Here is a 93,396-nt window from a genome sequence, read left to right on the forward strand (position 1 = left end):
GGCGCGACGCCCGACCATGGTTGTGCTCAGTGGTGATGAGCCGGCGTTGTTGGGGTCACTGGATGGCGCTTTGCTTGCGCTGGAGCGCCAGCTGGTGCGCAGGTATCCACACCACCTGCAACCGTCGCAACCTTCTGGCGTATGGGAATTACGGGCGGCATTGGCGGCCCGTTATACCTCGTCGCCTAGCCATTGCTGGCAGGCCGACGAGGTGTATATCGGCGCCGATCTTCAGGGCGTACTGCAAATCCTGATCGACACGCTTGGCCTCGAGGGTACGGTGGTGCTGGCTGAATCGCCCTGCGATTACCTGGTCTTGCGCCTGTTACAGGGCGCTGGCGTGCGGGTTATCGAACTGCCCTGGCACGCCGATGGCAGCTTCGACTTGGCCACGTTCGAGCACCTGCTCAAGCACGAACCGGTACACCTTGTGCTGCTGTCCTCCGTGGTCAGCATGCCCTCGGGTAATGCGCTGACGCTACCCGAACGGCTGCAAGTAGCGCATTTGCTGGAGCGGCACGCCTGTTGGTTGCTGGAGAACGACACATTTGGTGAGCTGAGCTTCGTGTCGTCGCAAACGGCTTTGCGCAACCTGGTCAACCCGCAGCGGCTGATTGTGTTTTCTTCGTTCGAAAAGGTGTTGGGGCCAGAAGCGCCGTTTGGGTACCTACTGACGCAGCAAATGGGCAGTGAGTTGCAGCGCCAGTTTTTGCTGCGCTCATTTCGACTTTCATCCATTCGGCAACGCGCCATTGCTCGGCTATATGAGAGCGGGCGGTTGGATCAGCACCTGCAGACGTTATGCCAGCGCCTCCAGGAACAGGCGCAAGCCATGAGCCATCGGTTGGATGTGCATATGCAAGGGCGTGTGAGTTATCGAATGCCTATCGCCGGGGCAAGTTTCTGGTTGCAGTCGGTGGCGCCGGTGGATATGCGTCTGGTGTTCCAGCGCATGCTCGCCCAGCAGGTCGTGATTGCGCCGGGGGAGTTGTTCAGCCTCTTAGGCTTGCATCACCAGCATATGCGCTTGAGTCATACGTTCAGCGGCCACCCCAATCTGGATATTGTCCTGAATGCGCTGGCTCAGGCGCTGCTCCAGGCACAGACCGATTAATGTGTGAAACTTCTCTCCGAATTGTGGGATCGATAACATCGCTCAGTAGTCCAACTCTGAGTAAACTGTCATTTTTTCCGAATCCTTATTTTCCGAGGTTTATGCATGACTATCAGTCCTTTTGCGGGCAAACCGGCACCGGCTCAGTTGCTGGTGGATATCCCGCGACTGGTCACGGCCTATTACACCGGCCAGCCTGATGCAGCAATCTCTACCCAGCGTGTAGCCTTTGGTACCTCCGGGCACCGAGGCAGTTCGTTCGAGCTGAGCTTCAATGAATGGCATGTGCTGGCGATCAGCCAGGCGATCTGCCTGTACCGTGAAGCCCAAGGCATCACAGGGCCGTTGTTCGTTGGCCTGGATACCCATGCATTGTCCACGCCGGCCGGTGCCAGTGCCCTGGAGGTGCTCGCTGCCAATGGCGTGCACGTCATGCTGGCTGAGGGCGATGAGTACACACCGACCCCGGCGATTTCCCACGCCATCATTTGCTACAACCGCGGCCGCACCAGCGGCCTGGCGGACGGCATTGTGATCACCCCGTCGCACAATCCGCCGCAGAGTGGCGGCTACAAGTACAACCCGCCCAATGGCGGCCCGGCCGATACCCACGTCACCAAGTGGATTGAAGCCAAAGCCAATGAACTGCTAGCCAACAAGCTTGCTGGGGTCAAGCGCATCACCCATGCCCAGGCGCTCAAGGCGGACACCACTCATCGCCATGACTACCTCAACAGCTATGTAGCCGACCTGATCAATGTGATCGATATGGACGCGATCCGTAGCACTGATCTGCGCCTGGGCGTTGATCCATTGGGCGGGGCGGGGGTGCGCTACTGGTCGGCGATTGCCGAGCACTACCGCCTGAACCTGGAGGTGGTGAACACCGAAGTGGATTCCACCTTCCGCTTCATGAGCGTGGACTGGGATGGACAGATCCGCATGGACCCATCCTCCAGCTACGCCATGCAGAGCCTCATTGGTCTCAAGGAACGTTTTGACGTGGCGTTTGCCTGTGACCCGGATCATGACCGTCACGGTATCGTCACGCCCTCCGGCGGCCTGTTGGCGCCGAACAACTACCTGGCGGTGTCCATCGATTACCTGTTCCAGAACCGTCCTGATTGGCGAGCCGATGCTGCGGTGGGCAAGACCGTGGTCAGCAGTGGCCTGATCGATCGCGTGGCTGCACGTATGGGCCGGCGCCTGTATGAAGTGCCGGTGGGCTTCAAATGGTTTGCCGATGGCTTGTTCGAAGGCTCGTTGGGTTTTGGCGGCGAAGAAAGCGCTGGTGCTTCGTTCCTGCGCAAGGACGGCACGGTCTGGAGCACTGACAAGGACGGCCTGATCCCGGCCTTGCTCGCAGCGGAAATGACCTCGCGCAAGGGCCAGGATCCCAGCCAGATCTACCGCGGCCTGACCGATGCACTCGGCGAACCGTTTGCCATTCGCGTGGATGCCAAGGCGACCCCGGCGCAGAAAGCCCTGCTGGGCAAGCTGTCGCCGGAGCAGGTGACGTCCACCCAATTGGCCGGCGAGAGCATCCAGCAGATCCTCAGCCATGCCCCGGGCAATAACCAGGCGATTGGCGGCTTGAAGGTCATGACTGAAAACGGCTGGTTTGCTGCGCGGCCATCGGGTACCGAGGACATCTACAAGATCTACGCCGAGAGCTTTATCGGCGAAGAACACCTCAAGCAGCTGGTGGAAGAGGCGCAGGTGCTGGTGGACGGCGCAATTTCCCAGTAACGGTGTAGGAGGGGGCTTGCCCCCGATAGCGGTGGGTCAGTCACAGATGTGTTGACTGGCATAACCTCATCGGGAGCAAACTCCCTCCCACATTAGATAGCAGCATGATGCAAGATCAGGCCAGGTCGACCAGCACGATCTCGCTGTCCTCGATCGCCGTCACCCGCAACACTTGCTCATCCTCAACGGCCACGCCGTCTCGCGCCTGTGCGCGCAAACCATTGACTTCAATTACGCCGGTTGCCGGCACCAGGTACGCCCGGCGTCCGTTGTCCTGCCGGTATTCGGCGCTTTCCCCAGCTTTCAGGTTCGCCGCCACCAAGCGTGCATCGGCACGAATGCGCAGGCTTTCACTGTCGCCAGCCTTGCCGCTGGCCAGCGTCACAAAGCCTTCACGATTACCTTGCGGAAACGGCTTGGCACCCCAGGACGGTGGCAAGCCGGCCTCATTCGGGATGATCCAGATCTGGAAGATCTTGGTCGGGGTGGCTTCCAGGTTGTACTCGCTGTGCGCGATCCCGGTACCAGCGCTCATCACCTGTACATCGCCCGCCTCGGTGCGGCCTTTGTTGCCCAGGTTATCGGCATGGCTGATTGCGCCTTCGCGTACGTAGGTGATGATTTCCATGTCGCGGTGCGGGTGCTGGGGGAAACCGCTGCCAGGCGCGATGATGTCGTCGTTCCATACCCGCAAATTGCCCCAGTGCATACGCTCGGGGTCGTGGTATTCGGCGAATGAAAAGTGGTGATGGGCGTCGAGCCAGCCATGATGGGCGCCGCCGAGGGTGTTGAAAGGTCGAAGTTCAAGCATGATCGTCTCCTGTGAATGAGCCCATCATCCAGCAGCGCATGATCGATAAAAAGCGTAAAAAATGCCTGATTCCTATCCATCAATTCGATCATTTAAACCTGCTTCAACTTTCACTTCATCGCCTAACTACATGACCGTAAAGCAATTGGCTGGAACTGAGCGTCGATTCCGGCGACCATGGCGGCCTTGTCAAAGCCAAGCTCATCGCAGGAGTCCGCGTGCCGCAACAAAAGCCTGATCTGCCCCCTGAACTGCGCCCCTTGGCTGAAATGCCGTTATTGAAGCGGCTGGCCGCTCGCCTGTTCGGCCATGGCCTCACCCGTTTGCGCGCGCAGCACCGGTTTTCCTGGCTGCATGGCCAGGCCGACGGTTTTCGCAATGGGCATGAAGCCGGTGTGGAATATGGGTATCGCGAGGGTAAGGCCGATGGTCTTGAAGAGGGCCGGCAAGTCCTGTTGATTCGCGACTTTCGCCCTGATGAGCACCGAGCGCCCGGTGTGGATGACAGCCTGTTCGACGATTGGCGATTGCCGCTCACCGCCGATGTGAAGAAGCGCATGAAGGCGGATGTGGCGCGCCTGCTGCCAGCCCACGCGCAGCCGAGCACAGCGCAGTGGAAGATGATCTTCAGCGACACGCCCTCGACCTCGGTGATTGCGGGCGCCGGCGCAGGTAAATCGACCTCCCTGGTGTTGCGTATCCTGTTGCTCACCCATTACCTGGGTTTTGAGTTGAGTTCGATGACTGTGGTGACGTTCACCCGCGAGTCGCGCAAGGACTTCATCAACAAGCTCATGGAGATTCTGAGCCTGTGGGGCCAACCCCTTGACCTGAAACAAGCCCAGGCGGTGGTGCGTACGTTTCACTCGCGCATCCTGCCGATGGTGCGCAGCCTGCCGGGTTTTGAACGGCTGCAAGCCTTTGAAAACCTCAGTGGCGGCTTCGAAGACGCCGATAGCAATGCCTTCGATCTACGTATCAGTGATGCCCAGCGCCAACATATGAACGCCTGTTATCACCGTTTGCAGGGGCATTATGCGCGTTTTCGCGAGTTGATTGCGCCGCTGGCTCGCCAGGGCCTGCAGCTCAAGGAGCTTGAGCGCGATCATCCGGACGTGCAAAAGCGCATGGCCGTGACCGAGTTGGCGGCCAAACGTGATGAAGAACTCTGCGACGTGATCGAGGACCTGTGGTTCCGCGCGGGCGCCTGGCCGATCAAAGGCATCGAACCCAGCCGTCAGACTTTTGAAATCAACGGTGCCAAGTTTCATTGTCACGGCTATATCCCGCAGTTGGATGCCTGGGTCGTATTGGGTTTCGATGCGCGGGAAAACGCGGGGATCAGCCGCCCAAACTCAAAACTATCGGTGCGCGCAGAGTGGGCGGTAAAGCGCACCCTGTTTCAAGCTTTCTGCCATAAGCCGTTGATATGGCTTGATAACTACGATTCATCCAAGCGCCTTTTAAGCAGTCTGGCCGGCGAAGCCACGGCCGGGCCGGGCTTTGATTACAAGGTCAAGGGTGAACTCGCCTCGGCGCCGCTGCTGGACAGTTTTGTCATGGCGGCCGGGTTTATCGAGAACCTCGGGCTGGACGTACCGACGGCCGTGGGCCAGATGAGCTTCGCCAAGGATGACCCGGATCGGTTGTTCTTCGAGGCCTTGAGCATTTTCTGGAAGGCCCTGGAAGACCACCTGCTCGATCAATCACCGCCGATCATGACCTACAACCGAATGTTTTCCCTGTTTGGCGAAAATACCCCGGAGAACCTCAAGCTGCTCAGTGATCCCTTGCTGCGGCCGATGTCACACCTGATGATCGACGAATTCCAGGATGTATCGCCGCAGATTGTCTCGTGGATCCGTGCCACGCTGCGGGAAATCCGCAGTCGCGGCCCGGCCATGCACGTCGGGCGTGGGGCGCAACGCTCATCCTTGCTGTGTGTCGGCGATGACTGGCAGTCGATTTATGGCTGGCGCGGCAGTTCGCCCAAGTACTTCATGGCATTCAACCAGGAATTTGTCGCACCGAGCACCACTCGCGTGATGCTGGGCGAGAACTACCGCAGCCACCAACACATCATCGACGCGGCCGAGCATATCGTGCGCACCGCACCGGCCATCCCCGGCAAGAAGGCCAAGGCCAGTGGCGAGCCCAAGGCATTGGTGCCGGTCACCGTGCTGGAGCGCGACGACGCGGCGCTCGGCCGGCGGTTGCTGGAGCATTATCAACGCGGGGATACGGTCTTGATGCTTTATCGAAAAAGCAGCGATAAGTTGCTGATTCAAGAGCATATTCAGTCTGTTGTTAATGTGGATTCTAGCTTGCCGATCCACGAGCGCCGTCTGAAACAGCTCACTTACCACAGCGCCAAGGGCCTGCAGGCCGATGCAGTATTTCTGCTTGGGGACTGCCAGCATCTCACCAGCTCGCCCTACAAAAACCAGGTCTACCGCATGGCGGGCTTGGGCAAGGAAGGTGACAGCGAGCCGTACGACAATGCGCAAAAGGACGAAATACTACGGCTGGCCTACGTCGGTATTACCCGAGCGGTCAGCCACTGCTACTGGTATGTGGAAAAGCCGGAGGGCCAGGGTGTAAACGTGCCCAGGGCTTCCGAGCGGGTGGATGGCAAGAAAGCGTTTTTCGACGATCAGCGCTGAACCTTCAGCTGACACACAGCAAAATGTGGGAGGGGCTTGTCCCCTCCCGCATCAGGTAATCGGCGGCTGACAAATACTATTCAGGCCCGCAACGACAACGGCGGCACAAAACACTCCAGCTCATCCTCCACGGCCTCGATAATGCGCTCCACATCAGCGGCGTTCATCACTGTGGCGCAAGGTATGCCGGCGATGGCGATCAATGTTTCACCGCTGGCGCGGTCGAACAGGCGGGCGATCATGCTGCCGGGGGCATCCATACTCCCCTCGAAGCCCATCGGATGAAAATGCCAGCGCATCAACTGGCACGCATTGGGAAAAGTCACTTTGTTCATGTTGCCCACCTTGTTCATTGAGCGCTTCCTTTAGCTCGCGGCAGGGGTCAGGACCTTCGTTGGTCAAGACGGCGAATAACTTAAAAATAGCATTCGTTCGCAAGTACAAGGTGAGTTTTTCGGCCCCGTTCGGCGGTTCTTTTACCTGATTTTGATGTGGATCATGTCCTACAGCAGATTAGGCAAAAGGCCATTACTTCGAATGGTCGTCTGGCCATTGTGGGGGGCGGGCAGATTTAGGCAATCTCAAGCATTTTGTTCGCTGTGCTGGCGCAGGATTCGACTTGCTCCCGATGGCGGCCTCAGGGCCGACCAGGGTGCTGGATCAGCCGAGTACATATCCGTTGTTTGGGTAACGGCCACTATTGGTTCCGCTTTTACAGCGGGTCACTTTCGAAAAGCGCGAAAGTAACCAAAGCGCTCTTGCCCCACCACTCGGCACCTCGCTTAGGCTCGGTGTGCCCGTAATCCGCCATGGATTTGGGGGGCCGCCGCCACGCGCCATCCATGGCGCGGGGCGGCTAAACCGGCATCCCTGCCGGTTTACCCCCCAAATCCCTGTCGAATTCCGGCCAGCGTGGTTTGACGGGGCGCTTAAGATCAAGATCAAAAGCAGATCAAGGTCAAGATCAAGAGCGGCTCGCTTCGCATCGTGGTTACGTTGGCTGCTATCAAGTTGTGCAACGTCGGTTTATATCGCACCGGACGTAATTGACACTTTTCAGATAATTAACCGGCCACTGGTTAAATAAATAATGGCGTCATGATTAAGACATTTTCTGTCAACTATTCCGAATGGAAAGAAGGGGTGTCACTGTGAGAGATTTCGGCCGCAACACGTAACACTCTCACATAACTGATTATCAACAGGTGACTTATATGTCTTCCATAGAAAGCCTTCCAATCGGCGGTACATGGACCCAGTCCGAGTTACGTGGCACAGACCAGCGCGAACGCCTGGAGGCCAGGCGCGGCGAGCCTTCAGTGCTGGTCGGCGGGGCAGGCGGCGACCAACTGGTGGGGCGTCAGGGTGCCAATACATTCAAATATGAAAAAAGCACCGACTCCCTCAGCGATGATCCGGACACGATCCTGAATTTCAATCCGAAAGAAGATGAGATCGATGTGTCCCTGATGTTAAAGGACCACGCTATATCGGCAATCAATATTCAACCAGGCCCGCCTGTGGAGGTGGGCGATGTGCAACTGAGCCACGCGTTCGGCGTGAGTACATTGACTATCAAAGTCAATGCCGAAGGGCCGAACTTTTCCGTACGCGTTGATGGTGTAAATCTGTTGCCGCAGCATATTAATTTCTTCCATTCGGATTAAGCCTACGGGTTCTCCAGGTCATGCCCCAGCGACTGGATAAACAGTGAAAACAACTCGGGCTGTGACGAGATATCGAGCTTGGCGTAAAGGTGCCTGCGGTGCACTTTGACCGTGTCCGGCGAGATCTTGAGGCGTTCGGCCATGGCCTTGGAGGAAAAACCCCGCAACACCAGGCGAGCGATTTCCAGCTCGCGGTCCGACAGTACACCACTGCCGAAATGACTCAGCGCGTCCCGAATCTGGCTGTCTATTGCCGGTGCTCGCTGAGTGCTTTGCTGCCAGTGCTGCTGCATCAATGGCAGCACCCAAGCAGCCAGTGTGGTCAACAGCCCGGTTTCCTCAAAGCTGAAGCGTCGCTGCATACCCAGGGACAGTGAAAGCGTGCCCGTGCCGGGCAATTGCAGGATCAACTGCACTTCGTCTTCCAGCACGTTGTCGTGGAAGTAGTTGAGGAAGTACTCACTCTGGCGAAAATGGTCCGGCGCCACTTCCTCCAGGCGGTACACGCCGCTGGCATAGTTCTCGCGGCACGCCTGGTAGAACGGATCGAGCAGGTACAGACCGTTGAGGTACACCAGCATCGACGCCGGTTTGCTGCTGGGCTGGGCGTCGTACTCCTCAAGGGCCTGGGGCGGGCCGTCCAGCGGGTAGAAAATCGCCAGGGCGTTATCGAAGGGCAGGCATTGGTGCAATAACAGCACCAATTGTTTCCAGAACCGTTCGGTGCCGATTTGTGACAGGGTGCGCCCCAATCCCGCGTGCATGCCGATTTCCCGGAACAGGCTCATATCACTGGCTCCCCTCAAAAGATCGGCCAAGGGTTCGGCTTTTAGCCGGTACCGTCAAGGGGAGTACGCCAATAGGGGAATTGGCCTACCGGCCCGCCAGCCGATAACGTCGTCACTATTCAACGGGAAGCATATCCCGCACACACACATCATTTTTCGTTTCTGCCTCACACCAAAAACAACGACAGAGGATAACGATATGAGCGCTACCCCCACGCCCGATGGCGTGCTCAAGCCCACCTTGAGCGTCTTTGATGTAGTGGCTATCACCGTTTCTGCGGTGACGCCGGCCAGTTCCGTATTTGTGATCGCCCCGTTCGCCATTCAGCAAGCGGGCAGCGGCGTGTTCCTGGCGTTTGTGATGGCCGGGTTGCTGGCGTTGATGTTCGCCTTCTGTTACGCCGAACTCGGACGCGCCCATAACAGTGCCGGTGGCGAGTATGTGTATGCCAAGCGCGTGTTTGGTGGCATGGCAGGCTACGCCACGTTCCTGACGGTGCTGGTGATGTTGCTGTTTATCCCGCCGGTATTGGCGACTGGTGCGGCGACTTATCTGAATAATGCCTTGGGTACGAACTTCGACTCCCAAACTGTCGCCCTGGTGATCGTGGTGTGCAGCTACGCCCTGGGCATTCTCAATATCAAGCTCAATGCCTGGATTACCGGCACCTGCCTGCTGTTGGAAGTGGCAGCGTTGCTGGTGATTGTGGTGATCGGCTTCGGCAACCCGGTGCAGCCGGCCAGCGTATTGTTCCAGCCGCAGATCGTCGAAAACGGCGTGTTGCACCTCGCGCCCTGGGCCCTGGTGATCGGTGCCGTCGGTATTGGCCTGTTCTCATTCAATGGCTACGGCCCGGCGGTGTTGCTGGCTGAAGACATGAAATGCGGCGGCAAGGGGGTACACAAGGCGGTGCTGTGGTCCCTGGGGTTGGTGGTGGTGATCGAACTTGTGCCAATCACCGCACTCTTGATCGGCGCGCCGTCCCTGAGTGAGATGATCAGCAGCCCCGACCCCATTGGCTATCTGTTGACCAGTCACGGTAATGAAACCCTGTCGCGGTTGGTCAGTGCCGGGATTTTCCTGTCGGTGTTCAACGCAATTGTGGCCATTGTCATCCAGATCGGCCGGGTGGTGTTCAGCAGCGGACGCGATGCACTGTGGACGCCGAGTATCAACAAGCTGTTCACGCGGATTCATCCGCGCTGGGATTCGCCGTGGCTGGCTACGTTGTTCCTGGCGATTCCTTCGGCGCTGTTGAGTTTCAGCTCGAACCTGGCGGATCTGACGTCGTTCAGCGTGTTGCTGATCATGCTGGTGTACCTGGTGGTGGCGCTGAGCGCGCTGATGAGCCGGGTGCTGCTGCGTGATCGCGAACATCCCTATCGCATGCCATTGTGGCCGTTGCCGGCCGTGCTGGCGGTGCTCGGCGCGGGGTATCTGTTAGTGATCTTGATCCTTGAGGCGTCGATGCGCGACATCATGGTCATTATCGGCTTGCTGGCGCTGTCGGTGATTTTGTATTGCATCAGTGGCCGGTCGAGTCCGGTCTTTCAGAAATTGTAAGGAGTGGGTATGCGCGCACGTCAATTGGGTATCACGCTGGGGCTGGGCACGCCTGGCGAATTGAATGCCATCACCGATGTTCCCGGGGTTCGCGTCGGCCACACCACGCTCAAGACGCGTGTCGACGGCAAGCAGGTGCGTACCGGCGTGACGGTGGTCCAGCCACGCGCCGGTGAGGCCCGGCATCAACCCTGTTTTGCCGGGTACCACGTGCTGAACGGCAATGGTGATGCCACCGGCCTTGAGTGGATCAACGAGGCCGGATTGTTGACCACGCCGATGGCCATCACCAACACCCACAGCGTCGGGATCGTGCGTGACACCTTGATCGCCCTGGAGCGCGAACGCCTGCAAGACCCCGCGGTGTACTGGTGCATGCCGGTGGTCATGGAAACCTATGACGGCCTGCTCAACGATATCTGGGGCCAGCATGTGCAACCTGAGCATGTGCGCCAGGCACTCGACCATGCCGAAACCGGCCCGGTGCAGGAAGGCGCCGTGGGCGGCGGCACCGGGATGATCTGCCATGAGTTCAAGGGCGGCATCGGCAGCGCATCCCGGCGCTTGTCGGCGGAGCAGGGCGGCTGGACCGTCGGCGTATTGGTGCAGGCCAACCATGGCAAGCGCCAGGAGCTGCGGGTCGATGGCTACCCGGTGGGCCGACATTTGATGGACATCACTTCGCCCTTTGCCGAGCAGGGCACGCCCGGCATGGGGTCCATCGTGGTGGTTATCGCCACCGACGCGCCGTTGCTGCCCCATCAGTGCCAACGCCTGGCGCAGCGGGCGTCCATCGGTATCGCACGCACCGGTGGCGGCACCGAGGATTCCAGCGGTGACTTGTTTCTGGCCTTTGCCACCGGTAATCAGGATTTGCCGCAGGCGGACTACGGGCGCAAGGACCTGCCGCTGCGTACCGCGTTGCATATGGTCAATAACGATCATATTTCTCCACTGTTCAGCGCGGCGGCGGAGGCAGTGGAAGAAGCAATCATCAACGCGATGCTGGCAGGGGAAGACATGACCACACAGGCGGGTGTCCAGGTGCCTGGCCTGGCCGGCGAGACCCTCTTGGCAGCATTGCACAAGTGTGGCTGGAGTGTGCCCCGGCAATAGGGGACACTGCACTTTAATAGTGCAAGTAGTGGCTATTTAATGCCGCTAATGACACCGTGACAATATATTGGATCCATTACTCAAGTGCGCCGCTCAACTTGGAGCGGCTTTACTGCTATTTAATATTTAAATAATGCGGCGCTCGAATTCGGCGGGTAAAAGCAAGCGTTCCCAGTAAACACTGCGTGGGACTTCCTCAAGTTGTACCTGTGTCACATTTTTGCTGTGGAAATAGATGTAGACGAAAGATTTCAAGTTGTGTCAGTTTTCTTACGCCTTCAAAAGAGGTGAGTGATAGGACTATCCTCGCCCGCGAGGTTCCTATCGAACAAAGACTGATGCACTTGCAAACAAGGAAGTACGTTTATGTCAAAAGTAAAAGACAAAGCTATTGTATCTGCCGCGCAAGCCAGCACTGCTTACTCGCAAATCGATAGCTTCAGCCATTTGTATGACCGTGGCGGTAACCTCACAGTCAATGGCAAACCGTCCTACACCGTGGACCAGGCAGCGACCCAGCTGCTGCGGGATGGCGCCGCGTATCGGGACTTTGATGGCAACGGCAAGATCGATCTGACCTACACCTTCCTCACCTCGGCTACCCAGAGCACCATGAACAAACATGGCATCTCAGGGTTCAGCCAGTTCAACGCCCAGCAGAAAGCACAGGCCGCACTGGCCATGCAATCCTGGTCGGATGTCGCCAACGTAACCTTTACCGAAAAGGCTTCCGGCGGTGACGGTCACATGACCTTCGGCAACTACAGCAGCGGCCAGGACGGCGCCGCGGCCTTCGCTTACCTGCCCGGCACCGGTGCAGGCTACGATGGCACCTCGTGGTACCTGACCAACAACAGCTACACGCCGAACAAGACCCCGGACCTGAACAACTATGGCAGGCAGACCCTGACCCACGAAATCGGCCACACCCTGGGCCTGGCTCACCCTGGCGACTACAACGCCGGGAACGGCAACCCGACCTATAACGACGCGACCTATGGACAGGACACGCGTGGCTATAGCCTCATGAGTTACTGGAGCGAGAGCAACACCAACCAGAACTTCAGCAAAGGTGGCGTCGAGGCTTACGCTTCCGGCCCGCTGATCGACGACATCGCCGCGATCCAGAAGCTCTACGGTGCCAACCTCAACACCCGCGCCGGCGACACCACCTATGGGTTCAACTCCAACACCGGGCGTGATTTCCTCAGCGCAACATCCAACGCCGACAAGCTGGTGTTCTCGGTATGGGACGGTGGCGGCAACGACACCCTGGACTTCTCTGGCTTCACTCAAAACCAGAAGATCAACCTCACTGCCACCTCGTTCTCCGATGTTGGCGGCCTGGTCGGCAACGTGTCGATCGCCAAGGGCGTCACCATCGAGAACGCATTCGGCGGTTCGGGCAACGACCTGATCATTGGTAACCAAGTCGCCAATACCATCAAGGGCGGGGCCGGCAACGACCTCATCTACGGCGGCGGCGGTGCGGACCAACTGTGGGGCGGTGCCGGCAGCGATACCTTCGTGTACGGTGCCAGTTCCGATTCCAAGCCAGGGGCTGCGGACAAGATCTTTGACTTCACCTCCGGTTCCGACAAGATCGACCTGTCGGGCATCACCAAGGGTGCGGGCTTGAGCTTCGTCAATGCGTTCACCGGCCATGCCGGCGATGCTGTGCTGAGCTATGCCTCGGGTACTAACCTGGGCACCTTGGCCGTGGACTTCTCCGGGCACGGCGTGGCGGATTTCCTCGTCACCACCGTTGGCCAGGCAGCCGTCAGCGACATCGTGGCCTGATGCACGGCGCGGCGCCTCGGCGCCGCGCTCCAGGATGGAGCTTTATATGCCACGTTTTTCTCATTTGATCGCCTGTGCTTCGCAGGTGTTGTTCGTTTTGGCAGGAGCCCACGCAATGGCTAGCAGTCTTGTATTACCGACCTCCGCTCAGTTGGCGGGGCATTGGCAATTGAAGCAGCAGGACCAGGTATGCGCGCTGGATTTATTGGAACAGGCCAATGCCCTGGGAGGCGATATCGCTTGTGTGGAGCAATGGCTGGGCGACAAGCCACAGACGTGGTCGCCAACGCCGGACGGCATTTGGCTGTTTAACGCCGAAGGCTCAGGGATCACGCATTTGAATCGCCAGAAAGAAGGCGAATATCAAGCCCGCACTAAAACCGGGCAAGTTGTCGAGCTGAAACGAATGCCTTAGTTAAAAGTTATAAGCATATAACTCGATTTAGCAGTTGGCCGTGCGCTTCCTCGGCAGGGCGACTATTACGTGCAGTGCGCTCCAGGAAGATAAAACAATATGGCGAAGTCCCAAGGGGTCGCGCCCTTATTCAGGGCGCTGGGTGAATACAAGAGTATTTTGATCAGCGTTGGCTGTTTCACGGCATTGATTAACCTGCTGATGCTGGTGCCGTCGATTTACATGTTGCAAGTGTATGACCGTGTGTTGTCCTCCCAGAATGAAACCACCCTGGTGATGTTGACGCTGATGGTCGTGGGCTTCTTTGCGTTTATTGGCCTGCTTGAAGTTATCCGCAGCTTTATCGTGATTCGAATTGGCAGCCAGTTGGAGCGGCGTTTCAATCTGCGCGTGTACAAGGCCGCATTCGAACGCAACCTGCAACGCGGCCAGGGTCATGCCGGGCAATCACTGGGCGACCTGACCGCGTTGCGTCAATTCATCACCGGGCCTGCGCTGTTCGCGTTCTTTGATGCGCCATGGTTCCCGATCTATCTGTTCGTGATTTTCCTCTTCAACGTGTGGCTCGGCGTGCTGGCCACGGCTGGCGCGGTATTGTTGATTGCCCTGGCTTGCCTGAATGAATACCTGACCAAAAAACCATTGGGCGAGGCGGGTGTGTTTTCCCAGCAGTCGACCCAGTTGGCCACCAGCCACCTGCACAACGCCGAGACGATCCAGGCGATGGGTATGCTCGGTGCGTTGCGCAAACGCTGGTTCGGGGTGCATTCGCAGTTTTTGGGCTTCCAGAACACCGCCAGCGATACCGGGTCGGTCATTACCTCTCTGAGCAAATCCCTGCGCCTGTGCCTGCAATCTTTGGTATTGGGGCTGGGCGCCTACCTGGTGATCAAGGGCCAGATGACCGCCGGGATGATGATCGCAGGCTCCATCCTGATGGGCCGCGTACTCAGCCCCATCGACCAGCTGATCGCGGTGTGGAAGCAATGGAGTTCGGCCAAGCTGGCTTACCAGCGCCTTGATGGGCTGCTGCGTGAATTCCCGCCAGAGGGCGAGCAAATGGCCTTGCCGGCGCCCAAGGGCCAGGTCAGTTTCGAACAGGTCAGTGCTGGCCCACCGGGGCGGCACATGGCGACCTTGCATCAAGTCAGCTTCAACCTGGCGGCCGGTGAAGTGCTGGGCGTGCTGGGCGCGTCGGGCTCCGGCAAGTCCACCCTGGCCCGCGTGCTGGTGGGCGTGTGGCCGACCCTGGCCGGCACCGTGCGGCTGGACGGCGCGGACATTCACCGTTGGGACCGCGACGACCTCGGCCCGCACATCGGCTATTTGCCCCAGGACATCGAGCTGTTCAGCGGCAGCATCGCCGACAACATCGCACGCTTTCGCGAGGCCGACCCGGAGCTGGTGGTCCAGGCCGCGCAACAGGCCGGTGTGCATGAGCTGATCCTGCGCCTGCCCCAAGGCTACGACACGGTGCTGGGCGATAACGGCGGCGGCCTGTCCGGTGGCCAGAAACAACGCGTGGCCCTGGCCCGCGCCCTGTACGGCGGGCCGCGCCTGATTGTGCTGGATGAGCCCAACTCCAACCTTGATACGGTCGGCGAAGCGGCGTTGGCCAGCGCCATCGTGCAGATGAAAGCCCAAGGCAGCAGCGTTGTGCTGGTGACGCATCGCTCCTCGGCATTGGCCCAGGCCGACAAATTGCTGGTGCTCGGCGAAGGCCATCTGCAAGCGTTCGGGCCCAGCCAGGAAGTGCTGCGGGCGTTGTCCGGGCAACAGCAGGAAGCGCCGAAAGAGAAAACCGGTGTCAGTTTCAGTCGTCAGTACCCGGCCGCAAGGAACCCAGGCGCATGAGCAGTATTACGGTAGAACCTCGTTTCAAAGAGCGCGATGCCCGCTTCTTCGTGCGTATGGGCTGGCTGATGACGGTCGTCGGTGCCGGTGGTTTTTTCCTCTGGGCCAGCCTGGCACCGTTGGATCAGGGCATCCCGGTGCAAGGCACCGTGGTGGTGTCGGGCAAGCGCAAGGCCGTGCAAACCTTCAGCCCCGGTGTGGTCAGCCGCATCCTGGTCAAGGAGGGCGAACTGGTCAAGCAGGGCCAGCCGCTGTTTCGTCTCGACCAGACCCAGAACCAGGCCGACGTACAATCCCTGCAAGCGCAGTACAGCATGGCCTGGGCCAGTGTGGCGCGTTGGCAGAGCGAGCGCGACAATCTGCCGAGCATTACCTTTCCCACCGAGCTGAGCGCCAACCCTGATCCAGCCCTGGCGTTGGTGCTGGAAGGCCAGCGCCAGCTGTTCAGCAGCCGCCGCGACGCCTTCGCCCGTGAACAAGCCGGGATTCGCGCCAGCATCGAAGGCGCTACCTCACAGTTGAGCGGTATGCGCCGTGCCCGCAGTGACTTGACCGCCCAGGCCCAATCCCTGCGCACGCAACTGAGCAATCTGCAACCTTTGGCCGACAACGGCTACATCCCGCGCAACCGGCTGATGGACTACCAGCGCCAGTTGTCTCAGGTGCAGCAGGACCTGGCGCAAAACGCCGGTGAAAGCGGCCGCATAGAACAGGGCATTGTCGAGTCGCGGCTCAAATTGCAGCAACACAGCGAGGAATATCAAAAAGAGGTGCGCAGCCAATTGGCCGACGCGCAATTGCGCAGCCTGACCCTGGAGCAGCAACTCACCTCCGCGGGTTTCAACCTGCAACACAGCGAAATCAACGCGCCAGCCGATGGCATCGCCGTCAACCTCAGCGTGCACACCGAAGGCGCCGTGGTGCGCGCCGGGGAAACCCTATTGGAAATCGTGCCCCAGGGCACGCGCCTGGAAGTCGAAGGGCATCTACCGGTGCATCTGGTGGACAAGGTCGGCACGCACTTGCCCGTCGACATCCTCTTCACCGCCTTCAACCAGAGCCGCACGCCACGGGTACCGGGCGAAGTCAGCCTGATTTCCGCCGACCAGATGCTCGATGAAAAAACAGGCGCCCCGTATTACGTGCTGCGCACCAGCGTCAGCGACGCGGCGATGGAAAAACTCCACGGTTTGGTGATCAAGCCCGGTATGCCTGCCGAGATGTTCGTGCGTACCGGCGAGCGGTCATTGCTCAATTACCTGTTCAAGCCGCTGCTGGATCGCGCCGGCTCCGCGTTGACTGAGGAATGAGCATGAAGCCAGTGTTCATTTCGCTATTGCTGGTGTGTGGCAGTGCCCAGGCCGCCATGGGCCCGTTCGATGTTTACGAGCAGGCGCTGCGCAACGATCCGGTGTTCCTCGGCGCGATCAAGGAGCGCGACGCCGGCCTGGAAAACCGCACCATCGGCCGCGCCGGGCTGCTGCCGAGGCTGTCCTACAACTACAACAAGGGCCGCAACAACTCCGAGGCGCATCTGCCCGACGGGCGCGGCGGTAGCTATAGGGACGACCGCAACTACAACAGCTACGGCTCCACCTTCAGCCTGCAACAACCGTTGTTCGATTACGAAGCCTATGCCAACTACCGCAAGGGCGTGGCCCAGGCGCTGTTTGCCGATGAAAGCTTTCGCGACAAGAGCCAGGCGCTGCTGGTGCGGGTGTTGAGCTATTACACCCAGGCGCTGTTTGCCCAGGATCAGATCGACATCGCCCGCGCAAAGAAAAAGGCCTTCGAGCAGCAATTCCAGCAGAACGAGCACTTGTTCAAGGCCGGCGAGGGCACGCGCACCGACATCCTTGAAGCCGAGTCGCGCTACGAGCTGGCCACTGCCGAAGAGATCCAGGCCCTGGATGAGCAGGACGCGTCACTCAGGGAGCTGGGCGCGTTGATCGGCGTGCAAAGCGTCAACATCAACGACCTGGCGCCGCTGAACCAGAGCTTTGCCGCGTTCACCCTGACCCCGGCCAACTACGATACCTGGCATGAACTGGCGCTCACCAACAACCCGGTGCTGGCTTCACAGCGTCAGTCGCTGGAAGTGGCGCGCTATGAAGTGGAACGCAATCGTGCCGGGCATTTGCCGCGAATCACCGCGTATGCCACGTCGCGCAAACAGGAGTCCGACAGCGGCAACACCTACAACCAGCGCTACGACACCAACACTATTGGCGTCGAAGTGAGCATGCCGCTGTATGCCGGTGGCGGCATTTCGGCCTCCACCCGCCAGGCCAGCCGCGCAATGGAGCAGGCCGAGTACGAGCTGGAAGGCAAGACCCGCGAAACCCTGATCGAGCTGCGCCGCCAGTTCAGTGCATGTCTGTCGGGCGTGAGCAAGCTGCGTGCCTACCAGAAGGCATTGATATCCGCCGAGGCGCTGGTGGTGTCGACCAAGCAGAGCATCCTTGGTGGCGAGCGGGTCAACCTTGATGCGCTGAATGCCGAGCAGCAGCTCTACAGCACTCGCCGCGACCTGGCCCAGGCGCGGTACGACTACCTGATGGCCTGGACCAAATTGCACTACTACGCGGGCAACTTGCGCGACACCGACCTGGCCAAGGTGGACGAGGCCTTCGGCCCGGATAAAAACCTGTAGGAGTTCGCTCCTATAAGGGGAATAACAATAATCAGGAGTGTGCAGATGATCACTGATTCACCGCGTTTCAAACCCTTCACCGCAGGTTCATTGCTGTTGTTGTCCGTTGCGGCACAGGCGCAATACACCGAGACCGGCCAAGCGGGTAACCCGGCCAGTTGGCGTTCGGCCGAATACCAAAGCGATTGGGGCCTGGGCCGTATGAAGGCCGATGAAGCCTACGCCGCCGGGATCAGTGGCCAAGGCGTGAAAATCGGCGCGCTGGACTCGGGCTTCGATGCCAATCACCCCGAAGCCTCCAAAGACCGCTTTCATGCGGTGACCGCCACCGGCACCTATGTCGACGGCAGCGCGTTCAGCACCACGGGCGCGCTCAACCCCAACAACGATTCCCACGGTACTCATGTCACCGGCACCATGGGCGCCGCCCGCGACGGCGTGGGCATGCACGGCGTGGCGTACAACGCGCAAGTCTATGTGGGCAACACCAACGCCAACGACAGCTTCCTGTTCGGCCCGACGCCAGACCCCAAGTACTTCAAGACGGTATACACCGCGATGGTGGATTCCGGCGTGCGCGCCATCAACAACAGTTGGGGCAGCCAGCCCAAGGATGTCAGCTACCAGACCCTCGGTGACCTGCACGCCGCCTATGCCCAGCACTACAACCGTGGCACCTGGCTGGACGCCGCGGCGGATGTGGCCAAGGCCGGGGTGATCAACGTGTTCAGCGCCGGCAACAGCGGCTATGCCAATGCCAGCGTGCGCTCGGCCTTGCCGTATTTTCAGCCGGAACTGGAAGGCCACTGGCTGGCGGTGTCGGGGCTGGATAAGGCTAATAACCAGAAATACAACAAGTGCGGTATCGCCAAATACTGGTGCATTTCCACGCCCGGCGCGCTGATCAACAGCACTATTCCCGACGGTGGTTATGGGGTCAAATCCGGCACCTCGATGTCGGCACCCCATGCCACCGGAGCGTTGGCGCTGGTGATGGAGCGCTATCCCTATATGACCAACGAGCAAGCGTTGCAGGTGTTGCTGACCACTGCCACGCAGCTTGACGGTTCGATCACCCAGGCGCCCAACGCAATCGTCGGTTGGGGCGTGCCGGACCTCGGCAGGGCGATGCACGGCCCGGGTCAACTGCTGGGAGCCATGGATGTGAACCTGGCAGCCGGGCAGGGTGATGTGTGGAGCAACGGTATCTCCGACCAGGCCTTGCTTGCGCGCCAGGCCGAGGACCGCGCCGAGCACAGCGCCTGGCAGCAAACCCTGATCGACAAGGGCTGGCAGAACGGCGTGAGCGCCACCGCCAGCCAGCAGGACCAGACCGACTACGCCATCGGCAACGCCCGCGACCAGGCGGCGGCGAACCGTGTGTATGAAGGCAGCCTGATCAAGTCCGGCGCCGGCAGCCTGGTCCTCAGCGGTGACAGCACCTATCGGGGCGCCACTATCGTCAATGGCGGCCTGTTGGCGGTGAACGGTTCGCTGACCTCGGCAGTCACCGTGAATGACAGCGGCACCCTTGGCGGTTCCGGGCGTATCGCCGCGTTGTCGGTAAACAACGGCGGCCGCGTGGCACCGGGCAATTCCGTGGGCACCTTGCAGGTAGCGGGAGATGTGAACCTCGGCGCGGGCTCGACCTATGCAGTGGAACTGACGCCCACCAGCAGCGACCGTATTGTCGCGGGCGGCAAGGCGGTCCTGGGCGGCGGCACCGTCACCTTGGCGCTGGAAAACAGCCCCACGTTACTCAGTCAAAGTCAGGTCCAAAGCCTGATTGGCCGGCAATACTCGATCCTTGAGGCCGCGGGCGGCATCCAGGGCCAGTTTGGCCAAGTGCTACCCAACTACCTGTTCCTCGGTGGCACCCTCGACTATGCCGCCAACGCTGTGCAACTGAACGTGGGGCGCAACGACGCGAGTTTTGCCAGCGTCGCCGCCACCCGTAACCAGCGCAACGTGGCGGCGGCTGCCGAGCAATTGGGCGCCAGCAACCCGGTGTATGAAAGCCTGTTGCAGTCGCAGTCAGTCGCCACCGCCCAGCAGGGTTTGCAGCAACTGTCCGGTGAAATCTACCCCGCCGTCGGCGCGATGCTGATCAACGACAGCCTGCAACTGCGCAATGCCGTGGGCGAGCGCCTGCGCCACGTACCAGTGAGCGGCGAAAGCAACCTGTGGTTCAAGGCGCTCGGTGCCTGGGGCAAGAGTGACAGCCGCAGCGAAACGGCCGGTTCGACCACCTCCATCGGCGGCCTGCTGGCGGGCGTGGATGGCGCACTGGATGAGCAGACCCGCGTGGGTGTGGTCGCCGGTTACAGCGACAGCTCCTTGAACATGGGCAGTGGTACCCATTCATCGGCGTCCATCGACAGCTATCACTTTGGCGCGTACGCCGGGCGCGAGCTGGGTGACTGGCGCCTGAGCGTCGGCGGTGCCTACAGCTGGCATCGCGGCGACGTGAAGCGCGATCTGCAATGGGGTGACGTCAGCGGCAAGCAAAAAACCAAGCTGGACGCGACCACGGCGCAAGTCTTCACCGAAGCAGCGTACCGCATCCGCCTGCAAGCGGTGGCCTTGGAACCGTTCGCCAACCTGGCCTATGTGCACCTGAACAGCGAGTCGTTCCACGAAAAAGGCGATGCCGCCGCCCTGGAACGCGGCAGTGACCGCCGCGATGCGGTGCTCAGCACCCTTGGCGTACGGGCATTGAAAACCCTGGCCCTCAATGACCACCAGCAACTGGAACTCTCCGGTTCGTTGGGCTGGCAACACAGCCTCACCGCCGTGGAATCCGAAGAGCACTTGGCGTTTGTCGCAGGCGGGCCTTCATTCGCCGTGCGCAGTGCGCCGTTGCTGCGTGACGCTGCTTTGGTGGGGCTGCAAGCCAGCCTGGCGCTGAATGCCGCGACGCGGGTCAACCTGGATTACAACGGCCAGTTGGGTGGCCGCGCGAAAACCCAGGGTGTGGGTTTGAGCCTGAACTGGCAGTTCTGAAGACACCGCGAACAAAAAATGTGGGAGCAGGCAAGCCAGCGCCCACATTGAATCGGCGGTGTTCTGGAGAAAGTGATTTACACACGTGCAATAAGAAAACTAAGGAAGGTCACCGTGAAAAAACGCAAGTCAGGGTTAACTACCGCCATCCACACCGGCCCGGGCTACCCGCTCAAGGCGCTGAGCTGCGTGCCATACGGCGCGTTGCTGTGTTGCCTGGCAAGCCTGGGAACCGCTCAGGCTGCACCCTATGTGGAAACCGGCAAGCTGGGTGATGCCGCCAGTTGGCGCAGCAACGAGTTCAAGGCCGACTGGGGCTTGGGCGCCGTGCATGCCGACACCGCGTATGCCGCCGGCTACACCGGCAAGGGCGTCAAGCTGGGGATCTTTGACCAGCCGGTGTATGCCCAGCACCCGGAATTCGCCAGCCCCGACAAGGTGGTGACGATTGTCACCGAGGGCATTCGCCAATATACCGACCCGTATATCCCGGTGAAGGCCGGTGATGCGTTCCGCTACGACGGCACGCCGTCCAAGGACTCCAACGGCAAGCTGGGTAACCACGGCACCCACGTCGGCGGCATTGCTGCGGGTAACCGCGATGGCGGGCCGATGCATGGCGTGGCGTTCAATGCGCAAATCCTCACCGCCGAAAACGGTGACCCGGGCCCGGAAGACGGGATTATCCTCGGCAACGATGGCGCGGTTTACAAGGCCGGCTGGGACGGGTTGGTTGCCAGCGGCGCACGCATCATCAACAACAGCTGGGGTATCGGCATCGGTGACCAGTACGCCAAGGGCGGCCGCGATCCGGCGTTCCCCAATTTCACCGTGAATGAAGCCCAGGCGCAGTTCAATACGATCCGGCCGATCCTCGGCACGATCGCAGGTGGTGCTTATCAAGGCGCCATCGACGCGGCCCGCAGTGGTGTGCTGACCATCTTTGCCGCCGGTAACGACTACAACCGCAACAACCCGGACGCGATTTCCGGCCTGGCGTACTTTGTGCCGGAGATTGCGCCGAACTGGCTGTCGGTGGCGGCATTGCAGCAGAACCCGGACACCGCCAGCCCTGATCCGTATGTGATCAGCACCTTCTCTTCACGTTGCGGCTATGCGGCGAGTTTTTGCGTGTCGGCACCCGGTACCAAGATCTACAGCTCGATCATCAACGGCACCGACCTGAACAACCTGACCACCGACTGGGCCAACAAAAACGGCACCTCCATGGCCGCCCCCCATGTGGCGGGTGCAGCAGCGGTGCTGATGGAGCGCTTCGAGTACATGAGTGGCGACCAGATCTCCACGGTGCTCAAGACCACGGCCACTGACCTCGGCGCGCCGGGTATCGACTCGCTGTATGGCTGGGGCATGATCAACCTGGGCAAGGCGGTCAACGGCCCGGGGATGTTTATCACCGCCGAGGACATTCCTGCCGAGTTCCGCATTGAGGGCGCCTATGGCAGCGGGCAGTTCGTCGCGGACCTGCCGGGCGTCGGTGCGGTGGTGGACGCGGGCAAACCGACCCAGCGCATTTGCAACGACGTGCACTGCGGGCTGGATGTGTGGAGCAACAACATTTCAGGCCATGGCGGCTTGACCAAGCAGGGCATCGGCACCCTGGTGCTGGCCGGCGCCAACACCTACAGCGGCCCGACCCTGGTCAATCAGGGCTTGCTGGCGGTCAACGGTTCGGTCACCTCCGATGTCATCGTCAGCCAGACCGGCGTAATCGGTGGCTCGGGGCGTATCGGCTCGCTGACGGCAAATAGCGGCGGCGCCGTGGCGCCGGGCAATTCCATTGGCACCCTGAACGTGGCAGGTAATGTCACCTTCAACCCGGGCTCGACCTACGCTGTGGAATTATCGCCTACCAGCAGCGACCGTATCGTCGCCGGGGGTACCGCCACGCTCAATGGCGGCACCGTAACCCTGGCCCTGGAAAACAGCCCGACACTGTTGAGTGCAACCCAGGCCCAAAGCCTGATCGGCCGTCAGTACAACATCCTGCAAGCGGCGGGCGGTGTCACCGGCAGTTTTGGTGCTGTACTACCCAACTATCTGTTTGTCGGCGGCACCTTGAATTACGCGGCCAACGGTGTGCAGTTGGACGTGACACGCACCAACAGCTTCGCCAGTGTTGCTGCTACACCGAACCAACGCGCCGTGGCCGCAGCCGCTGAGCAATTGGGTGCGGGCAATGGCGTGTATGAAAGCTTGCTGTTGGCACCGACGGCCGCTTCGGCCCAGGGCGCGTTCCAGCAACTGAGCGGTGAAGTCTATCCGGCGCTGCAAACTGCATTGGTCAATGACAGCCGTTATGTACGCGAAGCAGTGGGCGAGCGCTTGCGCAATGGCGAGATGGGCGCAACCAGCCAAGCCATCGACAGCCGTGGCAACGTATGGGTCAAGGCCCTGGGCGCCTGGGGCAAGACCGACAGCCGCAGCGACACCGCTGGCTATAACACCTCCATCGGCGGGATGCTTGCCGGGGTGGACGGTGCCCTCGACGACGCCACGCGCATTGGCCTGGTCGCGGGTTACAGCGATACCTCGCTGAACATGGGCAGTGACACCCATAGCCGCGCCTCGGTCGACAGCTACCACTTCGGTGCTTATGCCGGGCATGAAATCGGCGCCTGGCGCCTGAGCGGTGGGGCGACCTACAGCTGGCACCGCGCCGATGTGAAGCGCGACCTGCAATACGGCGATGTCGCCGGCAAGCAAAAGGCCAAGGTCGATGCGCACAGCACCCAGGTGTTCACCGAAGCGGCGTATCGCATCAACCTGCAACCGCTGGCCCTGGAGCCGTTCGCCAACCTGGCCTATGTGCACCTGGACACGGACAGCTTCAAAGAGAAGGGCGATGCCGCTGCGCTGAAAAGTGGCGACGACAGCCGCGACCTGGTGTTGAGCACCTTGGGTGTGCGCGCCTTGAAGACCTTCAACGTCAACGACCACCAGCAATTGGAAGTCTCCGGCACTCTGGGCTGGCAGCACAACCTGAGCAGCACCGATTCCGAGCAACACCTGGCGTTTGCCTCCGGTGGCCCGTCGTTCGCGGTCGAAAGTGCGCCGATGGTGCGGGATGCCGCACTGGTTGGGGCACGGGTCAGCCTGGCGTTGAGCAAGGATGCGCGGGTGAACTTTGACTACAACGGCCTGCTGGCCAGCAAAGAGAAGGTGCACGGCGTCGGCTTGAGCCTGGACTGGGCGTTCTAAAGGTCAGGTGTAGTTGGTTGTGGCGAGGGAGCAAGCTCCCTCGCCACAGAAGCTCACTCCTACAGTAGGTAACGGATAACAGGTGTTTTGGCTTTCTCTACAAATCCAACAACAGAGAGGCACTACCAATGGGTATCTTTGACTATAAAAACCTCGGCACCGAGGGTTCCAAAACGTTGTTCGCCGATGCGATGGCGATCACGATGTATTCCTACCACAACCTGGATAACGGCTTTGCCGTGGGTTACCAGAACAACGGCTTGGGCCTTGGCCTGCCGGCCACGCTGGTGAGCGCGCTGATTGGCAGCGGCAACGCCCAAGGCGTGATTCCCGGGATCCCGTGGAACCCGGATTCAGAAAAAGCCGCCCTCGACGCAGTGCAACAGGCCGGTTGGACCCCCATCAGCGCCAGCACCCTGGGCTATACCGGCAAGGTCGATGCCCGTGGCACCTTCTTTGGCGAAAAGGCTGCCTACGGTACCGCCCAAGTGGAAGTGCTGGGCAAATACGATGACGCCGGCAAACTGCTGGAAATCGGCATCGGCTTCCGTGGCACCTCGGGGCCACGGGAAAGCCTGATCACCGATTCCATCGGGGATGTGATCAGTGACCTGCTTGCTGCATTCGGTCCCAAGGACTATGCAAAAAATTACGCTGGCGAGGCGTTTGGCAACTTGCTCGGCGACGTCGCTGACTATGCCAGCGCCCAGGGCCTGAGCGGCAAGGATGTGGTGGTCAGCGGCCACAGCCTGGGCGGCCTTGCGGTCAACAGCATGGCGGATCTGAGCGGGAGCAAATGGTCAGGGTTCTACACCGATTCCAATTACGTAGCCTATGCGTCGCCCACCCAAAGCGCCGGCGACAAGGTGCTTAACGTCGGCTACGAAAACGACCCGGTATTCCGGGCGCTGGACGGTTCCTCATTCAACCTGTCGTCCCTGGGCGTACACGACAAACCCCACGAATCGAGCACCGACAATATTGTCAGCTTCAACGACCACTACGCTTCCGCACTGTGGAACGTGCTGCCGTTTTCCATCCTCAACCTGCCGACCTGGGTCTCGCACTTGCCCACCGGTTATGGCGACGGCATGACGCGCATCCTCGAGTCCGGCTTCTACGAGCAGATGACCCGTGACTCCACAGTGATCGTCGCGAACCTGTCCGATCCGGCACGGGCCAACACCTGGGTGCAGGACTTGAACCGCAACGCCGAGGCGCACAAGGGCAATACCTTTATCATCGGCAGCGACGGCGACGACCTGATCAAGGGCGGCAGGGGGGCGGACTTTATCGAAGGCGGCAAGGGTAATGACACGATCCGCGACAGCAGCGGGCATAACACGTTTTTGTTCAGTGGGCAGTTTGGTAATGATCGAGTGATTGGCTATCAGTCGACAGACAAGCTGGTGTTCAACGATGTGCAGGGCAGTCCCGATTATCGCGATCACACCAAGGTGGTGGGCGGGGATACGGTGATTAGTTTTGGTGCCGATTCGGTGACGTTGGTGGGCGTGAGCAGTCTGTCGGGGGAGGGGATTGTTATCGCTTAAGTTGGAATGCGGTTGAAAACTGTGGGAGGGGGCCTGCCCCCTCCCACATTTGATCGGTGTTGATTCGAAGATTAGTTTTCCTTGCGCACCGTGGCTACATCATCGGCCTTGATGCGAATGCGCTTGCCGGCGATATCGGTAAATTCATAGAAGCCGTCGGCTGTCTTGGCGTTGGGCGTGTCCTTGGTCAAATACTGCGTGCCATTTTGCAATGTCACTACCGTTTGCGTGGAGCAACCGGCCAATACCAGAAAAGTGAGTGCAACCAGCGGCAGACCCAAATTCTTCATGTTCATAACCCTTACCTTTAACCCTGAAAAGTCCCGCAGCGTCTGGCTGTGGGCTATAAATGTTACGCGATCAACTCCCTCATCTGATCGTTTTTTTGCAAAAAGTTGCAGGCGCCATTTATCTATTACCGATTGCAACAACGGCTTTGCATCGGCACTCTGTATGCATAACCAGTATTTGACTCCCTTGCGCCATGGCCAACCCCCTCGAAGACCCCTTGTATTACCTGCATAACTTCCGTCAGGTCCTGGCCTGGCTGGGGCAACGCTATGCCGATCTGCTCGATGCGGACGAACAGCATTTCATTCAGCAATTTGACGGGTTGCCCCAGGCGTCCCAGGCGTTATTGGTGCGCATGGTGATGCGCAAGGGTGTGCATTTTCGCGGCACCAAGCTTAATTATGTGGAAATCGGCTGCCCCCATGCGGCAGCGGGCCCATTACGAGAACTGGGATGGGTGGATGACCAAAGCCCGCTGCCGTTTGCCACCTTGTTCGCCTTGCTGCAAAAGGGCGAAATCCTCGGCGCGTTCAGGCCCTGGATCGATCAGCCCAAGGGCAACAAGGCCACCTGGCTCGAACCGCTGGCGGCGCAGTTCAGCGAGCCGCGCAGTTTTGCTCAATGGTGCCCGGGCTTGGATGATGTGCTCTATAGCCTTACGGTCATGGCGTTGTGTGATCGCCTGCGCTTGATGTTCTTTGGCAACCTGCACCAGGACTGGTCCGAGTTCGTGCTGGCAGACCTGGGCATCTACACCTATGAAAAAGTCGAGATTTGCGCCGAGTCCCGCGGGTTACGCACGCGTGACGACGTGGTGGGGTTCCTGTTCCTGCACCAGTGCCAGCAAGCGTTTGAAGCCGGTGAGGCATTGGACACGCTGCTGGTGCAGATCGCCGGCCTGCGCACCGACAACCCCTGGCTGGAAAAACGCCGCGCCAAGCTGTTGTTCCAGATCGGCCAGTATTGCGAGCGCTGCGCCGAGCTTGCGCTGGCTGAACAGATCTACCTTGCCTGCGCCTATCCCGGTGCACGTGCGCGGTTGATCCGGGTCGTTGAGCGCCAAGAGGATTACGCCCGAGCGCTGGCCCTGGCCACCGCAGCTCAGCAGGCCCCGGAAAGCGCCGCTGAACAACAGCACTTGCTGCGTGTATTGCCGCGCCTGCGCCGCAAACTCGGCGAACCGGCGTTGCCCAAGGCCAAGCCGCAAGCGGTTGCACGCCTTGACCTGGCACTCGCCCAGGCGCCGCTGATGTCGGTGGAATACTGCGTCCAGGCGCACCTGAACGAGCCCGAGGCACCGGTGCATTACGTCGAGAATGGGTTGATCAACTCGCTGTTCGGCCTGTTGTGCTGGGAAGCGATTTTCGCGCCACTGCCGGGCGCGTTCTTCCATCCGTTCCAGCGTGGGCCGGCGGACCTGCACAGCGAAGACTTCCATCAACGCCGCGAGGCGTTGTTTGCTGCGTGTTTCGAGCAACTGGGGGATGAGCGCTACAAGGCCACCATCCGCCAACGTTTTCTGGACAAATGGGGTATCCAATCACCTTTCGTGTTTTGGAACCTGCTCAGCGAAGAGCTGTTGGAGCAAGCCCTGGCCTGCCTGCCCGCCGAGCACCTGCGCCATTGGTTCACACGCCTGCTGCTGGATATCCGCGCCAACCGCACCGGAATGCCGGACCTGATCCAGTTCTGGCCTGCACAAAAAACCTACCGCATGATCGAGGTCAAGGGCCCGGGCGACCGCCTGCAAGACAACCAATTGCGCTGGCTGCAATTTTGCGGCGAGTACCAGATGCCGGTCACCGTCTGTTACGTGCGCTGGGCGGAGCAACCCGCTTGAGTTACAGCGTGGCCGTACGGGCGCTGTGTGAGTTCACGGCCAAGGTCGGCGACCTTGACCTGCGCTTTACCCCGTCGCCCAGCGCCCAGGAAGGTATCGTCGGCCACCGTACGGTGGCGTCCCGGCGCAGCGCGCACTACCAGAATGAAGTCGCCCTGGAGGGGCAATACCAGCAGCTCAACGTGCGGGGCAGGGCGGACGGCTACGACCCCGACGCCAACCGCCTTGAAGAAGTCAAAACCTACCGCGGCGACCTCTCTGCCCAGCCCGCCAACCATCGGCAACTGCACTGGGCCCAGGTCAAGGTGTATGGCTGGCTGATGTGCCAGAAGCTCGGCCTCGGCGAAATCGACTTGGCGCTGGTGTACTTCGATATCGTTGGCGAAGGCGAGACGCTGCTGAACCAACGTTTCGAGGCGGCGCAGCTTGAGCGCTTTTTCAATCAGCAATGTGCGTTGTTCCTCGACTGGGCACAATTGGAAATGCAGCACCGCGATAAGCGCAACAAGGCCGCCCAAGCCCTGGCATTTCCCCATGCCGATTTTCGTCCCGGGCAGCGTACGTTGGCCGAGTCGGTCTACAAGGCGGTCAGCACCGGTCGTTGCCTGATGGCCCAGGCGCCCACGGGCATCGGCAAGACCGTCGGTACCCTCTTCCCGATGCTCAAGGCGCTGGCGCCGCAGCAGCTGGACAAGGTGTTCTTCCTTACCGCCAAAACGCCGGGGCGCAAGCTCGCCCTGGATGCCGCCCAGGTGCTGTACGACAGCAGTCCGGATCTGCCGCTGCGCGTACTTGAGCTGGTTGCACGGGACAAGGCGTGCGAACACCTGGATAAAGCCTGCCATGGTGATTCCTGCCCACTGGCCAAGGGTTTTTACGACCGCTTGCCCGCCGCCCGCCATGCCGCGTCCAGGGTTCGCCTGCTCGATCAGCGCAGCCTGCGCAGTGTGGCGCTGGCCCATGACGTGTGCCCGTATTACCTCAGCCAGGAAATGGCGCGCTGGGCCGACCTGGTGGTCGCCGACTACAACTATTTTTTCGACTTCGGCGCCCTGTTATTCGGCCTGGCGCAGTTGAACCAATGGCGTGTTGCGACGCTGGTCGACGAGGCCCATAACCTGGTGGAACGCGCCCGTTCGATGTACAGCGCCAGCCTCGACCAATACAGCCTCAAGACCTTGCGCGATACCGCGCCCGAGCCGCTGAACAAACCCTTGCAGCGCCTGAACCGCGAGTGGAACGCGTTGCACAAGGAACAAGTCGCGCCGTATCAGGCCTATGCCACCCGGCCCGACAAACTGCTACAGGCCCTGAGCCTGTGCACCAGCGCCATGGGCGACTACTTCAACGATCACCCCGAGTCCCTCAATGGCGACCTGCAAGCCTTCTACTTTGAAGCACTGCAATTTTCCAAGGTGGCCGAGCTATTCAACGAACACTTCATCTTCGACATCAGCAAGCGCCAGTTCAGTGGCAAGCGCAGTAGCTCGACCCTGTGCCTGCGTAATGTGGTGCCGGCCGAATTCATCCGGCCCCGATTGACGGCGGCTCGCAGCAGCGTGCTGTTTTCCGCGACCCTGAGCCCACGCCACTATTACTCCGATTTACTCGGGTTGCCGGCGGATACTGCCTGGGTCGATGTAGAGTCGCCGTTCAAGGCCGAGCAATTGCAGGTCAGCATCGTTGAGCGCATCTCTACACGCTTTGTGCACCGCCAGGCGTCGCTGGAACCTATTGTGGAATTGATCGCCCGGCAATTTGCCGAGCAGCCGGGCAACTACCTGGCGTTTTTCTCCAGCTTCGATTACCTGCAGCAAGTGGCGCAGTTACTCGCCGAGCGATACCCGCAGATTACACTGTGGCTGCAGTCACGCGGCATGGCCGAGGCCGAGCGCCAGGCGTTCCTGGACCAGTTCACCCAGCACAGCCAAGGCATCGGTTTTGCGGTATTGGGCGGCGCGTTTGGCGAAGGTATCGACCTACCGGGGGCGCGTTTGATTGGCGCTTTTATTGCCACCCTGGGCTTGCCGCAACTCAACCCGGTGAATGAACAGATCAAGGCACGCATGGGCGAGGTTTTCGGCGCGGGGTATGACTACACCTACCTGTATCCCGGCATCCAGAAGGTGGTGCAAGCGGCGGGGAGGGTGATCCGCAGCCAGCACGATCGCGGCGTGGTAATGCTGATCGATGACCGCTTTGGCGAGTCGCGGGTTCGACAGTTGCTGCCGAGGTGGTGGGCGATCAATGTTTGACAGATTACGGCGATTCAAATGTGGGAGGGGGCTTGCTCCCGATTACGGCGTATCTGCCAGCCAGTATGTAGCTGACCCACCGCTATCGGGAGCAAGCCCCCTCCCACATTTGAGCGGTGGTGTTGCTTAGATTACTTCCAGGTAAGAACTGTGTATCGCCCGCGCCAACTCGCGCACGGTGTCGATAAAGTCCGTCAACCGGGCGTGCAGTCCATCTTCCAGAATCTCATCGATCCCGGTATACCGCAGCCTTGCTTCGAACTCCGCCGCCAGGCGCTGCGCCGTGCGTCCGTAACTGCCGGGCAAGTCGGCGAGGATATGGCTCAACTCTTCGATGCACGCGTGCAGCGAGCGCGGGACATCGCTGCGTAACAGCAGTAGCTCCGAGACCGAGCGTGCATTCAGGGCGTTGGGGTATAACTCGGTGTACGCCTCGAACGAGGACAGCGCACGCAGCAGGGCGCTCCACTGGTAATAACCGCGAGCCGACAAGTCGCTGACTTCTTCGGACTCTTCACCAAACATCTCATAGCGCGCATCCAGCAGGCGCAAGGTGTTGTCGGCGCGTTCGACAAAGGTGCCCAGGCGAATAAACCGGTAGGCGTCATTGCGCATGATGGTGCCCGAGGTCGCGCCGCGAAACAGGTGCGAGCGTTGCTTGACCCAGTCGCAGAAGTGGCTGATGCCATGCCGCGCCAGGCCGCCGGCGGCGATGCTGCGCATTTCCAGCCAGGTGGCGTTGAGGTTTTCCCACATATCGGCGGTGATGCGCCCGCGCACGGCGTGGGCATTGCCTCGGGCGGCGCGCAGGCAGTTGTAAATGCTGGCCGGGTTTTCTTCGTCCAGGGCGAAGAAGTGCAACATGCGCTCGGCATCCAGGGTCTGGTGACGCTCCAGGTAGCTGTCCAGGGTGCCGCTGCTGAGCAACGACATTGCCAGCTCATCCAGGCCATCGCTGCGCCCGGCCTGGGGCATCAACGACAGTGAATAACTGACTTCCAACATGCGCGCCAGGTTCTCGGCGCGTTCCAGGTAGCGCGACATCCAGTACAGATCAGCAGCGGTTCTACTCAACATACTCAGCCCTCCACCACCCAGGTGTCCTTGGTTCCGCCGCCTTGCGACGAGTTGACGACCAGCGAACCTTCCTTCAGCGCCACGCGGGTCAAGCCGCCCGGCACCAGGCGGGTTTCCTTGCCCGAGAGCACGAAGGGGCGCAGGTCGATATGCCGGGGCGCGATGCCGTTTTCGACAAAGGTCGGGCAAGTGGACAGGCTCAAGGTCGGTTGGGCGATATAAGCGTGGGGACGCGCCTTGATGCGCTGGCGAAAATCTTCGATCTCGGCTGCGCTGGAGGCGGGGCCCACCAACATGCCGTAGCCGCCGGAACCCTGGGTTTCCTTGACCACCAGTTGTTCCAGGTTGGCCAGCACATGGGACAGTTCATCGGGCTTGCGGCACTGGAAGGTCGGTACGTTTTGCAGCACCGGCTCCTCGTCCAGATAGAAGCGGATCATCGCCGGCACATAGGGGTAGATCGACTTGTCGTCAGCCACCCCGGTGCCGATCGCGTTGGCGAGCACCACATTACCCGCGCAATAGGCCGCCACCAGGCCGGGTACGCCGAGCATTGACTTGGGGTTGAACGCCTCGGGGTCAAGGAAGGCGTCGTCGATGCGCCGGTAGATCACGTCCACCGCCTTGGGGCCATCGGTGGTGCGCATGAATACCTTGAGGTCGTGCACGAACAGATCGGCGCCTTCGACCAGCTCCACGCCCATTTCCCGCGCCAGGAACGCGTGTTCGAAAAAAGCGCTATTGAAGCGCCCAGGGGTCAATACCACCACATTGGGGTTATCGAGGCGGCTGGCGCTTTTCAAGGTCTTGAGCAGCAGGTTGGGGTAGTGGTCCACCGGCGCAATGCGTTGCTTGGCGAACACTTCCGGGAACAGGCGCATCATCATCTTGCGGTCTTCGAGCATGTAGCTCACGCCGCTGGGGGTACGCAGGTTGTCTTCGAGCACGTAATAGGTGCCGTCGCCGTCGCGTACCAGGTCGACACCGGAGATGTGCGAGTAAATGTCGCGGTGCAGGTCCAGGCCGACCATCGCCTTCTGATAGCCCTCGTTGCCCAGCACCTGTTCTGCCGGAATGATCCCGGCCTTGATAATGCGCTGGTCGTGGTAGATGTCGGCGAGGAACATGTTCAGTGCGTTGACCCGCTGGATACAGCCGCGCTCGATCAGGCTCCACTCACTGGCGGGGATGCTGCGGGGGATGATGTCGAAGGGAATCAGGCGTTCGGTGTCTTGCTCGTCGCCATACAGGGTGAAGGTGATCCCGGCGCGATGGAACAGCAAGTCGGCTTCACGGCGACGCTGGGCCAGCAGTTCCGGCGGCGTGTTGGCCAGCCAGCGGGAAAAATCCTGATAGTGGGCGCGGCATACGCCGTTTGCGTCATTCATTTCATCGAAGAAAGTTCGAGCCATTCCAGTACCTTGTCAGTGCCGAGGGTTTCCTGGGTGGCACTGCCGCTTAAAAAACGCATGTTCTTATGAGCCCGTGGCTGAGGGTGCCAACAGGCCTGGTCCTTACTTTCTTATGGAGTCGGCTCTGGGTCGCGGGGTAACGAATGCTCCTGTTTTCGGGTAGATGAATGGATAAAGCAAGGGATGTGCCGGAACGCACACAAGGTGGCAATTACCTGTGGCGAGCGAGCTTGCCCGCGCTGGAGTGCGCAGCGCTCGCGCTTTTGTGGGGGCCGCTGCGCAGCCCAGCGCGAGCAAGCTCGCTCGCCACAGAAGCGGGCTCACGACAAGGGGGCAGAGGGCGCCCTGACTTGGTGCACAAGAAACTTGAACTTCATCCACGCCCGATTCTTCTAATGAGTCCCGTCACTTTGTGGAGCATCGTTGTGCCCCGAATCATCTCCCCAAACACGCCGGAAGCGGCCCTGACCGACCATAGCGAACACAACGCCAAGATCTTCGGCTCGCCCAAGGATCGCCTCGACTTCTACCGGCGCGAGATCCAGTACGAAACCAGCATCCTGGCCAACCGCACCGACGCTTACCTCACTGCGCAATCGTTTCTGGTGATCGCTTTCGTGTCCGGCATGGGCAACCTCAACCCGGAATGGGGCAAGCTGTTCACGCTGGTGGTGCCGGTGATCCTCGCCGCGCTGGGTATTCTCAGCTCGCTCAACGCCTGGCCTGGCATACGCGCGGCCTACCAGATCATTGATCACTGGCACTACAAGCAAAGCGAATTGCTGCGCAGCGAGCCGGTGATGGGCCTGGCCTACGATGAATCGCCGCTGTTTTCCGAAATGGAGTCCAGTCACAAGGGCTATCGCAAGTCGTTGCTGTTTTCCATGCGCGCGCCGTGGTTGTTCATGGTGTTCTGGCTGGTGCTGGGCATCTATGCGTTTTATATCCAGGTGGACAATCCACTGCGCTGAGCAATCGGACGGAACTTCACTGGGGCACGTGGCGCCTTAGCTTTACGCGGTAAAGATTTATCACCGGTCTGTGAAGAGGTATGCCATGTCTACATCCAACGATCCCCAAACCAGCAACCGCAATGACCCTGCCATCGATGGTGGCGAGCCCGCTCCGGGCACCGCTGCCGATGCGCCCAAGGACCCGACGCCTGCCAGCGACCCCAAGGCCAAGGAAAACGACTACAGTCCAGACTTCAAGCCTGAGCGCGAGCACAAGCCTGAAACCGATGCCGATATCGATACCCAAGGCGGTTAACGGAGACGGTCATGTCAAAAGAACTCGACGAAGAACTCAACGACCCCGGCAATGAAGATCCGGGTTCGCTGATGGATGATGCGCAAGTGCCGCTCAACGATCTGGATGAAGCGGCCGACGTCGGCAATACCGACAGTCAGGATTGATCCGGCGGCGGGCCAGAGGGATCGGTGAACTTGAACAGGAGATCTCCCTCCTGTGCTTGATCCAGTGAAACCTCCTGGCCCGGTACGCAGTTATCCATCACGCCAAGCGCGGCGCAGGATTCATTTTTTGTGCACGGCGCGTCGTTCGTACCACGCCAGCAAGGGCTGGGTGCTGAGGCCATGCACCATCACGCTCAGCGCGATCACCGAGAGGGTCAGGTTCACCGCCACGGCGCTGCTGGTACCTATCAGCCCATGGTTGAGCGCATAGAACAGGTAGTAGAGGCTGCCGATCCCGCGAATACCAAACCAACTGACCAGGCTGCGTTGCCGCCGATCCAGCAGGCTGCCCCAAGGCATCGCAAACACGCTGAGCGGGCGAACCACACAGAACAGCAACGCCGCCACCGCCAGCGCGCGCCAATCCCAATGGCTGACCAACACGATGCCCAATACGCTGACCAGAAACACTTCCATCGAGCGCTCGACCAGGCTGCCAAAAGCCAGCATGTCGCCCATCATCACGCCGGCGGCGATCTGGGTGTCCTTCAACTGGCTGACGTCACCGTGCAGCGCCTGCTCGGGCTCGATCTCCAGATGGCCCACCACCGGCTGGGCCAGGTGCTCGGCCGGCGTTTGCGCATAACCGGTGGATTTGACCTCGGCCTGGCGCAGCCCCAGGCCCGCCGCAAACACCGACAAGAAGCCGTAGCCGCCGACCGCTTCAGCCGTCACATACGCCAGGGCAATCAGCGCGAGGGTGAGGTAGTCATTCGGTGACAGGGTGCTATCGGCATTGATCAAGCGCAGGCGCAGGGTGATACGGCCAATGCCGCGGCCCATCCAGTAACCCATCAACAGCCCGGCCGGTACCGCCCACAGCAGGTTCTTCAGCACCCAGCCGCCGAACCAGTCGCCGTCGAAACCGCCATGTTGCATGAACAGCAGGCCAAAAATCACAAAAGGAAACGCAGTGCCGTCGTTCAACCCTGCTTCGCCGGACAGGCCGAATCGCAATGCGTCATAGTCCTGGGCATTGTTGACCTGCACCAGGCCGGCCAGCACCGGATCTGTGGGCGCCAGCATCGCTCCCACCAGCAATGAAACGCCCCAGGTTAAATCGAACAGGTAGTGCAGCAACAGGCAGGTGCCGAGGATGGTCAGCAGCATCACCGGCCCGGCCATGCCAAAGGCGATGCGCCAGGTGCGGTGCTTGAGCGGCAGGCGCAATTTCAAACCGCTGACAAACAGCGAAAACAGCACCGCCACTTCCGTCAGGTGCTCCATCCAGCGCGCTGAGCCCTTCACGTCCAGGTGCAACAAGTCCACGCCCAGCGGGCCAATGGCGATGCCCAGCAACAAGCACACCGCTGAGGTGGTCACCGGCATCCAGCGCAAATAGGAGGAGGTGAGGGCGAGGGTGAGCAGTACGGCGCCCAATACGGCCAACCATAGAATGAAAGTCATCGTGCGTGTTCCAGGGCCGTGGTCTATGCAGGTTTGAGAACAGCGACCGGGAGGGGGTTCAATGTGATTGCCTGCCACGGGGACAAGGCCCTATTTATCCATTGAACGACGGTTTGCTATGCACTAAGTTGACCGATTGTTGCCGCGCGCATATTTATGGATTTGCGTCTTTATTCTTTCACCAGAGGCTCTGGCATGAGGTTTTCTCCCTTCGTTGAGCGAATTGCAGGGCAGGGCGTCGCCGCCTGGGACATCCACCACGCTGCGTTCGACGCTGCCGGCCAGGGCGAAGACGTCATCATCCTCAGCGTCGGCGACCCGGATTTCGCCACGCCGGCCTTTATCACTGACGCCGCCGTCAATGCCTTGCACGCGGGAGATTCCCACTACACCGAGATCGCCGGGCGCCCGGCCTTGCGCGAGGCGATCGCGACCCGTTACAGCCAGACCCTGGCCCGCCCGTTGGCGGCTGACAACGTCATCATCGTGCCCGGTGCGCAGAACGCGCTGTTCATCAGCTCGCTATGCCTGTTGCAGGCCGGCGACGAAGTGTTGGTGCTCGACCCGATGTACGTTACCTACGAAGCCACGCTCAAGGCCAGCGGCGCCACTCTGGTGCGGGTGCCCTGCAGTGCGCAGTCCGGCTTTCGACTGGATCCACCATTGCTCGCCGCCGCGATCACGCCGCGCACCCGGGCGATATTCTTTTCCAATCCGAACAACCCCACTGGCGTGGTGCTCAACCGGCAAGAGCTGCAAGCCATTGCGGACTTGGCGATCGCACATGACCTGTGGGTGGTAGTGGATGAGGTCTACGAAAGCCTGGTGTTCGACGGTCAATACCACAGCCTCGCGGCGTTGCCGGGCATGGCGCAGCGCTGCATTGTGATCGGCAGCTTGTCCAAGTCCCATGCCATGACCGGCTGGCGAATCGGTTGGCTTATCGCCCCAGCGCAAATGGTGCAGCACGCTGAAACCCTGCTGTTGAGCATGATGTACGGCTTGCCCGGCTTCGTGATGGAGGCGGCGACAGCTGCGGTGTTGGCCCATGACGAAGTCACGCAAGGCATGCTTGAGACTTACCGACGCCGACGCGACCTGGTGGTGACTGCCTTGAGCGCCTGCCCGGGCATCCGCGTGCAGGCGCCGCAAGCGGGCATGTTTGTGTTGGTGGATGTGCGCGATACGGGCCTGGGGTCCCTGGATTTCGCCTGGCGCCTGTTTCGTGAAGCTGGCGTGTCGGTGCTGGACGCGGCAGCCTTCGGCGAGCCGGCCCAGGGCTTCGTTCGGCTTTCCTTTACCTTGGGCGAGGAGCGTCTGGCGCAAGCCTGTCGGCGGATTGTGCTGTTTGTTGAACAGCTTGCCAGTGAGCGGGCCGTGCACTGGGCGTGAGTACTTGCCCAACTCTCCCACAGGCTACGCAGCCCTGTTAGTCAGCCAACGGCGGCAAACGCCGTTTCACCGGGGTTTTCTTGACGATAGCGGTGTTGGTCTCGGCATAGGTATTCAGCCGGTCCAGCAGCGTGTCGAGGTGCTCCATGGTGCGTACATGCAGGCGTGCGATAAAGCAGTCGTCGCCCGTGACCTTATCGCATTCTGTGAACTCGGGGATCGCCTGGATCTGGCGTTCCACTTCCTGCAGTTTGCCGGGCAGGGGGCGGATGCGCACGATGGCTTGCAGCAGGTAGCCGAAGTGCTTGGGGTCGATGTCGACGGTGTAGTGGGTCAGCACGCCGCGCTCTTCCAGGCGGCGCAGACGTTCGCTGACGCTCGGCGAAGACAAACCGGTGATGCCCGCCAGGGTCTTGAGGGACAGGCGCGAGTCGTCCATCAAGGCGGCGATCAATTGCTGGTCGATAGTGTCGATCATGAGCTTTGCCTAATAAGAAAAGGTGAATCCTGGGTTTTGCCTTTTTTAGTCGCTGTAGCCGTGTCGAGCAGATTGCCATAATTGAGCCTCACTTGAGGAGCCTCAATCATGGATACATCAATCCGTCGCGGAACCTGGGAAATGATCGCTGCCATGCTGATCTCCGGCACCATTGGCTGGTTTGTGCTGGTGTCGGGCGTGTCGGTGCTTGAGGTGGTGTTCTGGCGCTGCGTGATTGGCGCGCTGACACTGATGCTGGTGTGCGCGTTGCTGGGGTATTTGCGCCTGGAGTTACTCAACTGGGCCAAGCTAGGGGCGGCAGTGCTCAGCGGCGTGGCGATCGTCGGTAACTGGCTGTTGCTGTTCGAGTCCTATTCCCGTGCGTCCATCGCGATCAGCACGGCGGTGTACAACGTGCAGCCGTTCATACTGGTGATGCTGGCAGCGGTGTTTCTCGGTGAGAAGATCACCGTGCAAAAAATGGCGTGGCTGAGTGTGGCGTTCCTGGGCATGTTGGCGATCGTGACCGCCCATGGTGAGCAAGCGGGTGGTGGGAATTATCTTGCTGGCATTGCCTTGGCCTTGGGCGCGGCATTTTTGTACGCGGTGGCGGCGCTGATCATCAAACGCCTGAAGGACGTACCGCCGCATTTGATGGCGTTGATCCAGGTGACCACCGGCGCCGTGCTGCTGGCGCCGCTGGTGCCCTGGCACAGCTTGCCCGGGTCGACCACTGCCTGGGCGGCACTGGCGACATTGGGCGTGGTGCATACCGGTTTGATGTATGTGTTGCTGTACGGGGCTATTCAGAAGCTGCCCACGGCGATGACCGGCGCGTTGTCGTTCATCTATCCGATTGCGGCGATCCTGGTGGACTGGATTGCGTTCGGGCATCGCCTGGGGTGGCTGCAATGGCTGGGTGTGGCGGCGATTCTGCTGGCCGCTGCCGGGTTGCAGCGGGGCTGGTGGTGGCCCCGCGCCCGTCAGGTCAGTGCGTGCCCTGATAGATAAGGTTTTCCGGGTTGAAATGCTCTACAGCACTGCCCGGCTGCGGCAACCCAAGAATATGCCCCTTGATCTTGCCCACCACATGCATCTCGCACGGCTTGCAATCGAACTTCAAGGTCAGCACTTCGTCGCCGTGGATCAACTGCATCGGCGCGACTTTGGTCTTCACGCCGGTGACGCCCTTGGCCTGTTTGGGGCACAGGTTGAACGAGAAACGCAGGCAATGCTTGGTGATCATTACTGGCACTTCGCCGGTTTCTTCGTGGGCTTCGAAGGCCGCATCGATCAGCTTCACGCCGTGACGGTGGTAGAAGTCGCGGGCCTTCTGGTTATAGACGTTGGCCAGGAATGACAGATGCGCATCCGGATACACCGGCGGCGGGGTGGTCTCGGCCTTGCGTCCACCCCGAGGGTGCGCCTTGATGCGGGCGGCGGTCAGGGCTTCGATCACTTCACGGCGCATGGCCTTGAGCTGCGAGTTGGGGATGAAGAACGCCTGCGGCGCGTCCAGCTCGATGCGGGTGGCGTGATACTCCGTGGTGCCGAGCTGGCCGAGCAGATCGCGCAGGGTGTCCAGTGCCTGTTCCGGCTTGTTGGCTACACCAAACGGGCCGGGCAGGGTGACACTGGCGCTGATGCCTTCTTCGCTGGTGGCGGTGAGGTGCAACTGCTCTTCACGCAGGCGTGCAACCCACGCCAGGCCGATACGGCGTTCGGCGGACGTCTTGAGCAGTGCCTGTTGCCAGTTATGGTCCAGGTTACGGTTCAAAGGATGGTTGGGGCGCAACTGATGCAGGCCGGCCGGCATTTCATTCGGCTCGACGCGGTAGCGATAGCGCTTCTCGCCGTCTTCTTCGAACTCGCCTTTAGGCTCGGCGATATTGGCGCGGAACCCTACCACCTCACGCTTGACCAGCACATTCAGACCATCGCCGTTGGAAAGCGGCTCATGGGTGACTACCTGCAAGTCACGCTTGCCGGCTTTTTCCACCACACCCACCGGCAGGCCGGTAAACGTCGGGGTGTCGAACGCGCCGATGTCGATCTTGCGATCGGTGACGAAATAGTCGGTGCTGCCACGGTGGAAGGTTTTTTCCGGGTCGGGCACGAAGAAGTGCGCGGTACGCCCGCTGGAGGCACGGGCCAGATCCGGGCGGTCTTCGAGGATTTCGTCGAGGCGCTGGCGGTAGTAGGCGGTGATGTTCTTCACATAGCCCATGTCCTTGTAGCGGCCTTCGATTTTGAATGAACGCACACCCGCTTCGACCAGCGCGCGCAGGTTGGCGCTCTGGTTGTTGTCTTTCATCGACAGCAGGTGCTTTTCAAAGGCCACGACGCGGCCCTGGTCATCTTTCAAGGTGTACGGCAGACGGCAGGCCTGGGAGCAATCACCACGGTTGGCACTGCGGCCATTCTGCGCATGGGAAATATTGCACTGCCCGGAGAACGCCACGCACAGGGCGCCGTGGATAAAGAATTCGATGGCGGCATCGGTTTCGTCGGCGATTGCGCGGATTTCCTGCAGGTTCAGCTCACGGGCCAATACCAACTGCGAGAAACCGGCCTGATCAAGAAACTTTGCCCGGCCCAGGGTGCGGATGTCGGTCTGGGTGCTGGCGTGTAGCTCGATGGGCGGAATATCCAGCTCCATCACGCCCAGATCCTGCACGATCAACGCGTCTACACCTGCGTCATACAGCTGGTGGATCAGCTTGCGCGCTGGCTCCAGCTCGTTGTCATGCAAGATGGTGTTGATGGTGGTGAAGACGCGGGCGTGGTATCGACGGGCGAATTCCACCAGTTGAGCGATATCGCTCACGTCGTTACACGCATTATGGCGAGCGCCGAAGCTCGGCCCGCCGATATAAATGGCGTCGGCGCCATGCAGAATGGCCTCGCGCGCAATGGCGACATCGCGTGCAGGGCTGAGCAATTCAAGGTGATGCTTGGGCAAGGACATAGTTTTTTTAGTCAGGCTTGTCACGGTCGAGGCGCGCATTGTAGCCGTGAAATGCCCGGCCGGCATCTACCGCAGGGCTGTCGGGCCCAGGGCCCTGTGTGGGAGGGGGCTTGCTCCCGATGAGGGTGTGTCAGTAATTAAAACTGTTCTGACCCACCGCTATCGGGAGCAAGCCCCCTCCCACATTGTTCATAGCGCTCTGAGATATCAGGCTTTGGCAGCCATTGCCGTTACTTCAACACGCATCCCGTCCACCGCCAACGCAGCCACACCCACCGCAGCCCGCACCGGCCATGGCTTGGCGAAAAAGCGCTTGTAGACTTCATTGAACGCAGCGCGGTCGGCCATATCGGTGAGATAGATGGTCAGGTGCATCACCCGATCCATGGAACTGCCGGCTTTTTCCAGCGCGACTTTGAGCGCTTGCAGGGTGCATTCGCTTTGCAGGGTGATGTCGCCCAGCTCCAGGCTGCCGTCGGCGTGGGTCGGGATTTGGGTCGAGACCAGAATGCCGTTGAAGCCGATGACATCGGAGGAGATGGAGTCGGCATCTGGGTCGGGAGTGAAAGAAAGATCGTGGTTGGCCATGTAGGTCTCATGTGCAGTGCGGATCGAAGGTTGGCGAACAGTTTAAACACTGCCCGCTCGAAGGTCACGGCGCCTGCGTCTGTAGTTGCTGCCCCCTCTAACAGGTAAGCTTGCGCCAGCATGTCAGTGAACGAACGATAGGGATATTGGAATGGTAGTTAAGTTAATGACGACGGCAGCGTGCTGGGACATGGACGCTAACGTGTCGGCCAGTTTTGCGCACGCGGCCCCCAAGGACCTGTTTTATTTTTGCCCTTGTTGCCTTGAGGAGGTCGTTGCGGCCATTTCAATTCTGGGCAACTTCTATTTCAGGGCGCTGAACTCTCACAAACCGCGCTGTGTGAACGAAAAAGCCCCGTCTCATGCGTCTGCGTTTCCAGGAGTGTCAGCCCCGCGACCGGCCTATATCGCGCCGCCGCTTATCCCAAGCCACTTGGGCAAACTCTCCACGCGGCGCAAAAACGCCAAACCAACGGTTACCGAGATGCAAGCTCTGGCCTCGTCGCTCCAAGCGTCGACGTCTGTGGTTATACACCCAGGCACGTTGGCTGAAGTTGTTGAAGCATGGTCTGCTATGACCGTAAACGTCCGTCAGCGAACATCGCTATCTATCGCGGGCCAGCAACTGACCTATTTCGATGCGTTTGCGCAGCTTACTGCCGCTCAAAAGAACATTGCGTCCCTGGGATGTGATCGACTCATCACCCATGCTCAGGCGACGGTGTCACTGCTGGATAACGTAGTTTTAGTCGTAACCTGGCTCAAGTTCGATACACAAAACAAACCAGTGCCGATCAGGGTAAAAATGAAGCGCAGTGATCCAGTAGCCAATCAATTGGCCAAAGGTCAGCACGTAAGGCTGTTTCTGCATGGTCCTGCCCCTGTACTCAATGCTCAGCAAAAATACTTCGAAATGCAGAACATCAGCGAGTACCTGGGATTCATTGTGATGACGTAAAACAACTGTTTTGCGCCATCACAGTTTTTACCGCGGTGAGCCTGGCGGCTGGATGAGTCCGGTGCTGACAAGGCGAATCAGCACCGGCACGGCAATTACTCTTTAACGTCCATGAACTCTTCAGCCCACGCCACATAGCTCTCCGGCAACGTGTAGGTGTGGGTCAGCTCCGTGGCGCTGAGATTGGACGTGCTATGGGTAAGCTGGCGTTGCGCACGCAGGCTGTCGTAGGTGGCCTTGATCGCGGCGAAGTAGGCGCCATGCCCGGCTACGACGATGCGCACGCCCAGGCTGGCCAGGCGCTCGCTGTCATGCAGTTGCGGGTTGCCGTAGGTCACCAGCATCAACGGCACGCTGAGGTTCTCGGCGATTTGCTCCAGGTGCTCGAAGTCTTTGACGCCAACCATGCAGATACCATCGGCGCCGGCCTTTTCGTAGGCTTTGGTGCGGGCGATAACATCGGCGGTGGGCAACACGCCGGCGTTGGTGCGGGCAATGATCGACAATGCGGGGTCGACGCGCGCCTCAATGGCTGCCTTGACCTTGCCGATGCCTTCTTCTACCGAGATCAAATCGGTGGACTTGCGCCCGAATTGCGCCGGCAGCAGGGTGTCTTCAATGGTCAGCGCGGCGACACCGGCGCGTTCCAGTTCTTCGACGGTACGCATCACGTTCAGCGCATTACCGTAGCCGTGGTCGGCGTCGGCAATGAAGGGTAACTGGGCGACGCGGCCAATGCGGGTGGCTTGCTCAACGAACTCACTCAGGGTAATCAACGCAAAATCGGGGGCCGCCAGCACCTGCAGGGAGGCGACTGAACCGCCCAGGATCCCGACTTCAAAACCCAGGTCGGCCGCGATGCGGGCAGACATGGGGTCGAATACGGAGGCGGTTTCAACGCAGATGGGCGTTGCCAGCAGGTCACGGAAGTTACGGCGTAGCGCTGAGTGAGAAATCTTGGGCATGTTCTTTCCTGGCTTTGGTCATCGTCAAGTGACGATCAATGTCTATTCGTGGTGCCGGGAGATTACCACGCAGACGGGCAGGGGATTATGACGTTTGAGCGGGGCCGTGCTATTGAGCGACGGCGCTGTATGACTGGCCCAGGTCACGGGCCCAGCCGTCGAGCACTTCTTTTACGTTGTCGGCGGTCATCACTTGCTTGTCGTTATCCAGGGGAATGCCGGTGCCCTCGCTCACGATGGCTGCCACCACATCGCCGGTCGAGCCGTCTTCGAGGGACAGTTGCGTGGCGATCTCGCTGTCCTGGTCGCGGATGCCGGCGGCGGTGCTCACGCCCGCTGCGACCAGGGTGATCGGCAGCCATTCATACAGGCGCAAGCCTTGGGGGCTGGTGGCGATCCGGGTAATGGCGGGGCGTACCGTAAGCGTGTCGGGCCCGGGCTTTGCGGCCAGATACATGTGTTTGCCAAGCTCCGACCGCAGTACCAAGTCGTAATATCCGGTGACGTGGAAGAGGGTGCTTTGCGGTATCTGGGCGCTGGGTTCAACGGCCGGGAAAAACTGGCTGGGCGCCAGGTACACCTGCTTGTATCGGCCACGCTTCAAGGCCGGACTGACCCAACTCAGCACGGTCTGGCCCGAAGCACTCTGGTGCTCTTTAAGCAGGCTGTAATCGTGAAGAAAACCCGCGTCTTCGGGCTCGATACGGTTGCTGCTGCAGGCCGCCAGGCTCAAGGTGGCCGCCATCAATAACGGCAGTGAACGTTTGCAGGTCATCAGTGGGCTGCCTGTTCGTTCGGGTTGTCATGAGAGCATTCGATGTGCAACTGCCCATGGGTCATGATCCAATGGACAAGCTCGGCGATGGGGATGGAGTGGGCATACTCGACCCAGCGCCCGGCGTCGGGGCTGTAATGTTCGAAGTAGCGGCGCAATACGATGCGGTCCTGGTCCGCCGTCAGGCCCAGGCAGGATTCCTGGAACAGCATGGGGCTGTCCTGTGCGGGGGACGATGTGCGCTGGCTCAGCACCAATGGCCGCCCGGTGTCCTGTGCCTGCTCGGTATACCTGCTGCTAGAAACCTTCATGAACGTCTCCTTGAATGGAAGGCGTGCAGGATGCCCGACGGGTTTTTCCCGAAGATGTCCGGGTTGTGTCCGTGGCGAAGGAATGTTGCTCGATTGAAATAAATGACCCCGGCGCCGGAATGGTTTTAGATGTTTTCCTTTTTTGCCAGGGGACCTGGGAACGTGAGCAGACTGCTGATCGTCGACGACGACGGAGAAATTCGGGCATTGCTGAAGAAGTTCTTCGTGCAGCACGCCTATGAAGTCGACGTGGCTGCCGACGGAGAAGCCATGTGGGCAGCCATCGCCCGGCAGCGGCCAGACACCATTATCCTGGACCTCATGCTGCCCGGTGAAGGCGGCCTTAGCCTGTGCCAGAAAGTCCGGGCGCAGATGGGCATTCCAATCATCATGCTCACGGCCATGGGCGAGCTCAGTGATCGCATCGTCGGCCTGGAGCTGGGCGCCGACGACTATCTGACCAAACCGTTTGCCCCCCGCGAATTGCTGGCCCGTCTGCGTGCGGTGCAACGGCGGGCGGGGCAGCCCGTCGGCGCTGGCAGTGAGCATTCCCGGCCAATCATCGCGTTCTCCGGTTGGCATCTGGATATTACCTGCCGCGAGCTGCGCTCTCCCGAGGGCGTGATGATTCCGCTGTCCGGTGGCGAATTCGACTTGCTGGTGGTGTTTCTTGAGCATCCTCAGCGCATCCTCACCCGCGACCAATTGATCGACCTGACCCACGGCCGGGACCACGACGCCTTCGACCGCAGCATTGACGTGCAGGTCAGCCGGCTGCGGCGCAAGATCGAGCCCGATTGCAAACGCCCGGACCTGATCCGCACGGTACGCAATGGCGGCTATCTGTTCACCGCCCCGGTCACCCGGTCATGATCCGCGGCCTGTTGCGTCGCGACACCCTGAACCGGCGCATCGCCCTGACCATTCTCGCCGCGATGCTCGCTTCGCTGGCGCTTAATGCCTTGTTCGTCCAGGTTGCCGGGGTCTGGGCGCGCCCGCCGATCGAGCGCACGGGGTTGCTGGAGCAGATGGCCGCCACCACCAAAGTCATCGAAGCCGCGCCTGCAACGCTGCGTTCGCAACTGGCGGCAGCGGCCAGCGATGCCCGCCTGCATGTGGCCTGGCATAACGACCCTGCGGATTTCGGCCTTCCCGACGGCAACACGGCGCTTCAAACGGGCGAAGTCCCGGGGATACAAGCACTGTTTGGCACTGGGCGACAAATTAAGGTGTTCAGCCCCAACGATTGGCCGCGTGGCAGCCCCGAAGCGCACTATGTTGCGCTCGTGCAGTTGCTCGATGGCAGCTGGCTGTCATTCGTCCCGCCTGAACGCACGTGGGGGCTGAGCGCGCCCACGCGCATCGCGGTGATCATCACCCTGGGGTTGATCGCGACCTTGTTGGTGGCCTGGCTCGCGACCCGGCAATTGGCCAAACCGTTGCAGCGTTTCGCCAGTGCCGCCAGGCGTTTTGGTGGTGATTTGCGCGCTCCGCCCATCGACAGCGAAGGCCCCCACGAAATACGCCAGGCCATCATCGCCTTCAACACCATGCAGGCGCAGATCCAGCATTTCATTGGCGAACGCACCCATATGCTCGCGGCGATTTCCCACGACTTGCGCGCGCCTTTGACGCGGATTCGCCTGCGTTGCGAGTTCATGGAGGATCTGGACCATCAGCACAAACTGATTCGCGATGTCGAGGAAATGCAGTCGATGATCAACGCTGCGCTGGCGTTCTTTCGCGACGATACGGTGCTGGAGCAACGCACTGCATTCGATCTGTCGGAGCTGCTGCAAACCATCATCGATGACTATCGCGACCAGCATTTTGCGGTGGATTTCATTGGGCCGTCCCACCTGGTCTATCACGGACGCCCACTGGGACTTAAGCGGGTGATCGTCAACCTGCTGGAGAACGCCGCCAAATATGCGCGTCACCCTGGCATCTCTCTGAGTGGGGACGGTCAGCGCATCTGCATTGAGGTTCATGACCAGGGGCCGGGGATTCCCGAGGCTGACCTTGAGCGCGTATTCGATCCATTCTTTCGCCTCGAAACCTCGCGCAATCGTAATACCGGTGGCGTGGGTCTCGGGCTTTCAGCAGCACGCGCCATTGTGCGCGAGCAGGGCGGCGAACTGACGCTAAGCAACCGTCTGCGTGGCTCAGGCTTGGTGGCGCGGGTCGAGCTGCCTCGATAGCCTGATGCGGTGCGCGCATTATTTGCGCATTACGTTATGCGTTATAGGTATTTTACACGCGCCTCTTAGAACCGCATCGTATTGATCCTTACGAACATTGCCGAGACCGCACGCGCGGATCGACTTGACTGCCCAACACGGCATCTGGAGACGAGCGTGCGTTACCTGACAACACTGGCGGCCGGGTTGGCCGCCACCTTGCTAAGCCTGACGGCACAGGCACAAACCCTGGTCGTGGGTGACCAGAGCTATAACGCCCAAGCGGTGATGGAAGCGGCGGGGGTGCTGGATGATCTGCCCTATACCCTGGAGTGGAAGCAATTCACCGCCGGGTCACCGGTGGCCGAAGCGCTCAACGTCGGCAGCCTGGATATCGGCCTGCTGGGCGATGCGCCGGTATTGTTCCTGGGCGCATTGGGCGCACCGATCAAGGTGATTGCCGTCAGCCGCCAGAATCTTGCGGGCGTGGCAATCCTGGTGAAAAAGGATTCGTCGATCCACAGCCTGGCCGATCTTGCGGGCAAGCGCGCGGCCATCTGGAAGGGCTCCTGGAGCCAGCAACTGCTGCTGACTGCATTGGATAAAGCCGGGGTTGCACGGGACTCTCTGGAGTTGCGCTACCTCAGCGCGCTGGATGCGTCCCATGCGCTGGAGGGCGGCGCGGTTGACGTCATCGCCACCTGGGAGCCCTATGTCACGCAACAGGAACGCCAGGGTGCGCGAGTGCTGGCGACCGCCGAGGGGCTGATCCCGGCCCAGAGCTTCATTGCCGCCAACGCCAATGCGGTAGAGGCCAAGCGTGAGCCTATCAGCGACTTTCTCCAGCGGCTGAAAAAAGCCCGTGACTGGGCTCGCCAAAACCCGGCCAACGCCGATGCCTATGCCGATGCCTGGGCCAAGCGCACCCGTGCCGACGCCGACATCGCCCGTGTGTGGTTTGCTCGGGCGCGCACCACCGTCGAGCCACTGACCGCCCAGGTGCCTGTGGAAGCGCAAAAGACCGTGGACTTTTTCGCCAGCCAGGGCCTGATCAAGGCTTACCCGGCCGCCCAACTGTTTGACCTTTCCTTCGCGGCGTCCTTGCAGCCCGCCGTCGCCAGCCGCCAGCCCTGAAGGGGTCTCGTCATGACTAAAAGACAGCTCAAACTGGGCGCCCTGACCATGGGCAGTGGTGGCCCGGGCCGGCATAACCTGTGGCTCGACCCGCAACTGCCGGCCGATGCCAGCGTCAACGTCGACTGGTACATCGAGATTGCGCGCCAGGCCGAGGCGGCGCTGTTCGACTTGATGTTTATCGTCGACAGCCAATTTATCACCCCCGGCTCGCCGTCCCATTACCTCAACCGCCTGGAGCCGCTGACACTGTTATCGGCGCTAGCGGTGAGTACCCGGCATATCGGCCTGGTTGGCACGCTGACCACCTCCTACAACTCGCCGTATAACGTGGCGCGGCGCCTGGCGTCCCTGGATTTGATCAGCAAAGGCCGCGCCGGCTGGAACGTGGTCACCAGCGGTGATGCTGGCACCGCAGGCAATTACAGCCGCGATGAACATTATGACTACGCCACCCGCTATGGCCGCGCCGCCGAACACGTCCAAGTGGTGCAGGGGTTGTGGAACTCTTACGAAGACGATGCGTTCGTGCGCGACCGCGCTACCGGCCAGTTTCTCGACCCCAGCAAGCTGCACAGCCTGAACCACCAGGGCGAACATTTTCGCGTGGTCGGCCCGCTGAATATCCAACGCTCACCCCAGGGCCAACCGGTGATCTTTCAGGCCGGAGATTCCGAGCCAGGCCGCGATCTGGGCGCAGCCACGGCGGACGTGATCTTCACCCATGCGGCCAGCATCGAGCAGGGCCAGGCGTTTTACCGGGATATCAAGGGCAGGGCGGCACAAAGAGGGCGCGATCCGGAGCAGTTATTGATCATGCCCGGTGCGGAAGTCTATGTGGGTGACACTGATGCACAGGCCCGGGAAATCGAGCAGCACTACCATCAACTCGACCATAGTTTTGAACTGGCGCTCAAGGAGTTCGGGCGTAATTTCGGCTGGCATGATTTCAGCCAGTACGACCTGGATGCGCCATTCCCGCAAGAGAGCCTGGAAGCGGCGCGCAGCAGTTTTTTCACCAATGCCAAACGCATCGCCGATCAGGCGCGGGAGAAGGGTTTCACCTTGCGCCAGGCCATTGAGTTTGGTCGGCAACTGCGTCCTGGCGCCTTCGTGGGTAGCGCCGATACGGTGGCGCAGAAAATGGCCGCCTGGCTCCAGGCGCGGGCTGTGGACGGGTTCAATATCTACATCGGCCACCCCGGGCAGTTCGATCGATTCACCCGGGAGGTGATTCCGTTGTTGCAGGAGCGTGGGGTTTACCGCACAGAGTATGAAGGCTCGACTTTGCGCGAAAGTCTGGGGTTGGCGATACCACGGTTCAAGGTTTGATAGCGGTGTCGACAGGGAGCCAAGCACCTCCCCATTTCGCATAACTGCTGTGCAGTACCAGGGATTAATCCGCCTGCGCGCACTGCCTATAGTTCATTCACACACCGCAGCGTTTAAAAGCGCTGCGGGCTCCAGCCAAAAACTGAGATGAGCCTGATGAACGAATTCAACCCTGTGCCGACGGATATAAACCAAATGGACGCCGAGTACTTCGAGTACAGCAAAGCGGCCAACCCCATCAGTGCCAACCTTATTGCGCGCATTCCCTACCACAGCTTTCCCGCCTCGTTATACGACAGTGGCCCTTCACGCGTGGTACCGCTGGACCTCAGCGACGCTTTGGGCTGCGAAGGCCCTGCGACAGGCCCCGGGCTGTGCGCGAATTTCATGCGCCTTAACCGTGGCGACACGCTGACCGTGCAACCCAATGCGACGTCCCAGGTGTTCTACGTGATCGCCGGCGAGGGCAGCGTGGTTCAGGGCAAACATGAGATTCAATGGTCAAAAGGTTGTTTTATGGCCTTGCCTGGCTTGCAGGCAGCACACTTCAGCGCCCGCCAGGATGCGCGTCTTTACTACGTGCACGATGAACCGTTATTGCGTTACCTGGGGGTGGCACGCAGCGCAGACCGCTTCGCGCCGACGCTGTACCCCGCAGAACTGGCTAACGCCAAGCTGCGTGAAGCGGCCGACGATCCTCGTGCGCAAGACCGCAGCCGCATCAGCATTTTGCTGGGCAACCGCAACTTCCCCCAGACGCGTACCGTGACCCATGTGCTGTGGGCCATGTATGGGATCCTGCCGGCAGGCTCGGTACAGAAACCTCACCGGCATCAGTCGATTGCGCTGGATTTCATCATTGATTGCCCGCCGGGCTGTTACTCGCTGGTGGGCACCGAGTTGGACGCGGACGGGCAGATCCGCAATCCGCAGCGGGTGGACTGGTCGCCTGGCCTGGCATTTGTCACGCCGCCGGGGTACTGGCACGCGCACTTCAATGAATCGGACACTGAGGCGTTCCTGATTCCGATTCAGGACGCAGGGCTGCAAACCTATCTGCGCTCCCTGGATATTCGTTTCAGTTGAGTCATGTCCACTCAGGCGTTTCGCCCAGTCGCTCAACGATAAAGTCGATAAAGCACCTGACCTTGGACGACACGATGCGCTTGGGCGGGTAGACAAACCACACGGCGAAGTCGCGCTCGACATCGCGTATTTGCCATTGCGGCAGCCACACGAGCAACTCGCCGGCCTGGATGCTCTGGGCGACCAACCAATCCGGCAAAAGGGCAAAGCCCAGCCCCTGGCGTGCGGCGATCAGTTGTGCGTCGAGATCATTTATCCGAATGCAGCCGTTGTGCAGCAGCGGTGATACCTGGTCGCCGCAGTCAAAGCTGATAGCGCCCGTAGGCAGCGTACCCAACACCGCGGGCAAACCGGCGAGGTCGGCAGGGGTTGAGGGTGCAGGGTGCTGCCTGGCAAAAGCCGGGCTGACCACCACACGGTAATGGCCATCGCAGAGTTTGCGGGCCTTGAGCGTCGAATCGGCCAGCGCGCCAATGCGTATGGCTAGATCGACGCCGGCATGAATCAGGTTGACCTGAGCATTATCCAATACCAATTCCACACTGATTTGCGGGTAGCGCGCGCAAAAGTCCTTCAAGGCTGGAAGGATGTGATGGCGGGCGAATGCCGGCGGCAGGTTGAGCTTCAACAAGCCCCTGGGCTGCTGGTTCAACGCAGACGTCGCCGCCTTGGCGTGTTCCAGTTCATCCAGCACCCTGCGGGCGTGCATCAGGAAGGTCTGGCCGCCTTCGGTCAGGTGCAAGGTGCGCGTGGAGCGGTTGAACAACGCGATACCCAGGTCTTGCTCAAGATCCTTTATATAGCGTGAAACCGTGGACGCCTTGATCCCCAAACGCTCGGCTGCGCGGGAGAAGTTATTGCCTTCGGCAGCTTCGACGAAGGCGGTGAGGGCACTGAAATAGTCCAAGGACAGCCTCGGGGCAGGGCAGGAAAGTTGGCAGGTTGTTGAAGTTTGCAGGGCGCTGTCAACTCGAAACTATCGTCATTTGCTGGCACAAGCTTGATCCTGGTCAGGTAACGCTGCTGCCACGCTCTATAACCTTGGGCTTCCATCAAAGGCCAGGGACGGCTCAAGGAGCACCTCTGGTCGCCCAATCTCAAGGAAGAGTCAGCCATGCGATCATTGAAGATCCTGTTGTTATCCTCGGCATTCAACGGTTTGACCCAGCGGGCCTGGCTGGATTTGCGCCAGGCGGGTCACGACCCCAGCGTTGTGGTATTCACCGATGAAACTACGGTGTGTCGCCACGTCGAGGCGTCAGGCGCCGACCTGGTGATCTGCCCATTCCTGAAGGACCGTGTACCACAGCAGCTATGGAGCCACCCGCAGCGCCCGGTGGTGATCATCCATCCCGGCATCGTCGGTGACCGTGGCGCCAGCGCACTGGACTGGGCCATCACCCAGCAGGTCCGGCGCTGGGGCGTCACGGCCCTGCAGGCCGTGGAGGAAATGGACGCCGGGCCGATCTGGTCGACCTGTGAATTCGACATGCCCGCCGATGTACGCAAATCCGAACTGTACAACGGCCCGGTGAGTGACGCGGCGATCGTCTGCATCCGCGACGTGGTGGAAAAATTCGCCAATGGCTTCGTCCCGGAGCCCCTCGACTACACGCAACCTAGCGTTATCGGGCGGTTGCAGCCGAACATGACCCAGGCTGACCGCACCTTCAGTTGGTTCGATTGCGCAAGCTTCATCAAGCGCAGCATCGACGCCGCCGACGGCCAACCCGGGGTGTTGGCAAGCCTGCTGGGCGGGCAATATTACCTGTACGACGCGCACTTGGACTCACGCCAGGGCACCCCGGGAGACATCCTCGCGGTACAGGACGACGCCGTGTTGGTGGCAGCAGGGGATCACAGCCTGTGGATCGGCTCGCTCAAACGCAAGGCCCAGCCAGGGGAGGAGACCTTCAAGCTGCCGGCTCGCCATGTCTTGGCTGAACAACTGGCTGACATTCCGGTGTTGAACAGCTCGATCGCGCAACAAAGCTTCAATGCGCTGGCCTATCAACCGATTCGCTACCGGGAGGCCGGTCACGTCGGCGAACTGACATTCGAGTTCTACAACGGCGCCATGAGCACCGAACAATGCCAACGACTGGTGGCAGCATTGCACTGGGCCAAGGCGCGAGACACCCAAGTGTTGTTGATCAAGGGCGGGCGCGGGAGCTTTTCCAATGGTGTACACCTCAATGTCATCCAGGCCGCCAAAGTGCCGGGGCTGGAAGCCTGGGCCAATATTCAAGCCATCGACGATGTGTGCCGGGAGCTGCTAACCGCCAGGCAACTGGTGATCAGCGGCCTGACCGGCAGTGCGGGCGCAGGCGGCGTGATGCTCGCGCTGGCCGCTGACATTGTATTGGCCCGTGAGGGTGTAGTGCTCAACCCGCATTACAAAACCATGGGGCTCTATGGCTCCGAGTACTGGACCTACAGCCTGCCACGGGCCGTCGGCAGTGAGATCGCGCACAAGCTCACCGAAGAATGCCTGCCCGTCAGTGCCGTCCAGGCCTTGCAGCACGGCATGGTTCAGGACATCGGCCCACGCTGCCCACACGCCTTTGATCTGTGGCTCTCTCAACAGGCCCAAAGCGCGCTGACCGATGAGAAGTATCTGTACGCACGCACCCGTAAAGCCACGCTGGATAGTCAGCAGGTTGAACGTTGCCGCGAACATGAGCTGGTACAGATGCAGTTGGATATGGTGCAAAACCGCCAACAGTTTGCCGAAAAGTGCCGAAACTTCGTGTTTAAACGCAAAACCTGCCAGACCCCGCAGCGCTTGATCGCGCCCTGGGCGGTGACGTACGAGGCCGAAGTCCCGGAATGCTGAATGGCTGACCGATCCTCTACGGTCGACGCGGGAAGGGCCCAGCCTCGCATTGGGCAATAGGGTTCCCCATAATGGAGGCCAATTCGCCCAAACGCTCAGACCAGAGGCCCCATGGAACTGCACAACCTGAACGATAACGCAGCGCTCGTATGAATCGTGCGCTGTTTATTTCGTTGGATGGGCCCAAGGCCACCGGCAAAACCACGCTGTTGGAGGCCGTTACGACAGCATTGAGGGCCGACAACAAAAAGGTTGTCCGTCTGTGCGAGCGCAAGAGCGATCCCTATCGAGCGCAAACGATGGCTCTGGTTAACACATTCGCCAGAGATCCCAGCCGGGATCTGGAACTTGAGGTGTGTGAACGCTTTGCCGACAGCCGTCGCTGGATTACCCGGCACGTACTGGCTGCCCAGCCACCTGACAGCATCATCCTGATGGACCGTTGGTACCCCTCCGATGCGGCGTTTCGTCGATTGATACCGTTTAAAGATATCCTTGCGCTGAACCTTGATCGACAGGTGCAAGTGCCGGATCTGCATGTGGGGGTTGTCACCACTGCGCAAATATCCTGGGCGAGGGCAGCGACACGACGGCGCGGGTTGAGCAGTACGGTGATGCATAAGCTGGAGGAGCAGGTTGTGTGTACCGAGGCGTTTGAACGGGCGGCTGTGGGGCAGGGGTGGGTGATGTGTCGCAATGAAGGGACGATTGAGGAGGCGATGAGGCGGGTGGTTTCGCAGATATATAAAGTCCTTTGATCGAATTCAACATGAAGGGCGCTAGGCTAAAAACAGAACGGCTGCGACACATCAGTAGCTTCAATAAGGTTTCCCTCGTACCCCCTAGAGTTCCACGCCAGGAGGTACGAGAGAGGTAAGCCATAGCCCTTAAACCAATCCTTCGCGTTTGTATTGATTTGCCGAACTGTCAGCGGGCTTGGGTTTTCTGGAACAGGTCAGCTGGTAAGCAATTGCCAACCATAGGAACCATCCCGGCATGACCATCAACGCAATTCGGGTATCTGGTCTCAATGCCAGCAGACAAAGAACAAAGCCCAGAAACGCCAAAGAGAACCAGGCCATCGGCGCACCGCCAGGCATCTTGTAGGCCGATTTTGCATGCAGGTCAGGACGAGTTTTGCAATAGGCAATGTACGACGCGAGGATCGTCGACCAAGTGAAAATCACCAGAATTGCTGACACGGTAGAGACGATGGTGAACGCGGTCATGACTTCTGGAACGATGAACAGCAACAACACGCCCAGCAGCATCAACAAGGTGGTGAACGCCAAGCTCGGCAGAGGCACGCTATTGCTCGACAGACGCCGGAAAATCCCCGGAGCGTTGTCCTGATTAGCCAGTCCGAACAGCATCCGGCTGGATGAAAATACGCCACTGTTGGCCGATGAGGCGGCGGATGTCAGCACCACAAAGTTGACGATACCGGCTGCTGCGGGGAACCCCGCAACCAGAAACAGCTCGACGAAGGGGCTCTTGTTGGGCGAAACCTGTTGCCAGGAAGTCACTGCAATAATGCAGGCCAGTGCCAGCACATAAAACAAGATGATTCTGAGCGGAATCGAGTTGATGGCTTTAGGCAGGGTCTTTTCGGGGGAGCGCGTTTCGGCGGCTGCGGTGCCGATCAGCTCGGTGCCCGCAAACGAGAAAATCGCCATCTGAAACCCGGCAAAGAAACCGAACAAGCCGTTGGGGAATGCGCCCTGTTTATCCAGCAAGTGGTTCAGGGACGCGGTGACGCCACTGGGTGAGACAAAGGAGCTGGCAATCAGCACGATGCTCACGCCAATCAGGGCAACGACGGCAATGATTTTGATGATCGCGAACCAGAACTCCACTTCACCGAAGAGCCTGACAGTCAGCACGTTCAAGGCGAACAGTGTTATCAGCATGCCAATGGCCGGTATCCATGCGGGTACATCAGGGAACCAATACTGAAAAAAACCACCCACCACGACTGCATCACCTATCACTGCAACGCTCCAGCTTAGCCAATATGACCAGCCGAGAAAGAATGCTGCGCGTGGGCCAAGATAGGCACCGGCAAAATCAGCGAAGGTTTTGAAGTTCAAGTTGGAAAGTAACATTTCGCCCATGGCACGCATGACGAAGTAGACGAACAGTCCGATGATCATATAGATGAGGATGATCGACGTGCCGGAGAGGGCGATGATCTTCCCGGAACCCATGAACAGGCCTGTCCCGATAGCACCTCCCATGGCCATTAACTGAATGTGACGATTGCTGAGTGTGCGCTGCAGCGCGGGCTGTTCAACCCGCTCGGACGGAGTCGATTTCATTACAAAACCTCTTGATTTTATGTTTTTGAGTTTTGGTAGAAAAGTGGGTGTCACATGACCTTGATTGAGATGTAACGGCTACTGACGGTGGTGGTTTGCGGATGGCAGGCTTTTCCTCCGCTAACAAGGTGCACGGCCAATAAAAAAGTCATGTTTTTGTTCTCCGATTCAACAGTCGAAAGGCTGCGATTCAGGCGCGTTTGCTCTCGTAACCATGCAGCACATTGACGGCATTGATCCCGATTTCATCAACCATGTACCCGCCTTCCATCACAAACAGGGCAGGGCAGCCCACGCCGGCTATCAGCTCGCCGATGCCGATGAAGTCTTCGCTTTCAAGCAAAAAGTGGCTGATGGGGTCGTCCTTGAAGGTGTCGACGCCCAGTGAAATAACCAGCACTTCAGGGGCAAATTGTTGGAGTTTCTTGCAGGCGTGGAGCAAGGCGTTGCGGTAGCTTTCCCAGGAGGTGTTCTTCGGCAGCGGATAGTTCAGGTTGTAACCTTCGCCGTGACCAGCGCCGACTTCGTGGCTGTAGCCTGAGTAGTACGGGTAGGACACCGTCGGTTCGCCGTGCAGCGAGACAAACATGACGTCACTGCGCCCGTAGAAAATATTCTGGGTACCGTTGCCATGATGAAAGTCGACATCCAATACCGCGACACGCTTGGCGCCTCGGGTAATAGCCTGCTGTGCGGCAATGGCTGCGTTGTTCAGATAGCAATAGCCGCCCATGTATTCACGTGCTGCGTGATGGCCGGGCGGGCGGCATAGGGCAAAGGCACTGTCGTGACCTTCATCGATCAGCGCCAGTCCTGTCAGCGCGATATCGGCACTGGTTTTTACCGCCTGCCATGTGGTGGCGGTAATGGGTGAGCCGGCGTCCATGGCGTAGAAACCCAGCTTGCCGTCGATGAAAGTCGGAACTTGCTCGTTGGCCAGATCACGCACTGGCCATACCAGCGGCAAGGCATCGTGGGTGCGCCCGGTTGCGCACCATTCAGACCAGGCAGATTCCAGAAAAGTTACGTAGCGCTCGCTGTGCGCGTTGACATAGCACGACCGATCAAATGCTTGCGGTTCGATGATCTGGCCAAGCCCTACCTGTTTGACCCGATTGTGGACGGTATCGGCCCGACTGGGCTGTTCGAAGGACGGCTTGAGCACGCCGTCTTTCAATTCGGTGCCGTGGTGCAAACGATGGGAATCACTGAAAACTGTAAACATTGTGCGCATCCGTTGATGTGGGCCAGTGCAAATATTCTGTTCCGGCTCTGACGCGCTTTCTTTGCTTTGTTTTCGTGGTTTACTGGATTATTCGGGCGTTTTTACTCAGGAATGACGTAATGCAGAAAAAAACATCCAAACGCATCAGTCTCGATGACACCGACCTGGCGATTCTCGCGTTGCTGCAGGAGGATGCGAGTATTTCCAACTCCGAGCTCAGTGAGCGCTTGTCGTTAAGCCTGACACCTTGTTGGAGGCGGCGTAAGAGAATGGAGGAGGCGGGCGTGATTAAAGGCTACCAGGCGAACCTTGATCGACGAATGCTGGGGCTGGATATCATGGCGTTCGTGCACATCCGTTTTTCCACCCACGCCGACCATGCTCCCGATGCTTTTGAGGCGGTGATTGCTCAACTGCCTGAAGTGTTGTCTTGTCACAAGATCACCGGGGATGCCGATTACGTGCTGCAAGTGTTGGCAGAGGACCTTGATAGCTACAGTGACTTTATCGAACAGGTGCTCAGGCGTCAGGTGGGTATTGCGTCCATCCAGTCCAGTCTGGCTTTACGCGAAATTAAGACCAGTAGCCGTATCGCGATACCTAAATCGATTAAGGCGTGAATGGGCAGGGGTTAGACCACGAAGTGGAACCCTGTCTTTAACCGCATAGCCAAGGAGTGCGGCTGAAGTACGCCTTTATCAAGCAGCGCGCAGGCGACTATTCGATTCGACGGCTTTGCCTGACGCTGAAAGTCCATCCCAGCGGTTATTACGCCTGGCTGTCTGAGCCGCAATCTGTACGCGCCAAAGGCGACCAGCGACTGCTGGGTTTGATCAAGCATTCCTGGCTGGAGAGCGGCGGCGTTTATGGCTATCGCAAAATCCACGACGATCTGCGCGAGGTCGGTGAGGATTGTGGTCGTCATCGTGTGGCGAGGCTAATGCGTCTCGAAGGTCTGCGTTCTCAGACAGATTATCGACGCCGCCCTGGAAAGTACGGCGGTAAGCCAGCGGTCGTCTCACCCAATTTGCTGAAGCGCCACTTCGATGTTGTGGAACCCAACAAGGTTTGGGTAACCGACATCACGTACATTCGTACGTATGAAGGCTGGTTGTATTTGGCGGTGGTACTGGATCTGTTTTCTCGGCAGGTCGTTGGCTGGTCAATGAAGTCGCAGATGACCAGTGATTTGGCCATTGATGCGTTGTTGATGGCGGTTTGGAGGCGTAAGCCGAAGCAAGAGGTGATGGTTCATTCCGACCAAGGCAGCGAGATGTTCTACAACGTAAAACGCCGCCATGGTTTCAACAATCAGCTGTCGCCGGTAGGGTTTGAAAAGCGTTACGCAATGAGCTTGCAAGGTGTCTAGAGAATCCGGGGCGATTCAAGGTAACCGAGAAGAAGGACAGGATAGTCGTCAGTGACAGTGTTCCTTCACAATATCAAATTTAACAAGTGGGCGATGTCATTTGTTCATGGGCGATCCTTACATCAATCAATGCCTGAGTTTTTCTACGAGTTGTGGAGCCTGATGTTCACAGATTTATGTTCATGAGGGCCTCTGGCTTATCTGTAGAAGACTCCTAGGGATTGTCGGCCGCCTCAAGCACCGAGGTGCTGACAGCAGCGCTTTGCACGATGGAATCAAGAAGGTGTTTTGGCTGGACGGATACGATCAATCCGCTGGAACACCTGGCCTTTCTCGATCCCGGCAACTGTTATCCGGTTGATGATGGTGAGTGCAGACGTGTGGAACGTGGTTGCTTCGTGTCTTGATGGTCGATGTTCATTGACCCTCGGTATCAGGCTCACGCATGTTGAAGGTCACCCGATAAAGTATGCGAGCGCTAGCCTTAAATCGCCTGAACAGCGAAAATCTCTTACGTTGCGTACGGAGGGCACTATGGCTGTGTTTACGCTTGGTCATCCACCGCACGTCTTTTGATATTTGAAAATGCGAAAAAACGAATACGTTATCGGTTTATTCTTGCGTAAGCGTAATAAGATATAAATCTATATACAGTCAGGGTAAAGACGCCCGATGCACTTCCCGTTTTCTTCTCAAAAAATTAAAGCAAAAGCCACAGTAACGAGTGGCTTTGTCTTTTCTGCGATGTAAAAATAGGCACTTTGGCGTTTTTCTTTGTTTTGCGAGATTTTAATTGCGGCAACACTTGAAAACGCGTTGGCCGGTACGGCCTTCACATCAGTAATCGCTTGGAGCTATTATTTGCACATCGTGAAATGAGCTGCGGTTCCAAATTGGAGATGCGCGGTTTAAAATTGATAAATACTGATCATGGATTCGCTGTTAGAGTATCGTTAAAGTTTTCGCGATATGGCCGCCTCTGCGCGCCGCGTCAATCATACCAAGCAGATTGGAAGTATTGAACTTATATAATAATCTGAGTTTGTAAGCGCTCGCAGTCTTATGGCTGATCATTAAAAGCTTAGCTATCTCCTGATTGTTCAATCCCTTTGCCAAAAGTGCCAGGATATCGGTTTCGCGTCTTGTCAGCGTTACTGGCTTTGTTGAGTACGATGAATAGTTGTGATTAATGGCCTGTTGCATTTTTTGTGTGATATATGGGAAGTGACTCTTGCCTCTTAGCAGGTCTTTGATAGCACATTGTATTTCACTCAGTTCAGCAGTTTTTGAGACAAAGCCGGAGGCGCCGGCTTTCAAACAGCGGATTAAATAATTCTCGGCATCATAGGCAGTGAATGCGAGTATTTTGGTTGAGCAATTACCGAAGGTCAGTAAAGAGATCACGTCCAACCCGTGTATTTTTGGCAGGTCGAGTTCCAGGATGAGCAGGTGCGGCTCAAGCCTGTTCACCATGTTCAGAGCTTCCTGCCCATTCTCAGTTTCGGCGACGACAGTGTGGCCACTCTGTTCCAGTAGTCTCTTGATCGAATAACGCATCAACGCATGGCGGTCTGCGACAACAATGGTGCTCATCCGTAAAGTCCTTTTCCGAGTAACGTGCCCGATGCTATAGGGGGGCAAGCCCATCGCAAGTAAGGCCGGCCTCATTCGATGAGGGCAGCACTTAGTTAAATATGGTTTTGGAGGTGCTGGCAAAAAAATTATCGTCAGTGCGAAATGTCTTTAGTCATTGTAGGAAATATCTATAAATAAACCGCAAGAAAGTCCTGTATCGTCGTTTCGGTCTTCTGGTAGTTGTATTGGAAGGTGTATGTCGAGATAGTTGCGCCTTAATGGGGTGTCTGCTAGTTGCGCGGTGGCAAACTTAATTAATAAGGATATGGTATGAAAAGTGTTTCTTTGAAAAAACTGATTGCATCTAGTTTTCTTTGCGCATTGATTGCGCCTTCGCTGGCCTATGCGGCGGATGGGATTGTAAACTTCTCGGGCAGCATCACAGATGTGACCTGTGACATTAACGGCCAGGGGCCAGGCGACGGCAACGTGACCAATGTGGAACTTGGCCGGATCGCGCCAGGTACATTTGCCGCGATTGGCAACGCGTCACCGTTTGTGCCGTTCAAGCTGCAATTGTCGGGTGCGCAATGCACTAACGACGCCAAGGTTTCGATCGATTTCGATCAAGTTGAGAACATCGATTCGGTCACCGGTAATCTCAAGCTGATTGGCAGTGCACCTGCAACAGGCGTGCAGATTCAAGTATTCAACGATACGGCCAATGGCAAGAAAATCCAGCTGGGCCAAAGAGAAACAACGCCTCAGGTGGCAGTGGTCAAAGGCAATACTGCGACCTTGTCCTACAAAGCGTCTTACGTATCGACCGCGCCTGCTGTGACTCCGGGTTCTGGCATTTCGTTCGTGCGCTACACGCTGGCCTATCAATAACCGCTGACGATGCAGGAGGTGGTTCATGGCGCCGATAGCGCGTACGTATTCTCTCGCCATCGGCGCTGTATTCCTCGGGCTGTTTGTGCAAGCGTCCCAGGCAGCCATTGTGGTGCAAGGCACTCGAGTGATTTTCCCTGCCAATGTGGATGACGTGACGGTCAGGCTGGCAAATTCAAGTCGTGAGCCGGTACTGGTGCAAAGCTGGGTGGATGATGGGCATGCAGAGATGGCCCCTGAGGATGTCCAGGTTCCCTTTGTTGTCGCGCCTGCGGTCAGCCGGATTGACCCCAGTGGTGGAGCGGTGTTGAGGATCAGTCGAACCCAATCTATTGCTGTCGCCGACCGCGAATCGCTGTTCTGGCTCAATGTGCTGGAAACCCCGCCGCGCAGGGCGTCGCATGATGCGGTGTTGCAGTTTGCCTTCAGGACGCGACTCAAGCTGCTTTACCGTCCGACTGCGCTTGCATCGGGCGTAGACGCTGCTCCCGAGCAGCTCAAATGGACGGTTGTGGCGACGCCCAAAAGGACTGGAGCGACGAACCTTGAGGTGGCGAATCCGACGCCGTATTACGTGTCCTTCGGCCATGTCGAAGTTGACTGCGATGGCCAGGCGTTTCCCGTCAAAACAGGGATGGTGGCACCGTTCGGCAAGACAGTGCTCACAACCTCAATCCGCTTTAACTGCCACGCTAGTCGGCCAAAAGTGCGTTACGAAGCCATCAATGACTATGGCGCAAGGCGGATGTTCGAGCAGCCCGTAGGCAAATAACGCCACAGGCCTCGCGCTTCTTTCCGGTTCCGGCACACAGCCGTGGTATGGGACTGACTATGTTTTTACCTGTTCGATTTCGACCGAGAGCATTCGGTGGTCTGGCTATGCCATGGGCGAATGAAAGTCGTCCTTGGGCACTGTTTTTATTCATTGCCGTCCTGTTGGGAGGGCAACTTCAGGCATGGGCTCAGGATGTGCCAACGGCAACGCCTGTCACGCCCAGCCAGCTTGATGAACCGATCATTTTCGATTCACAGATGTTAATGCAAGGAGCGTCCGGCATGGCCATTGATACCACCCGTTTTGAACAGCCGGACCGCAATGTTCCTGGGACTTATCGCTTGGATATCCTGATCAACGGCCAATGGCGTGCGATCCAGGAGGTCGAGTTACGGGCAGTCGCCGGGCTTGCGGATGCGCAACCATGCTATAGCGCCGAACTACTCATGCGTGTTGGCATAGACCTTGAGCGGAGTCGCAGAGGACGTGGCAGCGATCAACAGAGCACGGTCGTCCCGCAAGGACTGACCTGCGACAAGCTTGAGCGTTTCGTGCCGGGCGCTGCCATCAGTGTTGACCTGCCCGAACAGAAACTGCACATCACCGTTGCGCAGTACTACCTGCAACGGCCCGCCACCAGCACCTATGTCGACCCGTCCAGTTGGGACAGTGGCGTAACAGCCGGCTTGCTGAACTACGACGCCAACCTGTTCAGCGCTCAAAGCCAAGGGCGCCGCGACACGCATGCTTATTCAGGGTTGAACATGGGCCTGAACCTGGGGGGTATCAGGCTGCGGCATAACGCCAGCCTGACCTGGTCGCCCACATTGGGTGGGCGTTACCAGCGCGGTTACGCCTATGGTCAGGTCGACCTCACGGGCTGGAAGTCGCAGTTGCTGTTCGGAGAGAGCACTACCAGTGGTGAGTTGTTCGATGCGGTGTCGTTTCGCGGCGTCCAGCTCGAAAGCGACGACCGCATGTTGCCTGATACGCAGCGCTACTACGCCCCAGTGGTACGTGGCACCGCGACCTCCAATGCCAAGGTTTCGATCTATCAGCGTGGGTACCTGGTCTACGAAACAACTGTAGCGCCCGGCTCCTTTGAAATCGCCGACTTGCAAGCAGCGAGTTTTGGTGGCGACCTGCGGGTAACAGTCACCGAAGCCGATGGTCGCGAACACGGGTTCGTCGTGCCATTTGCTACGACGGTGCAATTACTCCGCCCAGGCTCAACGCGCTACAGCCTGGTGGCCGGTCAGTTGGTGGATCCCGGCTTGCACGGCCGACCTCCGCTTGTCTTGCAAGGCACCCTGCAACGCGGCCTGGACAACAACCTGACCGGTTACGGCGGCACCGCACTGACCCCCGGCTATGTATCCGGCTTGGCAGGCATGGCGCTTAATACCCGGTTCGGCGGTTTCGCCGCCGACCTTACCGCAGCCAGCACCGAACTCCCCGCAGGGCAGACCCAGCAGGGTTCCAGTCTGCGCCTGTCGTACAGCAAGAACCTGCCCAATAGCCGCACGAATTTCTCGTTACTCGCCTATCGCTATTCAACCTCAGGGTACTTGGGGCTTCACGATGCGGTAGCGCTTCAGGATCGGATGCGCAACGAGTCCGGGCGCGCCACCGACTTCGCCCGTGTACGCGCTCGGTTCGACGCCAATATCAGCCAGGGGCTGGGCACCGATGGAGGCAACGTATATCTCAACACTTCATCAAGCCAGTACTGGCAGCAAGCGGGGCGGACCCTCAGTTTCTCCATGGGCTACAGCAATCAGTGGCGCGGTAATTTCTACTCGATCGCGGCCCAGCGTAGTCATAGCGCATCGCCAGGTGGGCTGCGACATGCAAGGGATCAAGACGACACGCAGCTCACCTTCACGCTGTCGATTCCCTTGGGCCGCGATGGGCATGGCGGTGCGGTGATCAACAGTTATGCCAGCCATGACCGTCGCTCAGGCCGGCAGATGTCTACCGGTATATCCGGCGCCTTCAGTGAGCGCGGCGATGCGTCCTATGCCGTTTCGGTCGCCCATGCCGACCGGCAGCGCGGTGCCTCCAGCAATGCCAGCGTCAACTACCGCCTGCCTCAAGGTGCGTTCGGTGCAAGTCTTTCTCAGGGGGCGGATTATCACCAGCAGTCACTCAGTGCATCGGGCGCCGTAGTCCTGCACCCGGGCGGCATGACGCTTGCGCAAACCCTTGGCGAAACGGTAGGTGTGGTCAAGGCGCTTGACGCTGAAGGCGCAAGGGTCGGTTACACAGGGGCGAGCGTTGGTAAAGATGGCTACGCGATCGTCTCTAGCCTGAGCCCTTATCAACTCAACCAGATTGATGTCGACCCGCAAGGCGTACCCAATGACATAGAGCTACAGGTCAGTTCACGCAGCGTCGCCCCTCGTGCTGGCGCCGTAGTGATGCTCGATTTTCCGACGCGTAAATCCCGCCCGTTGTTGATCGACAGCCAACGCAGCAATGGTCAGCGCCTGCCGTTCGCTGCCTCAGCCGTTGATGTGCAGAGCGGCCAAGTGATTGGTGCGGTGGGGCAGGGCAGCCGGCTGGTGGTACGCAGTGACAAGAGTCGCGGCTCGATTCGTGTGGAGTGGGGCAGTGATGCCGACCAGCAATGCCAAGTGGATTATGCGTTGCCCGAGCGCCACGCCCGCGAAGGCAGCGCGTTTGAGTTGCTCAATCTGGTGTGTCACGACATAGACGCCCGGCCTGCAGGCAAGGAGCGTGTGTTGTGAGGTCGCTTTATGCCGTGTGCCTGCTGATTTGCGCGCATGCCAGCAGCAGCCAGGCAGCGTTGACGGTGACGGGAACTCGCTTCGTCTACGCAGCCGATGCACGTGCGCTGACGGTACGAATCAGTAATGGCGGCGAAGCGCCGATCCTGGCCCAGAGCTGGTTGGACCGAGGCCAAATCAATCAAGACCCCTCTGGCCTGTCCGTGCCGTTCGTAGTCAGCCGTCCTTTATTGCGCTTGGACCCTGGGCAGCGCAGCGCGCTTGAAGTCCGCTACACCGGCGAAGCGCTGCCCGCCGACCGCGAGTCGCTGTTTTGGCTGAACTTCCTTGAAGTGCCACCGCTGCCGCCACGCAGTACACATCTGCTGCGGCTTTCGTATCGGTTGCGCATGAAGCTGCTGTTCAGGCCGGCGGGGCTGGCGGGGAGCGCGGAAGAGGCGGGCCGACAGTTGACCTGGCGCGCACACCGCAAGGCCCTTGAGGCCTGCAATAAGGCACCGTTTTTTGTCTCGCTCACTGCGCAGCGACTGGAGACGGGAGCCGCTGACGAGATTCAGCGCAGCGCCACGATTGCGCCATTTACCTGCGCGGATTTCCCCCTTACCGGGGCGTCGGCGACACCCACTTTTATCCATTACCAATTTGTTGCAGACAGGGGAGGAATGATCGATGCACGGGCGCCGGTTCACCATGATTAACGGTTTCGCGACGAGGCCTTTGCTCGCCGTCGGTGTCGCGCTGGCGCTCTCTGGCGTGCCCTCGGCGTGGGCACAAGTGCCCAGTGCGGGCCAGGTGATGCGTGACATCGAATCCCTGGCACCGGCACCCCTGCCTTCTGCGCCGGTACAGGTCGATATGCCCCCGCCTTCAGCACTGTCTCAGGCAACGCCTGGCGGCGGTATGCAGTTGCAAGTGAAAGGTTTTGTGATCGACGGCAACCAGGTCTTCAATCGCGAGCAACTGCTTGAACTGCTGGCCGACTTGCCGGGCCAGTCATTGGACCTCGCCGGGCTACGCGCCGCTGCACAACGCATTACACAGTATTACCAGGGCCACGGGTATGCACTGGCGCGGGCGTTTTTGCCCGCCCAGGACATCGATCAAGGCATCGTGCGTATCCAGGTGCTGGAGGGGCATTACGGGCGCATCGAGTTGAACAATCGCTCCCGCGTGATCGATGCTGTGTTGCAGCAACCGTTGTCGGCATTGCGTCCGGGTGAGGCGGTCTACGACGCAGACCTGGAGCAAAGCCTGTTGTTGCTCAGTGATCTTCCAGGCGTTGCGGTGAAAGGCACATTGCGCCCAGGCTCACTGCCCGGTAGCACCGACCTGGTGGTCGATGCCGAGCCTGGCCCCTGGTACGCCGGCACCTTGGAAGCCGACAACTACGGCGACCGCTACACCGGCGAATATCGCCTTGGCGCCAGCCTGGTTTTAAACAACCCGCTGCGCCTGGGTGATGCCCTCAACATGCGCCTGCTGCAAAGCGATCAGCACCAACGTTACTACCGCTTCGGCTACAGCCTGCCCGTGGGCCCGTGGTCGACCACCCTTGGCACCTCTTATTCGCGCATGAGCTACCAACTGGGCAAGGACGTAGAAGTGCTCGAAGCAAAAGGCCAAGCCACCGTGCGCAGCCTCTTCGCTTTGCAACCCTTGATTCGCAGCCGCACCTTCAACCTCAGCGCGCAATTGCAGTTCGACGACAAGCAACTGCAAGACGATATCGACCTGTTCGACCTGCGCAGCCCCAAGCATGTGGAATTGTGGACCCTGGGTATCAATGCCAGTGGCCAGGACCGCTGGCTGGGCGGTGGGCAAAGTTTTGCCTCGCTCAGCTACAGCGCCGGGCGCCTGGGTATCGGCGAAGCCATCGATCGCACCATGGATAGGCTAAGCGCCAGCGCCGCGGGGCATTTCACACGCGCAAATCTGAGCCTCGGCCGATTGCAGTACCTGAGCCCGCGCTGGCAGCTGTACAGCCAATTGAATGCGCAGTGGGCGGGTAACAACCTCGACAGCTCCGAGAAGTTTGGCCTTGGTGGCCCCAATGGTGTTCGTGCCTACGCGTTGGGTGCCGGCAGTGGTGACCAGGGCTGGCAGGCCAGCACCGAGCTGCGCTATCTGGCGGCGCCGGGCGTGCAGTTGAGCGGCTTCGCCGACCGGGGCGTGATCACGGTCAGCAAGCAACCCTGGACCGCGCAAAGCAATCAGCGATCACTCACGGCCGCAGGGGTTAGCGCCAGTTGGCGCGGCGTCGGGCAACAGCTCAGCGTCACCGCAGCATGGCCCATCCACGGGACTGAGCAGAACGACGCACCGCATCAGGATCCGCGCGTGTGGTTCAGCGCCATTCAGTATTTCTAAGCACATTCGTGCCTGGAAGCAGTACCGCCTTGCAACGCTATGCAAGGCGTCATTAAGGAAGAGGAAATTCATGTGAACAAGGTTTACTCACTGGTCTGGAACCACGCGATGAACTGCTGGAAGGTTGCTCACGAAGGGGCTCGCCGGCATTGCAAGACCGGCGCCAAATGTTCGGCCATCGGCACGCTGGCGTTGTTGGGCGCTGCACCGGCATTCGCTTTGCCGTTAGGCGGTACGGTAGTCTCCGGCAAGGGCGACATATTGGGATTCGAATCCAACTCGCAAATGTCGATCAACCAGCACAGCGACAAGTTGATTACCAACTGGACGGACTTCAGCGTTGCCGCAGGACAAAAGGTGGTATTCAACCAACCGAGCGCCACTTCCATTGCGCTCAACAGGGTAATCGGTACTAACGTCAGTAGCATCAAGGGGCAAGTGGACGCCAATGGTCGCGTGTTTCTGGTCAACCCCAACGGGATCGTGGTCGGTCAAGGCGCACAGATCAATGTCGGAAGCTTGATTGCTACCACCAAGGACATCAAAGACGCGGATTTCCTCGCTGGCAAATACACCTTCAGCGGTGTTTCCAATGCAGAAATCAGCAACAGCGGCACGATCAACGCGCAGCCGGGCGGCAGTATTGCGCTACTTGGCAACCAGGTGCGCAACGATGGCGTTATCCAGGCCCAGATGGGCCAGGTTGCGTTGGGCGCTGGGAATGATTTCACGGTCAATTTCGACGGCAACCAACTGCTCAATCTTCAGGTCACCGGTGATGCGATCAACGCCCTGGCGCAAAACGGCGGCTTGCTCAAGGCCGACGGTGGCCAGGTGCTGATGACCGGTAAAAGCGCCAATGCGATGTTGCAAACGGTGGTGAATAACCAGGGCGCCATCGAAGCCAAAACCTTGAGCGGCAAAGCTGGCCGTATCACGCTGGATGGCGGCGATGCAGGTACGGTCAAGGTCGGCGGTTCGCTGCAGGCTCACGCCCAAAATACCTATGGCAGCGGTGGCATGATCGAGGCCAAGGGCGCCACGGTCGAGACCCAACTGGGAACCCAGGTCAATACACTGGCCACCAATGGTCAGACCGGTACGTTTAAAGTCAGCGCCAAGACAGTCCAGATTCAGCCAACTGCAGCATCAGCGGGGAAGACCGCCTACTCCGACACGTTGTCGCGCAACTTGATCAGCACCAATATTGAGCTGGTCAGTAACGACGGTGATTTGAACCTGGCTGGGCCGATAGCCTGGAACAGCGCCAATGGTCTGACCTTGAGCGCGACCGGGAACGTCATCCTCGACGGTAACGTGGATGCGACCGGTGGCGGTGCGCGTGTCGCGCTCAATGCCGGTGGTGATGTGAACGTAAACAGTAAGGTTTCACTGACCGGACTCTTCAGCGACCTCACATTGAATCACGTAGGGGATTCGGTATTAGGCACGGGCGGCCAGTTGACCTTGTCTGGCGCAGGGGCGACGTACGCGTCCAATGGTGATCGGTACACCGTGATCCAGAACCTTGCGCAATTACAGAACATCAACGCAAACCTTAACGGCCATTACGTGCTGGGTAATAACATCGTTGGCCGTTCAGCTCAATTCAAGGCTATTGGTGATAAAGCCGCGTTCGGCGGTATTTTCGACGGTTTAGGCAACACCGTGAGCAACCTGTGGATCTCCAGCACCGGCAGTAACAGTGGGTTATTCGCGGTCTCCTCAGGCACGATCAGCAATCTGACACTGGACAGTGCGACCATCAATAATGGTGGGTCGCAAGGCTATGGGTTTGCAGCGATCGGAGGGCTGGTGGGGCTGAACGTAGGTACATTGTCCAACGTGACTGCCCGCAACCACTTGGTCAACGCTGGCAGCAGCGGGGCGAACAGCGTCGGCGGGGTTGTTGGGCAAAACTACGGTGGCACAATCAAAAATGCCGTGTCCAGCGGGCGCGTGGCGGGCAACGCGTATACGCACGCCATCGGCGGTATGGTCGGTGAAAACGTTACGACCTCAGTCGGTACGGCACGGTTAGACCATGTGGTTTCAAATACCGTGGTGGGCGGCGCCATGCAGCGAGACGCCATGGGTGGCGTTGGCGGGCTGGTGGGTGCCAACCAGGGTGGCTTCATCACTGATGCCATCAGTACCGGGTCGACAAATGGCAACGGCGCCGGCGTCAATGTGGGCGGCCTGGTGGGTTTCAACTCCAACGGTTTGCTTGAGCGCACGGCGTCATCGGGTGAAGTACGGGGCACCGGGGCCGGTAATGTGGGCGGTCTGGTAGGCTTCAGCAAAAACGGCGACATTATCCAGTCAACCTCCACCAGCAAAGTTACAGGGTCCGGCGCCATCGGTACCGGAGGCTTGGTGGGAACTAGCCAGAGTAGCAGGCTCAAAGAGGTCAAGGCTGGCGGCGATGTATGGGATAGCGCTGGGGAGAATGTTGGTGGTTTGGTGGGGAATAATATTTCCGGCACCATTGATACGGCACAAGCCTTGGGCACTGTCACAGGCGGGCGCAATGCTCGGGTTGGCGGTCTGGTGGGGAACAACTATGAGGGCTCCATCACTCATTCTGTGGCTCGCGGAAAAACCAGCGGGTCGATTTCAAGTCAGGTGGGAGGCCTGGTAGGGGCCAATGCTGGCGAGTTGCAGTCGGTTGAAGCCAGTGGCGCCGTGGTGGGTGGGGAAAGCAGCTATGTCGGCGGCCTCGTCGGCACCCATGGCGGCAACTTCAGCAGCCATATTGAATCGGCCATGGCCAGTGGCACCGTTCAGGGGGGCGTGCGTGCGATTGTGGGCGGCTTGGTCGGTCTAAACCAGAGCTCTATCATCAACTCATCGGCAACTGGCGGGGTCAGTGGTGGCAGCAATGCCACCCTGGGGGGCTTGGTCGGCACGAACGCCGGAAACGTTCGCCTGTCTGTCGCCACTGGGAAGCTCACCGTGTTATCGCCTTATTATGGCCAGACCTTTGGTGGCCTGGTCGGGGCTAACTTCGGTGATATGGCATTCAATGGCGTCTCCGGAGAGGCTGCGCTTGTGCCTTTGTATGGCATAAATTTTGGCTCCATTCGTTGATCGTTAACCTTTCCTTCTAATCCCAGACGGCCTGACGCAGTTGATGCGTCAGGCCGTCTGTTGACTCTGCGATGCCTGATATGAATTCAATACTAAATGTTCGGCGTTCAAGGTCGGCCATAGCGTGCGTCGGCATATGGCTGTTTATATGTGGCGTGGCGGCTGAAGCCGGGACGTTGGTCGACAGTGTTGCGACGTCTTGCACATTCAGCAACGGTATGGGCAGGCCGTGGTCACAAGTGACACCTTTGACGAGTAATACGCCCATTGGCTCGGTGTTATGGGAGCGCGCTGTAGCGCTGAATGCCAACTACAACTTTGCCCCGGCTGCCGGCATTGCCCATGAGTTGGTTTCTATGGCCTATTGGGGACCCGGTACACCGCTGACAGACGGAATTGCCCCCACCAACGTTGACGGCATTGGCCTGAAAATATATGTGAACTCATCGGACGGTCAACGTCGACCGCTGCTGCAAACGCCACTGCCGATCGCGATGGAGAAAGAGCGCGTTCAATATGATTCGTCCGCAGCGCAAACGCGTGGTTCAACGATGGTTACCAACTACATGCAACAGTTGATTCTAACGGTCGCATCCAGCCAACTTCCTGCCGGAAAACTGATCGTCGATCGCGTTGCCGGCAGTTCTCAACTCATGCTTTATGCGGTGGATCTACCCAGGGGCAAAGCTGCTTTTGGCAGTAGTGTGGAGGTACCTACAGACAACATACCGATTGGCATCTGTCGCGCGCCTTACCTGCTGATGGGGCCCGCTGCTATCAATATGGGGAATGGTGGCCCGATTGAAATTCCAAATACCTGTGACGTGCAAACCTACCAGACGATACCGGTGCAACTGGGGCGCATGAGCCTGAACGATTTTCCTCAGGTGGGTGCGACTTCAATGCCTGTGCACTTCGCCATCGAGTTGAGCCAATGCGCGGCCAACGCCAAGCCAGAGATTACATTCACTGACAAGTACGGGCCGCCTGCGGACCCCACGATACTGACTCTTGAACCCTCTGCGACCAGTGCCCAGGGTTTTGGGATAGTCATGATCAATGAGTTGACGCATCAGGTGGTTCGTTATGACGGCGCTGCTTATCCGATGAAACGGGCTGGTGATGGAGCCAAAATACCGTTGAGCGCACATTACGTTCGCCAGGGGCATGATGAGACGTTGAAAGCGGGCGCCGCGAATGGAGCGGCGGAGTTTACCTTTACTTTTCCTTGATGGAATACAGCAGGTGACGGATGTCGATTCTTTAAATAACCAATACGCTTTGTTGTCTTGCTGGAATTTTCATCTGTCGAGAAGTGCATCGAGTTGTTCTTCTGCTGCCTGTAAGGAACTGATGCTGGCCAGTAATTCATCCTCACGCTGGTTTAGTGCCTGTTCGCGGAGGAGTAGATGCTGCGCTCGCTGTTCGAGTCGGTTGTTGCGACGTGTGAAGTCGCGGAGGAGGAGGGCGTGATCAAGGAAGCGGAGCAGACGGTTTTGGATATTCAGCGGGAGCGTATTGCGATGCTGGCCGCTTACGATGCGCCCACCATTCCGACGGTGCCAGCGTTTGCGCGATTGGCAGGTAAATCGCGGATTAAGGGTGCCTACTGGCAGTTGGACCCTGTTCGCCTAGCCCAAACGCAGGCTGTGTTGGCGACAGCCAAGGGGCACCATCGCTCTTAATTTTTTTGGGGGGGGGCGCTGTACGTGTGTTGGCTGTTCGCTTACACACCATCCCTAGGGCCAGTTGGTTATCGTAGAGCTTTGATAGCAGTGAAGTGAGCAGATCTGAGTTAGCCATCGTTGTTTCTACGAGGGCTTAGTAGGCAAGTAGGTAAAAGTTTGGGATGCTGAAACCCGTAGTGTTTCAAGTGTCCGTGGCGCCCGAGGGCCTCGGTGTGGATGAGATCCAAGTGCCCGAACGTATGCTTGAATTTTTTTTGAAGTCATTGCCCAGGACTTGGCCGGACGCCAAGGCGTTGGCCGCTGGTAAGGGCAAGCGCTTGATTGAGGTATGCCCTGATCTGGAGACCGCGGTGGTGCAACAGCGGCTAAAGCGTAACGTTGAGGCGCTAGCGGCGTTTGTCCGGCGGGAGGAGCAAGCGTTTGCCGAGGTATAAACGTGGCCCCGCCGCCTTGAGTCAGGCGGCATTGGGCTGATTTACTTCGAGACCTGCGATCACTGAATGATGGGTGTGTGCAACTTGGACAGCGCTCAACCAGCAAATTGCTGCGTGTGGGACTGTCGGACCCAGGCGAGTAGTAGAAGGGGCTATGTGCGGTAGCAGAGAGCTAGCTGAGTCGCCCAAACAAAGACGCGTCGCACGCCTGAGGGGCCAGATAGTGGTCGCCGGAAACATTTCGGAATTCATGCAGTTTAGGTTTGCCGCTCAATATAAAAAGTGATCGTTAGATCAATTATAATTCATGGTGAATGTGATTTCGGCATTCGCTGTACCTGGAACCACTCCTGTTCCAGTAGCCTGTAGCGCATAGCGAGCGCTCACAGGAATGGTAAAATTTCCACCTTTGGTTGAGTATTCGTTGAAAGCTATTGCCTTGTTCAATGGAACAGGCTTTAGATTGCCATCAGTTATTTGCAAGCCTATACCTTTAGCCGTAGAGGCTTGAGTGAGACTGATTAGACCTTGGTCGTCGCTCAATGAGGGCGAGGACGATGTAGGGGTAAGTGTATATGTAACGCTATTAATACCTGTCGGACAGTTAAAAAGCTCAAGACTAAAAGGGATTGCCGTTGACGCGGCAGAGCTATCTTTAGAAAAATCCTCTAAGCGGTGTTGGCCCATTTTTACATTGACGTTGCGTGTTTCGCAGGCGCTGGCAACTATATGGGTGATTTTGTTTGAGATGTAACTATCCAACACCAATGCATCGCTCACCAGGCTGCCGAATTCACCTGCGGGAATAGTCGCCCCCTGAGTTATATTTCCGCTTTTTATAATGCGAATTTGTGTGCGCGATCCGAAATTATCATAATAAGTGGCAGGCTTGAGAGTCACAGAGCCGTACGACTGCGCTAAGCGTTCCTGTCGAACAACTACCCAAGAAAGCCCAGTATTGTCGATAGGGAACTCCGTAGTGTGTAGTCCGGCGCTTCCTAAGTTATTTTTTACGCCAAAAGATGCCGCAGTTGAACATGTGAACCTAGCGTTTACGTTCTGTGTGAATACGGGGGATTCAAAAAGGACCGTGCCTGAAGCGAGGTCTCGCGGAAGCGTTATAGTTTCTGGTATATTGATCCGTATTAAGTTTGTACTACCGCTAGGGGGATCATATGTACACACTGCAAAAGTAATTGTAGGAAATAATAAAAGGAGAGCTGCAGCGAGCTGCTTGGCCAGTAACATATTCGGGGGCATACTAGAATCTCGATTATGATGTTTGGGTGTTGGCGTGCGATAGCTTGGGAAGGCTAAGCACCTGCTATAATGTAAGGCGGCATTATGCTCCGGCGGCACCGGCGCTGCTATCAGATAGTTCGCACGTACTTAAGGAAATTTCAGACTTTCTCTTCGATCGTTTTTGCGAATTTGTTTGCAAAGTTTCCTCTTGATACATGTATCGACGTGCCGGATCATATTTTAGCGGTCAACTAATTCCGGACACGATGTTAGGTTGTCCTTCGTCCTAGGCTGGCGTTAGCTGTTCAGGTGCGTGGTTTGCCGCTGGGCACCAGCCATGCGCAACAGCTCATCCAGGCAGTCGTGCCACGTCAGTTGCCTCGCTGCTGTTTCAGTTGTCGAGCAGTGCATCGAGTTGTATTTCAGCTGCGTGTAAGGAACTGATACTGGTCATTAGTTCGTCCTCACGCTGGTTTAATACAAGCTCACGGTTCATTAACTGCTGTTCGCGCTGTTCGAGTTCGCGTTGACGCTCATCCAGTCGTACATACTTGCCCAGCAATATTTCCTTATGGTTGGTAATGCTGGCGACAAGTGATTTCAGGTTCGCATCAATTTTGGACGAAGTGGTTTGTACGTCGCATGTCTTCACCGACTCACCCGTCAAACTGCTCGTCACGCGTGTTGCTGTAGGTGCGCAATTGCCAGTCTGCTGCGATTGCAGGGGCAGGGGACTGGCCTTGGACTGTGGGTCGTAATGCAAGAGACTCATGAGCCACGCGTCACTGATTTTCAAGCTGTAATGCGTATCTACAGGGCTGCACTCAATGACGCTGTCGGACAGGTCCATCAACGCATAAGTATCTTCGGTTTGTCTTGGGTCACTCGCGCACGCATCGCGCAAAATATCTTTGAGTACTTGAGCTGCCGTCGTAAGTGTCTCGGGCGGAGCATCGCGCATGCGCAGCCTCTGATACTCACCTTCAAGATACGTCAGGTAAATCCTTACCAGTTCATCGCCCGATTTTTCATTGAGGCTATAAACCAGGAACTGCTGGTTGAGACTGGTCGCGGTGAAACCGCACAGGACCACGGCGTTGAGCAATTGACCATGGGCATCTGGTATTTCAAGCGTTCGCAATAACATGAGCAATCCGGCTCCGTGAGGCTGAAGGGGGTGGCGGTGAGGTGAGCAGAATAGCCAACTGGACCCAATAGCGTTGTCAGATAAATCCTACTCGCCAATGGACAGTTCGATTCGCGCCAAGGAACAATCGGATTCACCGCTGATGAGGTTTCAGGATCCGTACCCTATCGATAAGGTGCGTCGCGAAACGAAGCGTGCACTCTCAGACGCTTCGCCGCGTCTGAGCAGGTAACTGGGCAACCATGATTGATATAACGCATTTGACCAAACGTTTCGGCAAAGCCCTGGCAGTAGACGATGTGTCTTTCAAGGCCATCTCGGGTGAGGTGCTGGGGATGCTCGGCCCCAACGGCGCGGGAAAGTCCACCACCCTACGTATGCTCACTGGGTTCGTGTCGCCCACCTCAGGCACCGCCAACCTCTTTGGTTTTGATATACGCCGTCAGACGCGCCACGCTCAACGTCTGATCGGCTACGTTCCTGAAACAGCGGCTTGCTATAACGAAATGTCCGTCGCGAGTTTTTTGGGCTTTATTGCTCAAGTACGTGGCTTGCGTGGACGCGAAAAGACGTTGCGGGTCACGGCCATGCTTGAGCAATTCGAGCTGATGGAGGTACGCGGCCAGACCATCGACACCCTGTCCAAGGGGTTCCAGCGCCGTGTCGGATTGGCGCAAGCGATTTTGCATGACCCCAAGATACTGATCCTCGACGAACCCACCGATGGTCTGGACCCGAATCAGAAGTACCGCGTGCGCGAGCAAATCAAGGAGTTGGCCCGCGACAAAATCGTCATCATTTCTACCCACATCCTCGAAGAGGTCACCGCATTGTGCAGCCGCGTGCTGGTTATGGATAAAGGTCGGCTGTTGGTCGACAGCACCCCGCTGGAATTGGAAAGTCGTTCGCGCTATCACCAGGCAGTGACGTTGTACGCCACCCGGCCTCTGGATGTAATGACACTGGGCATGCTGCCAGGCGTTTCAGGCATAGAGGCGGGGCCTGAACCCTATAGCGTGCGGGTGCTGGCACGCGCTGGAGCGGTGATATTACCGGCTATCAATTCGCTGATTGTGAGTCGCGGCTGGGATGTGCCACGCCAGGAAGTCGAGCGAGGCTCTCTGGGGGAGGTCTTCCGGCTGCTGACCCGGGAGCAACAACCATGAGGACGTTCTGGCCGGTGTTCAAGCGCGAACTGTGCAGTTATTTCCTCACTCCCGTCGCGTATGTGTTTACCCTCTTGCTACTGCTGCTCAGCGGTATCAACACTTTTTACCTGGGCGACTTCTACCAGCGTAACCAGGCCGACTTGGCACCGTTCTTCGACTATCTGCCGTGGCTATATGCGTTGCTGCTGCCGACCCTTGCCATGCGCATGTGGTCCATCGAGCGGCAGAGCGGATCAATCGAGTTGTTGATGTGCCTGGCGGTGGGTACGGCTGAAGCGGTTGTAGCCAAGTTCCTCGCCGCCTGGGTGGTCAGCGGGTTGGCGCTGGCGTTGACGTTTCCACTGGTGATTACAGTCAACTACCTGGGGGCGCCGGACAACGGCGTCATCCTTTGTGGCTATCTGGCCAGTTGGTTACTGGCTGGCAGTTGCCTGGCCATTGGCGGGTGCCTGTCGGCATTGACCAAGAACCCACTGATTGCCTTCCTTACCGCAATGGCGCTATGTCTGGCATTCATGGCCTGTGGCTTCCCGGTGGTATTGGATGTCTTGCATGGTTGGTCAAGTTTGCCCTGGCTCGATGGCGTGGCTTCGTTGAGTTTCCTCACACATTTCGAGGGACTATGCCGAGGTGTGATCGACCCACAGGACGTGTTGTATTTTTTCAGCCAGATCATAGGCTGGCTCGCCGCTACCGTGATTGCGGTTGAATTGAAAAAGGCAGTGTGACGCCATGTCATTCAAATCGATGACACGTACCTGCTTGCGCCTCGTGGTCATTATCGCTGGGTTCGTGGCGGTCAACTTCGAGTTGGCACCACGTATGGCGTCCATGCGGTTGGACCTTACCGAGCAGCAGCTTTACACCCTCAGCCCGGGGTCGCGTCAGATCATTCAGGCCGTGTTGGAACCCACCGATCTGTACTTCTACTTTTCCAGCCAGGCCGCCAGGGACCTTACGGTCATGCGCGGTTACGCGGTGCGTATCAAAGCATTGCTGCGTGAATATGAGCGTGTGTCAAATGGCCGACTACGGGTGCACATTATTGACCCTGCTCCGTTTTCAGCGGACGAAGCCCGCGCAGTCGAGCTTGGTTTGCAACCAGCCCCCATCGGCAAGGCGGGTGCGGCGGTTTACTTTGGTTTGACCATCGTCGACGCACAGGCGCACCACGCCAGCATCGGTTTCTTTGCGCTTGAACAACAAACGTTCCTTGAGTACGACATCAGCCGCACATTGCAGACGTTGACTCGGTCTGCGCGGCCAGTGATTGGCCTGATGTCTTCGTTGCCGTTGGCAGGTGGCTTCGATGTGCAGTCGGGGCGAACGCGACAGCCTTGGCGGATCATGCAGGAGATCGACAATGCGTTTGAAGTGCGCGAGCTGGCGTCCGATGTCGACACCATCGACAGTGCACTCAATGTCCTGATGCTCGTGCATCCCAAGCACTTATCTGCGCCCACGCTGCGCGCCATTGATCAGTTTGTGCTGCGCGGCGGGCGTTTGCTGGTGTTCGTCGACCCCTATAGTGAGCAGGATCGCGGCGATTATTATTTTGGGATACCCAGCAAAGACAAGTCTTCCGACCTCGCGCTTTTGTTCAAGGCGTGGGGCATCAAGCTTCTACCTGATCGCATGTTGGGCGACGGCCGCTACGGTCAGTTTGTGGCAATGGCCCAAGGCGCAGAGCCGGTCTGGCAACCGACCGCCCTGGGGCTGTCACCCTCTGCGATGAATGAAAAGGATGTGATTACTGCTGGTATTGGCAGCCTTAACCTCACAACCGCCGGTATCTTGAGCGCCGTGCCGGGTGCAACAACTACTCTGACACCGCTGCTGCACAGTTCGGAGCAGGCCATGCCCTACAAGACGGCGCTTCTGAATCATCTGGAAAGTCCCGACGCGCTGTCCAAGAGCTTCAAGGCTACAGGCGAGCGTTATCTGATTGCGGTACGCCTGCAGGGGGCGGCACGCTCGGCTTTTCTGGACTCTCCCGGAGCGCTTACCTACGCGCAGAATATCAACGTCGTGGTGGTGGCAGACACAGACGTATTGAGCGACAACCTGTGGGCGGATGTGCAGCAGCAAGGGGATCGTGCAGTCACGGTGCCATGGGCTGACAATGCGGTGCTGGTGCTCAATGCGCTGGACAGCCTGTCCGGGTCGGATGCCTTGATCAGCTTACGCTCACGGGGACATTACAGCCGAACGTTCACTGTGGTCGAAGAGTTGCAGCAGCAATTCCGCGAGCGTTATCGCAGCATGAGCGGTGAGCTGCAGGGAAAGCTCGATGAAGCTGAAAAACATCTCGCGCCTTTGGCCGCAGAGCACGGGCGAGATATGCCTCTGACGGCGGAACAGCAAACCGCCCTTGCACAATTTAACGCTGAAAAAGCGGGCGTTGAAATGCAGATGCGCCTTGTAGCGCGAGAACTGACCCTTCAGGTTGAGCATCTAGGCCTGCTGCTCAAGGCGCTCAACATCCTGGCAATCCCATTGCTGCTTTCACTGATCTGCTTTTGCATATTCTTATGGCGCGGGCGATCGTGATGAAGGCAGGACGATTACTAAGCTTTTCTGGAGCATTGGCTATTAACCGGTTCACGACATCCCCTTAAGCTGGATTCACTGAGTTTCAACCAGCAATAGTGAGGAAGTGAACATGAAAAGGTTGCACAAGAAAGTCGCGCTGGTGACCGGCGCTTCCAAGGGCATTGGCGCGGCCATTGCCAAACAATTGGCCCAGGATGGCGCCACCGTCATCGTTAACTACGCCAACAGCCGCGAGGACGCTGACCGGGTGGTTGAACATATCCTGCAAACCGGCGCCAGGGCACATGCAGTGCAGGCAGATGTCTCCAACAGCGCCGACCTCAAGGTGCTGTTCAAGACCATCGTGCATGAGCATGGTCACCTCGATATTTTGGTCAACAATGCCGGTGTCTACTCGACCAGCGCCTTGGCCGACATTACTGAGGCGGAGTTTCATCGCCAGTTCAACCTCAACGTCCTGGGACTGATCCAGTGTACCCAGGCAGCAGTTGAAGTGTTCAACCCTAAGGGCGGCAGCATCGTCAACATCAGCTCCAGCGTCACCTCGTTCACACCGGCCAATTCGGCGGTGTACACCGCCTCCAAGGCTGCGGTTGACGCCATCACCCGTACCCTGGCCAATGAATTGGGGCCCAGAAATATCCGTGTCAACTCAGTGAATCCCGGACTGGTTGTCACCGAGGGTGTGCACGCCAGTGGCTTTTTCGAAGAGGCGTTCCGGCAAAAAATTGAAGCTATTACACCGCTGGGACGCATTGGTCAGCCAGAGGATATTGCACCCGCCGTCGCCTTCCTGGCGTCGTCGGATGCAGGCTGGATCACCGGTGAAACCCTGATAATCGGCGGCGGCCTGCACTAAACCTGGGCGGCGTGCTCGCGCACATAGTGGCGGGGCGACTGCAACATGACGCGCTTGAATGCCGTGCTGAATGCGCTTTCGGACTCATAACCCAATGAGAACGCGATGGTGGACACCGAGTCATCGGAGTTCTTCAACCGATCACTGGCCAGCAACATGCGCCAGTACGTCAGATACTCCATGGGTGCTGCGCCGACCACCTGTTTGAAGCGCAGCGCGAAGGCCGAGCGCGACATGGTTGCCAGTTGCGCCAGTTCCTGGACGCTCCAGCGATGGGCCGGGTCGGCGTGCATCGCGCTAAGGGCAACACTGAGGTTGCGGTCGGCCAAGCCGTAAAACCAACCGATGCCGCTGCTTTCCAGGGTCGCCAAGTGAGTGCGCAAAACTTCGACCAGCATCAGGTGCGCCAAGTGTTCGTTCATCAGCGAGCGGCCTGGGCGCTTCTGCTGCAGCTCCGAGGTGAAGCGCTCAAGCGCCCAACGTAGGAGCGATGCCTGAGGCTCATTGGCCTGCACGTGAACCAGCGAGGGCAGGCTGCTGAGCAGTAACTGGGTAGGCACGCCGCTGAAGTCAAAGCGGCCACCGACCAACTGCGTGTCATTGCCGCCGTAATGCAAGGCCAGTTCGTCCGCCGCGAGGGTTTGAAAGTGACCGTCGGAGTTCATCACCGGCTGGGACATATCACTGTAGAGCGAAAAAGGCATGCCACGGGTCATCAGGAAACAATCACTCTGGTGCAGGCGCTGCGGCTGCTGTTCGCCATCCACTTGCAACCAGCAACTGCCCTTGACCACCGCGGTGAACTTGATGCCCTCACGTTCAGGGAAATTGAACGCCCAATCACCGCCCAAGGAGAGCGTGGCTGAGTGGTAATTACGGATTCTCAGCAAGGAAAGAACGTCGGACAGAGGATCCATATATCACCTAGTTGGACGGAAAATAAAGTAATCGGGATTTTATAACAGAGTTCATCCAGATTTCACGTTTAAATATGAGGTACATCATGCAAATCAATTTCGATAAGTCTTATGGCCCACTGATCAATGGGGTGTTTGAAACCGACGATAAAGCGCGCTCTTTTGCTGCGGTCGACCCTGCCACGGGCAGGCACTTAGCCTACATCCGTTATTGTGACGCCAAGGATGTCGATCGCGCCGTAAAGGCCGCGCATGCAGCGTTTCCCGCCTGGCGTGCCCTGGGTCAGCAGGTGCGCGCGCGGCTGATGAACCTGCTGGCTGACGAGATCGAAGAGCACAGCGAACGCCTGGCCATGATCGATGCGCATGACGTGGGGCGCTGCATCAGCGAAGTACGCAAGGATTACCTGACCGCCGTCCGACACTACCGCTATTTCGCCTCGGTGATCATGGCTCATGAAGACACTGGTCGGGAAATCGACGGTGGTTACGCCATCGCCAAGCGTGAGGCTTTGGGCGTATGCGGGCAGATCATTCCCTGGAACGCGCCGGCGATCATGGCCGCGTTCAAGCTCGCACCGGCACTGGTCGCCGGTAATACCGTGGTGCTCAAGCCTGATGAAAATGCTTCGTTGTCGACGCTGGAGTTGGGCAAGCTGATCCAGAAGATCTTTCCCGCCGGTGTGGTGAACATGGTCACTGGGCTGGGTGACATCGTCGGTGCAGCGTTAAGCGAGCATCCTTTGATCAGGAAGCTATCGTTCACCGGCAGTACCGAAGTCGGCCGGACGGTAGCAGGTGTCGCAGCCCGACGTCTTGTGCCCTCAACACTCGAACTGGGTGGCAAGAGCGCCAATATCGTGTTTCCGGACATCGACGACATCGATGCGGTGGTCGACAACGCCACCTTCGCCGCCATTCATAACAATGGGCAGTCGTGCCTGGCGGGCACGCGTTTGTTCGTGCATGCATCGATTGCCGAACAGTTTCAGGAAAAACTGATAGCCGCGTTCAAGCGCGTGAGAGTCGGATCACCCTTGGCTGAAGAATCACGGGTCAGTTGCTTGGTCAATGCGCAACAAGGTGAGCGCGTGTTGAGCTACATCATCATGGGCCTGGAGGAGGGCGCCAAGCTGCTCGCAGGTGGTGGTCGAGCATCGATTCCAGGTTGCGAGCACGGTTACTTCATACAACCAACGTTATTACTGGCACGTAACGATATGAGCATCTGTCAGGAAGAGATTTTTGGCCCGGTGCTTTCGCTGATCGTGTGGGACGACTATGAAACGATGATCGCCCAGGCCAATGGAACTGAATACGGTTTGGCCGCCGGGATCTACACAAGCAACCTGCAGCACGCTATAGAGACCGCCGCGCGACTGGAGGCTGGGTCGGTGTGGATCAATCGCTACTCGAACATTACCGATGGGACGGCGTTTGGCGGGTATAAAAACAGTGGTATAGGCCGTGAGTTTTGTCGGGAGACGCTGAATGCTTATACACAGATAAAAACCATCACGATGCAGGCGCGTGCACCGCTGAGCTGGTTTACAGGCGTGTAGATAAACGGGGGCCGCGTGCAGTCAGATGGTGCGCGCGGACCCGATAGCATGATTTTACCGATTATCTTTGGTTCGATTGGTTGGAAGATGTGTTCAGTAGAGAGAGGGCACAAACAGCGTCTGACGCTAAGAAAGCTTTCTGGTCAACTATACTGTTGTAGGAATTATCCTGCCTGCGCAAAGGATATATCTATGGTGGCATAGAGATTCTTGCGGTTTGCGCTGCGAATTAGTTGAGTATGATTGCCGCCTCTTGCTAGGGTCCTCGGCGACGGCGCCTCAATAGCAGGTTGCCGAGTGTTCGCGATAACTTATGCGTTTCTCGGTACGTCATGCCGCACAACGCAGATTGCGTCGAATACTTTGGGTTACGATTAGCTGCTCAGTTGTTCCCTTGCATAGACGATACCGTCGTCGCTACTCAAATCGAACTTAAGGAATAATTAATCATGGGCACCATAGTCATCGTCGACGACCACCCCCTGATGCGCATGGCTGTGCGCGTGATGCTCGAGCAGGAAGGGCATTCGATTGTCGCCGAGGTCGACAACGGTGTAGATGCGGTAGAAGTCATCCGCAAACTGCTCCCGGACATGATCGTTCTTGACTTGAGCATCCCGAGAATGGACGGCCTGTCAGTCATTGCGCACCTCAAAGCTATCGGTATTTCTACCCGAGTGCTGATCCTTACCTCCGGCGACACTCGCAACTTCGCTATGCGTTCGTTGCAGGCTGGTGCAGCGGGTTTTGTCTGCAAGGATGACAACCTGGACGAACTGGTCGGTGCGGTGAAGGCCGTGTTGTCGGGTTACAGCTACTTCCCGGCCAACACCATTCACCAGTTACGCGACAATACACAGGCCGCCAGCGAGGAAAGCATGCTGATTGCACAATTGTCCGATCGTGAGATCACCGTGTTGAAGCTGCTGGCTCGCGGCATGGGCAATCAGGCCATCGCCGATGAGTTGATGATCAATCATAAGACTGTGAGCACGTACAAAATTCGCCTTCAACGCAAGTTGAGTGTGGAAAACCTGATTGCTCTGGGTGAGCTGGCCAAGCGCAATGGCTTGGCGTAGTCGCTTTCTGCCTAGGGTTCGAGCATCTGTTGAATACGTCGTAACTCCTTCTTCACCTGCCTGACCTGCGCCGGTACGTCCTCGGCGCCGGTTCGGCAGCCATGCTCCAGCTCCTTGCACAACTCAAGCAGATAATCATTGCACATTAATGCCGCGCTACCCCTCAAACGGTGAGCCAGCTCCGCAATGCCAGCGAGATCCCGTGTCTCACTAAAGTCACGCAGTTGCTCGATATCCTGTTGATTGCTGCGCATCAATTCAGCTTGAAGTTGTTGAATGATTGCCGGGTTGCCACCGGTAATCGGCTTGAGCAGATTCATGTCGAATTCAGGCCGATGCTGCGCCGGTTTGCTGACTTTGTAGCCTGGCTTATCCGCAGGCTCCAGTAATACCAGGCGCTGTTCGAGGATGGCGAGGCTGATCGGTTTGATCAGGCAGTCACCCATGCCGGCGTTAAGGCAACGGTTCATTTCTTCCTGCTGAGCGTCAGCTGTCAGCCCCAGAATCGTTAATGCACTGCTGTCGCGTTGCTGTTCTTCCTTGCGGATTGCCAGTGTCAGTTCGACTCCGTCCATGACCGGCATGTGGTAATCCGTAATAAGCCAGTCAACCGCAAACGCACGCCACGCCTCCAATGCCTCCAGCCCATTGCTGGCTTCAATCACTTTGCACCCCAGGTACTCCAGCTGTGCGCGCAACATTTGACGGTTCAAGGTGTTGTCGTCTGCGATCAGCACTCGCATGGCCCAGCTTGGAGTGGCCTCGGAGGATGCGGGCAGCGGCAGTTTTTCTTCAGGCAGCGGTTCCAGAAGCTTGAGCTTGAGGGTTACGTTGACCGTTGTGCCTTGCCCCAGCGTGCTGGTCAGATCCAGACGGCCACCCATCATTTCACACAGCGAACGCGACACCACCAACCCGAGCCCGCTGCCGCCATGGACCGAGAGGTCTGACTGAGTCACTTGCGCGAAGGGGCGAAACAGCGTTTGCCGGTCTGCCTCACTGATGCCTATACCCGTGTCATGCACTTGCAGATGCATGTTGAGTGTTTGCCCATTCACCACGCGGCATACCAGGCGGATGACGATACGGCCGCGTTCCGTGAACTTGATCGCATTGCTCACCAGATTCGACAGTACTTGTTTGAAGCGCAGAGGGTCGATGGACACGTCCAGGGTGGTGCCGGCGTCGATTTCCAGAATCAGGTCCAGTTTCTTCTTTCTCGCCAGCCCTTCGAATACCCGCGCCACCATCTCCACCAGATTCTTAAGGTTGGCCCGGCGTGGGGAGAAGCTCAAATGCCCGGATTCAATGCGTACGATATCCAGCGTATTGCCCAACAGCTCAAGCAGGTTCTTGGCGGCCGTGTAGGCCACGTCGATGTTCACTCGATCCAGTACGCCGTGGTCCGCGCGTTTGAGCGCCAACTCCAATGTGCCGATTACCGCGCTCATGGGCGTGCGGATCTCGTGACTCATCGTCGCCAGAAATTGGGTTTTGGCATGGCTGGCATCGTCAGCCTGGGTTTTTGCCTGTTGCAGTTGTTCGATCAGTTGATGATGTTGCGAAACGTCCTGCCAGCCGCAGATCACACCGGCAATTAAGCCGTTGGAATCACGAAACGGCTGAATCCAATGCTCGATAAAGTGGGATTGCCCGTCGATAGCAATCTGTAGTTGTTGTTCGATGGCGTTGCCATCTTCCATGGCCTGCAGGTAACTTTGGTGGAGCGTAGGCGCCAGTTCGATATCGCCATACACGGTTTGCAAGGCGGTTTTACCCAGCACCTGGGATTGACAGAGCTTCATGACGTGTTCATAGCTGCGGCTGCATGACAGGAGGCGGCCTTCGCGGTCGCGTACATACACCGGCACGGGCATGGCATGGTTCAAGGTTTGCAGAAACTCCAACTGATCATTCAAGGCTTTTTCGGCGGCGACCCTGCGCCGGATCTGACGACGCAGCTGTACAATTCGAAGGATTGAAACCAGCAGCACCAGCAATGCGCAGCAGATGATCTGCAGGATCACCAGTTTGTAGTCGCGCCAGGTCTGCCCGCTCATGGCAGCATTGGCGCGCCAGCGAATGGTGATCGCGTTGAGCTCGTCAGGCGGGATGCTCAGCAAGGCTTTATCCATGATCGACTGCAGCTCGGTTTCGCCACGGCGCATGGCGAAGTTGGCGGTGGCCGCCTGACCATCGACGATACCGGCCACGCGCAGTTCTTTTTCATAAAGGCGGGCAGTGTAGTAGCGAGCCATGGACAAGGTCATCAATACGGCGTCGGCTTCGCCGTTGACCACCATGCGCATGGCCTCCAGGTTGTTCGTTGGGGTGATTAACTGCACCGTGGGAAAGCCTTGGCGAATACTGTCGATCAGTACATGCCCTTGGACAATTGCCAGGCGCTTGCCGGATAGCGCGTTGAGGCTTGAACGCTCACGGCTCGATTGGGCGGTAGACGCGACCAGCGCAAACGAGCTGGTTGCGAACGGGTGGCTGAAACGGAAGTTGTTCATACGCTCCGGGCTGGAAGTCAGCACAGCCAAATCGGTATCACCGTCGCGTAAAGCGTCCTGAATGCCTTCAAAACTGGTGGCCCGCTGGATATCGAACTTAAGCCCGGTGCGCTGGGTGATGATCTCGAACAGATCCGAGACCACCCCGTTGAAGCGGCCCTTGGCGTCAAAAAAGGCAGAGGGTGCCATGTCATCGTTGATCATGAAGCGCGCCACCGGGTGCTGGGCGAGCCAGTGTCTTTCCTGGGCGTTCAGATGCACATTATCGTCCGGCATCACTGTACCGCCGCCGGTCCAGCGCTTGATCAGGTAGCTCATGCGCAGTTGGCCGAACGTGGTTAGCGAGGCGTTCAGAATCCGCAGCAGGCGTTGATCCTCTTGCTTGAGCAGAAACCCATAGCCGCCCGAGTCGATTTTCAGAAACTGGATAAATTTCAGGTAGCTGAAAAAACTATGGTTGACCAGGTAGTGGGTGGTCACCGAATCCCCCAAGAATACATCAACGTTCTGGAACGCGACGGCGGCCAAGGCTTGCGCGGTGGTGCCGTAGGTAAAAAACTGCGCGTGGGGATAACGTTCGGTCAGTAGCGCGTATGGCAGGTAATCCCTGGAGACCGCTACGGTAAGCCCCTTGAGATTTGAGGGAACTACAATGTCGCTGTCCTGGCGTTGATACAGTACCGGTGCATTGACGCTGTATGGCAGCGTCACCACCGTGTCAAAGGACTCGCGGTCATAGTCGCTGGACCGGCTGATCAAGTCGATTTCCCCAGCCCGCAAGGCGGCCATCGCCTGCGCACGATCAGCGAACCCTACGACTGTGATTTCCAGGCCCAGTTGCTGCTTGAGCATCGTCGCCACATCGGCGCTGATACCTTCGTAGTCTCCGTTGCCGTAGACCATGTCGAAGGGCAGGGTGAACGGCGCGACCACGCCCAGGGTGAGGGCGCGCCGCTCGCGCAGCCAGGCCCAGTCGCTTTCGGGTAGTTGCAGCTTCTGCGGTTCCTGGCTCACTTGGCTGAGCAAGTGCAAGGGTTGTTGCGGCATGGGTATCGCTGCGGCAGCGCCGTAGGATACAACTGGCAGCAGCACGGTGAAAAAAGCCACAAGGGCTTTGAGTGTGGACATGAAACGGTTACCTGACTGCAAAATGCCAAGTACGCCGCGGTGGTCGGCTCAAGGTCGACCACGGACATGGCGGGTGAGGGGGGGTAAAGCGTTGTGAACGGGGGTTCAGACTGACGTCAGCACCACCTGCGAGCCCGCAATGTATTCAAGGATGTACGGCAGCAGCGCGGTATCCGCCATCGGCGGGGCGATGGCATATCCCTGCACAATGGATACGCCCAGAGTTTTGAGCCGCTTGAGCTGGGCCGGGGTCTCGACACCCTCGATCACCAGCGACACACCCAGGCTGGCTGCCAGGCTGACGGTATGGGCGACAATGGCGGTGCAGGCCGAGTGCGTGTCGAGTTTGTGTACGAAACCGGCGTCGAGTTTGAGCTCGGTGAAAGGCACATCACACAAGCGCTCCAGGGAAGAAAAGCCAGTGCCGAAATCATCCATGGACAAGCCGCAGCCTAACAGCTTGAGCTGCAGCAGGTTGTTCATGGCGACACTGCACGGATTGAGCGTGCCGGTTTCGGTGATCTCGAAGATGATACTTCGGGCAGGGCACTCATGTGCACGCAGCAGCACTTTAATCGCCTGGCTCAGTATGGGGTTGCTGAGTTGAGACGGTTGAAGGTTGAATGACATCGTCAATGGCAGGTTCAGGCTGGCCAGTTTCTGGCGCAGGATCAGCCCTTGCTCGAAGAGGCGCAGGAACAGCTCATCCATCAGGTCATGGCGTTCCAGGGCCTGTAGAAAATAACCGGGCGTCAACAGGCCGTTGTGAGGGTGCCGCCAGCGGGCGAGAACTTCCAAGCCGCTAATCGTGCCCGTTTTCAACGAAAGCTGAGGTTGGTAAAAACCCACAAACGCGTGATCCGCCAACCCTTGTCGCAGATCCTGGACGTCGGGCTCTTGAACCTTCGGGGCGGCTGGAATCTGACTTAAGCTGAGTGCGGCTGAGGTTTTCATTTAATGCCCTGCAAGGGATGACCATGAGTCAATTTTGCAGGATGCGCGTAACCATAAACGTCAGCTCTTTCGAGCAGATGCGTAGGACTAATCTTACCTGCTAATGAAAAGCCTATAGACTCATCCGAGTGGACGGTTGTCCGGTAATCGCACATGAACTTTAAAGGCCAGAAGTCCCCTTATGAACACTGAAAATGGCATCGCTTATGCGTTATAGGCAATCGAGCGTCGGCAAACTTGAAAAAGTCTCGCTGCGCCTGGGTTTCGGCCTGTTGGTGTCTTTTTTGTTGCTAGTGTTCTTCGCCGTGGCCGGCTATTGGGTGACCTACAAGGTCATTCGCGGGGAAGTGCTTAAAGTCGATTATCACTTTATGCGTTTTGTGGGCCGAGCCTACGACCATGAAATATTTCTGCTACGGGCCATCAAAGCCAGCAGCCAATTGGAATACAAGCCGGTATTTAGCCCTGGAGCCTATGTGATCAACCAGACCATCCAGGGCAACATGCGTATTTATGAAGGCCAGGCATCCCAGGTGGCGACGACGTTTTCCGCGGCACTACCCATCAAAGCCGCTGATGCGAATGATGGGGTGCGGGATCAACAACTGCAACTTGGGGTTGCGCTGGCAAATGTGTATGGCGACTTCTGGAGCGGTTCAACCTTCGCGTCACCGCAAATGTTCGTGTTTGATCTGTCGAGCGATTTCGACATCGCGATTCCTGCGATCAGCCCCCAGTCTCAACCAGGCCAGCGGAATTTTTCCCAGGTATTGGATGAGGTCAAGCAATCCGCGCGTCAGCTACCGCCCTTGAGCAGTGACTTGTTGGTGCGCTGGCGGCCCAGTCATTTCTTTTTGGGCGGTGAAGACATTCAACAAATACTGGGCTATGTCTCAGGTCGCATCGAAGAGGATCAGTGGGCACGAAAGGGCCCCCCCAGGGAATTGATTGCCGCTACCTTGCTGTATTGGGACGAATTTGACGCACCCGGGGTAAGGATAGAAAAGCAGTTTTTTGATCTGCCGTTGTACAGCAACGTCGACATCGCCGCGCCGGACGGCACGCGTGTAGTGGGGGGCAAGTCGCCACAGATCTACCAGTATGAAAGCGGCTTCCATTTCACTACCTCAGGGCTACTGATCAAGCGCAGTGCCGGGGACATGGGCGCCTGGCAGGCCCTGTATCGTATCCCCTACAAACAACTGATCCTGGATGCACGTTGGCAGTTGCTAGGACTGCTCGGCTTGCTGGGCTTATGCATCATCAGTGGCTGGTCGGTCATCCGATGGTATCGACGGCGCATCGTGGTGCCAGCGAGTAATGACTTTCGGGAGTTATTGGTCAACCATGACTTCAACCTGTCTTTGTTGCAAACGGTGCCGCTGGCTTTGTGTGTGGTCAAGGGGCCGCAGATCGAACTGGTGACGCAGAACAGTTTGTATACGCAGTGGTTGGGCGAGCCGACCGAGTTTGCACAAATGATGGCGCTATGGCCGCTGTTTGAGCAAAATAAACCCCTTACCGGTGAAGGCTGCCTGCTGGTCGATCAGCGAGTGTTGCATGTGCGCTATACACCCACCGAGTATCTTGGCGACAGCGTGTTGCTGTGTACCTTCACTGATATTTCTTCCCACCGCGAAGCATCCGCATCGTTGCTACTCGCCCGCCAGGCGGCGGATGCGGCGAATGAGCAGAAAAGCAACTTCGTCGCCACCCTGAGCCATGAACTACGCACGCCGTTGTACGGTGTGCTGGGCACGCTTGAACTGCTGGGCATGACCTCTCTGGATGAACGCCAACGTGGTTATCTGCGTACAATCGATAGCTCATCCGCGGTATTGATGCATTTGATCAGCGATGTGCTCGACCTGTCCAAGATCGAAGCGGGCCAGCTGGTTCTGGAGTCCGTGGCGTTCCAGCCTCTGGAAATGCTTGAAGAAACCGTGCGCGGGTTCTCGGCGGTGGCGGCGAACAAAGGGCTGGCGCTTTACTGCTGCGTTGACCCGCGCGTGCCGAACCTTGTGCAGGGTGACCGCCTGCGTATCCAGCAGATCGTAGGCAACCTGCTCAATAACGCGATCAAGTTCACCCAGAGCGGGCATGTCGCAGTCTTCCTGTCGCCTATCGGAGTCTGCGCAGGCGAAGTGAGCCTGCAATGGTGCGTGATCGATAGCGGCCCAGGGATGTCCGAAGCGGTGCAGGCGCAACTGTTCGAGCGCTTTTACCAGGCTGACAGCAAGCATCACACCGTCGCTGGCACCGGGCTCGGGCTGCCTATCTGCTCCCATCTCAGCCAGATGATGGGGGGCGCATTGAGCGTGGACAGTGTGCTAGGCGAGGGCAGTACCTTCATATTCGAGTTGGCCCTGGAAATTCTAGAGGCCCGTCAATCTTCACTGCCGCAGTTATTAGGCAAGTGCATCGATGTTCGCACCCCCTATGCAACCTTGTCCGATAACCTTTGCGCCTGGCTGGAGTGGCACGGGGCACACACTACCGTGATGGGCGATGATGCTCGCGGAGCGCCTGATGCCGTGTTGACGGTCATGCCGCAAGAGGTTGAGGTGGCAAGCTCAGGCGCGATTAATGTCTTCGCCCAGCATGATTTCAGTAGTACGCCCCAGTTTATCGGCCAGGACGTGGTGGTGAACCAGAACAGCGTCGGGTCCATTTGCCGTGCGTTGGTGATGGCGATCACTGGCGAATCGGAGGCACCGTTACCGCAACCACCGGTGACGCATCTGCAACTGGAGCTGAATGTGCTGGTGGCCGAAGACAACCCGGTCAACCAGGTGCTGATGAAAGAGCAACTGGAACGTATCGGCTGTACGGTGGATGTCGTGCCCGATGGCGTCCAGGCGTTGCTGCAGTTGGAGTTGAAGGCTTACGACGTACTGCTGACGGATGTGAACATGCCGCTCATTGACGGCTATGAACTTGCCGATACATTGCGCCAGCGCGATGTGGATATGCCGATTATCGGCGTCACCGCCAATGCGCTGCGCGAGGAGGGCGAGCATTGCATCCGCGTGGGCATGAACAGTTGGTTATCCAAACCGATGGATATCCAGGGGCTCTATCTGTGTTTGCGCAGTGTGCTTGATCCTGCGGTCTTCCAGGCTTGCGAAATCGATACGCCGGTAAGCGATGTAGACGAGATCAATGTGCCGGAGCGCATGCTTGAACTATTCCTTGAGACGATCGCCCAGGATATGAGTGAGCTTAAAGCGCTGGACAGGGGGCAGGGCCGTAATGAAACCGTCCGTTTGCTGCATCGGATTCGGGGTGCGTTGGCGGTAGGCAAAGCTAAAAGTCTGATCCAGCTGTGTCGCGAGTTGGAGGTCGCTGTCGCCCGGGACGGGCTGGTCCATACCCATGCAGACGTGGCTGCTTTCATCCAGCGCGTCGAACGCGCTATTGCGAATGTATAAGCATTGAAAATGCCGCCCCGTTCAGGGCGGCTATGGGTTACTTGGATACCACTGATTCCGGCGCACGCCAGCCTCCACCCAGCGCTTTATAGAGCTGCACTACATCGAGATACGACGCGGTCTCCGCCTGCGTCAGCGCGTCCTGAGCATTCAGTTGCGTACGCTGCGCGTCCAGCTCTACCAGATACGCCGCACTACCTGCTTCATAACGCGCATGTGCCAGTCGAGCCGCACGCTCACTTTGCGCGGTAGCCTCGGCCAGGCTGCGAACCCGTTGCTGCGACAGGCTATAGGTCGTAAGCGCGCCCTCGGTTTCCTCAATCGCATTCAGCACCACTTGCTCATAACGCGCCTGACTACCCACCTCTCGCGCCTGCGCCTCGCGCTGCCTTGCCTTGACAATGGCCAGGTGCAGCGCCGGCCAACTGACCGAAGGCATCACGCTGAACGCGCGGCTGCCGCTGTCGCCCAAATCCCCACCGCGCAAGGCCACAAAGCCGAGAAAGCCGCCCAGGTCGATCCGTGGGTAAAGCTCGGCCGTCATCGCGCCAATGTCCGCATTCGAGGCCGCCAAAGCACGTTCGGCGCTGGCGACATCGGGACGCTGTCGCAGCAAGTCGCTGACCTGGCCAATCGGCAGGCGTGTGACCAGTGCCGGCAAGGGTTTCAGGTCGGTCAGCGCTTGCAGCTCATTGGGCCGCGAGCCCGTGAGTACGGCGAGCCGATAACGGCTGAGCGCTTGACGGGTTTCCAAACTCGGCAGTGTGGCTTGCACCCGTGCGCGCTCGGCCAGGGCGCTGGCCAGTTCGTCGGCGGTGCCGCGCCCGGCATCCACGCGGCCCTGGACCAGCGCCACGGTTTTTTCCTGATTACTCAGGTTGGCCTGGGCCACCGCTAACTGCCGTTGCGCGCCGCGCAGTTCAAAGTAGTGACGCGCCACGTCGGCGGTCACTACGATACGGGTTTGCGCCAGGTCCGCCGCGACGGCCTCGGCGCGTGCCGAAGACGCCTGCGACAGGCGCTGCAGCCTGCCGAACAGGTCCAGCTCCCACTGCGCATCCAGGCCAGCCTGATAGGTCTTGGCCAGGTTGCGTTCACCGCTTGGGCCGGGGTTGGCCTGGGACAGGCTACGGGAATAAGCCCCGCTGGCGGTCACCGTTGGCAGCTGGTCCAACTGACGCTGATCCAGCACCGCACGTGCCTCCAGCAACCGGGCCTGGGCGATGCGCAGGTCATGGTTACGCGCCAGCGCTTGATCGATCAGCGCATCCAGTTGTGGGTCCTGGAATTGTCGCCACCAATCCTGTTGCACGCGGGTGCTGCTATACAGCGCGGTATCGGGGCTTTGAGTCAGCTCTACTGCGGGCTCGTTACTGGCCCGGTAGTCCGGGCCGACGGTACAGCCCGTCATCCAGGCCGAGCAGACCAGCAGCGCGAGCGGGCGAATCACGAAGGTATTAAAGGGGTGCATATATGTCTCCTTACACCGTCTGGGTCGTGGCGGCGTCGGCTGCATCGGCAGCGGCCAGCGCACGGGCGCGGGGTGTGGTGGCCGCGATACGATGGTCGACGGCAATGAACGAATACATGGTCGGCAAAACCAGCAAAGTGAACAGCGTACCCACCAACATGCCCACCACGATCACCAGGCCAAGGTCATAACGGCTATGGGCACCGGCACCGGAGGCGAACAGCAGGGGAATCAAGCCCGCCACCATCGCCGCCGTGGTCATCAGGATCGGCCGCAGGCGCATCTTCGCCGAGTGCAGAATCGCCTCACGACGATCCAGGCCCTGCTTGACCTGCATCTCATTGGCGAACTCCACCATCAGGATGCCGTGTTTGCTGATCAGGCCGATCAGGGTCACCAGGCCGATCTGTGTGTAGATATTGATGGTCGCCATGCCCAAGGCCAGTGGAATCAATGCACCGCATATCGACATCGGCACGCTGATCAGAATGATCAACGGGTCACGCAGGCTTTCATACTGCGCAGCGAGTACCAGGTAGATCACGATGATTGCGAACAGGAACGCCATGACCAGCGCGCCGCTTTCCTGATGATATTGGCGTGCATCCGAAAGCCAGTCGTAGGTGAAACCCGGCGGCAGCAGTTTGGCTCGCACCTCGAGGAACTTCACCGCGTCGCCCATGGCCACGCCTGGGTTGGGGATCGCCTGGAAGATCGCCGAATTGAGCTGGTCGAACTGGGTTAGTTGATTGGGCTCGACCCCGGTGGAGACGCTGACGAGGTTGGACAGCGGTACTTGCCCACCCGTGGTGCTGGTCACATAAAAGCGCGTCAGTGCTTCTGGCGTCAGGCGTTCACCACGCAGGCTCTGCGGGATCACATCATAGGAGCGGCCGTCCATGGCAAAGCGGTTGACGTAGTTTTCGCCCACCAGCACCGCCAGGGTGTCGCCCAGATCCTTCATGGTCACGCCCAGGCTATTGGCCTTGGTGCGGTCGACTTTGATCTTGATCACCGAGTTGTTGTAGTCCAGGTCACTGTCGACCACCATGAACAAGCCGCTTTCACGTGCAGCGTGCTTGAGTGCTTCCATCGCCTCATAGACCACGCTGTAGTCACCGGCGCTCTTGATCACCATCTGTACCGGCAGGCCACCGGTCGAGCCCGGCAGTGAAGGCAACTGGAAGGCAAAGACGTTGCTGCCCTCGATGGTGTTGGCGCGACTTTGCATATCGCCCTGGATCTGGTCGGCGTTGCGCTCGCGTTTTTCCCAATCGACGAAGTTGACCCCGCCGATGCTGTTGGATACGCCGTTGCTGCCGTTGATCAACCACAGGTTGCTCTGCTCCGGCAAGGTCACCATGACGTCGTTCCATTGCTTGCCGAACTTCTCGACGTAATCAATGTTGGCGTTCTGTGGTGACTTGATTGCGGTCAGCACGGTGGACTGGTCTTCGGTGGGCGCCAGTTCGGTTTGGGCACGGCTGTACAGCCACGGCACGCTGATCAACACAATGACCGCAATCGTGAACGTGACCCAACGGTGATGCAGCGACAGATCCAGCACGCGGCCGTAAGCGCTGCCGAGGCGATGGAAGAAGCCCTCGGCCTTGCGCGCCATCCAGCCTTCGTTCATCTGGCTGTTGAGCAGCAGTGAGCTCATGACCGGCGACAGCGTCAGCGCGATGATGCCCGAGACCACCACCGAGCCGGCCAAGGTAAAGGCGAACTCCTTGAATAGCGAGCCGGTCAGCCCGCCCATGAGGCCGATGGGGGCATATACCGCCGCCAGTGTCAGGGTCATCGCAATCACCGGCGCTGCCACCTCACGTGCGCCCAGCAGGGCTGCATAAGTGGGAGACTTGCCTTCTTCGATATGACGGTGAACGTTCTCCACCACAATGATCGCGTCATCCACCACCAGGCCGATGGCCAATACCATCGCCAGCAAGGTCAGCAAGTTGATGCTGAACCCGAACATCGACATGAACGCGGCCGCACCCAACATCGACAGGGGAATGGTGACCACCGGAATGATCACTGCCCGCGCCGAGCCGAGGCTCAAGAAAATCACCAGCACCACGATGGCGATGGCTTCGCCCAGCGTACCGAGTACTTCATCAATCGATGCGCTGATAAAACGTGCCAGCTCAA

Annotated in this window: 69 protein-coding genes and 2 pseudogenes; 47 read left to right on the forward strand and 24 right to left on the reverse strand. The window is 58.7% G+C overall.

Annotated features, from left to right (window positions below; genetic code table 11):
* Both E3O56_RS19030 and pgm read left to right on the forward strand, forming a co-directional pair.
* Positions 1–1,114 (forward strand): aminotransferase class I/II-fold pyridoxal phosphate-dependent enzyme (locus E3O56_RS19030; RefSeq protein ID WP_248128774.1); only part of this gene is annotated, 1,114 nt, incomplete at its 5' end.
* Between the two features lie 105 nt (positions 1,115–1,219).
* The gene (pgm, locus tag E3O56_RS19035) at positions 1,220–2,863 is read left to right on the forward strand and encodes a phosphoglucomutase (alpha-D-glucose-1,6-bisphosphate-dependent) (RefSeq protein ID WP_248128775.1); all 1,644 of its coding nucleotides are present in this window, start codon (positions 1,220–1,222) and stop codon (positions 2,861–2,863) included.
* A 115-nt stretch (positions 2,864–2,978) separates the two neighbouring features.
* Here pgm and E3O56_RS19040 read toward each other — a convergent pair whose 3' ends face one another.
* A complete protein-coding gene (locus E3O56_RS19040; protein WP_248128777.1) occupies positions 2,979–3,674 on the reverse strand; it encodes a pirin family protein in 696 nt (231 codons plus the stop codon).
* Positions 3,675–3,892: 218 nt separating this feature from the next.
* Here E3O56_RS19040 and E3O56_RS19045 point away from each other — a divergent pair, with 218 nt between their 5' ends.
* A complete protein-coding gene (locus E3O56_RS19045; protein ID WP_248128779.1) occupies positions 3,893–6,337 on the forward strand; it encodes a UvrD-helicase domain-containing protein in 2,445 nt (814 codons plus the stop codon).
* A gap of 80 nt (positions 6,338–6,417) precedes the next feature.
* Here the strand turns inward: E3O56_RS19045 and E3O56_RS19050 are convergent, their stop codons facing one another.
* Positions 6,418–6,690 carry a DUF1652 domain-containing protein gene (locus E3O56_RS19050; protein WP_005788459.1) on the reverse strand — a complete coding sequence of 91 codons (273 nt, stop codon included), beginning with the start codon at positions 6,688–6,690 and terminating at the stop codon, positions 6,418–6,420.
* Between the two features lie 861 nt (positions 6,691–7,551).
* Here E3O56_RS19050 and E3O56_RS19055 point away from each other — a divergent pair.
* Positions 7,552–8,004, forward strand: coding sequence for a M10 family metallopeptidase C-terminal domain-containing protein (locus tag E3O56_RS19055; RefSeq protein WP_032875250.1), 453 nt, complete (start codon positions 7,552–7,554; stop codon positions 8,002–8,004).
* 2 nt (positions 8,005–8,006) lie between these two features.
* Here E3O56_RS19055 and E3O56_RS19060 read toward each other — a convergent pair whose 3' ends face one another.
* Complete coding sequence (locus E3O56_RS19060; RefSeq protein ID WP_005788457.1) at positions 8,007–8,792, reverse strand: LuxR C-terminal-related transcriptional regulator; 786 nt, start codon at positions 8,790–8,792, stop codon at positions 8,007–8,009.
* A gap of 199 nt (positions 8,793–8,991) precedes the next feature.
* On the opposite strand from E3O56_RS19060, the gene E3O56_RS19065 reads away from it, so the two are divergent.
* The 10 genes from E3O56_RS19065 to E3O56_RS19110 all read left to right on the forward strand — a co-directional run bounded on the left by E3O56_RS19065 (position 8,992) and on the right by E3O56_RS19110 (position 25,972).
* Positions 8,992–10,356 (forward strand): APC family permease, encoded by a 1,365-nt coding sequence (locus E3O56_RS19065; protein ID WP_032875251.1) that lies wholly within the window; start codon positions 8,992–8,994, stop codon positions 10,354–10,356.
* Between the two features lie 9 nt (positions 10,357–10,365).
* Positions 10,366–11,472 (forward strand): P1 family peptidase, encoded by a 1,107-nt coding sequence (locus E3O56_RS19070; protein WP_103735198.1) that lies wholly within the window; start codon positions 10,366–10,368, stop codon positions 11,470–11,472.
* A 366-nt stretch (positions 11,473–11,838) separates the two neighbouring features.
* The gene (locus E3O56_RS19075) at positions 11,839–13,272 is read left to right on the forward strand and encodes a serralysin family metalloprotease (protein WP_005788454.1); all 1,434 of its coding nucleotides are present in this window, start codon (positions 11,839–11,841) and stop codon (positions 13,270–13,272) included.
* Between the two features lie 46 nt (positions 13,273–13,318).
* Positions 13,319–13,687: an AprI/Inh family metalloprotease inhibitor gene (locus E3O56_RS19080; RefSeq protein ID WP_032875255.1), complete on the forward strand. Its 369-nt coding sequence runs from the start codon at positions 13,319–13,321 to the stop codon at positions 13,685–13,687.
* Between the two features lie 99 nt (positions 13,688–13,786).
* Positions 13,787–15,541, forward strand: coding sequence for a type I secretion system permease/ATPase (locus tag E3O56_RS19085; RefSeq protein ID WP_248128781.1), 1,755 nt, complete (start codon positions 13,787–13,789; stop codon positions 15,539–15,541).
* Complete coding sequence (locus E3O56_RS19090; protein WP_248128783.1) at positions 15,538–16,851, forward strand: HlyD family type I secretion periplasmic adaptor subunit; 1,314 nt, start codon at positions 15,538–15,540, stop codon at positions 16,849–16,851. Before E3O56_RS19085 ends, E3O56_RS19090 begins: the two co-directional genes overlap by 4 nt.
* 2 nt (positions 16,852–16,853) lie before the next feature.
* Positions 16,854–18,194, forward strand: coding sequence for a TolC family outer membrane protein (locus E3O56_RS19095; RefSeq protein ID WP_103735195.1), 1,341 nt, complete (start codon positions 16,854–16,856; stop codon positions 18,192–18,194).
* Between the two features lie 45 nt (positions 18,195–18,239).
* The gene (locus E3O56_RS19100) at positions 18,240–21,197 is read left to right on the forward strand and encodes an autotransporter serine protease (RefSeq protein ID WP_148853207.1); all 2,958 of its coding nucleotides are present in this window, start codon (positions 18,240–18,242) and stop codon (positions 21,195–21,197) included.
* 114 nt (positions 21,198–21,311) lie between these two features.
* Complete coding sequence (locus E3O56_RS19105; RefSeq protein ID WP_223018276.1) at positions 21,312–24,419, forward strand: autotransporter serine protease; 3,108 nt, start codon at positions 21,312–21,314, stop codon at positions 24,417–24,419.
* Positions 24,420–24,547: 128 nt separating this feature from the next.
* Positions 24,548–25,972 (forward strand): lipase, encoded by a 1,425-nt coding sequence (locus E3O56_RS19110; protein ID WP_248091302.1) that lies wholly within the window; start codon positions 24,548–24,550, stop codon positions 25,970–25,972.
* 71 nt (positions 25,973–26,043) lie between these two features.
* Here the strand turns inward: E3O56_RS19110 and E3O56_RS19115 are convergent, their stop codons facing one another.
* Positions 26,044–26,268 (reverse strand): YgdI/YgdR family lipoprotein, encoded by a 225-nt coding sequence (locus E3O56_RS19115; protein ID WP_005788446.1) that lies wholly within the window; start codon positions 26,266–26,268, stop codon positions 26,044–26,046.
* 188 nt (positions 26,269–26,456) lie between these two features.
* On the opposite strand from E3O56_RS19115, the gene E3O56_RS19120 reads away from it, so the two are divergent.
* Both E3O56_RS19120 and E3O56_RS19125 read left to right on the forward strand, forming a co-directional pair.
* Positions 26,457–28,103 (forward strand): VRR-NUC domain-containing protein, encoded by a 1,647-nt coding sequence (locus E3O56_RS19120; protein WP_248128784.1) that lies wholly within the window; start codon positions 26,457–26,459, stop codon positions 28,101–28,103.
* Positions 28,100–30,358: an ATP-dependent DNA helicase gene (locus E3O56_RS19125; protein WP_248128785.1), complete on the forward strand. Its 2,259-nt coding sequence runs from the start codon at positions 28,100–28,102 to the stop codon at positions 30,356–30,358. Before E3O56_RS19120 ends, E3O56_RS19125 begins: the two co-directional genes overlap by 4 nt.
* 126 nt (positions 30,359–30,484) lie before the next feature.
* Here E3O56_RS19125 and E3O56_RS19130 read toward each other — a convergent pair whose 3' ends face one another.
* Both E3O56_RS19130 and E3O56_RS19135 read right to left on the reverse strand, forming a co-directional pair.
* On the reverse strand, positions 30,485–31,435 hold the full coding sequence (locus E3O56_RS19130) for an alpha-E domain-containing protein (RefSeq protein ID WP_005788443.1): 951 nt from the start codon (positions 31,433–31,435) through the stop codon (positions 30,485–30,487).
* 2 nt (positions 31,436–31,437) lie between these two features.
* Positions 31,438–32,847, reverse strand: coding sequence for a circularly permuted type 2 ATP-grasp protein (locus E3O56_RS19135; RefSeq protein WP_005788442.1), 1,410 nt, complete (start codon positions 32,845–32,847; stop codon positions 31,438–31,440).
* A gap of 425 nt (positions 32,848–33,272) precedes the next feature.
* Here E3O56_RS19135 and E3O56_RS19140 point away from each other — a divergent pair, with 425 nt between their 5' ends.
* The 3 genes from E3O56_RS19140 to E3O56_RS26810 all read left to right on the forward strand — a co-directional run bounded on the left by E3O56_RS19140 (position 33,273) and on the right by E3O56_RS26810 (position 34,262).
* Positions 33,273–33,818: a hypothetical protein gene (locus tag E3O56_RS19140; RefSeq protein ID WP_032803895.1), complete on the forward strand. Its 546-nt coding sequence runs from the start codon at positions 33,273–33,275 to the stop codon at positions 33,816–33,818.
* An 85-nt stretch (positions 33,819–33,903) separates the two neighbouring features.
* Entirely contained in the window at positions 33,904–34,116 is a 213-nt protein-coding gene (locus E3O56_RS19145; protein ID WP_032875270.1) for a hypothetical protein, read from the forward strand.
* 11 nt (positions 34,117–34,127) lie between these two features.
* The gene (locus E3O56_RS26810; protein ID WP_005788437.1) at positions 34,128–34,262 is read left to right on the forward strand and encodes a hypothetical protein; all 135 of its coding nucleotides are present in this window, start codon (positions 34,128–34,130) and stop codon (positions 34,260–34,262) included.
* A gap of 120 nt (positions 34,263–34,382) precedes the next feature.
* On the opposite strand, the gene E3O56_RS19150 is transcribed toward E3O56_RS26810, so the two are convergent.
* A complete protein-coding gene (locus E3O56_RS19150; RefSeq protein WP_248128786.1) occupies positions 34,383–35,729 on the reverse strand; it encodes a sodium:proton antiporter in 1,347 nt (448 codons plus the stop codon).
* A gap of 195 nt (positions 35,730–35,924) precedes the next feature.
* Here E3O56_RS19150 and E3O56_RS19155 point away from each other — a divergent pair.
* Positions 35,925–37,091, forward strand: a pseudogene (locus tag E3O56_RS19155) (aminotransferase class I/II-fold pyridoxal phosphate-dependent enzyme); the annotation flags it as partial.
* Positions 37,092–37,158: 67 nt separating this feature from the next.
* Here E3O56_RS19155 and E3O56_RS19160 read toward each other — a convergent pair.
* Positions 37,159–37,599 (reverse strand): Lrp/AsnC family transcriptional regulator, encoded by a 441-nt coding sequence (locus tag E3O56_RS19160; RefSeq protein WP_032875274.1) that lies wholly within the window; start codon positions 37,597–37,599, stop codon positions 37,159–37,161.
* A gap of 108 nt (positions 37,600–37,707) precedes the next feature.
* Between E3O56_RS19160 and E3O56_RS19165 the strand changes: the two genes are divergently transcribed.
* Complete coding sequence (locus E3O56_RS19165) at positions 37,708–38,610, forward strand: DMT family transporter (RefSeq protein ID WP_248128789.1); 903 nt, start codon at positions 37,708–37,710, stop codon at positions 38,608–38,610.
* Here the strand turns inward: E3O56_RS19165 and E3O56_RS19170 are convergent.
* Together E3O56_RS19170 and E3O56_RS19175 are read right to left on the reverse strand one after the other, a co-directional pair.
* The gene (locus E3O56_RS19170) at positions 38,588–40,567 is read right to left on the reverse strand and encodes a U32 family peptidase (RefSeq protein ID WP_032875276.1); all 1,980 of its coding nucleotides are present in this window, start codon (positions 40,565–40,567) and stop codon (positions 38,588–38,590) included. The genes E3O56_RS19165 and E3O56_RS19170 overlap by 23 nt on opposite strands.
* A gap of 207 nt (positions 40,568–40,774) precedes the next feature.
* Positions 40,775–41,155: a RidA family protein gene (locus E3O56_RS19175; RefSeq protein WP_032875277.1), complete on the reverse strand. Its 381-nt coding sequence runs from the start codon at positions 41,153–41,155 to the stop codon at positions 40,775–40,777.
* A 190-nt stretch (positions 41,156–41,345) separates the two neighbouring features.
* Here E3O56_RS19175 and E3O56_RS19180 point away from each other — a divergent pair, with 190 nt between their 5' ends.
* Positions 41,346–42,113: a hypothetical protein gene (locus E3O56_RS19180; RefSeq protein ID WP_248128791.1), complete on the forward strand. Its 768-nt coding sequence runs from the start codon at positions 41,346–41,348 to the stop codon at positions 42,111–42,113.
* Positions 42,114–42,208: 95 nt separating this feature from the next.
* Here E3O56_RS19180 and E3O56_RS19185 read toward each other — a convergent pair whose 3' ends face one another.
* The 3 genes from E3O56_RS19185 to E3O56_RS19195 all read right to left on the reverse strand — a co-directional run bounded on the left by E3O56_RS19185 (position 42,209) and on the right by E3O56_RS19195 (position 44,164).
* A complete protein-coding gene (locus tag E3O56_RS19185) occupies positions 42,209–43,078 on the reverse strand; it encodes an oxaloacetate decarboxylase (protein ID WP_005788420.1) in 870 nt (289 codons plus the stop codon).
* 109 nt (positions 43,079–43,187) lie between these two features.
* Positions 43,188–43,853, reverse strand: a complete 666-nt coding sequence (locus E3O56_RS19190; protein ID WP_103735183.1) for a DUF3313 domain-containing protein — start codon at positions 43,851–43,853, stop codon at positions 43,188–43,190.
* Positions 43,853–44,164 (reverse strand): hypothetical protein, encoded by a 312-nt coding sequence (locus E3O56_RS19195; RefSeq protein ID WP_078821384.1) that lies wholly within the window; start codon positions 44,162–44,164, stop codon positions 43,853–43,855. The genes E3O56_RS19190 and E3O56_RS19195 overlap by 1 nt, the downstream gene beginning before the upstream one ends.
* A 129-nt stretch (positions 44,165–44,293) precedes the next feature.
* Here E3O56_RS19195 and E3O56_RS19200 point away from each other — a divergent pair, with 129 nt between their 5' ends.
* The 5 genes from E3O56_RS19200 (at position 44,294) to E3O56_RS19220 (ending at position 49,896) form a co-directional block, all read left to right on the forward strand.
* Entirely contained in the window at positions 44,294–45,037 is a 744-nt protein-coding gene (locus tag E3O56_RS19200; protein ID WP_223018283.1) for a response regulator, read from the forward strand.
* Entirely contained in the window at positions 45,034–46,365 is a 1,332-nt protein-coding gene (locus tag E3O56_RS19205) for an ATP-binding protein (RefSeq protein WP_248091313.1), read from the forward strand. Before E3O56_RS19200 ends, E3O56_RS19205 begins: the two co-directional genes overlap by 4 nt.
* A 156-nt stretch (positions 46,366–46,521) precedes the next feature.
* Positions 46,522–47,478 carry an ABC transporter substrate-binding protein gene (locus E3O56_RS19210; protein ID WP_223018285.1) on the forward strand — a complete coding sequence of 319 codons (957 nt, stop codon included), beginning with the start codon at positions 46,522–46,524 and terminating at the stop codon, positions 47,476–47,478.
* Positions 47,479–47,490: 12 nt separating this feature from the next.
* Positions 47,491–48,810 carry an LLM class flavin-dependent oxidoreductase gene (locus tag E3O56_RS19215; RefSeq protein WP_032875290.1) on the forward strand — a complete coding sequence of 440 codons (1,320 nt, stop codon included), beginning with the start codon at positions 47,491–47,493 and terminating at the stop codon, positions 48,808–48,810.
* A 156-nt stretch (positions 48,811–48,966) separates the two neighbouring features.
* Entirely contained in the window at positions 48,967–49,896 is a 930-nt protein-coding gene (locus E3O56_RS19220) for a cupin (RefSeq protein WP_248128792.1), read from the forward strand.
* Position 49,897: 1 nt separating this feature from the next.
* Here E3O56_RS19220 and E3O56_RS19225 read toward each other — a convergent pair whose 3' ends face one another.
* The gene (locus tag E3O56_RS19225) at positions 49,898–50,803 is read right to left on the reverse strand and encodes a LysR family transcriptional regulator (RefSeq protein WP_148853229.1); all 906 of its coding nucleotides are present in this window, start codon (positions 50,801–50,803) and stop codon (positions 49,898–49,900) included.
* A 207-nt stretch (positions 50,804–51,010) separates the two neighbouring features.
* On the opposite strand from E3O56_RS19225, the gene E3O56_RS19230 reads away from it, so the two are divergent.
* The gene (locus E3O56_RS19230) at positions 51,011–52,732 is read left to right on the forward strand and encodes a hydrogenase maturation protein (protein WP_223018286.1); all 1,722 of its coding nucleotides are present in this window, start codon (positions 51,011–51,013) and stop codon (positions 52,730–52,732) included.
* Between the two features lie 149 nt (positions 52,733–52,881).
* Complete coding sequence (locus E3O56_RS19235; RefSeq protein WP_248128794.1) at positions 52,882–53,490, forward strand: dTMP kinase; 609 nt, start codon at positions 52,882–52,884, stop codon at positions 53,488–53,490.
* A gap of 129 nt (positions 53,491–53,619) precedes the next feature.
* Here E3O56_RS19235 and E3O56_RS19240 read toward each other — a convergent pair whose 3' ends face one another.
* Together E3O56_RS19240 and E3O56_RS19245 are read right to left on the reverse strand one after the other, a co-directional pair.
* Positions 53,620–55,050, reverse strand: a complete 1,431-nt coding sequence (locus E3O56_RS19240; RefSeq protein ID WP_078821377.1) for an amino acid permease — start codon at positions 55,048–55,050, stop codon at positions 53,620–53,622.
* Positions 55,051–55,240: 190 nt separating this feature from the next.
* Positions 55,241–56,275 (reverse strand): histone deacetylase family protein, encoded by a 1,035-nt coding sequence (locus tag E3O56_RS19245; RefSeq protein ID WP_078821376.1) that lies wholly within the window; start codon positions 56,273–56,275, stop codon positions 55,241–55,243.
* A 119-nt stretch (positions 56,276–56,394) separates the two neighbouring features.
* On the opposite strand from E3O56_RS19245, the gene E3O56_RS19250 reads away from it, so the two are divergent.
* Entirely contained in the window at positions 56,395–56,895 is a 501-nt protein-coding gene (locus tag E3O56_RS19250; protein ID WP_216091352.1) for an Lrp/AsnC family transcriptional regulator, read from the forward strand.
* 50 nt (positions 56,896–56,945) lie between these two features.
* Positions 56,946–57,644 (forward strand): annotated as a pseudogene (locus tag E3O56_RS19255) (IS3 family transposase); the annotation flags it as partial.
* A gap of 942 nt (positions 57,645–58,586) precedes the next feature.
* On the opposite strand, the gene E3O56_RS19260 reads toward E3O56_RS19255, so the two are convergent.
* The gene (locus E3O56_RS19260; protein WP_248128796.1) at positions 58,587–59,237 is read right to left on the reverse strand and encodes a response regulator transcription factor; all 651 of its coding nucleotides are present in this window, start codon (positions 59,235–59,237) and stop codon (positions 58,587–58,589) included.
* Between the two features lie 312 nt (positions 59,238–59,549).
* Between E3O56_RS19260 and E3O56_RS19265 the strand changes: the two genes are divergently transcribed.
* The 9 genes from E3O56_RS19265 (at position 59,550) to E3O56_RS19305 (ending at position 71,214) form a co-directional block, all read left to right on the forward strand.
* On the forward strand, positions 59,550–60,110 hold the full coding sequence (locus tag E3O56_RS19265; RefSeq protein WP_104912347.1) for a fimbrial protein: 561 nt from the start codon (positions 59,550–59,552) through the stop codon (positions 60,108–60,110).
* A gap of 25 nt (positions 60,111–60,135) precedes the next feature.
* A complete protein-coding gene (locus E3O56_RS19270; protein WP_248128798.1) occupies positions 60,136–60,882 on the forward strand; it encodes a fimbria/pilus periplasmic chaperone in 747 nt (248 codons plus the stop codon).
* Between the two features lie 260 nt (positions 60,883–61,142).
* On the forward strand, positions 61,143–63,635 hold the full coding sequence (locus tag E3O56_RS19275; protein ID WP_282446902.1) for a fimbria/pilus outer membrane usher protein: 2,493 nt from the start codon (positions 61,143–61,145) through the stop codon (positions 63,633–63,635).
* The gene (locus E3O56_RS19280) at positions 63,632–64,333 is read left to right on the forward strand and encodes a fimbria/pilus periplasmic chaperone (protein ID WP_158682899.1); all 702 of its coding nucleotides are present in this window, start codon (positions 63,632–63,634) and stop codon (positions 64,331–64,333) included. Before E3O56_RS19275 ends, E3O56_RS19280 begins: the two co-directional genes overlap by 4 nt.
* Positions 64,326–66,002, forward strand: a complete 1,677-nt coding sequence (locus tag E3O56_RS19285; RefSeq protein WP_248128800.1) for a ShlB/FhaC/HecB family hemolysin secretion/activation protein — start codon at positions 64,326–64,328, stop codon at positions 66,000–66,002. The genes E3O56_RS19280 and E3O56_RS19285 overlap by 8 nt, the downstream gene beginning before the upstream one ends.
* Before the next feature lie 72 nt (positions 66,003–66,074).
* Positions 66,075–69,092, forward strand: a complete 3,018-nt coding sequence (locus E3O56_RS19290) for a GLUG motif-containing protein (protein ID WP_248128801.1) — start codon at positions 66,075–66,077, stop codon at positions 69,090–69,092.
* A gap of 239 nt (positions 69,093–69,331) precedes the next feature.
* The gene (locus E3O56_RS19295) at positions 69,332–70,324 is read left to right on the forward strand and encodes a fimbrial protein (RefSeq protein ID WP_248128802.1); all 993 of its coding nucleotides are present in this window, start codon (positions 69,332–69,334) and stop codon (positions 70,322–70,324) included.
* 177 nt (positions 70,325–70,501) lie between these two features.
* On the forward strand, positions 70,502–70,777 hold the full coding sequence (locus E3O56_RS19300; protein ID WP_248128803.1) for a hypothetical protein: 276 nt from the start codon (positions 70,502–70,504) through the stop codon (positions 70,775–70,777).
* Between the two features lie 164 nt (positions 70,778–70,941).
* Positions 70,942–71,214 carry a hypothetical protein gene (locus E3O56_RS19305; RefSeq protein WP_104912350.1) on the forward strand — a complete coding sequence of 91 codons (273 nt, stop codon included), beginning with the start codon at positions 70,942–70,944 and terminating at the stop codon, positions 71,212–71,214.
* A 294-nt stretch (positions 71,215–71,508) separates the two neighbouring features.
* Here the strand turns inward: E3O56_RS19305 and E3O56_RS19310 are convergent, their stop codons facing one another.
* Positions 71,509–72,114 (reverse strand): fimbrial protein, encoded by a 606-nt coding sequence (locus tag E3O56_RS19310; RefSeq protein ID WP_248128804.1) that lies wholly within the window; start codon positions 72,112–72,114, stop codon positions 71,509–71,511.
* Positions 72,115–72,847: 733 nt separating this feature from the next.
* Positions 72,848–73,603 (reverse strand): hypothetical protein, encoded by a 756-nt coding sequence (locus E3O56_RS19315; RefSeq protein WP_248128806.1) that lies wholly within the window; start codon positions 73,601–73,603, stop codon positions 72,848–72,850.
* Between the two features lie 242 nt (positions 73,604–73,845).
* Here E3O56_RS19315 and E3O56_RS19320 point away from each other — a divergent pair, with 242 nt between their 5' ends.
* From E3O56_RS19320 to E3O56_RS19335, 4 genes are all read left to right on the forward strand, one after another.
* On the forward strand, positions 73,846–74,769 hold the full coding sequence (locus E3O56_RS19320) for an ABC transporter ATP-binding protein (protein ID WP_133714343.1): 924 nt from the start codon (positions 73,846–73,848) through the stop codon (positions 74,767–74,769).
* Complete coding sequence (locus E3O56_RS19325) at positions 74,766–75,500, forward strand: ABC transporter permease subunit (RefSeq protein ID WP_133714342.1); 735 nt, start codon at positions 74,766–74,768, stop codon at positions 75,498–75,500. Before E3O56_RS19320 ends, E3O56_RS19325 begins: the two co-directional genes overlap by 4 nt.
* A 4-nt stretch (positions 75,501–75,504) precedes the next feature.
* Positions 75,505–77,322, forward strand: coding sequence for a Gldg family protein (locus tag E3O56_RS19330; RefSeq protein ID WP_248128808.1), 1,818 nt, complete (start codon positions 75,505–75,507; stop codon positions 77,320–77,322).
* A 112-nt stretch (positions 77,323–77,434) separates the two neighbouring features.
* Entirely contained in the window at positions 77,435–78,184 is a 750-nt protein-coding gene (locus tag E3O56_RS19335) for a glucose 1-dehydrogenase (protein ID WP_104912356.1), read from the forward strand.
* Here E3O56_RS19335 and E3O56_RS19340 read toward each other — a convergent pair.
* On the reverse strand, positions 78,181–79,101 hold the full coding sequence (locus tag E3O56_RS19340; RefSeq protein WP_248128809.1) for an AraC family transcriptional regulator: 921 nt from the start codon (positions 79,099–79,101) through the stop codon (positions 78,181–78,183). The genes E3O56_RS19335 and E3O56_RS19340 overlap by 4 nt on opposite strands.
* Before the next feature lie 86 nt (positions 79,102–79,187).
* On the opposite strand from E3O56_RS19340, the gene E3O56_RS19345 reads away from it, so the two are divergent.
* Together E3O56_RS19345 and E3O56_RS19350 are read left to right on the forward strand one after the other, a co-directional pair.
* Positions 79,188–80,663, forward strand: coding sequence for an aldehyde dehydrogenase family protein (locus E3O56_RS19345; protein ID WP_104912358.1), 1,476 nt, complete (start codon positions 79,188–79,190; stop codon positions 80,661–80,663).
* A gap of 449 nt (positions 80,664–81,112) precedes the next feature.
* Entirely contained in the window at positions 81,113–81,742 is a 630-nt protein-coding gene (locus E3O56_RS19350) for a response regulator transcription factor (protein ID WP_104912359.1), read from the forward strand.
* Positions 81,743–81,753: 11 nt separating this feature from the next.
* Here the strand turns inward: E3O56_RS19350 and E3O56_RS19355 are convergent, their stop codons facing one another.
* Both E3O56_RS19355 and E3O56_RS19360 read right to left on the reverse strand, forming a co-directional pair.
* On the reverse strand, positions 81,754–85,386 hold the full coding sequence (locus E3O56_RS19355) for a transporter substrate-binding domain-containing protein (protein ID WP_248128810.1): 3,633 nt from the start codon (positions 85,384–85,386) through the stop codon (positions 81,754–81,756).
* 105 nt (positions 85,387–85,491) lie between these two features.
* Entirely contained in the window at positions 85,492–86,340 is an 849-nt protein-coding gene (locus tag E3O56_RS19360; protein WP_248128811.1) for an EAL domain-containing protein, read from the reverse strand.
* Positions 86,341–86,546: 206 nt separating this feature from the next.
* Between E3O56_RS19360 and E3O56_RS19365 the strand changes: the two genes are divergently transcribed.
* Positions 86,547–89,771: a hybrid sensor histidine kinase/response regulator gene (locus tag E3O56_RS19365; RefSeq protein WP_248128812.1), complete on the forward strand. Its 3,225-nt coding sequence runs from the start codon at positions 86,547–86,549 to the stop codon at positions 89,769–89,771.
* 37 nt (positions 89,772–89,808) lie between these two features.
* Here the strand turns inward: E3O56_RS19365 and E3O56_RS19370 are convergent, their stop codons facing one another.
* Positions 89,809–91,242: an efflux transporter outer membrane subunit gene (locus E3O56_RS19370; RefSeq protein WP_248128813.1), complete on the reverse strand. Its 1,434-nt coding sequence runs from the start codon at positions 91,240–91,242 to the stop codon at positions 89,809–89,811.
* Between the two features lie 10 nt (positions 91,243–91,252).
* On the reverse strand, positions 91,253–93,396 hold a 2,144-nt coding region (locus E3O56_RS19375; protein WP_248128814.1), incomplete at its 5' end, for an efflux RND transporter permease subunit.

The organism is Pseudomonas sp. W2Aug9 (assembly GCF_023127755.1).
In the GTDB taxonomy this organism is placed as follows: Bacteria; Pseudomonadota; Gammaproteobacteria; order Pseudomonadales; family Pseudomonadaceae; genus Aquipseudomonas; species Aquipseudomonas synxantha_A.

Bases quoted from the DNA above. Each gene is read 5' to 3' on its own strand.
- pgm (WP_248128775.1), top strand. From the start codon at position 1,220: ATGACTATCAGTCCTTTTGCGGGCAAACCGGCACCGGCTCAGTTGCTG.
- E3O56_RS19040 (WP_248128777.1), bottom strand. From the start codon at position 3,674: ATGCTTGAACTTCGACCTTTCAACACCCTCGGCGGCGCCCATCATGGC.
- E3O56_RS19050 (WP_005788459.1), bottom strand. From the start codon at position 6,690: ATGAACAAGGTGGGCAACATGAACAAAGTGACTTTTCCCAATGCGTGC.
- E3O56_RS19055 (WP_032875250.1), top strand. From the start codon at position 7,552: ATGTCTTCCATAGAAAGCCTTCCAATCGGCGGTACATGGACCCAGTCC.
- E3O56_RS19060 (WP_005788457.1), bottom strand. From the start codon at position 8,792: ATGAGCCTGTTCCGGGAAATCGGCATGCACGCGGGATTGGGGCGCACC.
- E3O56_RS19065 (WP_032875251.1), top strand. From the start codon at position 8,992: ATGAGCGCTACCCCCACGCCCGATGGCGTGCTCAAGCCCACCTTGAGC.
- E3O56_RS19070 (WP_103735198.1), top strand. From the start codon at position 10,366: ATGCGCGCACGTCAATTGGGTATCACGCTGGGGCTGGGCACGCCTGGC.
- E3O56_RS19075 (WP_005788454.1), top strand. From the start codon at position 11,839: ATGTCAAAAGTAAAAGACAAAGCTATTGTATCTGCCGCGCAAGCCAGC.
- E3O56_RS19080 (WP_032875255.1), top strand. From the start codon at position 13,319: ATGCCACGTTTTTCTCATTTGATCGCCTGTGCTTCGCAGGTGTTGTTC.
- E3O56_RS19085 (WP_248128781.1), top strand. From the start codon at position 13,787: ATGGCGAAGTCCCAAGGGGTCGCGCCCTTATTCAGGGCGCTGGGTGAA.
- E3O56_RS19090 (WP_248128783.1), top strand. From the start codon at position 15,538: ATGAGCAGTATTACGGTAGAACCTCGTTTCAAAGAGCGCGATGCCCGC.
- E3O56_RS19095 (WP_103735195.1), top strand. From the start codon at position 16,854: ATGAAGCCAGTGTTCATTTCGCTATTGCTGGTGTGTGGCAGTGCCCAG.
- E3O56_RS19100 (WP_148853207.1), top strand. From the start codon at position 18,240: ATGATCACTGATTCACCGCGTTTCAAACCCTTCACCGCAGGTTCATTG.
- E3O56_RS19110 (WP_248091302.1), top strand. From the start codon at position 24,548: ATGGGTATCTTTGACTATAAAAACCTCGGCACCGAGGGTTCCAAAACG.
- E3O56_RS19115 (WP_005788446.1), bottom strand. From the start codon at position 26,268: ATGAACATGAAGAATTTGGGTCTGCCGCTGGTTGCACTCACTTTTCTG.
- E3O56_RS19120 (WP_248128784.1), top strand. From the start codon at position 26,457: ATGGCCAACCCCCTCGAAGACCCCTTGTATTACCTGCATAACTTCCGT.
- E3O56_RS19130 (WP_005788443.1), bottom strand. From the start codon at position 31,435: ATGTTGAGTAGAACCGCTGCTGATCTGTACTGGATGTCGCGCTACCTG.
- E3O56_RS19135 (WP_005788442.1), bottom strand. From the start codon at position 32,847: ATGGCTCGAACTTTCTTCGATGAAATGAATGACGCAAACGGCGTATGC.
- E3O56_RS19145 (WP_032875270.1), top strand. From the start codon at position 33,904: ATGTCTACATCCAACGATCCCCAAACCAGCAACCGCAATGACCCTGCC.
- E3O56_RS26810 (WP_005788437.1), top strand. From the start codon at position 34,128: ATGTCAAAAGAACTCGACGAAGAACTCAACGACCCCGGCAATGAAGAT.
- E3O56_RS19150 (WP_248128786.1), bottom strand. From the start codon at position 35,729: ATGACTTTCATTCTATGGTTGGCCGTATTGGGCGCCGTACTGCTCACC.
- E3O56_RS19160 (WP_032875274.1), bottom strand. From the start codon at position 37,599: ATGATCGACACTATCGACCAGCAATTGATCGCCGCCTTGATGGACGAC.
- E3O56_RS19165 (WP_248128789.1), top strand. From the start codon at position 37,708: ATGGATACATCAATCCGTCGCGGAACCTGGGAAATGATCGCTGCCATG.
- E3O56_RS19170 (WP_032875276.1), bottom strand. From the start codon at position 40,567: ATGTCCTTGCCCAAGCATCACCTTGAATTGCTCAGCCCTGCACGCGAT.
- E3O56_RS19175 (WP_032875277.1), bottom strand. From the start codon at position 41,155: ATGGCCAACCACGATCTTTCTTTCACTCCCGACCCAGATGCCGACTCC.
- E3O56_RS19180 (WP_248128791.1), top strand. From the start codon at position 41,346: ATGGACGCTAACGTGTCGGCCAGTTTTGCGCACGCGGCCCCCAAGGAC.
- E3O56_RS19185 (WP_005788420.1), bottom strand. From the start codon at position 43,078: ATGCCCAAGATTTCTCACTCAGCGCTACGCCGTAACTTCCGTGACCTG.
- E3O56_RS19190 (WP_103735183.1), bottom strand. From the start codon at position 43,853: ATGACCTGCAAACGTTCACTGCCGTTATTGATGGCGGCCACCTTGAGC.
- E3O56_RS19195 (WP_078821384.1), bottom strand. From the start codon at position 44,164: ATGAAGGTTTCTAGCAGCAGGTATACCGAGCAGGCACAGGACACCGGG.
- E3O56_RS19200 (WP_223018283.1), top strand. From the start codon at position 44,294: ATGTTTTCCTTTTTTGCCAGGGGACCTGGGAACGTGAGCAGACTGCTG.
- E3O56_RS19205 (WP_248091313.1), top strand. From the start codon at position 45,034: ATGATCCGCGGCCTGTTGCGTCGCGACACCCTGAACCGGCGCATCGCC.
- E3O56_RS19215 (WP_032875290.1), top strand. From the start codon at position 47,491: ATGACTAAAAGACAGCTCAAACTGGGCGCCCTGACCATGGGCAGTGGT.
- E3O56_RS19220 (WP_248128792.1), top strand. From the start codon at position 48,967: ATGAACGAATTCAACCCTGTGCCGACGGATATAAACCAAATGGACGCC.
- E3O56_RS19230 (WP_223018286.1), top strand. From the start codon at position 51,011: ATGCGATCATTGAAGATCCTGTTGTTATCCTCGGCATTCAACGGTTTG.
- E3O56_RS19235 (WP_248128794.1), top strand. From the start codon at position 52,882: ATGAATCGTGCGCTGTTTATTTCGTTGGATGGGCCCAAGGCCACCGGC.
- E3O56_RS19240 (WP_078821377.1), bottom strand. From the start codon at position 55,050: ATGAAATCGACTCCGTCCGAGCGGGTTGAACAGCCCGCGCTGCAGCGC.
- E3O56_RS19245 (WP_078821376.1), bottom strand. From the start codon at position 56,275: ATGTTTACAGTTTTCAGTGATTCCCATCGTTTGCACCACGGCACCGAA.
- E3O56_RS19250 (WP_216091352.1), top strand. From the start codon at position 56,395: ATGCAGAAAAAAACATCCAAACGCATCAGTCTCGATGACACCGACCTG.
- E3O56_RS19260 (WP_248128796.1), bottom strand. From the start codon at position 59,237: ATGAGCACCATTGTTGTCGCAGACCGCCATGCGTTGATGCGTTATTCG.
- E3O56_RS19265 (WP_104912347.1), top strand. From the start codon at position 59,550: ATGAAAAGTGTTTCTTTGAAAAAACTGATTGCATCTAGTTTTCTTTGC.
- E3O56_RS19270 (WP_248128798.1), top strand. From the start codon at position 60,136: ATGGCGCCGATAGCGCGTACGTATTCTCTCGCCATCGGCGCTGTATTC.
- E3O56_RS19275 (WP_282446902.1), top strand. From the start codon at position 61,143: ATGTTAATGCAAGGAGCGTCCGGCATGGCCATTGATACCACCCGTTTT.
- E3O56_RS19285 (WP_248128800.1), top strand. From the start codon at position 64,326: ATGATTAACGGTTTCGCGACGAGGCCTTTGCTCGCCGTCGGTGTCGCG.
- E3O56_RS19300 (WP_248128803.1), top strand. From the start codon at position 70,502: ATGCTGCGCTCGCTGTTCGAGTCGGTTGTTGCGACGTGTGAAGTCGCG.
- E3O56_RS19305 (WP_104912350.1), top strand. From the start codon at position 70,942: ATGCTGAAACCCGTAGTGTTTCAAGTGTCCGTGGCGCCCGAGGGCCTC.
- E3O56_RS19315 (WP_248128806.1), bottom strand. From the start codon at position 73,603: ATGTTATTGCGAACGCTTGAAATACCAGATGCCCATGGTCAATTGCTC.
- E3O56_RS19320 (WP_133714343.1), top strand. From the start codon at position 73,846: ATGATTGATATAACGCATTTGACCAAACGTTTCGGCAAAGCCCTGGCA.
- E3O56_RS19325 (WP_133714342.1), top strand. From the start codon at position 74,766: ATGAGGACGTTCTGGCCGGTGTTCAAGCGCGAACTGTGCAGTTATTTC.
- E3O56_RS19330 (WP_248128808.1), top strand. From the start codon at position 75,505: ATGTCATTCAAATCGATGACACGTACCTGCTTGCGCCTCGTGGTCATT.
- E3O56_RS19335 (WP_104912356.1), top strand. From the start codon at position 77,435: ATGAAAAGGTTGCACAAGAAAGTCGCGCTGGTGACCGGCGCTTCCAAG.
- E3O56_RS19340 (WP_248128809.1), bottom strand. From the start codon at position 79,101: ATGGATCCTCTGTCCGACGTTCTTTCCTTGCTGAGAATCCGTAATTAC.
- E3O56_RS19345 (WP_104912358.1), top strand. From the start codon at position 79,188: ATGCAAATCAATTTCGATAAGTCTTATGGCCCACTGATCAATGGGGTG.
- E3O56_RS19350 (WP_104912359.1), top strand. From the start codon at position 81,113: ATGGGCACCATAGTCATCGTCGACGACCACCCCCTGATGCGCATGGCT.
- E3O56_RS19355 (WP_248128810.1), bottom strand. From the start codon at position 85,386: ATGTCCACACTCAAAGCCCTTGTGGCTTTTTTCACCGTGCTGCTGCCA.
- E3O56_RS19360 (WP_248128811.1), bottom strand. From the start codon at position 86,340: ATGAAAACCTCAGCCGCACTCAGCTTAAGTCAGATTCCAGCCGCCCCG.
- E3O56_RS19365 (WP_248128812.1), top strand. From the start codon at position 86,547: ATGCGTTATAGGCAATCGAGCGTCGGCAAACTTGAAAAAGTCTCGCTG.
- E3O56_RS19370 (WP_248128813.1), bottom strand. From the start codon at position 91,242: ATGCACCCCTTTAATACCTTCGTGATTCGCCCGCTCGCGCTGCTGGTC.